Annotated in this window: 107 protein-coding genes and 1 tRNA gene (1 of these 108 only partly in view); 53 read left to right on the forward strand and 55 right to left on the reverse strand. The window is 39.4% G+C overall.

Annotated elements, in window-relative coordinates; translation table 11 throughout:
- A protein-coding gene (locus C4F49_RS09930) for a substrate-binding domain-containing protein (protein ID WP_196935701.1) crosses the window boundary here: on the reverse strand, nucleotides 1-1485 show its 5' portion. It extends 1257 nt beyond the left edge of the window; only the first 1485 of its 2742 coding nucleotides appear in the window; its start codon is at nucleotides 1483-1485; its stop codon lies off the left edge, out of view.
- Nucleotides 1486-1765: 280 nt separating this feature from the next.
- On the opposite strand from C4F49_RS09930, the gene C4F49_RS09935 reads away from it, so the two are divergent.
- From C4F49_RS09935 to C4F49_RS09945, 3 genes are read left to right on the forward strand one after another with little or no spacing between them, the layout of a single operon-like run.
- Entirely contained in the window at nucleotides 1766-3091 is a 1326-nt protein-coding gene (locus C4F49_RS09935; RefSeq protein WP_196937248.1) for a sugar porter family MFS transporter, read from the forward strand.
- A 34-nt stretch (nucleotides 3092-3125) separates the two neighbouring features.
- Nucleotides 3126-4076, forward strand: coding sequence for a carbohydrate kinase family protein (locus C4F49_RS09940; protein WP_196935702.1), 951 nt, complete (start codon nucleotides 3126-3128; stop codon nucleotides 4074-4076).
- A 50-nt stretch (nucleotides 4077-4126) separates the two neighbouring features.
- The gene (locus C4F49_RS09945; RefSeq protein WP_196935703.1) at nucleotides 4127-5803 is read left to right on the forward strand and encodes a glycoside hydrolase family 32 protein; all 1677 of its coding nucleotides are present in this window, start codon (nucleotides 4127-4129) and stop codon (nucleotides 5801-5803) included.
- A gap of 24 nt (nucleotides 5804-5827) precedes the next feature.
- On the opposite strand, the gene C4F49_RS17945 is transcribed toward C4F49_RS09945, so the two are convergent.
- The 3 genes from C4F49_RS17945 to C4F49_RS09955 are packed head-to-tail and all read right to left on the reverse strand — an operon-like array spanning nucleotide 5828 to nucleotide 6514.
- Nucleotides 5828-6007 (reverse strand): hypothetical protein, encoded by a 180-nt coding sequence (locus C4F49_RS17945; protein ID WP_231388266.1) that lies wholly within the window; start codon nucleotides 6005-6007, stop codon nucleotides 5828-5830.
- Nucleotides 6008-6060: 53 nt separating this feature from the next.
- Nucleotides 6061-6318, reverse strand: a complete 258-nt coding sequence (locus C4F49_RS17950; protein ID WP_231388267.1) for a hypothetical protein — start codon at nucleotides 6316-6318, stop codon at nucleotides 6061-6063.
- A complete protein-coding gene (locus C4F49_RS09955; protein ID WP_196935704.1) occupies nucleotides 6308-6514 on the reverse strand; it encodes a hypothetical protein in 207 nt (68 codons plus the stop codon). The genes C4F49_RS17950 and C4F49_RS09955 overlap by 11 nt, the downstream gene beginning before the upstream one ends.
- A gap of 401 nt (nucleotides 6515-6915) precedes the next feature.
- Here C4F49_RS09955 and C4F49_RS09960 point away from each other — a divergent pair, with 401 nt between their 5' ends.
- From C4F49_RS09960 to C4F49_RS10000, 9 genes are all read left to right on the forward strand, one after another.
- Nucleotides 6916-8319, forward strand: coding sequence for a sialate O-acetylesterase (locus C4F49_RS09960; protein ID WP_231388268.1), 1404 nt, complete (start codon nucleotides 6916-6918; stop codon nucleotides 8317-8319).
- Between the two features lie 61 nt (nucleotides 8320-8380).
- Nucleotides 8381-10063 carry a hypothetical protein gene (locus C4F49_RS09965; RefSeq protein ID WP_196935705.1) on the forward strand — a complete coding sequence of 561 codons (1683 nt, stop codon included), beginning with the start codon at nucleotides 8381-8383 and terminating at the stop codon, nucleotides 10061-10063.
- 57 nt (nucleotides 10064-10120) lie between these two features.
- A complete protein-coding gene (locus tag C4F49_RS09970; protein ID WP_196935706.1) occupies nucleotides 10121-12772 on the forward strand; it encodes an alpha-L-rhamnosidase in 2652 nt (883 codons plus the stop codon).
- 156 nt (nucleotides 12773-12928) lie between these two features.
- A complete protein-coding gene (locus C4F49_RS09975) occupies nucleotides 12929-15079 on the forward strand; it encodes a glycosyl hydrolase (RefSeq protein WP_196935707.1) in 2151 nt (716 codons plus the stop codon).
- A gap of 33 nt (nucleotides 15080-15112) precedes the next feature.
- Nucleotides 15113-16006: an AraC family transcriptional regulator gene (locus C4F49_RS09980; protein ID WP_196935708.1), complete on the forward strand. Its 894-nt coding sequence runs from the start codon at nucleotides 15113-15115 to the stop codon at nucleotides 16004-16006.
- Between the two features lie 120 nt (nucleotides 16007-16126).
- Complete coding sequence (locus C4F49_RS09985) at nucleotides 16127-17560, forward strand: arabinose isomerase (protein WP_196935709.1); 1434 nt, start codon at nucleotides 16127-16129, stop codon at nucleotides 17558-17560.
- Nucleotides 17561-17593: 33 nt separating this feature from the next.
- Nucleotides 17594-20683 carry a SusC/RagA family TonB-linked outer membrane protein gene (locus C4F49_RS09990; protein WP_196935710.1) on the forward strand — a complete coding sequence of 1030 codons (3090 nt, stop codon included), beginning with the start codon at nucleotides 17594-17596 and terminating at the stop codon, nucleotides 20681-20683.
- A gap of 18 nt (nucleotides 20684-20701) precedes the next feature.
- Complete coding sequence (locus tag C4F49_RS09995; protein WP_196935711.1) at nucleotides 20702-22216, forward strand: RagB/SusD family nutrient uptake outer membrane protein; 1515 nt, start codon at nucleotides 20702-20704, stop codon at nucleotides 22214-22216.
- Between the two features lie 188 nt (nucleotides 22217-22404).
- Nucleotides 22405-24567 carry a DUF5722 domain-containing protein gene (locus C4F49_RS10000; protein WP_196935712.1) on the forward strand — a complete coding sequence of 721 codons (2163 nt, stop codon included), beginning with the start codon at nucleotides 22405-22407 and terminating at the stop codon, nucleotides 24565-24567.
- A gap of 108 nt (nucleotides 24568-24675) precedes the next feature.
- Here the strand turns inward: C4F49_RS10000 and C4F49_RS10005 are convergent, their stop codons facing one another.
- Nucleotides 24676-25311, reverse strand: a complete 636-nt coding sequence (locus C4F49_RS10005; protein ID WP_196935713.1) for a hypothetical protein — start codon at nucleotides 25309-25311, stop codon at nucleotides 24676-24678.
- 403 nt (nucleotides 25312-25714) lie between these two features.
- On the opposite strand from C4F49_RS10005, the gene C4F49_RS10010 reads away from it, so the two are divergent.
- Nucleotides 25715-26422: an NUDIX hydrolase gene (locus C4F49_RS10010; RefSeq protein WP_196935714.1), complete on the forward strand. Its 708-nt coding sequence runs from the start codon at nucleotides 25715-25717 to the stop codon at nucleotides 26420-26422.
- An 83-nt stretch (nucleotides 26423-26505) separates the two neighbouring features.
- Here the strand turns inward: C4F49_RS10010 and C4F49_RS10015 are convergent, their stop codons facing one another.
- On the reverse strand, nucleotides 26506-28524 hold the full coding sequence (locus tag C4F49_RS10015) for a glycoside hydrolase family 2 TIM barrel-domain containing protein (protein ID WP_196935715.1): 2019 nt from the start codon (nucleotides 28522-28524) through the stop codon (nucleotides 26506-26508).
- Nucleotides 28525-29214: 690 nt separating this feature from the next.
- On the opposite strand from C4F49_RS10015, the gene C4F49_RS10020 reads away from it, so the two are divergent.
- Both C4F49_RS10020 and C4F49_RS10025 read left to right on the forward strand, forming a co-directional pair.
- Nucleotides 29215-30363 (forward strand): 6-bladed beta-propeller, encoded by a 1149-nt coding sequence (locus tag C4F49_RS10020; protein WP_196935716.1) that lies wholly within the window; start codon nucleotides 29215-29217, stop codon nucleotides 30361-30363.
- 3 nt (nucleotides 30364-30366) lie between these two features.
- On the forward strand, nucleotides 30367-33174 hold the full coding sequence (locus tag C4F49_RS10025) for a TonB-dependent receptor (RefSeq protein WP_196935717.1): 2808 nt from the start codon (nucleotides 30367-30369) through the stop codon (nucleotides 33172-33174).
- A gap of 95 nt (nucleotides 33175-33269) precedes the next feature.
- Here C4F49_RS10025 and C4F49_RS10030 read toward each other — a convergent pair whose 3' ends face one another.
- Nucleotides 33270-33854 carry a Crp/Fnr family transcriptional regulator gene (locus C4F49_RS10030; RefSeq protein ID WP_196935718.1) on the reverse strand — a complete coding sequence of 195 codons (585 nt, stop codon included), beginning with the start codon at nucleotides 33852-33854 and terminating at the stop codon, nucleotides 33270-33272.
- Nucleotides 33855-34214: 360 nt separating this feature from the next.
- Between C4F49_RS10030 and C4F49_RS10035 the strand changes: the two genes are divergently transcribed.
- From C4F49_RS10035 to C4F49_RS10060, 6 genes are all read left to right on the forward strand, one after another.
- Complete coding sequence (locus tag C4F49_RS10035) at nucleotides 34215-35237, forward strand: LLM class flavin-dependent oxidoreductase (RefSeq protein ID WP_196935719.1); 1023 nt, start codon at nucleotides 34215-34217, stop codon at nucleotides 35235-35237.
- A 64-nt stretch (nucleotides 35238-35301) separates the two neighbouring features.
- Complete coding sequence (locus C4F49_RS10040; RefSeq protein WP_196935720.1) at nucleotides 35302-35583, forward strand: GNAT family N-acetyltransferase; 282 nt, start codon at nucleotides 35302-35304, stop codon at nucleotides 35581-35583.
- Between the two features lie 5 nt (nucleotides 35584-35588).
- Nucleotides 35589-35801: a (4Fe-4S)-binding protein gene (locus tag C4F49_RS10045; RefSeq protein WP_196935721.1), complete on the forward strand. Its 213-nt coding sequence runs from the start codon at nucleotides 35589-35591 to the stop codon at nucleotides 35799-35801.
- A 366-nt stretch (nucleotides 35802-36167) separates the two neighbouring features.
- The gene (locus C4F49_RS10050) at nucleotides 36168-37214 is read left to right on the forward strand and encodes a hypothetical protein (RefSeq protein WP_196935722.1); all 1047 of its coding nucleotides are present in this window, start codon (nucleotides 36168-36170) and stop codon (nucleotides 37212-37214) included.
- Nucleotides 37168-37785 carry a sensor histidine kinase gene (locus C4F49_RS10055; protein WP_196935723.1) on the forward strand — a complete coding sequence of 206 codons (618 nt, stop codon included), beginning with the start codon at nucleotides 37168-37170 and terminating at the stop codon, nucleotides 37783-37785. The genes C4F49_RS10050 and C4F49_RS10055 overlap by 47 nt, the downstream gene beginning before the upstream one ends.
- On the forward strand, nucleotides 37776-38537 hold the full coding sequence (locus C4F49_RS10060) for a LytR/AlgR family response regulator transcription factor (RefSeq protein ID WP_231388269.1): 762 nt from the start codon (nucleotides 37776-37778) through the stop codon (nucleotides 38535-38537). The genes C4F49_RS10055 and C4F49_RS10060 overlap by 10 nt, the downstream gene beginning before the upstream one ends.
- A gap of 131 nt (nucleotides 38538-38668) precedes the next feature.
- On the opposite strand, the gene C4F49_RS10065 is transcribed toward C4F49_RS10060, so the two are convergent.
- The 4 genes from C4F49_RS10065 to purD all read right to left on the reverse strand — a co-directional run bounded on the left by C4F49_RS10065 (nucleotide 38669) and on the right by purD (nucleotide 41564).
- The gene (locus C4F49_RS10065; protein ID WP_196935724.1) at nucleotides 38669-39226 is read right to left on the reverse strand and encodes a hypothetical protein; all 558 of its coding nucleotides are present in this window, start codon (nucleotides 39224-39226) and stop codon (nucleotides 38669-38671) included.
- Nucleotides 39227-39270: 44 nt separating this feature from the next.
- The gene (locus C4F49_RS10070; protein ID WP_196935725.1) at nucleotides 39271-39822 is read right to left on the reverse strand and encodes a hypothetical protein; all 552 of its coding nucleotides are present in this window, start codon (nucleotides 39820-39822) and stop codon (nucleotides 39271-39273) included.
- A 322-nt stretch (nucleotides 39823-40144) separates the two neighbouring features.
- Nucleotides 40145-40216 (reverse strand) — tRNA-Glu (locus C4F49_RS10075).
- A gap of 67 nt (nucleotides 40217-40283) precedes the next feature.
- Complete coding sequence (purD, locus tag C4F49_RS10080) at nucleotides 40284-41564, reverse strand: phosphoribosylamine--glycine ligase (protein WP_196937251.1); 1281 nt, start codon at nucleotides 41562-41564, stop codon at nucleotides 40284-40286.
- Nucleotides 41565-41669: 105 nt separating this feature from the next.
- On the opposite strand from purD, the gene C4F49_RS10085 reads away from it, so the two are divergent.
- The 7 genes from C4F49_RS10085 to C4F49_RS10115 all read left to right on the forward strand — a co-directional run bounded on the left by C4F49_RS10085 (nucleotide 41670) and on the right by C4F49_RS10115 (nucleotide 50418).
- Nucleotides 41670-44327, forward strand: a complete 2658-nt coding sequence (locus C4F49_RS10085) for a TonB-dependent receptor plug domain-containing protein (protein ID WP_196935726.1) — start codon at nucleotides 41670-41672, stop codon at nucleotides 44325-44327.
- A gap of 58 nt (nucleotides 44328-44385) precedes the next feature.
- On the forward strand, nucleotides 44386-45153 hold the full coding sequence (locus C4F49_RS10090) for an enoyl-CoA hydratase/isomerase family protein (protein ID WP_196935727.1): 768 nt from the start codon (nucleotides 44386-44388) through the stop codon (nucleotides 45151-45153).
- A 4-nt stretch (nucleotides 45154-45157) separates the two neighbouring features.
- Nucleotides 45158-46036 carry an SDR family oxidoreductase gene (locus C4F49_RS10095; RefSeq protein ID WP_196935728.1) on the forward strand — a complete coding sequence of 293 codons (879 nt, stop codon included), beginning with the start codon at nucleotides 45158-45160 and terminating at the stop codon, nucleotides 46034-46036.
- On the forward strand, nucleotides 46033-46647 hold the full coding sequence (locus C4F49_RS10100; RefSeq protein ID WP_196935729.1) for a hypothetical protein: 615 nt from the start codon (nucleotides 46033-46035) through the stop codon (nucleotides 46645-46647). The genes C4F49_RS10095 and C4F49_RS10100 overlap by 4 nt, the downstream gene beginning before the upstream one ends.
- A gap of 65 nt (nucleotides 46648-46712) precedes the next feature.
- Nucleotides 46713-48452, forward strand: a complete 1740-nt coding sequence (locus tag C4F49_RS10105) for a phospho-sugar mutase (protein WP_196935730.1) — start codon at nucleotides 46713-46715, stop codon at nucleotides 48450-48452.
- A gap of 1 nt (nucleotide 48453) precedes the next feature.
- A complete protein-coding gene (locus tag C4F49_RS10110; RefSeq protein ID WP_196935731.1) occupies nucleotides 48454-48999 on the forward strand; it encodes an NUDIX hydrolase in 546 nt (181 codons plus the stop codon).
- A 105-nt stretch (nucleotides 49000-49104) separates the two neighbouring features.
- Nucleotides 49105-50418 carry a nicotinamide mononucleotide adenylyltransferase gene (locus C4F49_RS10115; protein WP_196935732.1) on the forward strand — a complete coding sequence of 438 codons (1314 nt, stop codon included), beginning with the start codon at nucleotides 49105-49107 and terminating at the stop codon, nucleotides 50416-50418.
- A gap of 116 nt (nucleotides 50419-50534) precedes the next feature.
- Here C4F49_RS10115 and C4F49_RS10120 read toward each other — a convergent pair whose 3' ends face one another.
- The 5 genes from C4F49_RS10120 to gcvP form a co-directional block, all read right to left on the reverse strand.
- Nucleotides 50535-51323 carry a hypothetical protein gene (locus C4F49_RS10120; RefSeq protein WP_196935733.1) on the reverse strand — a complete coding sequence of 263 codons (789 nt, stop codon included), beginning with the start codon at nucleotides 51321-51323 and terminating at the stop codon, nucleotides 50535-50537.
- A gap of 104 nt (nucleotides 51324-51427) precedes the next feature.
- Nucleotides 51428-52252, reverse strand: coding sequence for an N-acetylmuramoyl-L-alanine amidase (locus tag C4F49_RS10125; RefSeq protein ID WP_196935734.1), 825 nt, complete (start codon nucleotides 52250-52252; stop codon nucleotides 51428-51430).
- Nucleotides 52253-52304: 52 nt separating this feature from the next.
- Entirely contained in the window at nucleotides 52305-53045 is a 741-nt protein-coding gene (locus C4F49_RS10130) for a 3-keto-disaccharide hydrolase (protein ID WP_196935735.1), read from the reverse strand.
- A 1-nt stretch (nucleotide 53046) separates the two neighbouring features.
- The gene (locus C4F49_RS10135; protein ID WP_196935736.1) at nucleotides 53047-54324 is read right to left on the reverse strand and encodes a Gfo/Idh/MocA family protein; all 1278 of its coding nucleotides are present in this window, start codon (nucleotides 54322-54324) and stop codon (nucleotides 53047-53049) included.
- A gap of 166 nt (nucleotides 54325-54490) precedes the next feature.
- Complete coding sequence (gcvP, locus tag C4F49_RS10140) at nucleotides 54491-57364, reverse strand: aminomethyl-transferring glycine dehydrogenase (protein ID WP_196935737.1); 2874 nt, start codon at nucleotides 57362-57364, stop codon at nucleotides 54491-54493.
- Nucleotides 57365-57736: 372 nt separating this feature from the next.
- Here gcvP and C4F49_RS10145 point away from each other — a divergent pair, with 372 nt between their 5' ends.
- Together C4F49_RS10145 and ctlX are read left to right on the forward strand one after the other, a co-directional pair.
- On the forward strand, nucleotides 57737-58651 hold the full coding sequence (locus C4F49_RS10145) for a dimethylarginine dimethylaminohydrolase family protein (protein WP_196935738.1): 915 nt from the start codon (nucleotides 57737-57739) through the stop codon (nucleotides 58649-58651).
- Nucleotides 58652-58657: 6 nt separating this feature from the next.
- Nucleotides 58658-59572 (forward strand): citrulline utilization hydrolase CtlX, encoded by a 915-nt coding sequence (gene ctlX, locus C4F49_RS10150; RefSeq protein ID WP_196935739.1) that lies wholly within the window; start codon nucleotides 58658-58660, stop codon nucleotides 59570-59572.
- Between the two features lies 1 nt (nucleotide 59573).
- Here ctlX and C4F49_RS10155 read toward each other — a convergent pair whose 3' ends face one another.
- The 7 genes from C4F49_RS10155 to rpmB all read right to left on the reverse strand — a co-directional run bounded on the left by C4F49_RS10155 (nucleotide 59574) and on the right by rpmB (nucleotide 65151).
- A complete protein-coding gene (locus tag C4F49_RS10155; RefSeq protein ID WP_196935740.1) occupies nucleotides 59574-60191 on the reverse strand; it encodes a Crp/Fnr family transcriptional regulator in 618 nt (205 codons plus the stop codon).
- A complete protein-coding gene (bshC, locus tag C4F49_RS10160; RefSeq protein WP_196935741.1) occupies nucleotides 60191-61780 on the reverse strand; it encodes a bacillithiol biosynthesis cysteine-adding enzyme BshC in 1590 nt (529 codons plus the stop codon). The genes C4F49_RS10155 and bshC overlap by 1 nt, the downstream gene beginning before the upstream one ends.
- Nucleotides 61781-61995: 215 nt before the next feature.
- Nucleotides 61996-63330, reverse strand: a complete 1335-nt coding sequence (gene rimO / locus C4F49_RS10165; RefSeq protein ID WP_196935742.1) for a 30S ribosomal protein S12 methylthiotransferase RimO — start codon at nucleotides 63328-63330, stop codon at nucleotides 61996-61998.
- Between the two features lie 13 nt (nucleotides 63331-63343).
- Complete coding sequence (gene ftsY, locus C4F49_RS10170; RefSeq protein ID WP_196935743.1) at nucleotides 63344-64306, reverse strand: signal recognition particle-docking protein FtsY; 963 nt, start codon at nucleotides 64304-64306, stop codon at nucleotides 63344-63346.
- Nucleotides 64307-64451: 145 nt separating this feature from the next.
- Nucleotides 64452-64613, reverse strand: coding sequence for a DUF4295 domain-containing protein (locus tag C4F49_RS10175; protein WP_196935744.1), 162 nt, complete (start codon nucleotides 64611-64613; stop codon nucleotides 64452-64454).
- Nucleotides 64614-64660: 47 nt separating this feature from the next.
- Entirely contained in the window at nucleotides 64661-64843 is a 183-nt protein-coding gene (gene rpmG, locus C4F49_RS10180) for a 50S ribosomal protein L33 (protein ID WP_002998409.1), read from the reverse strand.
- A 74-nt stretch (nucleotides 64844-64917) separates the two neighbouring features.
- Complete coding sequence (gene rpmB / locus C4F49_RS10185) at nucleotides 64918-65151, reverse strand: 50S ribosomal protein L28 (protein WP_196935745.1); 234 nt, start codon at nucleotides 65149-65151, stop codon at nucleotides 64918-64920.
- Nucleotides 65152-65411: 260 nt separating this feature from the next.
- Between rpmB and recO the strand changes: the two genes are divergently transcribed.
- Entirely contained in the window at nucleotides 65412-66134 is a 723-nt protein-coding gene (gene recO / locus C4F49_RS10190; RefSeq protein ID WP_196935746.1) for a DNA repair protein RecO, read from the forward strand.
- 60 nt (nucleotides 66135-66194) lie between these two features.
- Here recO and C4F49_RS10195 read toward each other — a convergent pair whose 3' ends face one another.
- On the reverse strand, nucleotides 66195-66386 hold the full coding sequence (locus C4F49_RS10195) for a cold-shock protein (RefSeq protein WP_196935747.1): 192 nt from the start codon (nucleotides 66384-66386) through the stop codon (nucleotides 66195-66197).
- A 168-nt stretch (nucleotides 66387-66554) separates the two neighbouring features.
- Between C4F49_RS10195 and C4F49_RS10200 the strand changes: the two genes are divergently transcribed.
- From C4F49_RS10200 to gcvT, 6 genes are all read left to right on the forward strand, one after another.
- On the forward strand, nucleotides 66555-67271 hold the full coding sequence (locus tag C4F49_RS10200; protein WP_196935748.1) for an SIMPL domain-containing protein: 717 nt from the start codon (nucleotides 66555-66557) through the stop codon (nucleotides 67269-67271).
- Nucleotides 67271-67756, forward strand: a complete 486-nt coding sequence (locus C4F49_RS10205) for a DUF4112 domain-containing protein (RefSeq protein ID WP_196935749.1) — start codon at nucleotides 67271-67273, stop codon at nucleotides 67754-67756. Before C4F49_RS10200 ends, C4F49_RS10205 begins: the two co-directional genes overlap by 1 nt.
- Before the next feature lie 59 nt (nucleotides 67757-67815).
- On the forward strand, nucleotides 67816-68184 hold the full coding sequence (locus C4F49_RS10210) for a DUF4359 domain-containing protein (protein WP_196935750.1): 369 nt from the start codon (nucleotides 67816-67818) through the stop codon (nucleotides 68182-68184).
- Nucleotides 68184-68867: a pseudouridine synthase gene (locus C4F49_RS10215; RefSeq protein ID WP_196935751.1), complete on the forward strand. Its 684-nt coding sequence runs from the start codon at nucleotides 68184-68186 to the stop codon at nucleotides 68865-68867. The genes C4F49_RS10210 and C4F49_RS10215 overlap by 1 nt, the downstream gene beginning before the upstream one ends.
- Complete coding sequence (locus C4F49_RS10220; protein WP_196935752.1) at nucleotides 68864-69685, forward strand: DUF6929 family protein; 822 nt, start codon at nucleotides 68864-68866, stop codon at nucleotides 69683-69685. The genes C4F49_RS10215 and C4F49_RS10220 overlap by 4 nt, the downstream gene beginning before the upstream one ends.
- A gap of 85 nt (nucleotides 69686-69770) precedes the next feature.
- Entirely contained in the window at nucleotides 69771-70850 is a 1080-nt protein-coding gene (gcvT, locus tag C4F49_RS10225) for a glycine cleavage system aminomethyltransferase GcvT (protein ID WP_196937252.1), read from the forward strand.
- A gap of 54 nt (nucleotides 70851-70904) precedes the next feature.
- On the opposite strand, the gene C4F49_RS10230 is transcribed toward gcvT, so the two are convergent.
- The 4 genes from C4F49_RS10230 to C4F49_RS10245 all read right to left on the reverse strand — a co-directional run bounded on the left by C4F49_RS10230 (nucleotide 70905) and on the right by C4F49_RS10245 (nucleotide 73554).
- Nucleotides 70905-71135 (reverse strand): DUF6358 family protein, encoded by a 231-nt coding sequence (locus C4F49_RS10230; RefSeq protein ID WP_196935753.1) that lies wholly within the window; start codon nucleotides 71133-71135, stop codon nucleotides 70905-70907.
- A complete protein-coding gene (locus C4F49_RS10235; protein ID WP_196935754.1) occupies nucleotides 71132-71431 on the reverse strand; it encodes a hypothetical protein in 300 nt (99 codons plus the stop codon). Before C4F49_RS10235 ends, C4F49_RS10230 begins: the two co-directional genes overlap by 4 nt.
- Nucleotides 71432-71464: 33 nt before the next feature.
- Nucleotides 71465-72889 (reverse strand): Glu/Leu/Phe/Val family dehydrogenase, encoded by a 1425-nt coding sequence (locus C4F49_RS10240; protein ID WP_196935755.1) that lies wholly within the window; start codon nucleotides 72887-72889, stop codon nucleotides 71465-71467.
- A gap of 350 nt (nucleotides 72890-73239) precedes the next feature.
- On the reverse strand, nucleotides 73240-73554 hold the full coding sequence (locus tag C4F49_RS10245; protein ID WP_196935756.1) for a rhodanese-like domain-containing protein: 315 nt from the start codon (nucleotides 73552-73554) through the stop codon (nucleotides 73240-73242).
- 164 nt (nucleotides 73555-73718) lie between these two features.
- Between C4F49_RS10245 and C4F49_RS10250 the strand changes: the two genes are divergently transcribed.
- Entirely contained in the window at nucleotides 73719-74972 is a 1254-nt protein-coding gene (locus C4F49_RS10250; protein WP_231388270.1) for a M28 family metallopeptidase, read from the forward strand.
- A gap of 31 nt (nucleotides 74973-75003) precedes the next feature.
- Here the strand turns inward: C4F49_RS10250 and C4F49_RS10255 are convergent, their stop codons facing one another.
- The 9 genes from C4F49_RS10255 to C4F49_RS10295 form a co-directional block, all read right to left on the reverse strand.
- Complete coding sequence (locus C4F49_RS10255) at nucleotides 75004-75498, reverse strand: GNAT family N-acetyltransferase (protein ID WP_196935757.1); 495 nt, start codon at nucleotides 75496-75498, stop codon at nucleotides 75004-75006.
- Nucleotides 75495-76067, reverse strand: a complete 573-nt coding sequence (locus C4F49_RS10260) for a thiamine pyrophosphokinase (RefSeq protein WP_196935758.1) — start codon at nucleotides 76065-76067, stop codon at nucleotides 75495-75497. Before C4F49_RS10260 ends, C4F49_RS10255 begins: the two co-directional genes overlap by 4 nt.
- A gap of 6 nt (nucleotides 76068-76073) precedes the next feature.
- The gene (locus tag C4F49_RS10265; RefSeq protein WP_196935759.1) at nucleotides 76074-77267 is read right to left on the reverse strand and encodes a M20 metallopeptidase family protein; all 1194 of its coding nucleotides are present in this window, start codon (nucleotides 77265-77267) and stop codon (nucleotides 76074-76076) included.
- A 9-nt stretch (nucleotides 77268-77276) separates the two neighbouring features.
- Nucleotides 77277-77726, reverse strand: coding sequence for an SPOR domain-containing protein (locus tag C4F49_RS10270; protein WP_196935760.1), 450 nt, complete (start codon nucleotides 77724-77726; stop codon nucleotides 77277-77279).
- A 1-nt stretch (nucleotide 77727) separates the two neighbouring features.
- Nucleotides 77728-81033 carry a preprotein translocase subunit SecA gene (gene secA / locus C4F49_RS10275; RefSeq protein ID WP_196935761.1) on the reverse strand — a complete coding sequence of 1102 codons (3306 nt, stop codon included), beginning with the start codon at nucleotides 81031-81033 and terminating at the stop codon, nucleotides 77728-77730.
- Between the two features lie 134 nt (nucleotides 81034-81167).
- On the reverse strand, nucleotides 81168-82040 hold the full coding sequence (locus C4F49_RS10280) for a menaquinone biosynthesis family protein (protein ID WP_196935762.1): 873 nt from the start codon (nucleotides 82038-82040) through the stop codon (nucleotides 81168-81170).
- A complete protein-coding gene (locus tag C4F49_RS10285) occupies nucleotides 82037-82297 on the reverse strand; it encodes a hypothetical protein (RefSeq protein ID WP_196935763.1) in 261 nt (86 codons plus the stop codon). Before C4F49_RS10285 ends, C4F49_RS10280 begins: the two co-directional genes overlap by 4 nt.
- 5 nt (nucleotides 82298-82302) lie before the next feature.
- Entirely contained in the window at nucleotides 82303-83076 is a 774-nt protein-coding gene (gene surE, locus C4F49_RS10290; RefSeq protein ID WP_196935764.1) for a 5'/3'-nucleotidase SurE, read from the reverse strand.
- Between the two features lie 146 nt (nucleotides 83077-83222).
- Nucleotides 83223-83411 (reverse strand): CsbD family protein, encoded by a 189-nt coding sequence (locus C4F49_RS10295; RefSeq protein ID WP_196937254.1) that lies wholly within the window; start codon nucleotides 83409-83411, stop codon nucleotides 83223-83225.
- Between the two features lie 145 nt (nucleotides 83412-83556).
- Here C4F49_RS10295 and kduI point away from each other — a divergent pair, with 145 nt between their 5' ends.
- Genes kduI through C4F49_RS10310 form a run of 3 tightly spaced genes read left to right on the forward strand, consistent with a single transcriptional unit; the run spans nucleotide 83557 to nucleotide 86292 of the window.
- Nucleotides 83557-84405, forward strand: coding sequence for a 5-dehydro-4-deoxy-D-glucuronate isomerase (gene kduI, locus C4F49_RS10300; protein WP_196935765.1), 849 nt, complete (start codon nucleotides 83557-83559; stop codon nucleotides 84403-84405).
- Nucleotides 84405-85520 (forward strand): DUF4861 family protein, encoded by a 1116-nt coding sequence (locus tag C4F49_RS10305; RefSeq protein WP_196935766.1) that lies wholly within the window; start codon nucleotides 84405-84407, stop codon nucleotides 85518-85520. The genes kduI and C4F49_RS10305 overlap by 1 nt, the downstream gene beginning before the upstream one ends.
- Before the next feature lies 1 nt (nucleotide 85521).
- Nucleotides 85522-86292, forward strand: coding sequence for an SDR family oxidoreductase (locus tag C4F49_RS10310; RefSeq protein WP_196935767.1), 771 nt, complete (start codon nucleotides 85522-85524; stop codon nucleotides 86290-86292).
- Between the two features lies 1 nt (nucleotide 86293).
- Here the strand turns inward: C4F49_RS10310 and C4F49_RS10315 are convergent, their stop codons facing one another.
- The 9 genes from C4F49_RS10315 to dnaN all read right to left on the reverse strand — a co-directional run bounded on the left by C4F49_RS10315 (nucleotide 86294) and on the right by dnaN (nucleotide 93186).
- Complete coding sequence (locus tag C4F49_RS10315) at nucleotides 86294-87106, reverse strand: formylglycine-generating enzyme family protein (protein WP_196935768.1); 813 nt, start codon at nucleotides 87104-87106, stop codon at nucleotides 86294-86296.
- A gap of 71 nt (nucleotides 87107-87177) precedes the next feature.
- Nucleotides 87178-87936, reverse strand: coding sequence for a hypothetical protein (locus C4F49_RS10320; protein WP_196935769.1), 759 nt, complete (start codon nucleotides 87934-87936; stop codon nucleotides 87178-87180).
- An 83-nt stretch (nucleotides 87937-88019) separates the two neighbouring features.
- Entirely contained in the window at nucleotides 88020-88598 is a 579-nt protein-coding gene (gene nadD, locus C4F49_RS10325) for a nicotinate (nicotinamide) nucleotide adenylyltransferase (RefSeq protein WP_196935770.1), read from the reverse strand.
- A 3-nt stretch (nucleotides 88599-88601) separates the two neighbouring features.
- Nucleotides 88602-89171, reverse strand: a complete 570-nt coding sequence (gmk, locus tag C4F49_RS10330) for a guanylate kinase (RefSeq protein WP_196935771.1) — start codon at nucleotides 89169-89171, stop codon at nucleotides 88602-88604.
- A gap of 5 nt (nucleotides 89172-89176) precedes the next feature.
- Nucleotides 89177-90049, reverse strand: coding sequence for a YicC/YloC family endoribonuclease (locus C4F49_RS10335; RefSeq protein WP_196935772.1), 873 nt, complete (start codon nucleotides 90047-90049; stop codon nucleotides 89177-89179).
- 47 nt (nucleotides 90050-90096) lie between these two features.
- Nucleotides 90097-90669 carry a CAP domain-containing protein gene (locus C4F49_RS10340; RefSeq protein ID WP_196935773.1) on the reverse strand — a complete coding sequence of 191 codons (573 nt, stop codon included), beginning with the start codon at nucleotides 90667-90669 and terminating at the stop codon, nucleotides 90097-90099.
- Nucleotides 90670-90723: 54 nt separating this feature from the next.
- The gene (locus tag C4F49_RS10345) at nucleotides 90724-91362 is read right to left on the reverse strand and encodes a DedA family protein (RefSeq protein ID WP_196935774.1); all 639 of its coding nucleotides are present in this window, start codon (nucleotides 91360-91362) and stop codon (nucleotides 90724-90726) included.
- A gap of 32 nt (nucleotides 91363-91394) precedes the next feature.
- Nucleotides 91395-92054 carry a DedA family protein gene (locus C4F49_RS10350; protein WP_196935775.1) on the reverse strand — a complete coding sequence of 220 codons (660 nt, stop codon included), beginning with the start codon at nucleotides 92052-92054 and terminating at the stop codon, nucleotides 91395-91397.
- A gap of 10 nt (nucleotides 92055-92064) precedes the next feature.
- Complete coding sequence (dnaN, locus tag C4F49_RS10355; protein WP_196935776.1) at nucleotides 92065-93186, reverse strand: DNA polymerase III subunit beta; 1122 nt, start codon at nucleotides 93184-93186, stop codon at nucleotides 92065-92067.
- A gap of 127 nt (nucleotides 93187-93313) precedes the next feature.
- On the opposite strand from dnaN, the gene C4F49_RS10360 reads away from it, so the two are divergent.
- The 6 genes from C4F49_RS10360 (at nucleotide 93314) to C4F49_RS10385 (ending at nucleotide 98478) form a co-directional block, all read left to right on the forward strand.
- On the forward strand, nucleotides 93314-94456 hold the full coding sequence (locus tag C4F49_RS10360) for a DNA polymerase III subunit (protein ID WP_196937255.1): 1143 nt from the start codon (nucleotides 93314-93316) through the stop codon (nucleotides 94454-94456).
- 8 nt (nucleotides 94457-94464) lie between these two features.
- The gene (locus tag C4F49_RS10365) at nucleotides 94465-95820 is read left to right on the forward strand and encodes a PSP1 domain-containing protein (RefSeq protein WP_196935777.1); all 1356 of its coding nucleotides are present in this window, start codon (nucleotides 94465-94467) and stop codon (nucleotides 95818-95820) included.
- Nucleotide 95821: 1 nt separating this feature from the next.
- Nucleotides 95822-96280 (forward strand): gliding motility lipoprotein GldH, encoded by a 459-nt coding sequence (locus tag C4F49_RS10370; protein WP_196935778.1) that lies wholly within the window; start codon nucleotides 95822-95824, stop codon nucleotides 96278-96280.
- On the forward strand, nucleotides 96280-97293 hold the full coding sequence (gene lpxK, locus C4F49_RS10375) for a tetraacyldisaccharide 4'-kinase (protein WP_196935779.1): 1014 nt from the start codon (nucleotides 96280-96282) through the stop codon (nucleotides 97291-97293). Before C4F49_RS10370 ends, lpxK begins: the two co-directional genes overlap by 1 nt.
- Before the next feature lie 112 nt (nucleotides 97294-97405).
- The gene (locus tag C4F49_RS10380; RefSeq protein ID WP_196935780.1) at nucleotides 97406-97786 is read left to right on the forward strand and encodes a hypothetical protein; all 381 of its coding nucleotides are present in this window, start codon (nucleotides 97406-97408) and stop codon (nucleotides 97784-97786) included.
- 305 nt (nucleotides 97787-98091) lie between these two features.
- Nucleotides 98092-98478, forward strand: coding sequence for a hypothetical protein (locus tag C4F49_RS10385; protein WP_196935781.1), 387 nt, complete (start codon nucleotides 98092-98094; stop codon nucleotides 98476-98478).
- A 244-nt stretch (nucleotides 98479-98722) separates the two neighbouring features.
- Here the strand turns inward: C4F49_RS10385 and dnaA are convergent, their stop codons facing one another.
- Together dnaA and dxs are read right to left on the reverse strand one after the other, a co-directional pair.
- On the reverse strand, nucleotides 98723-100150 hold the full coding sequence (dnaA, locus tag C4F49_RS10390) for a chromosomal replication initiator protein DnaA (protein WP_196935782.1): 1428 nt from the start codon (nucleotides 100148-100150) through the stop codon (nucleotides 98723-98725).
- Between the two features lie 426 nt (nucleotides 100151-100576).
- Nucleotides 100577-102505 carry a 1-deoxy-D-xylulose-5-phosphate synthase gene (gene dxs, locus C4F49_RS10395; protein ID WP_196935783.1) on the reverse strand — a complete coding sequence of 643 codons (1929 nt, stop codon included), beginning with the start codon at nucleotides 102503-102505 and terminating at the stop codon, nucleotides 100577-100579.
- Nucleotides 102506-102654: 149 nt separating this feature from the next.
- On the opposite strand from dxs, the gene C4F49_RS10400 reads away from it, so the two are divergent.
- Nucleotides 102655-103395 carry a segregation and condensation protein A gene (locus C4F49_RS10400; protein WP_196935784.1) on the forward strand — a complete coding sequence of 247 codons (741 nt, stop codon included), beginning with the start codon at nucleotides 102655-102657 and terminating at the stop codon, nucleotides 103393-103395.
- A 12-nt stretch (nucleotides 103396-103407) separates the two neighbouring features.
- Here the strand turns inward: C4F49_RS10400 and C4F49_RS10405 are convergent, their stop codons facing one another.
- Genes C4F49_RS10405 through C4F49_RS10415 form a run of 3 tightly spaced genes read right to left on the reverse strand, consistent with a single transcriptional unit; the run spans nucleotide 103408 to nucleotide 106175 of the window.
- Nucleotides 103408-104175, reverse strand: coding sequence for an enoyl-CoA hydratase/isomerase family protein (locus C4F49_RS10405; RefSeq protein ID WP_196935785.1), 768 nt, complete (start codon nucleotides 104173-104175; stop codon nucleotides 103408-103410).
- A gap of 1 nt (nucleotide 104176) precedes the next feature.
- Nucleotides 104177-105025, reverse strand: coding sequence for a beta/alpha barrel domain-containing protein (locus C4F49_RS10410; protein WP_196935786.1), 849 nt, complete (start codon nucleotides 105023-105025; stop codon nucleotides 104177-104179).
- The gene (locus C4F49_RS10415) at nucleotides 105015-106175 is read right to left on the reverse strand and encodes an acyl-CoA dehydrogenase family protein (RefSeq protein ID WP_231388271.1); all 1161 of its coding nucleotides are present in this window, start codon (nucleotides 106173-106175) and stop codon (nucleotides 105015-105017) included. Before C4F49_RS10415 ends, C4F49_RS10410 begins: the two co-directional genes overlap by 11 nt.
- Nucleotides 106176-106295: 120 nt before the next feature.
- Between C4F49_RS10415 and C4F49_RS10420 the strand changes: the two genes are divergently transcribed.
- The 4 genes from C4F49_RS10420 to C4F49_RS10435 all read left to right on the forward strand — a co-directional run bounded on the left by C4F49_RS10420 (nucleotide 106296) and on the right by C4F49_RS10435 (nucleotide 110636).
- The gene (locus C4F49_RS10420; protein ID WP_196935787.1) at nucleotides 106296-107906 is read left to right on the forward strand and encodes an acyl-CoA carboxylase subunit beta; all 1611 of its coding nucleotides are present in this window, start codon (nucleotides 106296-106298) and stop codon (nucleotides 107904-107906) included.
- Between the two features lie 131 nt (nucleotides 107907-108037).
- Complete coding sequence (locus C4F49_RS10425) at nucleotides 108038-108757, forward strand: ferritin-like domain-containing protein (RefSeq protein WP_196935788.1); 720 nt, start codon at nucleotides 108038-108040, stop codon at nucleotides 108755-108757.
- Between the two features lie 10 nt (nucleotides 108758-108767).
- Nucleotides 108768-109598: a ferritin-like domain-containing protein gene (locus tag C4F49_RS10430; RefSeq protein ID WP_196935789.1), complete on the forward strand. Its 831-nt coding sequence runs from the start codon at nucleotides 108768-108770 to the stop codon at nucleotides 109596-109598.
- 129 nt (nucleotides 109599-109727) lie between these two features.
- Entirely contained in the window at nucleotides 109728-110636 is a 909-nt protein-coding gene (locus C4F49_RS10435; RefSeq protein ID WP_196934848.1) for an IS982 family transposase, read from the forward strand.
- 130 nt (nucleotides 110637-110766) lie between these two features.
- On the opposite strand, the gene C4F49_RS10440 is transcribed toward C4F49_RS10435, so the two are convergent.
- Entirely contained in the window at nucleotides 110767-111579 is an 813-nt protein-coding gene (locus C4F49_RS10440) for an anti-sigma factor (protein WP_196935790.1), read from the reverse strand.
- Between the two features lie 2 nt (nucleotides 111580-111581).
- Nucleotides 111582-112145 (reverse strand): RNA polymerase sigma factor, encoded by a 564-nt coding sequence (locus tag C4F49_RS10445; RefSeq protein ID WP_196935791.1) that lies wholly within the window; start codon nucleotides 112143-112145, stop codon nucleotides 111582-111584.
- Nucleotides 112146-112319: 174 nt separating this feature from the next.
- Between C4F49_RS10445 and C4F49_RS10450 the strand changes: the two genes are divergently transcribed.
- Nucleotides 112320-112895 carry a fasciclin domain-containing protein gene (locus C4F49_RS10450; protein WP_196935792.1) on the forward strand — a complete coding sequence of 192 codons (576 nt, stop codon included), beginning with the start codon at nucleotides 112320-112322 and terminating at the stop codon, nucleotides 112893-112895.
- 77 nt (nucleotides 112896-112972) lie between these two features.
- Here the strand turns inward: C4F49_RS10450 and thiL are convergent, their stop codons facing one another.
- Together thiL and nadA are read right to left on the reverse strand one after the other, a co-directional pair.
- Nucleotides 112973-114007, reverse strand: a complete 1035-nt coding sequence (gene thiL, locus C4F49_RS10455; protein WP_196935793.1) for a thiamine-phosphate kinase — start codon at nucleotides 114005-114007, stop codon at nucleotides 112973-112975.
- A 10-nt stretch (nucleotides 114008-114017) separates the two neighbouring features.
- Nucleotides 114018-115016, reverse strand: coding sequence for a quinolinate synthase NadA (nadA, locus tag C4F49_RS10460; protein ID WP_196935794.1), 999 nt, complete (start codon nucleotides 115014-115016; stop codon nucleotides 114018-114020).
- Nucleotides 115017-115343: the final 327 nt, after the last annotated feature.

Here is a 115343-nt window from a genome sequence, read left to right on the forward strand (position 1 = left end):
AATGCGCTTTTGTTGCGACAAAGGCTTAAAGTTTGCCAGTTGCTGTTGAATGAAAGCGTCAATCTGTACAGGAGAAGCTTGAAGCCTGGCTTGTGTTTTATCAATTCGGTTGATATCGATGAGATCCGTCACCAAATGCTGCAACTTTTTCGCGTTGCGTTTGATTCGGGTTAACTGATCCTTTCCTTCTGGAGAAATATTTTTTTCTTTTTCAAGTTCATCCATTGGCGCAAGGATCAGCGTCAGGGGCGTCTTAAATTCATGCGAAACATTTGTAAAGAAATTGCTTTTCGCCTCTGAAGCTTGTTGCACCTTTTCATTCATCTCAATAATCTCCTGTTGCTGCGACAAGATTTCCTTATTCTGCGCTTCCAAATGCTTGTTTTTCTCCCAATTGCTTTTGATAACGACAATTGCAATTCCTCCAAAGACCACCGATAACACCAAACTGATGACTACGCTGTTCAAGGTCGATTTTTGGTTTAGGTACAAGGCCTTTTGTTCCACAATTAATTCTTGGCGTTTGTCAATGTCCTTTTGCTGTTCTTGTATTTTGTTGGATTGAAGAATCATCAATCCGGCATTTTCTTTATTGATTACTAGCGTTCCGAGAATGTTTTCTCGTTTGTAAGGCTGTTTATTCAAGATTGCCATCGCTGTGCGTATCGCCTCCGTTCCTCCAGTTGGATACAGCATAGAAGCGTAGAGATTGCCTTTCATAATCTCTTCCAAACCATTTCCTGCACCCGGCAAAGCATCAACACCGACAATTTTTATTCGGTCTATTCCTTGTTCATCTAGTGCTTGTTTTACGCCTAAAGCCATTTGATCATTAAAGGCGAGAATCATATCATTTTCTTGCAGAGAGGACATGTTCTTTTTTGCTTCCAAATAAGCCTTTTCCTTTTCCCAATCTCCGCTTAACTGCACGTCGATTTGTATGTTTGGAGTTTTTTCGAGCGCTTCACGAAATCCATTTTCTCGTTCCATGGATGCCGAAGACCCCATTAATCCAGTCACAATCGCAACACGTCCGCGGTTTTCTGAAACCTGCGCAATGTATTGACCCGCTAAATGTCCGATCGCTGTATTGTCAGCACCAACGTAGGCATTATAAAGTCCAGAAGACGTTTTTCGGTCCGTGACGACAACAGGAATATTCTTTTGAAAAACAGAATCCACGATAGCCGTTAGCGGTTCGGCTTCATTGGGAGAGACAATCAGCAGGTTGATATCGCTGTTCAGTAATTCCCGAATTTGCTGTATCTGTTTTTCATTATCGCCCTGCGCATCCCGATAAATAAATTCGATGTCTGGATAAAACGAAAGTTCCCGCTTCATTTCTTCCAACATGGTTTCTCGCCAAGCATCATTTCCTACACATTGCGAAAAAGCGATGACGAATTTACTCCGCTCCTGCTTTGGAGTACAGGAACTGAGCGCTAGTAAAACTACGATGGAGCAAATAGCCAGAAATCTGAACATCTCTTTTTCGGTTTAATACAGCAAGATACATTATTTTGCTTTTTTTAGCAGTATGTTGATATACTTAGTGTCTGAAATACACATTTTCGTTTGCTATAGAACAGGTAACATCAGCTAAAGAAACTGTTCAAATATAGATAATAGGGCGATACAAAATTTTAACAAGTATTTATCTATCAGCCATTTATTAAATTGTTACACAATCAATGAATTTAGTCCTCAATTATTTCTCCTCAGCTTCCTTAACCTTTTACATTTGAAAGTATCAATTATAAATAACATGAACAACAATACGGTTTTAGCATGGTCATTCGTGGTGGCTTTGGGAGGATTTTTATTTGGTTTTGACACAGCCGTAATTTCTGGAGCTGAAAAAGCAGTCCAGAGCTTTTGGAACTTGACGGAATTTCAGCACGGGTTGACAATGGCCATTGCATTAATCGGAACAGTCGTCGGAGCGGCATTAGGCGCATTTCCTTCGGATAAGTTAGGCAGAAAAAACACACTGTTCTTTGTCGCTGCACTTTACTTCTTCTCAGCAATCGGAACAGCGCTTGCGCAAGATTGGACCGTGTTTATCATTTTCCGTTTTCTAGGCGGTATTGGGGTAGGTATTTCTTCGGTCACTGCGCCGATTTATATTTCTGAAATTTCGCCCGCAGGCTCTCGGGGAAAGCTTGTCGGGCTGTTTCAGTTCAACGTGGTTTTAGGAATTCTAGTTGCCTATCTTTCTAATTATTTTATTGGACAAGGCGGAGAAGAGTCTTGGCGATGGATGTTAGGCGTACAAGCCTTTCCGTCTTTGCTGTTCTTTTTGCTAATATCTCTGGTTCCGGAAAGTCCTCGCTGGCTTTTGTTGCACAAAGGAAACGTTGAGCAAGCGAAACAGATTATGAAGAAAATCAACAGCGAAACCTATCAAGCGGATGTACAACAAATCTTGAATAGCAATACACAAACTGACACGAACGACTCGAAACTTTTTTCAAAAGAAAATCGCATTCCGGTTCTTTTAGCCATCCTATTTGCCGTTTTCAATCAGGTCTCAGGAATCAACGCCATTATTTATTATGCTCCCCGCGTGTTTGAAATGGCAGGTTTAGGCGAACAAAGTTCTTTGCTTTCGACCGTGGGTATTGGTTTGGTTAATTTTATATTTACGTTGATTGCAATTAATTTTATCGACAGAGTAGGCCGACGCAAACTGATGCTGATTGGGTCATTAGGACTGATTGCCTCACTATCGCTGGTATCTTACGCCTTTTTCTCAGGACATACCGAAGGAATGACCGTTACGCTTTACCTGATGCTATACATTGCCTTTTTTGCATTTTCTCAAGGCGCTGTGATTTGGGTGTTCATTTCTGAAATTTTCCCGAACAACGTGAGGGCGAAAGGACAAACTTTAGGAAGCTTGACACATTGGGTGATGGCTGCGATTATCACATTTTCTTTTCCAGCCTTAACAGAATGGCTAGGTGGCGGATATACCTTCCTAATCTTTGCAGGATTTATGGTTTTGCAATTGATTTTTGTTTTAAGAATGATGCCCGAAACAAAAGGGACAAGTTTAGAAAATATGGGAAAAACCTTCAATCTTCATTAAGTTAGGGAAGATTTTGGATTAAACATAAACAACAATGAAAACGGAGAAGCTTGATTTAAAAGGAATTTGTTTTGGAGAAATCCTGTGGGACAACCTTCCTACTGGACGAAAATTGGGAGGCGCACCGCTTAATGTTGCTTACCATCTAAACAAATTAGGGATTCATACGGAAATGCTGACTAGGATTGGAAATGACCAAGATGGAGACGATTTAGTGGCTATCTGCGAAGAACTGGAAGTTCCTGTTCGCCTCTTTCAACGCGACGCGACACAGCCAACATCGACTGTAGAAGTAAGCCTCGACGAGAAGGGAGATGTTCGTTACGAAATCGTATTCCCTGTTGCTTGGGATTACATTGCCTCTGGCGAAAAAGAACTTGACGCTGTTCAGCATGCAGATTTTTTCGTTTTCGGAAGCTTGTCCACCCGCAATGATGAAAGTTATGAAACACTAAAATCTTTATTGGCTGTAGCAAATTTTAAAATATTCGATGTAAACCTCCGCGCACCATTCTATAGCAAAGAACGCATTTTTGAATTGCTCAATTATGCTGATTTTGTTAAAATGAATGAAGAGGAATTAGGCTTTATCGCCGACTGGCTCGTGCTTCCAACAACGCTGACCGACCACCAGAAAGTTGAACAAATCATGCATGCTTTTGAGGTCAAAGAAATCATCGTAACCTATGGCGCCAATGGCGCAATCTTTCATTCGCAGATTGGAAAATTCAGCTTTCAATTCCCTGCTTTTAAGGTACAGGTGAAAGATACCATCGGAAGCGGCGATTCGTTCTTAGCGGCTTTTATTTCTCAGCGTTGCTGTCAGGACAAAGTGACAAATCCAGAAGAAATGTTGGAATTTGCGACGACATTGAGTGCTTTTGTAACCCAAAGTTCAGGCGCATGCCCTTCTTATGAAGCGAGCACCATCAACCATTTTCATTGGAAATATTTCTTGGACAAAGGATTAATGCCTTCAAATTAAAAACTAATCAACACCTAATAATCAAACTAACCCATAAATTTAAAACAGACATGATAAAGAAACTCATTTTACTACTCTTACTCTGCGGAGGAATTGCAAAATCCTCCCTCGCACAGCAGGCATTTACTACGACATTTGATGTAGAAAAGCAATACATAAAGATTCCTGTAAAAAATGGTGCGACTAAGCGCAATGTGGAAATCAAATTAAACAATGAAAAATTAAGATGGTTCAACGTAGAATTGGCGGATGAAAATCCAGACTGGTATGCTTATTTGTATGTAGGCGACTGGAAAGGCTCCAAGCTAACACTAACTGTTGACGCATTGCCTGCAGACAGCAAGGCTTTTTCTCAGGTTCAGCAGGCTGAGCAAAACACGGAAGAACGAGATTATAAAGAGCCATTGCGCGCGCAATTTCACTTCTCTCCGCTTCGTGGCTGGGTGAATGACCCGAATGGATTGGTGTATTACAAAGGAGAATACCATTTGTTTTTTCAGCACAATCCCTACGGCGTAAATTGGGGAAACATGCATTGGGGACACGCGGTTTCTAAAGATTTGGTTCATTGGAAACAGTTGGATGAGGCTTTGTATCCAGATAATTTCGGCACGATGTTCAGCGGAGGCGCTGTCGTCGATGTAGACAACACAAGCGGCTTGGGAACGGCGAAAGACAAACCGATGGTTTTGTTTTATACAGCTGCTGAAAAAGCTTGGGAGCAAGGGCTAGCTTATAGTTTGGATGGACGTACATTCACGAAATTACCGAATACAATTCTTGATAAAATTACGGATGGCAATCGCGACCCGAAAGTCATTTGGCATGAGCCAAGCAAACATTGGGTGATGGTGCTTTATGTGACGGAGCCTGATAATTTACACACGATGCATTTCTTCACTTCGACAGATATGAAATCTTGGACATTTACAAGCAAAATTGTTGGTGGCCGTGGCGATGACCGTTACATGCACGAGTGTCCAGAATTTTTCGAACTAGCGGTAGATGGTGATTCGAAAAACAAAAAATGGATATTGACTGGAGCGGATAGCCAATATGCTATCGGCACATTCGACGGCAAAACATTTACTCCTGAAGAAGAGCGTTTATTTAGCCAGCATGGAAGAGATTATTATGCAGCGCAAACATTCAGCAACGAGCCAAAAGGGCGCCGAGTAGAAATCGGCTGGTGGCGCACGCATACCAACCAAGGCAACAACTCATTCAATCAATCGATGAGCGTACCGATGGAAATCAAATTGAAGAAAACCGCTAAAGGCCTTCGTTTGGTGCGCATTCCTGTGAAAGAACTGCAAGTTTTAAGAAACAAATCCACTAAAATCAAAAAGAAGAATATTTCTGCTGAAACAGCAAATGTATTGAGCGGACTGTCTTCGGAAACTGCAGAAATTCAATTGGTATTAAAACCAAATGATAGCAAAAAAATACAGCTTGTTGTCCGTGGTTTAGCCATCAATTACGATGTGGCGAAACAAGAACTTGAAATTGACAAAGTCAAAGCTCATGCTCCATTAATCGATGGCAAGTTAGATTTACATCTTTTTGTAGACCGCACTGGTGTTGAAGTTTTTGCCGCAAAAGGCGAGACTTACATGCCTGTAAATTACAACTTGAAAGCAGAAAACTTGTCGTACGAGCTTCGTGCAGAAGGCGGTTCGGCTACACTAGAAAGTTTAGAATTTTATACGCTTAAAAGCATCTGGTAAATTATTTTTCCAGGTGCTATTTCGTCATTTTTTTGGTGTTTTTTTTGGATGTGGAAGACCTTTATTCGGCTGTGTTTTTTTCAATTTTTGTAAAGATTCAATATCGCCAAGGTCTTTTGCACGTCCAGTAGCCTGTTTGTTTTTGATGAAATCATCGTTTACACTTATAAATGATACTTCCAAATCGTCAATTTCTATTATCAACCTTGCGCTATATGCATCATCAAATTCAACGTCAGATATAGCATTTAGAATACCTATTCGTAAAGGCGGGTAACATAATTTTCCCGAAGGAAATCTTCTTCAGAAAGTCCAAGTGCCGCAAATCCGAAATCCTTAAGTACCTTGACCATTTTATGGGCATTTTTAGCCTCTAGTTTTATCCATATATCGAAATCTCCGGTATGCCTTGGTCTGCCGTATATAGAAAGAGCATATGCTCCTATCACCATATACTTTACTTTATGCTTATTTAAAAGTTGAATGAAATCTATAAAATCCTCTTCAAATATCATTATTTCGATGAGTAATTGTCTTTTCCATACGCTCAGGATAATTGCCAAGCAACCAACTGTAATATAATCTTCGAAGGCGCGTAACTTCAGCTATCCGTTCGGAATTTGAACGAGCTAACCAAAATTGGATGTCCATCAAATCCTCTTCGTTCTTTAATATTTGATTGGCAACCATTGCCATCTTCCTTTTTTTCATGGATTATATACAAGACTTATTGATGTAAATATACAGAATTTCGCACGGAACGAGAATAGGATAAGCGTATTTAGATACTCTTGTAGCAACGGAGTTTTGGTGAAAAAGTGTCTCGGATACGCGGTAGTGTAATAACTAAAGCGAGAATCTTTTAAAAAGTATTAGAAGAAGCTTAAATTAGAAATACGGAATCCATATAATCTATTATAAGCAGGATAGTACAGTATGGTTACTTGACGGAAAAATATAAATTTGTATCTTTCATATTGCCAAGGCAAAGGGCACATGCTTCAAGCATGTTTTTCGGTTGAGTTATATGTTTTTTTGCTAAAACGATTAGCCTTGACTCTAATAGAATAGAACAGCATTGCAAAGCATTGATACTAACAAAAATCCAAATCATGATACATAAACTACGGTTATTAACGATTCTACTTTTTCTTAGCTTAGCAGGTTATTCCCAGTTAAGGCTTCCGCATGTACTTTCGGACAACATGGTTCTACAGCGCAATTCTACCGTTCAGGTTTGGGGATGGGGAAGAGCCGCTTCTACCGTTGCTATTACTGCTTCTTGGTCGAAAGATACTGTTCGAACAGTCATTGATGGTGGCGGAACATGGAGAGCAGAGCTTCCTACGATTGAGGCTGGGGGCCCATACACGGTAAGTGTTGAATCTGGAAACCAAAAAATAACCTTGCAAAATTTGCTTCTGGGCGATGTCTGGCTTTGTTCAGGCCAATCAAATATGGAATGGGGAGGTGAACAGAACCTTAAAGAAATCTTAGATGAATTGCCTCAGGTGAATGATAATCAAATCCGTTTGCTGCAAGTGAGCCGTTATGCGGCAGACTATCCTCAAGAAGACATTACCGATTCTTGGCAAGTATTAAATGCTGAAAATTTACGTTCGTTCTCTGCTATAGGGTACTTCATTGCAAAAGAATTCCGCAAGGAACTGAATGTTCCGATTGGCATCATCAATGCAAGCTGGGGAGGAACGCCAGCAGAAGTCTGGACTCCATCCTACTACATCAATAACGATTCCCGCCTTTTGGAAGCTTCCGAAAAACAAACTGCCGCTTCTTTCCGTCCACACCGCAAAGGCGTTTTGTGGAACAGCATGATTTATCCCTTAAAAAACCTGAAAATTTCAGGTGCATTTTGGTACCAAGGGGAAAGCAATGTAGGCACATGGTCGAGTTATGATCAGCTGATGCAGAATCTGATTGCTTCTTGGCGGACAGCATGGAACGAGACATTGCCATTCTATTTTGTACAGATTGCCCCATTTAATTACAACAACAAAACAGCTTTAGCTTCTTTATTGCGCGAGCAACAACTAAAAACTGTACAAGCTGTTCCGGAAACCGGAATGGTGGTAGTGTCGGATTTAGTTGATAATGTTGCCGATATTCATCCCATTCAAAAACGTGCTGTCGCGCAGCGCCTAGCGGCTATTGCGCTGCATGACCATTACCAAAAGAAAGGTCAAGACTACAAATCACCGCTGTACAAAAGCCATGAAATCAAAGGCAAAACAATTGTCGTTGACTTTGATTTTCTGAGCAATGGATTGGTGATTAAAGATGCACCGTTAACGGACATTTACATCGCTGGCGCAGACCAAGTCTTTCATCCGGCCAAAGCTGCCGTGCAAGGAAACAAGCTAGTTGTTTCTTCAACAGAAGTTTCTGCTCCGGTTGCGGTGCGGTTCGGATTTAGCGAGTCGGCGATGCCAAATCTATTCAATAGCAAAGGATTGCCCGTTGCTCCATTCCGAACAGATAACTGGATTTTAAAATAAGTTTTACCATTCTTCCCTTAGGGGAAGTATTTTTCAACATAAATAGTAAAGCCTATTTCGCATGCTCCATAAAACAAACAACAGATTGCTGTTCCTTTTCCTATTTATCTTCGTTGGCTCCGCTTTTTCAAAAGCATCGACAAAGATCCCGCCAACAGATAGTCCTCGACTAATCAATATCATTAATTTTATCCGGCAGACGGATTACCGTTTACAAGATGCGGATAGCTTGCTTTTTGATGCGACTGAAAAGCAAATTCAGTTAATGAAGAAATATAATCTTGTCGGAACATTTCTGTTGCAATATGATGCGTTGATTAATCCAGACTATCAGAAATTGCTAAAAAACGAACTGACACCTGATTTTGAAATTGGTGCGTGGTGGGAAATTACGCAACCTCATGTGGAAGCGGCGGGAATAACTTGGAGAGGAAAACATCGCTGGGTTTCTACGGCGAACATTGCGTTCACCACGGGCTATACACAAGAAGAAAGGGAAAAATTAGTTGATGTATACATGGCGAAATTTAAACAGATTTTTGGTCGATACCCCAAATCTGTTGGCTCTTGGTTTATTGATTCGCACACCTTGCTTTACATGTACGAGAAATACCAAATTGTGGCTTCAAGCAATTGCAAAGATCAAGTTGGCACCGATGGATACACGCTTTGGGGCGGCTACTGGAATCAGGCTTATTATCCAAGCAAACTGAATGCCTACATGCCTGCGCAAACCAAGGAAAGCCAGATTCCGGTTCCGATTTTCAGAATGCTTGGCAGCGATCCGATTTATCAATATGACATGGGCGTAGGAACTTCTGGACAAGGCGTGATTACCTTAGAACCTGTTTACCGCGATGGCGGAATGAATAAAAACTGGACAACCCATTTCCTGAAAAGCATTGTCGATCAGCCTAGTTTAGCATTTAATTATGCGCAGGCAGGACAAGAAAATTCGTTTACGTGGGATGAAATGAAAACCGGATTGGAAATGCAATTCCCAATTTTAGATTCTTTAAGAAATGCAGGAAAAATACGGGTCGAAACATTGGAACAGTCTGGACTTTGGTTCAAAAAAATGTTCGATCATACGCCTGCAACGGCGGTTACCGCGTTGGATGATTATAGAGATCAAGGCAATAAAAGTGTATGGTACAACAGCCGATATTACCGCGCCAATTTGTATTGGGAAAAGCAAGGATTTCGTTTTCGGGATATACATTTGTTCGATGAAGGCCTTAAATCAGCTTATTACGACAAACCTGGAACTGGCGGACAATTCTTTTATTCGACACTTCCGTTTATCGACGGTTTTTTCTGGAGTACACAAACCGAACGAGCTGGCTTGCGTTTGGTGAAAAATGAAAATGGACAGCAGCAAGAACTTATTCTAAAAAATCCTTCGGTGAAAGAATCTGCGAAAGACAAGCTTCTGATCACCTGTACTGATCAATTTGAGAACACATTTACAATTACGTTATCCGAACAGAATATCGATGTAGGCTGTCAACCAAAGGATAAAAAGTTGAACTGGTTTCTTGAGCTGAAAGTGCCAAAAGAACGTCTAGACCAATTGCCTTTTCAGGCTGTGGAAAATAAAAGCATTGATGCCTTATTTCAAGATTTTGCTTACAAAATATCTTTTAAGAAAGGCTATATTACAAAAGGAAATGGAAACGATTATGTTTTTAGGTTATATCCTTCCCAACATACAGTTGCAATAGACATGCACGCTTCTTTATAGATTTTTAAAAGACCAACGATACATGAACTTGAAAATAACAAACAGACTATTTTAATTATGAAAAAAATATTTTTATTGGCTTTATTGAGTCTTGGAAGCCAATTGTATATACAGGCCAAAGAACCTATTCTTTGCAAACCTATTCAGCTTAAATGTGAACATTTAATCAATCCAATTGGCATTGACCAACAGTCGCCCCGTCTATCTTGGATGCTGGAAGACAAACGTCAAGGCGCGCTTCAGACCGCTTATCAAGTATTAGTCGGCACTGATTCGTTAGCTGTGGTCAATGGTCAGGGTCAGCAATGGGATTCGGGAAAACAAGCTGCAGAAGACATTTTGATCCGATACAAAGGTGAGCTACTAAAGCCTTTTACACGTTATTATTGGAAAGTCATTGTTTGGGATAAAGACAGTAAACAGGGAGACTCCGAAGTCGTTGCTTTTGAAACCGGAATGAGAGGCGAAAATAATTGGAAAGGTACTTGGATCAGTGACAACAAGGATATCCATCAGCTTCCTGCTCCATATTTTCGAAAAGAATTTACAAGCAATAAACCAATCAAACGCGCGCGCGCATACATTGCGGCAGCAGGATTATTTGAATTATCGATCAATGGACAACGGATCGGCGATCAGCGATTGGACCCGATGTACACACGTTTCGATCGAAGAAATTTATATGTAACTCATGATGTGACTAATGAAGTCAAATCAGGTAAAAATGCCATCGGCGTGATCTTGGGGAATGGATGGTACAATCATCAATCGCTTGCCGTATGGGATTTCCATAACGCGCCTTGGCGAGCTCGTCCAGCTTTTTGTCTGGACTTGCGCATTGAATATGAAGACGGTTCTGTCGAAACAATTGTTTCTGATCAGAACTGGAAGACCGCTAGCGGTCCGATTATAGCGAATAGCATCTATACCGGAGAGCATTACGATGCACGTTTGGAACAATCAGGTTGGGACAGTCCGGGATTTGATGAGAGCAAGTGGCATGGCATCCGCCTAAGAAGTACGCCATCAAATCTAATTTCATCGCAACAGATGGCTCCTGTGCGCCTAGTTAAATCGTACACCGCGAAAAACATCAATAAAATCAACGATACGACCTACGTGTTCGACATGGGGCAAAACATGGCAGGAATCACTCAGGTGAAGATTCATGGAGATGAAGGAACGGTTTTGCGTATCAAGCATGGTGAACGCCTTCTTGATGATGGGCGATTGGATATGTCTAACATCGATGTGTATTACCGCGGAGATAAAGTCAACGATCCTTTTCAAACCGACATTTTTATTTTGAGCGGTAAAAAGACCGATGAATTCATGCCGAAATTTAATTACAAAGGATTCCGATATGTGGAAATCACGAGCAGCAAACCTCTAGCATTGAGCAAAGAAAATGTAACTTCTTATTTTATGCACAGCGATGTAGCGCCAGTCGGATCCGTCAAAACTTCGTCTTCGCTGATTAACGGCTTATGGCAAGTAACCAACAACGCATACCTCTCAAACTTGATGGGCTATCCAACGGATTGTCCGCAACGCGAAAAAAATGGCTGGACAGGAGACGGCCATTTGGCAATAGAAACCGCACTTTATAATTTCGATGGCATCACAGTTTATGAAAAATGGCTGGGAGACCATCGCGATGAGCAGCAACCCAATGGTGTTTTGCCGGACATTATTCCGACAGGTGGCTGGGGATATGGAACGGCTAATGGATTGGATTGGACAAGCACAATTGCCATCATTCCTTGGGAACTGTATATGTTCTACGGAGACAGCAAAGCTTTAGAAGATTCGTATGAAAACATCAAGCGCTATGTAGATTACGTTACTCGCATCAGTCCAAATGGATTGACTACATTCGGCAGAGGCGATTGGGTTCCAGTGAAATCGACTTCAGATTTAGAATTAACCTCATCTGTTTACTATTACGTAGATGCGAAAATTCTTGCAGCTGCCGCTAAGCTTTTCGGAAAAGAAGAAGATTATCGTCAGTACAGTGCATTGCGCGATAAAATCAAAGAAGCAATCAATGCTAAATTTCTTAACCGCGAGAAAGGGATTTATGCGAGCGGTACACAAACTGAATTAAGCGTACCCTTGCACTGGGGCGTAGTTCCAGATGATATGAAAGCCAAAGTCGCATTCAATCTGAACAAGAAAGTAGAAGAAACAAATTTTCATTTAGACGTAGGCGTTTTAGGTGCAAAAGCACTGCTTAATGCGCTGAACAACAACGGCTACAGCGAATCTGCGTATAAAGTAGCTGTGCAGGACACCTATCCATCTTGGGGATGGTGGGTCGTTAACGGTGCGACAACTTTACTTGAAAATTGGGATTTAGATGCGAAAAGAGACATTTCAGATAACCACATGATGTTCGGTGAAATCGGTGGCTGGTTCTTCAAATCAATTGGCGGAATTCTTCCTGACCCAGAAAAGCCAGGTTTTAAACATATTTTGTTGCGCCCGATTTTCCCAGAGGGATTGAATGAATCCGAAGTGAGCCATTTATCGCCTTATGGAAATATCCTTTCCAAATGGAATCGCGAAAAGCGGAATTATGTGACTTACGAAATAGAAATACCAGCAAATTCCACAGCTACATTACAGCTTCCGGACAATGCCGAAGATAAAACGCCGTTGAATTTAACAGCGGGTAAACACAAACTAAAAATTAAACTTAAACAATAGGAAGTTGGATAGATCAAACGGCTAATATTCTGACCAGTAGGAAATATTTTGTCAAAAAACACAAGCGAATTCCCATTTCAGATAAACGCTAATTTTTAAACTGTTATAAATTTGTAAGTAACGCATAGAAATTATAAACCCCTTACTACTAACAGTATGAAATATTTGATGCTTTTTCTAACGGCTTTTGCCGGTTTTCATTTGACGATATCTGCTCAAGAGTCGAATAACACAGCGAAGGAATTCCAGTCTTTGGCCGATGAGCACCGTCCGATACCGCTTTGGTTTTGGAATAATACAGAAGTAGTTCCCGCTGAGATCAAACTCCAGTTGGAGCAGATTAAAAAAGCAGGCTATGGAGGGGTTAGCATTTTACCGTTTGGAAAAGATTTCAAACCTAAATACCTAACGGAAAGTTATTTTGATGCATACCGAGCGAGCATCGAAGAAGCTAAAAATTTAGGCCTTAAACTTCACATTTATGATGAATATGGTTTTCCGAGCGGAACTGCTGGCGATATCAATGGCGACGGCGTGGGCCGATTCAAACAGCGCTATCCTCATTTAACGAACAAACGATTAGATAAAACAGAATTTCTTCCGAAATCGTCCGCATCCTTTTCTGTAAAATTACAAGAGGAGGGTTTAATGGCTGTCGTTGCAATGGACAGCTTGAATTATCGCCGCATCGATTTGAGCGGCAACATAAAGCAAGGGCTTTTGACATGGAAAGTTCCGGCAGGAGCATGGAAAATCATGGCATTTCATTGTGTGGATGCTGGTAATTCAATTATGGATTACCTCGATCCAGAAGCGGCGGATTTATACATCGCCATGACGCACGAAGAATACTTCAAACGTTTTGGTTCATATTTCGGAAATGTTGTCGAAGGCACTTTTTTCGATGAGCCAACCATGTATTATGCGGAAGGCAGAACATGGACGCCAAAGTTTAACGAAAAGTTTAAGAAAAAATACGGTTTCAATCCTGCGCTTTTATATCCTGCTTTATGGTATGACATCGGAGAAGAAACTGCTGAAGCAAGAAATTATTTACACGCCTTTCGTTCGGAACTTTTTGCCGAAGGCTATATCAGGAAAGTGAATGAATGGAGCAATAAACATGGAGTTTATGCTACTGGACATTTAGATAATGAAGAAATTTTAAATGCTGTCGGTACTTCAGGTGATTTCATGAAAACCTTCAAATACCTCGATGCGCCGGGCATCGACAAAATCGGCGGAAACAGACCTGCTGAACGTTTTTACAAATTGATCAGTTCGGCAGCTTATAATTGGGATAAATACCGTGTCATGTCGGAAACGTATGGCGACATGGGCAACATCAGCTGGAATCAGATTTTTGGCATCGCCATGGACCAATATGCAAAAGGCATCAACACGCTGATTCCGCATGCGGTTTGGTACAACGATCAGAAAGTCACTTTCCTGCCAGAATTGTCTTTGCGCAATCCTTTATATGCCGACAGCTTGCAGATTTTCAACGATTACCTGACTCGCCTGAATGTTGTTTTGAAAAATGATGCGCGCTGGCTGGGAGACGTTGCCATTTTGTACCCGATTCAAAGCATGCAGGGCGATCATTATTTTGACGGTCCGCTAGGCCATTACAAAGGTGGCGTTGAATTACCGTACTTGGATTATACAGACATCAGTGTGAATCTTTTTGATAGTTTGGGTTATGACCACATGTATTTGCACCCTGAAGTTTTAGATGAGCAATGCCAAACCAAAAACGGTAAATTAGTAATGAACAATAAAAGACAGCACAATGCTTTTTCCGTGATTGTTGTACCTGCATCAAATACCATCAGCTTAAGCAATTTGAATAAAATTCAGTCATTCGCCGAAGGCGGAGGAACTGTAATCTTCTCTAATCAATTGCCGAAGCAAGCAACAATTAAAAAAGCGAATGCTTCTGTCGCTTCTATTTTGGACAAAATGCTGAAGATGGACAATGTTCATTTTATTGATAAACCGACGGTGAAGAATCTGGAAACAGCTTTAGCATCCGTTAAAACTCCATTCTTATTAAAATTTGAACAGGATGCACTACCTGTCATTCAGAAAGAACGCGATGGAAAAAGAAATCTGTTTCTTGCAAATGCTTCGCAAGAAAGTAAATCTCCAACATTTGTATTGGAAGGAGAGTTTTCATTATCGAGCTGGGATCCACACACTGGAGAAATCACAGAAAATCCGGTGGGCATAAGCTTTGATGGGAAAACGACCCGTGTGCATATGGAACTTGCGCCTTTTAAATCAATCTTTTTGATTGAAAAATAAAGTGAAAATCGGATATTGTCTTGAACTGATTTTATGGAAAGTTACTATAAATATTTACCGACAAGCGGAGAAGACGACAAATGGGGTATGACTCTATTAAACGCCGGTTGCGGAGAGATTATGGATACTGAATCCTATCCTGTTCAAAACCATCCTGCTCCGTATCAATTTAAGTGGCAAAATGGGCGTTTGCTACAAGAATATCAGTTGATTTATATTTCGAAAGGCGAAGGCATTTTCGAGTCCGAAAGTGCCGGCACAATGCCGGTACATGCGGGCACCATCATTTTGTTGTTCCCTGGCGAATGGCATCGATACTGTCCGAATCTAAATACAGGATGGGTAGAGTATTGGGTCGGATTTAAAGGAAATATTGCAGATTCGATCTTAGAAAATTCGTTTTTCCAGCGAAAATCCCCCTTAATCCATACGGGAATCCGTCCAGATATTATCAGCCTGTATCAAGATATTATGGTTCATACGCAAACCGAATCGCCCGGTTATCAGCCTTTGGTTAGCGGAATGGTCGTGCATCTTTTAGGGTTAATTTACTCTTTGACAAAACAGCAGGGACTTGCTCAAGAAATCGGCGACCATCAGCAGCTTGTACAGAAAGCCATGGTCTTGATTCGGGAAGTGACGGAAACAAAAATCACATTGGAAGATATCGCCGACCAATTGCAGATTGGCTATTCGCTGTTTCGTAAAATATTTAAAAAACATACCGGTCTGGCTCCGGGACAATACCTCAATCAATTAAAAATTGAACGTGCAAAAAACCATCTTTTGTACTCTGATAAGCTCATCAAGGAAATTGCATACGAGCTAAATTTTGAATCCGAATATTACTTTTCAAAATTTTTTAAAGAAAAAACCGGCTTTTCCCCATTAGCCTTCAAAAAGAACTATACCCTCGTTCGAACCTAAGCGACAAATCCCAAAATTTACAGTATATATGTCATTTTCTGCATGTTACAAGATTGTGACAGCAGATATATTTGCTATAACAATTTATAAATCTAGGACTAATAATCTACACTATTTTGTATGGCAAATGAACAGCAACTATCTGTTGGTATTTTAGGAATTGGACTACATACGTATTGGGAACAATTTGACGGCTTAAAGCAACAACTCGAAAACTACCTTGATGTCGTCGTGCAACGGATCGAATCAAAGTCGGTCAACAGTGTCAATTTTGGATTGGTTGATACTATCGATCGCGCTTTTGAAGTAGGCCGGCTTTGCCGCAGCGAAGAGATCGATCTGCTTTTTGTACACACCACAACGTACGCACTTTCAGCAACCTTGTTACCTATTCTGCAACGAGCAAAAGTTCCTGTAATTATTCTGAACCTTTCTCCTGAAGACGCCATTGATTACGAGAACTTCAATAAGCTTTCCGATCGACGAGCAATGACCGGAGAATGGCTGCGCCATTGCGGTGCTTGCCCTGTTCCTGAAATCGGAAATGTGATGTCGCGCTTGGGAATTCCATTCTATGAAGTTACAGGATTACTGGATCAGCAAGATGCTTGCTGGCAAGAAGTCGAAGATTGGATTTCTGCTGCGCAGGTTGTCAAAATAATGGCCAACAATCGTTTGGGCGCTATAGGAACTTATTATTCGGGCATGCTGGATATCTATACCGACCTCACCAAACAGCTTGGCACATTCGGCGGACACATAGAGATTCTTGAAATCGATGAATTGACGGCCATACGCAAAACGATTACGAAAGAACAAGCTTTGCTGCGAGTCAATGATTTTTATCAGGATTTCGATATTCGCCCCGACTGCAATGATGATGAGTTGTTGCGAGCGGCTTACACATCAGTCGCTTTGGATCAGCTTGTCGCGAATTATCAATTGGGTTCCATTGCTTATTATCACAAAGGCATCCCCGGAACGGATAATGAAGAGACCATCACCTCCATCATACTAGGAACTTCACTGCTAACCGCTCGCAATATTCCGGTGGCCGGAGAATACGAAATCAAAAACGCGCAAGCCATGAAAATCATGGATTCATTAGGTGCAGGAGGCTCGTTCACCGAATACTACGCGATGGATTACCAAGATGATGTTGTGCTGATGGGACACGATGGGCCGGGACATATTCAGATCGCCGACGGAAAGACGAAAGTCCGTCCATTGGATGTTTATCATGGAAAAGTGGGCAAAGGACTCGCGGTAGAGATGCAGATAAAAGTCGGTCCGGTCACTTTACTTTCTGTCGTGGAAACACAGGACGGAAACCTTGTTCTATTATTCGCCGAAGGCGAATCCGTAGAAGGCCCGATCCTTAAAATAGGAAATACCAATAGCCGCTATCGATTTCCAATCGGCGCGCGAAATTTTGTACAAGCCTGGAACCAAAACGGCCCCGCCCATCATTGTGCCGTAGGCTTGGGACATCAAGGTTCAAAACTTGAAAAGCTGGCAAAACTGCTAGGTATTCAGGCAATAAAAGTTTGCTAACAGGAATAGAAAAATCTCCAAATTATATTCATTATGATAAAAAAAACCAATACAAAAAGCATTATGCATGCTCTATTTGCATGGCTTTTGGTCTGGTCTGTTTCACTTGCCAACGCGCAAACAGCACAAACCATTTCAGGAAAAATTGTCGATGCAACAACGCTAAAACCAATTGCTGGAGTATCGATTCGAAGCGGAAATCCCGCTCAGCAAGCAGTGAGTGATGCAGCAGGTAATTTTACCATAGCCGTAGCGCTAAACGCTCAAATTACGTTCAATTATATCGGTTATCAAAATCAGGTTGTTACTGTCCGCGATTTGAATTTTTTAGAAGTTAAATTGACCTCAGAAAGCCAAGATGTAGAAGAAGTTGTGGTTGTCGGATATGGTTCACAGCGAAAAGGAAATGTGATCGGATCCGTAAAAACAATTGATGTGTCTGCTTTGCAAGATATTCCTATTTCAAATGCAAGCCGTTTGCTTCAAGGACAGTCGCCAGGGGTTGTTGCGAAGCAAACAACAGGACAGCCTGGGCAAGAACTTCAGGTTTCGATTCGAGGAAGCAGTTCGCTCGGCGCGACAAGTGACCCACTTTACGTTATTGATGGATTTCCGGTAGGAACGTCTATTGGGCAAAGCCTAAATCCAAGTGATATCCAAACGATGACCATCTTAAAAGACGCTTCTGCCACAGCAGTTTATGGATCAAGAGGTGCGAATGGTGTTGTTTTGATTACAACAAAAAATGCACGCGCATCGGGTTATCGGTTTGAAGCAAATATCAACAATGGCATAGCCAACGTTCCGACATCCAGACGCATCGAAATGATGAATGGACAAGAATTCGCCCAATTCAAGAAAGAACGCTTTGAAGATCAAATCCGATATTATGAGAATCGTGAGCCTACGTTGGATGAAGTTCCAGAAAGCTACCGCTATCCTGAGCAAACTCCCTATTCTACAAATTGGTTCAACGAAATTCTTAATAACAATGCACCTTTTACTGACGTTAATGTTAACCTGACGAATGGCGGTGAACAGGTAAATTCTTTTATTTCCCTAGGTTACCTTAACCAAGAAGGAGCATTGATCGAAACAGATTTTAACCGATTCAGCGCACGCGCAAATATCGATGGCAAAGTAAAAGAGTTTATGAAGTTTGGCCTGCGCTTATCGGGTGCATACACGACACAGAAAAATTCGGATACACAAGCAGGGATGCATGGCAACAACATCGTTGTCCAATCTCTATTGATGGATCCTCGTCAGCCTGTTTACCTTGAAGATGGCAGTTTCAATAGCTACATTGGCGGTACGGATGGCGTTTTTGGATTTCCAAATCCGGTTCAGAGGCTGAAAGAAGAAATTCATCATGTGTTTCGTGGCAATGTCATGGCCAATTCGTATTTGGAAATTACGCCCATTAAAGATTTGAAAATAAAAAGTTCCATCAATGCCGCATTGGATAACCAACGAAACCACGATTTTATTCCTTCGACCATAGGCCGATTCAATTCTCCGCCACCTTCATTAGCGGTAGGCGGCGAGTATTTTGCAAGTGGTATCAATTATGGAATGGACAACATTATTACCTACTCTCCGACCTTTGAAAACCATTCTTTGGAAGTAACAGTCGGACATATTTTTCAAAAACATACGGTAAATACCGGCAATGCAACAGGCGAGCAATACCCTGATGATTTAGTCGAATACATTGCAGCGGCGAACCAGCGCGACGGAAGTTCCGGACAAACTGAATTTAGTTTAGTCAGTTACCTGTCGCGTGTAAATTATGCTTACAAAAACAAATACCTAGTTGGAGCATCGTTTAACCGAGAAGCAAGCTCGCGATTCGGAAGCAACAATCGCTGGGGTAATTTCCCCTCGGTATCCGTGGGTTGGCGTATTTCTGATGAGCCATTTTTTCCAAAAACAAATTGGATCAATGACCTGAAACTCCGAAGCAGTTATGGTATCACTGGAAATAACAACATCGGAAATTATACGTCGCAAGCGAACATGTTGATTTCAAATTATGTCTTTGGTTCGTCGGTAGTTCCGGGAGCTGTTATCGGATCGTTTGCCAATAGAAATTTAGGCTGGGAGCAATCTAAACAGTTCAATGCAGGACTGGATTTTTCAATCTTGAGTAACCGCATCGGATTCTCCGCTGAATATTATCAAAAAACGACGGAAAACATGTTGTTGAATGTGGAAATTCCATCTTCAGCAGGTTTCAGCAGCATCATTACCAACATCGGAGAAGTTCAGAATAAAGGTGTAGAATTCGATGTGAATTACCGCGATTCGTATGGTGATTTTAGCTGGGGAACGAGTTTCAACATGTCCTTTAACCGAAACAAAATTCTGTCAATTGATGGTGACCGTGATGCATTGTTAACTGGAGAATTTTACGATGGGTACAGCATTTCACAAGTCGGTTCACCAATCGGTCTATTTTATGGTTATCAAGTGTTAGGCATTTATCAAACACAAGCTGAAATTGATGCGACGCCGCACAATGAAAACCATATTCCCGGAACTTACCAATATCTGGATGGAAATGGCGATGGTCGAATTTCATACGATATGCAAGATATGGTCGTTATTGGAAACCCAAATCCAAACTTTACTTGGGGGTGGAATGTCAATCTAGGCTACAAACGATTTGATCTTTCGGTGATGATGAACGGAGCTCAAGGAGGTGATTTATACAGACATATCGAAATGGCGACGTCCAATATTGACGGTGTATTCAATGTGTTGCAGGAAGTAAGCGGCCGCTGGCGTTCTGCCGAAAATCCAGGAGATGGTAAACAAGCAGGGTCAAATACGTATTACTTTACCCGCGAATCAAATTCTCGCTATGTCTACGACGGATCCTATGCATGGATCAAAAACATGACATTGGGTTATAAAATCCCGAAAATAAAGAACCTTTTAGAAGCGAAAGTTTTCTTAAGTGTTGACAATGCATTTCTGATCACGAAATATCCGGGGAATAATCCTGAAGTAGACGCTTCCCGTTCTGCAAACAGCAGCAACATCATTAGCCCAGGAAAGGACACCGAAGCATATCCAGTCCCAAGAACATTTTCAATAGGTGCACGCCTGAATTTTTAACCACAAATCAATCAAGCGATGAAAACGAATAGATTAAAACTCGTAGGATGCCTATTGGGCCTCGCTACATTCACATATTCTTGTAACAACTCTTTTTTAGATCTTTCCGATCCGACAGTAAAGGATTCTGAAAATTTTTACAAAACACAGACTCAGGTCGAACAAGCCGTCAACGGCGTATACAGCCAGCTTCAGGATATTACGAATAGCCAATATTTGTTTGCTGAAATGCCTTCAGACAATACAACCATTCAATTAAATGCTTCCGACAGAGGGCAAGTCGATCGTTCAGAAGCATTCGAGTTTTGGAATATTACGGCGACCAATGTCAATATTGCTGGATATTACAACCAAGCTTACAATACGCTGTACAACATCAATACGGTCTTGTCAAAATTAGAGCAAACCGAAATTGAAGAGGCTAAGAAGAAACAATACAAAGGCGAGCTTTTATTTATGCGCGCTTACCATTACTTCTTGCTGGTTCAATATTTTGGAGACGTCATTCTGTTGACCGAACCTTTGCAAGATGCTAGCGAAGCATTTGCGCTGGCTCGCACGCCGACAACGGAAGTGTACAAGCAGATTATTTTGGATTTAGAAGAAGCGTCAGCTAACCTTCCGTTAAAATCTCAATACACAGCAAATGATGTTGGCCGTGCGACTAAAGGATCTGCTTTATCGCTGTTAGGAAAAGTGTATTTAACCACAAAAGATTACGAAAAAGCGCGCTTAGCACTTGAACAGGTTTTGGATTTGGGTTATGATTTGTTGGCTGATTATGCAGATGTATTTGATCCAACAAATAAAAATCATAGCGAATCGATTTTTGAAGTACAATACCAAGGCGGGAACAACTTGGGCGAATGGAGCAGTTTTATATACAGCTTTGCGCCTCGCGATTCTGAAGGTGCTGTTACCGGATTTCCAACAAGCAGGCCACAGGGGTGGAATATTCCGACCAATGACCTAATAAGTGCATTTGAAGCGGATGATAAGCGTCGGGAAGTTTCCTTTAAAGAAGGATACACCAATGCTGGCGGAACCTTCGTTCCCATCCCTTATGTCAACAAATACAACCATCCGCATACCATCGTCGGTAGAACAGATGACAACTGGCCAATACTTCGCTTTTCGGATGTGTTGCTGATGCTCAGTGAATCGATTAATGAAGAGTCGGGTCCCGAACAAGCTTATGTGCACATCAATCGCGTTCGCCAACGTGCAGGACTTAGCAATCTTCAAGGCTTGTCCAAAGAGACTTTTCGCGAAGCGGTTATGAAAGAACGCCGAGTGGAATTGGCTTTTGAAAACCATCGCTGGTTTGACCTGAAACGATCACTGACGTCTGAACAGCTTGTTTCGCTTTTGAATGCACATGGTCAGCAAGAGCGCGAATCACCTACCGTGAGTCGTGGCGGTGTACCATTTTCGGCGGCTGATTATAAATTTGAAGCTTTCGAAGCGCTGTTTCCGATTCCCGACCGGCAGATCTTTCTGAGCAACCAGCTTAAGCAAAATTCTGGCTATTAATTTCTTTGAAATAACCTGCAAGATCTATTTTTTGCAGGTTATTTTTTATAAAAGAGATTGTTAAGAAGCAAGTGTATTTTGTTAGTGTTTCGAAAATACCTATTTCCAAGCCGACAGCACATGATAGTTGACCCAGAGCTATCGCTTATATTCGAATAATCAATTCGTAAACCAAATGTAGTTCTCTTATGAAAAAGTCACTAATCCTTGTTTTAGGCGTGCTGATCTTTATATGCTCATGCAAATCAAATATCGCTCCTGAACCCCCGGTCATTCCTACCGATGATTTACTAAAATTGACTATCGATACGAAATCAGGAAACCATTTGGATGCAACAGAAACAAATGGAAAATATAGCATCAAAACCACAGGAGAAGATCCTTTCTTATACCTTAATGGATTAAAGCGAAAACTGAAACCGGAGGAATTAGTCTTAACTTTTGAATACACATCAACAGCAGAAATCGGCATGCAATTATTTTTTACTCCTCCGACTACAGAAGGCCGTTCAATTAGTAGCATTGTGCTTCCGGCATCGAGCAGCATGAAAACCTTTTCGATTGACATAGGAGCTAAATCACAAGAGCTAAAATGGGGGAATTCTGGCGATAAGCTCCGTTTAGATTTCGGGAATAAATCTGGTGTGACGATTGAGCTAAAAGGATTGTCCGTCCGTGAACGAAATGAGGAAGAGAAAAAGATTGCAAAAGAAAAAGAGGATTTTAAGTTGAATGATCAAGCGCTAAATGAAAAATTCCTAGCCTATTTAGGAAGAACATTCAGTAGTAAAATCACGCAAGTAAAAGTAGATCTTTCAACAATAAATCTAACCGGAAGCATCCCAAATTTTGCTGAAGGATATTCTTTGGTAGAAATATTACCGGGAGGACAACCTTTTGATGAAACAAGTTATGGAAATCCAATTCCTATCACAACAGCAACATTTAGCATTCAGGCAGATCGCTTTCAGGAAAAAGAAGGCTTGCGCTATGACCGCGGGCTTTCGAGATGGGCAATTGTACGTAGTAATGCGGACAAACTGGAACTTCAATCGCATGCGCGCTATGCCGATGAGATTCAGGCAAAATATCAACTTACAGCATCGAAACTAAAAAGCAAAAAAGGTTTAGGAGGCTATGACTTCAACCGAGAATTTCAATCTGATTTAGATGACTTGCAAATCAGCAGCGTCACCGTCAATGTTTCGATCAGCAGCTTTCTCAATCTATCGGATAGAGGGAATTCCTATGCTCACAATTACAACGGCAAAATGTATTACATGAGCAAATCATATATCGATAATTTGGATAAGACATTTAAAGCCGCCTTTGCAAGGGACATTGTTGTTTCGGCCATTATATTAGTACAGAGTGCCGCGCAAAGCGTAGATCCTTCTGCTGGCAATCTCTTGCAGCATCCCAATTTTGCTCCCGGAGCAAATGTTTTCTTTACCATGCCACGCATGGACAACCTAAGCAGTATACATGCATATGCGGCAGCCTTAGATTTTTTGGCTAGCCGCTATTGTCAGCCAGGAAGTCCAAATGGCAGAATCCATTCATTTATTATGCACAATGAGGTTGACCAGGGAATCGTGTGGACAAATATGGGTCCAGATAGGCCTCTTAATGTATTTCTAGACAACTATTATCAATCTATGCGTCTCGCTTATGCTATCTTAAGAAATTATGACAGCAATGCGGAGGTACTTGGATCTTTTACACATTCGTGGAATGAATCGGCCACCGGAGGAGACTATTTTGCTGGATATTATACGGCCAAAGAAATGATTGAAGGATTACTAGATTATTCAGCGGCTGAAGGGGATTTCCAATGGGGATTGGCATGCCATCCTTATCCAGAAGATTTAACCGAACCAAAAACATGGAACGACAAAAGAGCAACTTTTAGCAAATCCAGCCCCTTAGTTACATTTAAGAATCTAGAGGTATTGGATGATTGGATTAAACAAACTGATCATAAATATAATAAAACAACAAAACGGACATTGTGGTTATCAGAGAACGGAACAAACTCAAAAACTTATTCTGAACAGGATTTACGAGAACAGGCTGCGGGTTTTGCCTATGCTTGGAAAAAATTTAAACAACTGGATGGTATCGATGCTATCCAATGGCACAACTGGATAGACAATCGGCATGAATTCGGACTGCGCATCGGACTGCGCCGATTTCCAGATGACGAAACAGAACCTGGAGGTCCAAAGCCTGTTTGGCATCTTTACCAAGCAGCGGGAACGAATAACGAAGATTCGCTCTTCGATCCTTATAAATCGGTCATCGGGATTTCCGATTGGAAAGAGTTAGACAAAAAACCGTTAAGTCCTTAGTTTCAGTTTTATAAATCGAATCCTTCCCTCATATTCATGAAGTATGTCGGGAAGGTTTTTTGATGGTTTAATAGATCCGCAGATTAATCATTTGGAAGCGACGAAAAACTAATCGTGACAGACAGGAACTCGCATCATATCGACCCCTCCGCTATATAGGTTAAACACCGCTCGATTTTCCCAAACTATAGTGCTGCAACCATTCGCCACTTGTTCAGATTCGCTTGAGCGGAACAAATCCAAATGGGTCGAAATAATAGATCCTTCTGTAATATTGCCTTGCTGTTTCATGTATTTCAATTTAACATCCAGCATAACTCGATCATCAAATAGGTGACCAGTCCAAGATATTTCTTGATCATCCGTCTGAATAGTTCCAGACATACTTCCGTTCTCTTGAATGACAAAAGTACCTGTATCGAAAGTAGCAGACCAATTTCTGCCTGTTTGCTTTCCTGAAATTCCAAAACTAAACCCATCTCCGCCAGACAATTCACAAATCAATGCTACTGTAATATTGTCTCCAGAAACATTGCTTACGCTAAAACTCCCCTTTCCACTTACCGAAGGAAAAGCCTCATAACCATGTAAATAAAGGATAGATTTGGCGCTCCCTAGATAAGCTTCGCCAGACATAAATGAAGCGAAGTCGTCTTTGGAATTCATCTCTTCTGAACTGTTGCTTTTTCCGCAGGAAAAAAGCAAAACGTACATAAGTAAATAGCAGTACTTGAAATTCTTCATAAGCTTATGATTTTTGTCTTCTAAAATTACAGGGAGATTTAGGAAGTGACAATACCTATAAATCAGTATATTAGTGATATGCATTTATCCATGCGCATTGTGAGGAAATGTCCTGGAATACTAGAAAGATAGTTTCTCTTAAATGAAAAGCAGAGTTAAATAATGATTAATTCTTACTAAGAATTTATTGATGAAAAACATTGTATTGCTTAGAATAAAATGCTATTTTATTTAATAATTTTAATCTTGAAAAACAATAAATTTAAAATCCTCTATATCAGTTTATAATTATGAATTCCGTATTAGATTTTCAATTTCAAAATTGCAATAATTATTTGTATTTTGTGGTACGTCAACAATCGAAAATGGCTAAACTTTTGAATCAAAATAACGATAAAGCTGCATGAAATTTTACAAGAATGAACCACTAATACTTCTAGCAGTAGATTGTATTATTTTTGGATTTAATGGGGAATCTCTACAGATACTGCTGATAAAAAGAGGATTTGAACCTGAAATAAATCACTGGAGTTTAATGGGTGGATTTGTACAACCGGAGGAGAGTCCTGAGGAAGCTGCAACACGCATATTAAAAAAGCTGACCGGGTTAGAAAATCTCTATATGGAACAATCTTCCATCTTCGGAAAACCGGATCGCGAAAAATACCAAAGGGTCGTGAGCATTACCTATTTTGCATTGATCGACACCAATCAATACCAACATATCCTTTCGGATGAATATAAAGCCAAATGGTTTCCGATTGATAATTATCCGGAATTGATATTCGACCATGAGGAAATGATTGTCTCTGCAAAAAGACTGTTAAGAAGCAAGGCTGCGGTGTATCCTATTCTTTTCGAATTATTGCCAGAAAAATTCACATTGCCTCAAATATCGAGTTTGTATGAAGCGGTTTACACGATCGATATTGATAAAAGGAATTTTAACAGAAAACTTCTTTCTTCAAAATTATTAATCAAGCTGAATGAGAAGGACAAAGAAAACTCAAAAAAGGGGGCATTTTATTATACCTTGAACCGAGATGTTTACAAAGAGCGAATTATGTCTTTCCTAAGGTATTTACCTAGCTGGTCAATTCAGGAACAATAGAGTTTAAATATGTTTCTTTATGTAGGAAAACCTAAATAAAGAAACATATTGATGAATTCATAAACGAAAAGTCTCTGAAAAATCTAAAGAAAATTTAATTCCAGTTCAGTTGATTGCAGCCAAGGTGCTGAAAATTTCACCGATGCTTTTTCTCCAGCCTTCCCATTCGCTTGGATATACACAATCATTTTCCCGTGAAAAACGCGTTGCTTGTTATCGGTATAATCCGCCATATCTGAATTATCTCCCGCTTCCATTCCTAAGAGCCGTGCATTTCCAATCAGTTGACAGGTCACTTCATCCGATGCAAGCGCAACAGGCACACCATCTTCATCAACGACCTGCAGCTCAATTTGCGCAACGCCAGCATCCGCTTTCACGTCTATATTTTTGCTCAATAGCTGAATTGCATACGGTTTTTTGCTTGAATGAATGCTGTATCTTGAAACCTCTTGATCTTGATTATTTAGGCCAATAACTTCCAGTTTTCCAGCTTTGTACGGAATATCCCAGTAGATTATGCCATCTTTTTGGCTATAGGGTTGTACTGACCCAACAATTTCTCCATTTAACTCCAATCGAGCTTTGTTCGCATTTGTATAACATGCGACACGGATCAGCTGACCCTCATCATAATTCCATAAAGACAAGGCATCGATCCAAGGAGAGCCATCTTTACCTGCATAGGATCTGTTTTTTAAACCCGTCCACTTATCCTGATCTGCATTTTCTTCCTTCAATGGATAAGTTCCCAAATAAGCCATTGGTTTTTCTGACCATAAAGATTGACGGAAATATCCACGCGCCTTAATGAATCCTGCAAAATCTAACAATCCAGAATAGAACCCGCGAGTTGGCCATCTTCTTGATTCGCCAAGGTAGTCGATTCCCGTCCAGAGAAATTGTCCAAAGATATGTTCATTATCTGTTACCGCTTTCCATGCTTCGAAATCATGGCGGTTTTCACTGCCATAAATTACACGGTTTGGATATTTTACATGATCTTCTACATACTTGCTTTCTGTATAATTGTATCCTGCAATATCTAAAGCAGAAGGGTATTCGGTTTCATTTGACATGGCAACGCCAGCCAGACCGGCGGTAACAGGACGGCTTTGGTCGTATTTTTTCACAACCGCTGCCAATCGTTTAGCAATATCACCTAATCGCATTGCGTCCGGCGCATCTTTTTTATAGCCGCCGTACATCGCTTGTGTAAATCCGCCTTCGTTTTTCCCATCGAGTACCGGATGTGAATATGGATCATTTGGATAATCCACCTCATTGCCAATGCTCCACGCAAAAATAGAAAGATGATTGCGATCACGCTTGACCATGTCAGCAAGATCTTGTTCGCCCCATTCCCCGAAAAAATCATTCGATCCTTCAAAACCAGGCTCCCCTTCATTCCATCCTTCTAACCATTTCCGTTTAGGAAATTCCCATTCGTCAAACGCTTCATCCATCACCAAAAGTCCCAGTTCATCGCAAAGATCATACAGGCTCGTCGCCTGAGGATTGTGACTAGTACGAATCGCGTTGACGCCAAGTTCTTTCAATGTCAGCAAGCGGCGGCGCCAAACTTCTGGATATACTTCGGATCCTAAAACACCAGCATCGTGATGCAAACAAACGCCTTTCATTTTCATCCATTCACCGTTCAGCGCAAATCCTTGATTCGGATCAAATGTGAACTTTCTAAAACCTGTTTTGATCGTAGATTGATCAATCTGATTTCCGTCTTTAATGACTGTTGTTTTAAGCGTGTATAGGTTTGGGTTCGTTAAGCTCCATAAGGCTGGATTCTTGACGTCAATTTCCAATTGAACTTCTTTCTTTCCAGCTTCAACGGTCGTTTTATTTGTTTTCTTAGCCACCGTTTTACCATCTGGATCAATCAGTTCATTTACAATTGATACAGCGGAAGTTGCCTTTGATTCATTGTTTAAACCAACTTGAACATGCAGCTTTCCTGTGTTTTTATTAATTTCCGGATATGCATAAACTCCCCATTGATCCAAATGAATTTCATTCGCTCGAACCAACCAAACATCACGATAAATTCCAGAACCTGTGTACAGATCGAACAGAATCTGTCCCAAAATCTACACCAATCACATAATTTTCATTCATTATATATGGTTATTATACTTGTTTATACTTGATTAGCTTAAGAAAGCTTGAGCGAATTTGTAGAATTCACAATGCAATATATTCAAAAAATATTAATTAGTGTCATTTTAACATTTATTTTTTAAAATTAATTTTCAGCTACCCAAAAATTCCTTTTTGGAAATAGCGATCAACAACTATTTAACGAGAGCATTTTTGTGTGAGCTTGCGATTATAGAAATGAAAGTTAAAGACAGCGCATTCGGCTAGGCAACCGTGTCATCTAGCGTAAGAAATTAACTTGTTAAGTTGTTCTCTATATTTTTCGTAGTCAATGCTTCAAAAAATGCTAATCTGCGTTGAGTAACAAAGGAGCTTTTTCGAACATTTTGCTGATCAAGGTATTTTCAAATTCTCCCTTTCGATGCATTGACTTTTCAGAATATGTATTTTTAGCTTTTAAACAGGGAAATAAGCTAAATATCTAATCGTGAGCTGTACGTTAGTTTCCTGTAAAATTTCCAAGCTTTGAAGTTTAAACCGAAATGCAGACAGTTTTCATTAAGATCATGAAAAATTTAACAACGTAAAACACATTATCGTTTGGATAAAATATATTATATTTATAGTTTAAAATTATTTATCCTAACCATCTTTTTCAACCGTTTTCAATTAATCGAATGAAAAAATTTTTTTTTATACTAGCATTGTTATCCACGAGCTTGTTTTGTTACGCGCAACGGCTCATCCACGACCCCGCTATTCCTGTAGTAAAATCGCGCATTATCATTGAACAGATGCGTGGAGGAACGGTCTCTGAAAACTTGAGCGATTTGGAATATATTACGCTCAAAGGCAGCAAAAACGATGTGATTGACCACTTATCCAATTCTGTATTTACGAAAAATCGGTTCGCAATTATCAATAATCAAGATGGTCACTTATTTATCTATGATGAAAACGGTGTCCTTCTAAATCGCGTTTCAAAACTTGAAGGCTATAAACCTAAGGACAAACGACTTTTTTATGCTGTGGATTTGATTGAAAATAAGTTGGTCGTTTATGCAGAACGGATGAAGGCCTCCTATGATTTAGACGGAAATCTGATTGAGAAGTTTCTAGATTTCGAACATAAGTACAGCATCCCGTCTATCGATTTAGGGCAAACTCGTTTCCTATTCGGAGTCGCTCAGGTGAAAAGAGATTCTTTCCCCGAATTTGGATTAAAAATGAACGATAGCATCCTTGTGCGATACGATACGCGAGACACCATTAGGAGTCAGTATTATCAAGGAAAATCATTAGTTAAAATCTCCGAGGAAAAGGCATTTGCTGTTTTTCCATCGACGTATAAAATGTTTGAATTAAATCCTAACGGAATCAGCAAAATACATCAATTCATTTTTCCATTCAAGAATACAATTGACACCTCAAATTTTGCTATGTACAAAGATTCAAGTACGCTTTTTGATTATCTAAATAAAAATCAGGACAAAGTGTACGGTGTTGGACGACCTATGCTGTACAAGAACTATATGATTTTGCATATTGGAAGTTTTGGGTTAGCATCTTGGATTGCCTACAACCTAGAAACTGGTGAAATCTTAAGCTTAAAAAAAATCCTTCCAGATAAATCTAATGATTTTTTGGAATTTTTGGATAGCAATACTCTTTCCACGGACGGAGAATACCTTTACAGTGTTATCTTCCCTAATGCAATCCAGCGCGCCAAAGATAAATCCAGAGAGGAAGCGCATACGATGCGAAAGGAATTTCTAAACATGGAAAAATCCTTGAATCCAATCCTTGTCCGCTTCAAGCTTAACTAGTCCATGAAAATTCAATTATTTTTACTGACCAGCATCTTACTCGTTTTTTCTCAAGTTGCGCTTGCACAAACCAAAATCACTGGAACATTAATCGATTCCGTTTACAACCGTGTTTTAGAATCGACAACCGTCTCTGTCTATGAGCAGGGAAAAAAGTCAGTCGATAAAGTAACCATGACCGATCGTTATGGAAAATTTGAAATCCTAGAGTCTTTCGCCGGAAAGCCATTGATATTGGAGCTTTCGCACCAAGGATATGAAGTCATTCGTTTCGATTTTCAGCTGAGTGCGAATGAAAAAAAAGATTTTGGGAAAATCAATATGAAACAGATACTCAATGAAATTGACGTAGTTGACCTCATTCCTCCTGTTCGGATGAACGGGGATACCATTGAATTTAACGCGGATGCTTTTCAATTGGATTCCAATGCCGTCATTGAAGATTTGCTGAATAAGTTACCTGGAATGGTCGTCTGGGGTGATGGCGCTGTGACCTACAATGGGCGTACCATACCAAATGTTTTGGTCAATGGAAAACAATTCTTCGGATCGGATATGGCCATTGCTTTGCAAAATATCGATAAAAAAGCAGTCGACAAACTTCAGATTTATGACAAAAGAAATCACGAAGAAAAGGAGAAGGATCCTGAAGGAAAAAAGCTGGAAATGAATGTAGTGCTGAAAGAAGGCAAGCAAAATATGCTCTTCGGGAACATCGGCGCAGGATATGGCACAGAAGATCGGCACCAAACATCCCTGAATGTAAATAAAGCAACAAAAAAAGCCCAGATAACTGCCGCATATTCTGGAAGTAATATCAATAAAGACCTCGCTAATATTGACCAGCTACTTAAAAACACGACTTTCAAGGGTATTGGAATCAATGCAGATTTTACCCCCGATTTTTTGAGGCAAGGAATTTTAGAGCAACAGATCATCGGTGGTCGCTATCAATACGATTTTAACGGTGAAGGAAAACCAAACCTACAGCATACGGCAACGGGTAATGTTACTGCTCGATGGAATAAAAATCGAAATAAAGATGAATCGAATACCATTCTACTTAACCCCGAAAGTACCGACCATAACTTTAGGTCTTATTCCTCCGAAAATGAACAAGAATGGCGAGTACAAACTGCAAACTTTACACTTAATAAGTTTAATTACAATTATCAGCAAGACAAAAGAACCATAAATTACCATGGGAATGTGTGGATGGATAATTCTAAAAATGACGATTCTAACAGCAGCCTAACCACCTATGATTATTTGAACAATCAATCTTACAACAAGCTTGATAATTCGGACATCACCTACAGAAAAAACCTTTCTTACAATGGAAGTATTGATGTGCAAGCAAAACCAAATTATAGTATCGATGGAAAAAGCCAGCTGAGTTTCGTAGAGAATCTGAGTGTCAATCTACAGTTAAATGGCAATTTTAATGATGCTCAATTTGAGTCGTTTAAAATGGGAGATTATGTCAATCTTCTGGACGAGACACTCAATAAACTATCGAACAGAAACTATGATCAAGATGAGTCTTCACGAAATTTTAATTCTGACCTACTCGTTAAGCACCGCTTATTTGGATTGCGAAACAGAATTAGTTTTAACAACTTGCAGACCTACAATTTGGTCAGCGATCTGATAGAAAATGATTTTCAGAAGAACAATGACCTATCCCACGACTCTAAATTCAATCAGCTGGAATACGAACCGAGTCTTGAATTTTATAAAACTTTAAAAAGCAAATATTTAAATGGGCGATATTATTATAGCTTCAATTTAAACGCAGCGTTAGGCACGAGGATTTTTCGGTACACGAACGTTTCTAGCCTTGATTATCGCAATCTGGAACAAAAATTCAATAGTTTTTTACCCTCGCTAAATTTCAGCTATAACTACAGTAAGATCGGTAAGTATTATACATATCATAACATTGGTTATAAATACAATGAAGAATATGCCAACTTGAATCAGTTACGTCCGATATACGACGATATTTATCCAGCATACCGCTATTTTGGCGCTGTAAATCCATTAAAAGCAACTGGAGTACATCTTATCAATTATCGATGGAGCTATAACCAGCAGCGGCAGTATGCTTCGTCTATCTATGCGACCGCAGAATACCGTCTCTATACAAATGGCTTGACCGATAGCTTAGTCTATAATGAGAATCAACAGCAGAATTTTACGGTACAAATTCCTGACGGAATGCATCTTCTTACTTTCAATCTTAATTATTCAAAACCATTCCCGATTAAAAAAAACCATAGCTTGACTCTGAACGTGACAGCAAATGGGAACTGGGGAAATAAATTTCAATTTGTGGACGGAAATAGACAGGAAATGATCAACAGCCGGATCGGCGGAAATATAAATGCTTATTACACCATCCTCAATAAATTCCAGCTTGGCTGGAAGAATGACTTAAATTACTACACCAGAAAAGACAAGCTATCTACAGACAATAAAAACGATTACTCGTCCACCGCATGGAATTCAGGTTTGGCGGCCGCCTATCAATTGACGAAACGCTGGACTTTAAACTCCAGTGTCGACAATCGTTCTAATTTCTCCAAATTCCAAGACAACAATGCCCTGATCTGGAATGCCAATATGACCTATAGATTGTTAAAAGGCAATAACCTGGAAATCAAACTAGAAGCGCTGGATTTACTGCGTCAAAATAAAGGCTTTTATTTCTACGATGGCGTGACCGAATTCACGACCGGCAACCGAAATATTCTAACGCAATATTACATGCTTACCCTGAGTTATATGCCAAGGAAATTTGGGAAGTAAAACGGATATGCTTAGTTAGTAGATTTACTTTTTAAAAAAACAGCAACATTATCATCTTACAACTTCATTTGAAAGGTGTTGTGTTAGAAGCTATCTCACTCCTTCTCCAAAAGCTGGCGCTTAATGCGGCTCAGTGTATCTTTCGTGATTCCAAGAAAGGAGGCGATAACATGCTGTGGAAAACGGCCTAGAAAATTGGGGTAAGTGACTACAAAGTCAGCATAGCGTTTTTCAGCTCCTGCACTGATCGACGAAGTCAGTCGTTTTAAATTGGCAATACTATTTCGTTCGTCCATTATCCTAACGATTTCAGCAAAAGCAGGACAGCGTTTAATCAGTTCCAAAACATCTGCTCTGGTAATTAACAGCAGCTCTGTATCTTCCCAGGCATCGATATTATAGACGGATGGAGATGAGGTTGTATAACTTTCGCGGTCGCCAACCCACCAGTTCTCAATAAACAACTGCACAATAAATTCCGTACCTTTTTCATCTACGGTATATTGACGCATGGCGCCGCTAAGAATGAATCCGTAATATTTGCACACATCGCCCTCCTGTAAAAAATATTGCTTTTTGCGAAGGCGTTTATGGGTAAAATAACTTTTTACGGTCTCAAAATCGCTTTCAGAAATTCCGTTGGGCAAATAACCGTTTAGGTAGTCGAATAGTCGTTTCATTAATTCCTCCAATCAAAATTACGCTTTTTTTCGCTGTGAAGAAAACCGAAGGATTACGCACTTTAAAGAATATAAACGCTGAAAAAAGCCGGAAGAATTCGAAGTGCAACGCTTACTTGAAGGATATATCAGTTCCACACGACTAATTGCATAAGGCTATGATCGACTGCTAAATGAAATGTCGAGTAAAATAAGTAGACATTTGTATACTATATTTTTCGTCAAATATCATCTTTAATTGCTGGCGCAAATGATGAACTTTGTTAAACGATCTTTAAGCCACCCCATCAAAATCGACCGATAGGGCGCCATATTTTTTCACCTGATTATTTTATCAGAATAGACAATCAACACTAAAAAATGGAAGTAGGAATAGACAGTTTTGCATCGGCAATGTATGGAAGCGACAACCTGAATGGGGTTGATGCTATGGAACAGTTTCTGAACCGGATTATCCTAGCAGACGAGGCTGGACTTGATTTTTTCGGAGTTGGCGAGCATCATAAAAGAGAATTTTTGGATTCAGCTCCTGATGTGATCTTAGCCGCAGCCGCAGCGAGGACCAAAAAAATCAAACTCGGCAGCGCAGTCAAAGTGCTTAGCACGGACGATCCCGTCCGGGTTTACCAAAGCTTCGCTACCTTAGACCTGATCTCCAAAGGACGCGCCGAACTCACCGTTGGCCGCGGTTCGTCGACAGAAGCGTTTCCGCTTTTTGGCTATAGCCTGAGGGATTACGATGCTCTTTTCTCAGAAAAATTAGCTTTGCTTCTTCAGATACGCGATAACGAATTTACCACTTGGTCGGGCAAGTTTAGGCCGGCTATGAACAATCAGCCTGTTTACCCAAGGGCTTTGCAGGAAAAAATGCCTATTTGGCTTGGGGTTGGGGGCACGCCTGAATCTTTTGTGCGCGCGGGTACTTTGGGACTGCCCTTGATGGTCGCTGTTATCGGCGGTGAAACGGAGCGCTTTCGTCCTTTGGTTGATTTGTACCGTGAGGCTGGACATCGCGCAGGCTTTTCGCCCGATCAGCTAAAAGTCGGGTTGCATTCGCCAGGCTACGTTGCTCAAAATGCTGAACAAGCGATAGCAGATTATTATCCAGGCTACGCAAAACTGTGGACTAAGCTAGGCCAAGACCGCGGATGGGCACCGGTTACAAGACCGAAATTCGACGCATTAGTTGCGCCTAAAGGCGTCTTGATTGTAGGAGGCCCAGAAGAAGTTGCTGAAAAATTATTGAACCACAGTGAAGCTTTAGGAGGCATCGATCGGTTCGCATTCCAGATGGACAACGCAGGGCTCTCGCACGAACAATTGCTGCAAGCAACTGAACTGATCGGCGCAAAAGTCATCCCATTGCTAAAGAAATCAATCTAAACCGCTAGCTGCGTCTATTTAGTTATATATTTGTTAGACTTAACTATCTAAAACAAATTCAAACATGGAAATAACAGTTAAACAAAGTGACGGAAAAGGATTTGCAATGGCACGAGAAGATGGCAAACGCGCGGGAATAATGACCTATTCTGTCGCTGGTGATGAATTGATCATTATCGATCATACCGAAGTTGAACCTGAATTCAACGGCAAAGGCGTTGGCAAAGAACTGCTGTATAAAATTGTGGAGATGGCTCGGGAGAAAAACATAAAAATAATTCCTTTGTGCCCTTATGCCGCTGCAATGTTTAAGAAAACTGAAGACATCAGAGACGTATTAAAATAATAAGTATGGAAGTTACAAAAGAATATAAAAAAGGTGATTTCACGGTAATTTGGAAACCAAAACTGTGCACCCATGCAGGCGTCTGCGTAAAGACCCTGCCACAGGTTTATCAGCCCAAATCTTCCCCTTGGGTGAATTGTGATAATGCCTCGATAGAAGAATTGAAAAATCAGATCAACAACTGTCCGTCTGGAGCTTTGTCGTATAAAGAACAGTAAATAGTGTTAGTTATGGGTTCGGGATTTCTATGAAATGGAGATTATAGAACGATTTATCGGCACCCTAATAAACACTCGTTTTCAAAGTAAGATGAGTGTTTTTTTTATCCATTTAAACAATAATATCGTCCTCTACAACTTTGGTGACGAACAATAGAATATAAAGAGCAAATATGCAATGCCACTTTCTATAAACATTATTGTTCGGCTAACACGGAAATGTTTTACCCAAAAACCGCACTCTCTTTTCATATTCAAATACTGCTCAAAACAATACATTTACTATTTTAAAGACTTCCTTTACTGTTTGCTGCTTTTAGTTTTGCTATTATTGTGACAAGTTTGATGAAAATTAAACTCGATGACATGAAAAAGATCAGCTTCATATTTCTTAGCCTAATCATTTCGCTATCTACGGCATACGCGCAAAAAGGCATCAATTTTTCGCATACATACGCTGCTGGAAATAAGCTTCTAATGTGTGTTGATAGCGCAGCAAAAAACATCTATTATGATTTCAAATTTCCAAATCAACCAAATACTTCGTTTAACTATTTACCAGAAATCAACAATGTCAGCATCCAAATTTATTTCAAAACAACGGAGCGTATACAGGACTATCGCTACACGATTTTAGTCGACAACAAGCCAATAGTCGTAAACGAATCGATCGGCATAGCGCAAATGAAAGATTTAGACAGAGGGGACGACGAGCTCTTACGCTTTACAACACTTGGCATCTTTCCTATTAAAGGCAAAACGATTACCACATTGATTTATAGCACAGAAAACCCTATTGATATTTATAAATCTGTTTTTTATGGCTTACCTATTCCAAAAGCTAAAATCGAAGTCTTAGCAAAGCGTTTTGCAACTGAAAAAGGCGTTGACTACAACTATATAAGAAAGCCAAAAGAAAGGATAGATCTTACTTTCACCGAAAAAGACGACGAACTGACCATTGTAAAGGAAACATTGGATATCGATTATGTCTACTACATCTCTATAAAAAACAAAAAGACGGATAAAATAATCTTTGAATCCAATTCATGGCTATATGGCGGTTACCTTAATGAAGCAGGTAAACTTTCACCTTACATAAAGATCGATAGAAGTATCTTTAAAAAATCAGGTAATTATGAAATTATTATTCAGCCATTAATTGATTGGGATAACTGTCAAGACTGCAATATTTCATCTAACGAAATAGAAAATTATGTAAGCAGATATACGCTTTCTATAACGCTAGACGAAGAGATCTATACCAAAAAAGAACTTTTATTTTATACGCTCATCGCGCTATTTTCTATTGGACTATTCTTTCTTCTTATTCTTTTTTTCATCAAAAAAAAGAAACAAGAAAAAATTGGTAGAAAAAGAGCTACAAAAAAACATCGTAAAGCTTCAACTTAACTCCATTCGTTCCCAATTAAATCCTCATTTTCTGTTTAATGCACTCTCAGGCATTCAAAATTTGATGAATAAAAACGAAATAGACAATGCCAACAAATATCTTTCTAAGTTTGCCCGGTTAACACGCAATGTATTGGATGATAAAGAACGAATTAGCTTGTCACAAGAAAAAACTTTGCTAGACGATTATCTGCAAATGGAGCAGTTGCGATTCGGCTTTAAGTACCAAATAAACTACTCAGAAAACTTAGATTTGGATAATACAGAGATACCAAGTATGTTATTGCAGCCTTTTGTAGAAAATGCGGTGAAGCATGGCATATCGCAGAAAAATACCGACGGAGAAATTATGATCAAATTTATTAATCAAGCAAATGATTTGGTCTTAACGGTCTCCGATAATGGAAATGGATTTGATACACAAAAAAGAAATGAAGGTTTGGGGCTCCAATTAAGCAGAAGTAGAATAGAGCTATTAAATAGTATTTATAAAGAAAATCGCTTTACCTTAGTAATGCAGTCAACCATTAGAGGGACTGAAATAAGCTTAACATTAACCGATTGGCTATAGGTATCATGAGAGCAGTTTTAATAGATGACGAAATTTCTAATTTAGAAAATCTGCGCACTTTGCTAGAAAAGCATTGTCCACAGGTTACTATAGTAGCAACAGCACAAAATGTAAGGAATGCGGTTGACGCAATCGAAAGCCATTTGCCTGATTTGGTATTTCTGGATATTCAAATGGGTGAGCTAACGGGTTTTGACGTACTAAAACTACTTCCAAAGCGTAATTTCGAAGTTATTTTTATTACTGCTTATGATCAATATGGGATACAAGCTGTAAAATTTGCTGCCTTAGATTATCTTTTAAAACCGATTGACATTGAAGAATTGATGACCGCGGTAAACAAAGCTGAACATAAATTAGCAACACAAATCCAAACCTCTCAGCTCGATTTTTTACTTCAACAACTAAAAAAGCCAGAAACAACGATTAGCAAAATTGCTTTGCAGATGCAAAGTGAAATAAGATATGTTTCTATAGCGGAAATTATCCGCTGCGAAGCCGACAATACCTATACTCACTTTTTCTTGTCTGGCGGTGAAAAAATATTGGTCTCCAAATCACTTAAAGAATATGCTGATTTATTGCGCCCCAGTGGATTTTTAAGAACTCACCAGAGCCATTTAGTAAATCCAAAATATGTAAAAAGCTGGTTAAAAGAAGACGGTGGTATCCTGTTGTTAATGTCGGGAGAAAAAATACCAATTTCTAAACCCAATAAAGATACTGTTAGAAAACTTTTGCAACAGATCTAAAGAATACATCATTGCTAACTAGCTCTTTTATTTAACATTCAAAAAAGCCGGATTAGCTATCAATTATTTTTAATAACCGTTTGAAAATCTTCTGTGTCCGAACGATTAAGAACTATTTCCTATTGCTACAATTAATTGTGAATGCTGTAAGTCATGATTTCCGTACCATTAGACTTTCTCACAATTTCTTTCGTGTTTCTAAGTATTAAGGTATGCGTGCCAAGCTTGCTATAGGAAACAAATTCTCCGTCTGGAGTTTGTTCGCAGATAACAAACATATGCCAGCCCGTGTCGGAAGGCAGTGAGATAATCACTTTTTTCTCAGCTTTCAATTCATTTTCTATCGTTTGAAACAGGCTGTCAATCGGAAATGTCGCGTCCCGAGGCAAAACAAATTGTTGAGAAAAAGTGATGCCATATAAATCTTTCTTATCAAAGTCGCGGAAAGAACCATCCATTTTATTTTGCCATTCATTCTGTAAGTCGTAAAAATCAAAATCTACCACTTTATAATACTTCAGCACCATCTCGACAACGGATGGAATGCAAGACATTTCAAAAATTTGATTGTGGTTATTTACGACGGTATTAAAAAAATTCCCGTTATCAGCTTTTTGTGCTTGAGCCTTCGAATGAAAAATAACAGATGTGGATATTAACAGGATTAAACTTAGGAGAATTTTATTCATGTTTTAACTTACTATTGTTCTTAACCAAACCCAACAACTCTATGTTAATCAATGCTGTAGGTCATTATTTCCGTCCCGTTAGACTTTCTAATGATTTCTTTTGTATTTCTATGTATTAATGTATGGCTTTGGAATTTGCTGTATGAAACAAACTCGCCATCTGGAGTTTGTTTGTAGACGACATAAATAGGCCAGCTTGAGTCCAGTTGCAGTGCAATAATCACTTTTTTGCCAGACTTCAATTCATTTTCTATCGTTTGAAACAAGCTATCTATCGGAAAGGTTGCGTCTCGAGGCAAAACAAACTGTTGGGAAAAAGTAATGCCGTATAATTCTTTCTTGTCAAAGTCGCGGAAAGAACCATCTGTTTTGTTCTGCCATTCATTTTGTAAGCCATAGAAGTTAAAATCAACCACTTTACAATATTTCAGAATCATTTCTATGGCTGAAGGAATACCTGAAGATTGAAAGATTTGATTATGGTTGTTTACGGCAGTGTCAAAAAAATCATAGCTGTCGATTTTCCTTGTTTGAGCTTTTGAATGGAAAACAGATATAGATACAATCATGACTAAACTAAAGAGAATCTTTTTCATACATAAGTTACTATCTTTTTACACGAGAAAACTGTTTTAAACATATTCAACTTAATAAAAATACAGAAATCCACAATGAGCTGATGTCGTAGAAGCTACATGCCTTCTACGAGTCGTAAATTGTCGATGGCTTTTATACTATTTCTTATCAGTTGTAGGTCGGTGCTTTTTATTTACAGTTATTTCAAACTGCAAGATAAGAAGGTGGATTCAACTATCAAATATAAATTCGGCAAGATTTTTTGAAGCACGCTTACTTTGAAATTTAGATTTTGGAAAAGACCGAAAACAAAAAAATCCTGCAAAATTTGCAGGATTTTTGTAGCCCGTAGGGGAATCGAACCCCTGTTTCTAGAATGAAAATCTAACGTCCTAACCCCTAGACGAACGGGCCTTTTTCCCTTTCGGTGTGCAAATATAAGAGGATTTATAGTACTTCCAAAATATTTTTCACCTATTTTTTAATCTTTGATTAAATCAAAGCCGATATCGCGTCGAAAATACTGTCTTTCAAAGAAAATCCGCCCTGCATCCGCTGTGGCTTGCTGTAAAGCATCAAATAAATTATCTTGCAAGGTCGTGATTGCCAACACGCGTCCGCCAGCCGTAACAACCTCTCCATTGACTAGTTTTGTTCCAGCATGAAAGACGATCGACTCTTTTACGTTTTCAATATTCGCAATTGCTTTTCCAGTTTCATAATCGCCGGGATAACCTCCAGAAACCATCATCACGGTAACGGCTGTTTTCGGTGAAACTGAAAAATCGCGGCTCGCCAAATTCCCTTGAGCAACGCCTTCCAGCAAATCCACAAAATCGGATTCAATTCGTGGAATAACCGATTCTGTCTCCGGGTCGCCCATGCGCACATTGTATTCGATAACCTGCGGTTCGCCATCGACATTCATTAAGCCGATAAAAATAAATCCTTTGTAAGGAATTCCATCTTTTTTCAAACCGTCAACCGTAGGTTTAATAATGCGTTCTTCCACTTTGCCCAGAAAAACTTCATCCGCAAAATGTACAGGCGAAATGGAGCCCATTCCCCCCGTGTTTAAGCCTGTATCGCCTTCTCCGATACGTTTATAATCTTTTGCCGAAGGCAATACTTTATAAGATTCACCATCTGTCAATACAAAAACAGACAATTCGATTCCATTTAGAAATTCTTCAATAACGACTTTAGCGCTTGCTGCACCAAATTTCGCGTCGCTAATCATTGCTTTCAATTCAGCTTTAGCATCTTCTAAGGTTTCACAAATCAATACTCCTTTTCCCGCAGCCAAACCATCTGCTTTTAATACAATCGGTAATTTTTGCGTGTCTAGATATGCTAGACCTTCTTCCAAATTGCTGCTATCAAAAGTTCGGTAAGCGGCGGTCGGAATCTGATGCCTTTCCATAAATTCCTTCGAAAAATCTTTGGAGCCTTCAAGCTGCGCGCCTTGCTTTTGTGGCCCAACGATAGCGATGTGGCGCAAATCTTCACGCGCTAAAAAATAATCATGAATTCCTTTTACTAGCGGTTCCTCTGGTCCAACCAAAATAATTTGAATTTCGTTCTTTAGTGCAAAATCTGCAATCCCCTCAAAATCGGTCACTTTTAAATCGACGTTTTGACCGTAAGAAGCTGTCCCAGCATTACCTGGCGCAATAAATAACTGATTTAATTTAGGACTTTGTGAAAGCTTATAAGCAAAGGCCGATTCTCTACCCCCGGAACCAATAATTAGAATATTCATCATTCCGCAAATATATTGATGTATTCCCTTAATTAATAAAATTTTAAAGATAATATTCAACTCTATATCTTTTTTATTAACTTTCCTAAGTCAAAAACCTTATTTATGCAAAGATTCCTAATTTTATTCCTCTTTTTTGTAGTGCCCGGTTTCAGCTTTTCTCAAAGTTCCGTCGATGAAACCATGAAAATACTAGATGAAAAATCCACCGCTAATACTCAAGAAAAAATTTATCTGCATACCGACAAAGCCTCTTACACGACTGGAGAGACAATCTGGTTCAAATTATATTCGACTATTGGCGCCGAAAACTTCTTGTCGAATTTCAGTAAAATAGCTTATGTTCAGCTGATTGATCCTTATAAAAACATTGTCAAAGAAGTGAAGATTCCCGTTCTTTCGGGGATCAGCATGGGCGATGTATTGCTAACAGACACGCTTACTGAAGGTTCATACCATCTTCGTGCGTATACCAATTGGATGAGAAATTTCGATGAAGCCTATTTTTTCGACCGTGTAATCAATATTAGCAATGGCCGCTCCGATAATACCGTTATGAGCTCGACATTGAATCAGGAAAATAACCAATCTTTTTATACAATCAGCTTAAAAACACTCGCTGGAAATCCATTAAGTAAAACGTCGGTTCAATATATATTTAATGACAAAGGAAAAACGATTGACAAGGGCAAAGAAACGACAGATGAGAATGGGGTCTTGCGAATAAAGCTTTCCGAGAAAACCAAAAACATACCTATTCAGCTTTCGTATGAGAATCAAACTAAAAACACGGTAAAAAAGACCATTGTTCCGAAAAATTTTGAATCAAAAAACAGTGTGCAGGTTTTTCCTGAAGGCGGTTCGCTATTGCCAGATTTCTTAAATAAAGTCGCATTCAAAAGTTTAAGGCCTGATGGGTTAGCTGCTCCGGCATCTATCTATTTATTCAACAGGAATCAGGATACGGTCGGCCATGTCAAAACCAATGAATTGGGGATGGGCTCCATTTCCTTTATTGTTGAAAAAGGCCAGAGCTATAGCGCGAAAGCAATTTTTGATGACCAATCGACAACATCAATTGATTTGCCAGCGAGCGCAACTTCAGGATATTCGATTATGGTGAACAATTTTAATGACCAAAAAATCTACGCACAGGTAAATCTTTCTGAAGATTTGATTCAGAATAAACCTATCTATTTTATTGTTCAAAGCTTAGGAAAGGTCTTTTACATTTCTAAGCAGAATTCTTCAAAAAGTGAACTGGTCTTTTCGGCTTCGAAGGCAGAGTTCCCTTCCGGAATATTGACCATCAGCATTTTGAACGAACAGTTCAAGCCGCTTATCGAACGAGCGGTATTTAATTTTAATCGAAATGGAGACCTTCCAGTGGCGCTGTCCGTAGACAACCAGACTGCTAAACCCAAGTCAAAAGTCACCACAACTATTCATGCGGAAAACACCTCCGACTCGGTTTTTTATACCTTTCTTTCGGCTTCAGTCGTCAACATGAAAAAGATTTCAGATGACCTGAATGCCCAGCCTAATATCTACTCAGATTTGTTGCTCAATGCAGATTTAAAAGGGCACATTGAATCTCCAGGACATTATTTCGAAAATATCGAACAAATCAAACTACAGGAATTGGATGATTTAGTGCTGACTCAAGGCTGGCGAAAGATCAATTTCAACGAGCTTGCCACAGCAGATAGCGCCAAAGCTTTTGTCCGCGAAGAGGGTTTATCTATTATGGGGTACGCAAGAAAACTTGGACGCAAAGCACCTGTTCCAAAAGCGAATGTTAAATTAATTTCGACGGTCAATGTAATGGATTATATCGATACGCTGGCTAATGATGAGGGTTATTTCGTTTTTGATAACTTATTATTTCCAGACAGCGTTAAATTTATTTTGACTGCCGAAGACGAAAAAGGCAAGAAAAACATTGACATCTTCGCAGAGAAAGAAACCTATCCATCAACATTAAAGAACAAGAATTCTCTTTTAGAGAAAAACGATGTTAATGAAGCTTACTTGGCTGACATCAATGCATCCAAAGAATTCTTCGCTGTTTTAGAGAACAAAGGCTTGCTTCCTAAATCTATTGAAATTGAGGAAGTTCTTGTGCGACGCGAAAGACCTAAAGCTTCCCCAAATTCAGCAAATTTAAATGGCCCAGGACGAGCCGACCAGGTTATTACCGCAGAAGATTTAGAAACTTGCGCTACGTTAGAAATGTGTTTGGCGGGACGGTTGACAGGGGTCGTTTTCCAAGGAGGAATACCATTCAGCACGCGTGGAATGACGCAAATGCAGGTTGTTTTGGACGGGATGTATATCGAAGGAGACCAGCTAAGCATGGTTAACATCAATGACATTCAAAGCGTGGAAGTACTTCGAAGCCCTGGATATACTGCAATTTACGGTTCGTATGGCGGTGGCGGTTTGCTTGTATTAACTTCCAAAACGGGTGCTGATGCCATTCGGAATTATACGCCAAAAGGAATTTTGACAATTACGCCACAAGGGATCACCCCTGCTAAAGAATTTTACAAGCCTGTTTATGAAGTCGGTTCGGACAAAACCTATGCGACGGATTTAAGAACAACCATTCATTGGGAACCGAATATCGTTATGGACAAATCCGGAAAAGTAGAATTTGATTTCTACACATCTGATGAAGCAGGAACGTATAGAGTGACATTGGAAGGGATAGATTTAAATGGCAAAATAGGCCGAAAAATTGTAGAATTCGAAGTGAAATAATTCTTCGGATTTTTCAAGGGAATTAGGAAGAGCTATTAAAAATCTGTAAATTGAAATCATGAATTTTATTAAAGTCAATACCGAAGATCATATTACGCACCTGATTTTGGATCGTGGCAAATCCAATGCTTTGCATTTGGAAATGGTCGAAGAAATTTACGAAGCTGTTCGTCAGGCTCAAGAAGATCCGGCTGTAGAGGGCTTAATTCTTACCGGAAAAGAAAATTTTTTTACTTCTGGGCTAGACCTCATCACGCTCTATCACTATGATGAAGAGCAGATGAGCACGTTTTGGAAAAAATTTATGTCATTAATCCATCTGCTGACGGCATTTCCAAAACCATTTGTTAGCGCTATTACCGGACATAGTCCTGCTGGTGGCTGTGTTATGGCGATTGCCTCCGATTACCGAATCATGGCCGAAGGCGAATACATTATCGGATTAAATGAAGTACCCGTCGGAATTATCGTTCCGGAAAGTATTTTCGAACTATACCGATTCTGGATTGGTAGCAAACATGCGTATCAATTTTTATTGACCGGAAAACTGCTGAAACCGAATGAAGCGCTAAAAGTTGGTTTAATCGACGAAGTTGTGCCCGCGAACCAAATTCAAACAACGGCCATTCGGCAGATAAAATTGCTCTCCCAATTTGAGAAAAATGCTTGGCGAGCTAGCAAACTAAATTTTAGAAAATCTGTTCTAGATAAAATGGAGCTGAATAACGAAGCGATCGTGGAACAGGTTTTGACCCAATGGTGGTCTCCAAAAACGCGCGTCGTTCTAAAGACGATAATTGATAATTTAACGGCTAAAAAAGGATAATACAATGAAAGCAATTCAAGGTGCGCTACGCGAAAATGCATTCCAGGGAAAAACAATTGTTGTGACCGGAGGTGGAACAGGACTTGGAAAAGCCATGTCCACTTATTTTTCGGAATTGGGAGCCAATGTGGTTATTTCAAGCAGGAAGCTTGATGTTCTAGAGGAAACCGCAAAAGAGATCACTGCGAAGACCGGAAACCCCGTATTGCCTGTCGCTTGCGATATTCGAAACATCGACGAAGTTGAAAATTTGTTAGCCGAGAGTGAAGCAAAATTCGGTCAAGTCAATGTGCTGGTCAATAACGCCGCCGGAAATTTTATTTCTCCAACAGAGCGCCTTTCGGCAAATGCATTCTCAACCGTGATCGACATTGTTTTAAAAGGGACCGCCAACTGTACATTGACCTTTGGAAAAAATTGGATTGCAAAAAAACAGGAAGCCAATGTGCTGAATATCATCACCACCTATGCATTTACCGGCTCAGGATACGTCGTTCCTTCGGCTGTTGCCAAAGGCGGTGTGTTGACCATGACGCGCTCATTAGCTGCCGAATGGGGAAAATATAACATTCGGCATAATGCCATTGCTCCGGGCCCATTCCCCACGAAGGGTGCTTGGGACAGGTTATTGCCTGGTGATTTAGCAGCAAAATTTGACTTTATAAATCGCGTGCCCCTGAAAAGAGTCGGCGACCATCAGGAATTAGCAAATCTAGCGGCATTTTTAGTGTCAGATTTTGCAGGGTTTATCAATGGAGAAGTGGTTACGATTGATGGCGGTGAATGGCTTCAAGGTGCTGGTCAGATGAATGGCATGGAATTCATTCCAAATGATATGTGGGATATGATCGAACAAAGTATTCGCGGAAACAACAAGAAATGAGGATAACGAGCTTTGTGTTTTTAGTTGTTCTGTTTTTCTCCGCTTGCCAGAATAAGAAAAAGGCAGAAGAGAAAACTCAAGAATCAATTGCTTTGTCCGAAACGGACAAGCAAGACTTGATGAATGTTATCACGCGTTTCGCTCGGGCATATTTAAGTCAGGATAATGGCAAAGCCAATGCGTTGATCCATCCCGATCTGGGTTTGGTAGTAATTTATCGCCCAGGAGCAATGGATACCTTTACAAAAGTGGATTCGCTGGATTTCAAAAATCCCATTCCCGCACATTACGCATACGAAACATTTAGTAACCAATACGCGTTAACTTTTGGTAGCTTGCCCAAGCTAGACTGCGGCAACCTAAGCTGGGACAAACAAGGCTTTTTTTGTGACACCACGGAAAATGCGACAACACTATCGACTTTATCTAGTTTTTATAAAGAAATTAACGAGCCGTTTCCACTTGAAGAAGGGCAAATCACAGAACTGGAAAAAGATAGTTATCGCGTGATTTTGGTCGACCAATCTGACTTGATTTTTCATGTCAAACGATACGAAAACAATTGGTACGTGACTGTTCTGGATCGCGCCTACTCAGGATGCGATGCCTAATTAACAATTTGCATCCATTAAGACAAAAAAGAATTTTATATTTACTTTTCGATTTATAGACTAACATGAGCAATATAGATATCGCTACACAATCACGTGTGCAACAATGGTTGTCCTCACAATATGACGAACAAACCCGAGGCTTGGTTCAAAAATTGGTAGACCAAACGGACCAGACAGAATTAATTGATAGTTTTTACAAAGAACTAGAATTTGGTACTGGGGGTCTTCGCGGGATTATGGGCGTAGGCTCCAATCGCATCAATAAATACACGCTAGGAAAAGCGACCCAAGGATTGGCAAATTACCTGAAAAAACAATATCCCGGACAGGCGATTAAAGTTTCGGTGTCTTACGACAGCCGCAACAACTCTCAAGAATTTGGACATTTAGTGGCGGATATTTTTTCTGCGAATGATATTCATGTATATCTATTTAAAGAGCTTCGTCCCACTCCGATGCTGTCCTTTGCGATACGTCATTTTGGATGCCAATCGGGCGTGATGCTAACAGCTTCACACAATCCAAAAGAGTACAATGGCTACAAAGCTTATGGAAATGACGGCGGACAATTGGTTGCTCCGCATGACGAAAATGTTATTACGGAAGTCAACGCGATTCAGCAAGTCGACGAAATCTCCTTTACCAGAAAACCCGAAAACATCACCCTTGTTGAAGAAGATTTCGACCAGATTTATATTGAACAAAATAAACAATTAAGCATCCATCCAGAAATCGTTGCGCAGCAAAAAGATTTAAAAATTGTGTTCTCACCGATCCATGGAACAGGAATTACCCTAGTCCCTAAAACATTGGAAGCTTGGGGATTTACGAATGTGCATGTTGTCGAAGAGCAAGCGAATCCTGACGGAAATTTCCCGACAGTGATTTACCCGAATCCGGAAGAAGAGGAAGCGATGTCCAAAGCGAAGAAAAAAGGCCAGGATCTGGATGCTGATTTAGTTTTAGCAACAGACCCAGATGCAGATCGCGTTGGCGTAGCCATAAAAAACCATCAAGGCGAATTCCAGTTATTAAACGGAAATCAAATTGGTAGTTTATTGACCTATTATGTGCTCGCTACGAAAAAAGAAAAAGGAGATTTGAAATCAGATGACTTTACCGTTAAGACCATTGTGACAACAAATCTTATCTCTGATATTTCAAGCGCATTCCAGGTTTCCAATTATGAAACGTTAACGGGTTTCAAATTTATCGGTGAGATTATGACCCGCTTAGAAGGCAAAGAAAACTACTTGGTTGGCGGAGAAGAGAGCTATGGTTTTTTAGTGGGTGATTTAGTCCGCGATAAGGATGCGGTAAATTCATGTGCATTTATTGCAGAAATGACTGCTTATTTTAAATCGAAAGGCAAATCTGTCTATGATGTTTTGATGGATATCTATACTGAATACGGTTTTTACAAAGAGAAACTAATTTCATTAACCAAAAAAGGCAAAGCCGGAGCTGAAGAAATTCAACAAATGATGGCTGATTTGCGCGCGAATCCACCACAAACATTGGGAAGCATTGCTGTTAAAGAAATCCGCGATTACGAAAACCGAGTCACTTTGGATATTGCGAGCGGTCAGCAGACAGCGATTGAACTACCGAAATCTGATGTATTGCAATTTATTACGGTGGATGGCGATGTGATATCTGCTCGCCCTTCTGGAACCGAACCAAAAATAAAATTCTATTGTTCAGTGAAAGAATCTTTAAACGATGTACAAGCTTATCAAGAAATTGCAGATAAGCTAGACCAAAAAGTGAAGAACGTCATGGCTGACATCGTAAAAGATTAATATGGAAAAATGGACTTTATTAGATTCTAAATATATTATTCAGCGTCCATGGGCGACATTGCGAGTGGACAAACTGCAATTGCCTAACGGAAATATCAAAGATGAATACTATGTGCTGGAATATCCGACCTGGGTCAACATGGTCGGCATTACTGAAGATGATAAAATTTTGTTTGTTAAGCAATACAGGCATGGTGCAGGAAAGATTTTAATTGAGCTGCCTGCTGGAGTTGTAGAAGATGGAGAAGATCCGGCAGAAGCGGCTAAACGAGAACTTCTGGAAGAAACGGGATTTGCGTTTGACTCGATCGAAGAAATCTGTCAGCTTCATGCCAATCCAGCTACCAGCGGAAATATTACCTACACGTATTTATTAACAGGCGGCAAAAAAATCGAAGAACAGGAATTAGATCATTCTGAAGATATCGATGTAGTGGAATTGACCATTCCAGAAGCGCAAGAACTGTTGTTCTCCAATGGCATTTCGCAAGCATTGCATACTTCAGCACTGTTTTATTGTTTCAAGAAATTGGGCTTGCTGTCATAGAAGATTAGACAGGTTTATTATCGCAAAACAGCGTATTGAAAGAGATAACAATTTTTCTATAAAGCAAAAAACCGAACTTAGTTTGGTTTTTTGTATTTTTGCCGAATGGCAAGAGAAATATTCGAAACGAAACGCAAAGCATTAAAAATTAACCTTACTCCGGAATTTTATGGCGCCTTCGCCGAGATTGGCGCAGGCCAAGAAGTCGCCCGTAATTTTTTTGAAGCTGGCGCTGCGTCAGGAACTATTGCCAAGACCATGTCAGCATACGATATGGCCTATTCAGATGCGATTTATGGAGTCGAAGAATCGGGTCGTTATGTAAGCCGTACCCGCTTGACAAAAATGCTAAATCATGAGTTTGAGTTGTTGAATGAACGTTTAACAGGTCATAAATACGATCATCGCCAATTTTTTGCTTTCGCAAATACCGTGACTACGTTAAATTATAACAAAACGAATGAACCCCATGGATGGATCGGAATCCGTTTCCAGCATGAACCGCATTCTGAAACCAACGACATTATTATCCACGTCCGTTTGTTGGACAGCGACGCGAACCTACAGCAGAAAGTCTTAGGAATTTTAGGTGTCAATTTAGTTTTTGGCGCTTATTTCTACCGCAATGATATCCAGACTTTAATTGAATCCCTAGTGGATAATTTGGCGGAAGGTTCTGTCGAAATTGACTTAGTAAAAGTGAAAGGTCCGGCATTTGAAAATGTAAATGAGCGTTTGATCAATCTGTATTTAATTGCCAAAGGATTTTCAAAAGCTGCGATCTTCAAACCTGATGGGAAGGCCGCACAGATTAAAGAATATCTGTACAAGAAAGATATCATCATCCTTCGCACGAAATACCGCCAGAAATCCCTGCCTAACTTTGATTTATTCAATCTGGCTGTTGAGCAGTTTAAAAAGAACGAAGGAGTCGACCCAAACAACATTGTCGTTTTAATTGAGGTGCTGATGGGGAATGTCTTGGAGGAAGAAAACACCATTTCGAATGAAGATCTGGAATATTTCGCAAAACGTGCCGAAGAGTTATGCGCTACAGGAAACAACATTATGGTGTCTAACTTTAGACGAAATAACCATTTGGCTGAATTTGTTAAATCATTCCGCACCAAACATGTTGGAATTGCGACAAACGTTTCCAACCTAAAAAACATATTCAACTCGGAAAATTATAGCAAAAAAGAATACACCAACGAATTGCTTTCTTACATATCGGGCATGTTTAGCCAAGATGTAAAATTGTATGCTTATCCGTATTTGGACAAGAAGAACAATGAAATTATTACTACTCAAAATCTAACGGTTTCTGAAGAAGCAAAGCCGCTTTTTGACTTCCTGATCAAGAATAAATACATTGTCGATATCGAAAATTACGACGAACGTTTTGTGAAAACTGTATAATTGATTTAACAAAAAAAATCTTCATTTTGCTCTATTTATTAAAGCAAAATGAAGATTTAAACTAAACGTTAGAATCTATACTGAAAGCTGTAAATCATTGCACAGCAGAAAAAAAATTACTTTTTCAATTTGAAAAACTCTTCGATCGAAATAAACAATCCTAACGTAAACATTGTGTCGTTGTATTTCCAATCCAAATTGTTCAAAGAAGCACTTCTGACAACTTGAAGCTGCCCTTTAACAAATTTGTAGCCGCCGCGTAGAGTGATGGCAGGCTCAAAGAAAAAGTGCCTTTTCGAAGTGATATCTTGCAGGCCCTGTTGTTCTACATAAAATTGCAGCATTCCATTTGAATTAAAATCCGAATACTTAATCCCCGAGATTCGCGCTGCGAACCCTGCATCAAAAAATGGCGTCGTCAGGTTTATTCCCGGTTGGATAAATATCCTGTCGAAATTCATTTTTACATCAGAATTCAATTTCCCTGCCCCATAGCCAACATAAGTGTCAGCAACTAGTTTAAATCCCTTTTCATTTAAAATAATAGGATAATACCCGCCGATACCGCCCTCTAGTAAATTCGCATGAGCGTCGACTTCTCCGTCTTCAGGTACCTCTTCATAGGTATCGTAGCGATAATTGGCATAATTGCCCATCAATCCAACGTATTTTAGCGGAGAATAGGATGCCTGCAAATTAATTACTTCGCTAGAATAATCGCCTGAGCTACTCGTTCCAACACCCCCATTTCCAGAAACAAGTATTTTCGCATCATTTCTGTTGCTGAGCATCGGAGCATTCACTGCATTTGGCTGATAATAGTAGCGGTTACAGGACGATATTGAAATTAAAAGAAGAACCAATATTGGTAGAATAGAGGCTGGTTTTGTTAAGTTGATTTGCATAATTCGTCTTAATAAAGTGCAACAAGCATATTTCCAACCGCGGTTGGAACATGCTGTTGCATAGCAAACGAGTTGCAGACGTTTCTTGCTACAAAGAATCGAATCTACAAGTACTTTTTATAGATCGAATACAAAACTTTCAATTCTTCGGGTGACCAAGTGGTCAATGTATTCGTTTGTATATAATGAATTTTAAAAGCCTTAACCGCAGCGTCTAAGTTTTTAATGTCATAACCGATAATGCGCAAGGCCATGGCAGGATTAAAATCTGCGGGAGCCTCTTCAAGCGCGGTTTCGTACCAAAAGCCAAAACCCTGATCTGCTAAGATTTTCCAGGGAAAGCGTGACGGATCGTTCTTCCGTGTAGGCGCAAGATCCATATGTCCAATAAAATTGGCTTGCGGAATTTTATAGGCGTCTTTTAAGTAAGCTAATAGCTGAATCAGCGCATTGATCTGCGCTTCGGGCCAAGGATCAGTCAATCCATTATTATCTAACTCAATTCCGATGGAAGAGGAATTCAAATCAGTATCGTTTCCCCATTTTCCGGCACCAGCATGATGTCCACGAAACAAATCGTTTACCATCTGAACAATCTTGCCATTACGCCCGATGACGTAATGCGAGCTGACGCCTACTTTTTGGTTATGAAAAGTTTTAATAGTTTGATTTAAAGAATCTTGAGCGGTATGGTGAATGACTACATAGTTCGGTTTGCGTGTTCCAAAATTTGTCGACGCCACCCATTCCTTATCAGAATAAATTACTTTATCAAGCAATTGTCCTTGCGCAGGTTGCGAACGATATTGCTTCGCAAAATCCTTTGCTTTATCCTTGTAAATTTTTTCGGTAGCCGCATATTTACCTCCCCCACATGACGAAAGCAACAATGCGAATGCTATTAATTTGCAACTATTTTTCAAATTCATAAACAAACTTAGTGATTATTTAAGAGGAATCTATTTTTTAGAAAGCTAGATATTATAACTCCTTTACAATTTGGGAAGCTGACAATAGTCCAGGATTTAACTCAACGACTTGCATATTTCGAAACTCTATTTCAGCGCCTTCTGCTTCCAGACACAGATAACCTTTCTTGATCGTGGATTGACTGATGCCATTGACAAACTTTCCATTCACCGATAATTTGATTGTCCCGTCAACACAGATGACCGTGTAGGTATTCCATTCGCCTTTCCCGAGGCAAAGGTTTTGAATCGATTTGCTTCGTTCTCCACGCGGATTGTCGGGAATTGTCTTCACACCGCCCACACCGAAAAGCTCGCCATGCACGTAAGCAATCGGAGCCGGCTCGCCATTGACTTTATGCTGATTGACCCAATCGAGTTCCAGCATCTGCACTTCGACCCCCCCGGGAAGCCTTCCGACCGGATCTGGCTGCGCATCACTCCAGACGAAAATACCTGAATTTCCTCCCGCTGTTAAATGCCTCCATTCCACATGCAGGACAAAGTTTTCATACATTTTCTCCGAACGGATTACTCCAATCGGCCATCCCTTGCACACTAAAACTTCGCCTTTTTTAAACCATGTTGTATCGGTCGTGTTGACATCAACCCATTTGATTGCTTCTGACTTGGAACTATTATCGATCAGGGAAGAAAAGGCTTTCTCCTCTCCAAAAGTGATTGGAAATGTTTGCGAAAACACCGAAGGAATCAGCATGTTAAAAAGCAGTATAAAACAGGCTATTTCCTTCATCTTAAACAACCTTAGTCACGCCAGGAATAGCGACTGGATTCGGATTTAAAGCCAAATCCCAAGAATAGTCTTCCAATTTTGGCCCAAGCACAATGTTTGAATTCAAGACTTCTTCAGTCGTCAAAATTTGTCCCGAATAACAAGCATCTCTAGCCATAATGGCCAATAGTGTGCTGTTGCTCATGTGCTCGGCATCGTCGATTACTTTGCCTGCTCGTATCGCGGCAAACAATTCATCGTGCTGTGTTTGGTACATGTTATTCATGGCACCTTTGTATCGCCAATTTTCTTTTCCGAAAATCTCATGCCTGCTCGTTACGTTGATGTTCGCACGTCCTTGGTTCCCCAAAATATCAACTGAATTTCTGCTGGTTGTGCCCGCTTGTTGCCTAGTAAAATGAAATCCTCTAGCTCCGTTAGCGTATTCGAATTCAACCGCAAAATGATCATATACATTGCCAAACTTTGGGTCGGTGCGCACTTGACGGCCACCAGTACCCATCACTTTTATTGGCATTACATCCTTCATCGCCCAAGACATCATATCTAAACTATGAACAGCCTGTTCAACCACAATATCGCCCGACAGACCATTGTAATAGTACCAATTCCGCATGTAATAAGTGGTGTCGTTCCAATCTGGCTGTCTTGGCAAATACCAGGCTTCTCCGCCATTTCTAAACGTAGATATGCTATTGATGTCGCCGACTGCGCCGTCCAACACCCGTTTCATCAATTCCCGAGTCGGCGTTTCATAGCGGAAACAAAATCCAGAAACGACGTTCAAGTTTTTCTCTTTTGCTTTTTTTGCTGCCGCAATGATCCGGCGAACTCCAGGGGCATCTACAGCTACAGGTTTTTCACAGAAAATGTGTTTCCCGGCATTGACCGCGTACTCGAAATGCAAAGGCCTAAAAGCCGGAGTCGACGTTAGCAGAACAACATCTACACCTGAATCAATCACTTTCTGATAGGCATCAAAACCAATAAACTTATGCGCTGCATCAACTTGTACCTTACTTGCGTCCATCTGCGACAAAGAGTCATAAGCTTCATTCAGCCGGTCTTCGAACACGTCGCCCATGGCTGTAATGATTACGTTGGGATCTGCTTTAAGAGCTTGCGAAGCAGCGCCTGTCCCTCGTCCTCCACAACCCACCAATCCAATTTTTAACACATTGGAAGTATTGATTTGCGAAAAACTAGGATTGAAAAATGCTGTAGCCGCAACAGCTATCGTTGATTTTTTGATGAAATCTCTTCGGTTTTGATTATTCATAAGATGAATGACTGATTATCACAAGTTTAATTGATTCGTAAAAATAACATTATTTGAGAATTTATAGAGTAACATTTTCGTTCGTCTACTCTATCCCTGCAACATCCCAAAACAAAAAAATCCCATTCTTTTAGAAATGGGATTTGGTATTCATTATAAAAAAGTCTTATGCTTCTGCGTATTCCTCAATTGGAGGACAAGAACAAATCAATTGTCTGTCACCTTGCGAATCGTTGACACGGCCTACAGAAGGCCAGAATTTATTGGCTTTCAAATATGCAATAGGATAAGCAGCTGTTTGACGGCTATAAGGCCTGTTCCAATCATCAGAAGTAACAACTTCAGCCGTGTGAGGCGCATGCTTCAAAACATTGTCTTTTGCATCAGCTTCTCCATTTTCTACCGCCGCGATTTCCTGACGGATAGCAACCAATGCATCGCAGAAACGGTCTAATTCTGGTTTTGATTCTGATTCAGTTGGCTCAACCATTAATGTCCCTGCTACTGGGAAAGAAACCGTCGGCGCATGGAAACCATAGTCCATCAATCGCTTCGCAATATCAGAAACTTCGATTCCAAAGTTTTTGAATGAACGGCAATCCAAAATCATCTCGTGTGCACAATGTCCATTCGCGCCAGCATATAAAACTGGATAATGTTGTTCTAACCGTGCTTTGATGTAGTTTGCATTTAGAATTGCCAATTTTGTTGCATTTGTCAATCCATCAGCTCCCATCATAGCAATATATGCGTGAGAAATCACCAAGATGGAAGCAGAACCAAATGGCGCAGCAGAAACAGCTGAAATCCCTTGTTCTCCTGAAATTTCAACAACTTCATGATTCGGTAAAAATGGTACTAAATGCTCCGCAACACCGATAGGACCCATACCTGGACCACCACCGCCGTGAGGAATACAGAACGTCTTGTGCAGATTCAAGTGGCAAACATCAGCGCCAATAAATCCTGGACTAGTTAAACCAACTTGCGCATTCATGTTCGCACCATCCATATATACTTGACCGCCATGCTCGTGAACGATTTGGCAGATTTCAATAATCGGTTCTTCAAACACACCGTGTGTTGAAGGATACGTAACCATCAATGAGTTTAAATTTTCTGCGTGTTCCGTAGCTTTTGCACGTAAATCTTCTACATCAATATTTCCGCGCTCATCACATTTGACAACGACAACTTTTAATCCAGCCATCGAAGCCGAAGCTGGATTTGTTCCGTGTGCAGAAGCTGGAATCAAACAGATATTTCGGTTGCTGTCGCCACGGCTTTCGTGGTAAGCACGAATCACCATTAATCCAGCATATTCACCTTGAGCGCCAGAATTAGGCTGAAAACTCATTTTGGCAAAGCCTGTAATTTCCGATAACCAATCATTTAATTCATGAATCAAATGCATGTAACCTAATGTTTGGTCCGCTGGCGCGAATGGATGCAAAGACCCAAAATTCGCCCAAGTTACCGGAACCATTTCGGATGTAGCGTTCAATTTCATTGTACATGACCCCAAAGGAATCATCGAATGGCACAAAGATAAATCTTTGCTTTCCAAGGATTTGATATAGCGCAACATCTCCGTTTCAGAATGGTGCGTATTGAAAACTGGATGCGTTAAATAGTCGCTGGTGCGTTGTAAATCAGAAGGGATAACTTCGAGTTGACCATTCGCCAATTCATCAAAATCAACTTCCGTTACCGATACGCCTTGAACTTTAGCGAAAATCTTAGCAATAGTCTGAATATCTTCAAATGTTGTCGTTTCATCGACTGAAATTCCAACGACGTCATTCTCGTAAAAGAAATTAAAATCATGATCCAAAGCCTCGCCTTTAAGCGTTCCGACTTGAGCGCCAACTTCTATGCGAAGCGTATCAAAATAAGCTTTATTCAACTGTTTGTATCCTAAAGTCTGAAGCGCTTGGTCTAAAACAACCGTTAGGTCGTGAACACGGCTAGCAATCTTTCTGATTCCTTTTGGCCCGTGGTAGACAGCATAAAAAGATGCCATAATCGCCAAAAGTGCCTGAGCCGTACAGATATTTGAAGATGCTTTATCGCGGCGGATATGCTGTTCGCGCGTCTGCAAAGCCATACGCAATGCGTAGTCTCCGTTTGCGTCAACGGTTACACCGATAATACGTCCCGGAATGTTCCGTTTGAATGCATCTTTTGTTGCAAAAAATGCTGCGTGAGGTCCACCAAATCCCATTGGGACACCAAAACGCTGTGAGTTACCAACAACAACGTCAGCTCCCCATTCGCCTGGAGGCGTCAACAAAGCCAAAGAAAGCAAATCTGTAGCCACACAGATTGTTATTCCCTGTGCATGCGCTGCATCGGCGAAAGTTTTATAATCTGAAACCGTACCGTCGGCAGCAGGATATTGTATAAATACCGCGAAAACATCGTCGCTTAAGTTTCCTTCATTGATATCCGCTACGCGAATTTCAATGCCAAAAGACAAAGCCCTTGTGCGCAACACGTCCAATGTTTGAGGATAAACGTTCGGAGTTACCAAGAAAACCTGCGCATCTTTATTTTTACGAGCGCTGTAAAGCATAAACATTCCTTCGGCCGCAGCAGTCGCTTCGTCTAAAAGTGATGCGTTTGCGATTTCCAATCCTGTAAAATCAGAAACTACCGTTTGAAAATTTAATAAGGCCTGCAAACGTCCTTGCGCTATTTCGGCTTGGTAAGGCGTGTACTGCGTGTACCATCCTGGATTTTCAAACACATTGCGCTGAATAACTCCTGGAAGAATCGCGTTGTTGTACCCCTGTCCGATAAACGATTTGTAGACTTTGTTTTTGTCGGCAACCTCTTTTATTTTTTGCAAGTAAGCCGTTTCGCTCAATGCTTTCGGAAGGCGCAACGATTTTTTCAAACGAATCTGCTCGGGAACCGTTTGGTCAATTAATTCATCCAAAGAATTTAGACCTAAATAGGTCAACATATCCTCTGTTCCATCGGCATTTGGGCCAATGTGGCGATTTTCAAATTTTTCTTGGTAATTTACGTTGCTCATTTCTACACTTAAAATTTTGATAGTGAAGCCTATAAACGCACAATCATGATACTCGATGCGCGTAATGCAATCCCATCATTTTGAGACTGCAAAGATACGATTAATACGTCAAAATCTTACGCATCAAATCCCAATTTTATTCTAAGAAATCACACAATCGGTTGTGTGGCTTTTTTAAGAATATAATTACACGAATTTTTAGAAAACTTTATGCGCAGTATTTTTGCCATTAATGAAATCCTTTCAAGAAATAGACTTATTTTTTGAAATTTTAATTTTTCAAATCCATTTCCGGCCTAATTTATTTAGAAATTTTTAAGGTTATACGTTCCAAATTTTGTAATTTGCATTTCGCGATTATAAACACAATCTATGCTAAATCTTCATGTAAAAAATGAAACCGATAGGCTGCGCACAGTTATTTTGGGAACAGCGGTAAGCAACGGCCCCACGCCAACTGAATGGGAAGCGTATGACCCAAAGTCATTGGAACACATTCAGAAAGGAACTTATCCGAAAGAACAGGATATGGTTAATGAAATGTTGGCTTTCGAAAAAGTGCTGAAAAAATATGATGTTGGTGTCATTCGTCCAGAAATTATGCGTGATTGCAACCAAATATTCACACGTGACATTGGTTTTGTTATTGAAAATAAGCTAATCAAAGGCAATATTTTGCCGGACCGTGCCGATGAATGGGAAGCGATAGAATATGTTTTGGACGAAATCAATCCGAATGATATTCTGATTCCCCCAGAAGATGCACATATCGAAGGTGGAGATGTTATTTTATGGAACGATTATATTTTTATCGGAACTTATAAAGGCAACGATTATTCTTCCATCAATACAGCCCGGACAAATCAGGCGGGCGTAGATTTCATCAAGAAATCGTTTCCGCATAAAATCATTCAGGATTTCGATTTGTTTAAATCCATGACAAACGCACGCGAAAATGCCTTGCACCTGGATTGCTGTTTTCAGCCTATCGGAAAAGACAAAGCCATTATTTACAAAGATGGGTTCGTCGAATCAGAAGATTACTATTATTTGGTGGAGATTTTCGGTGAGAAAAACTTGTTTCACATTACAGCAGAGGAAATGTATGCGATGTATTCAAATGTGTTTTCCATCAGCCCTGAAGTGATTGTTTCGGAACGAAATTTTCACCGTCTAAATACTTGGTTAAGAGCGCAAGGTTTCTTTGTGGAAGAAATTCCATACCACGAAATCGGTAAGCAAGAAGGCTTGTTGCGCTGTTCAACCTTCCCCTTAATTCGTGAATAATGTGCTATGCAAACCACTAATCGGATTTTATTGGTCAGGCCGTTCCGTTTTAGGAAAAATGAAGAAACGGTCGTAAATAATTATTATCAGCAAGATTTGGAAGATAGTTCCGCCAAAGAAATTGCGGAGCAGGCAGTAAAAGAATTTGATGATTTTGTCGCTGTTTTGCAGGGCAATGGAATCCAAACACTTGTTTTACAGGACAATCTGGAGCTTGATACTCCAGACAGTATTTTCCCCAACAATGTGATTTCTTTTCATCAGGATAAGCTGGTCTTTTATCCTATGTTTGCTGAAAATCGACGACTGGAAAGAAATCTGATTAAAGCGTATTTGCTCGGCGAGAATCAAGAGCACATCGAATGGCTGGATTATAGCTCATTTGAAGACCAACGCGCATTTCTTGAAGGAACAGGCTGTTTAATTCTCGACCGGGTTCACAAAAAAGCCTATTGTTCGATTTCACCGCGCGCAAGTGCAGAGCTCGTTCATCAATTTTGCCTGGATTTCGATTATCAACCGATTATTTTCGAAGCATTTCAAACTGTTGGCGAATTGCGCATGCCCATTTACCACACAAACGTGATGCTCTCCATCGGACAGTCATTCGCTGTGATTTGTTTGGATTCCATTGATAACATTCAGCATCAAAATTTAGTCTTGGAATCCTTAAGGGAAGAACAGAAAGAAATAATAATCATTTCCGAAGAACAGGTTTCGCAGTTTGCAGGAAATATTTTGGAGGTAAAATCTTCAGACAATTCGCCCGTCATTGTGATGAGTAGCCAAGCTTATCAGTCCTTTCATCCGAATCAATTGCAACAACTAGAAAAGTATGGTAAAATCATTCATTCGCCACTTGAAACCATCGAAACTTGTGGCGGAGGTTCGGCAAGGTGCATGATGGCTGAAATCTTTTGATTTATTTCTTCTGCCGTTCGCTCACGATTTCCTTCCGGACACGGCTTAAGCTTTCAGGCGTAATGCCTAAATAGGAGGCAATCATCCATTGCGGGACACGCAAAATCAGATTGGGATACATCTCCATAAAAGAAAGATAGCGCTCTTTGGCTGTCATCGCAAGCAAGGAATGGATTCTTTTCTGTTGGAAATAGATGTTGCGTTGCAATGAGGTGTCGTTAAAGCAAGCGAAACTCGTGCTTATCTTCGTCGCTTCTTCCGCAAACTCTTTTTTCAAATACACGACAATTGTCGGTTCAATGGCTTTTATAAAATAATCCGAAGGCTCATTAAAATACAGGCTTGAACGGTCGGCAATAATCCAATTTTCGGGTGCAAATTGAATGATGTGCTCACCCCCTTTTTCATCTAAAGTAAACGCCTGCAACAAACCGCTTTCCACAAAAAAAGTATGATGGCAGATTTCTCCTTGACGTAAAATATAACTGTTATGCGGAACTTCCTTGAATTCAAAATAAGGTTCTAACTGCTTAAATTGTTCATCGGATAAACCGCCCTTTTCGACATAATATTTATAAAAATTACTTTCAGCGTAGGCTATGGATGGGTTGCTTTTCATTAATACAGGATACTAAATTTAAAATCCAGCGGATTAAAATGCTTCACCAATTCCGGAATAAACTCATCCCCGTACTTAATGTATAAAGTTGCAAAATTTTCGGAACGCTCTTGCAGTCCTCCTCCCGGAAATAATCTATCCTTCAACCGTTCAATCTGCACTAAGGCATCTTCATGATTTTTCTTGTCGGCTTTCAGCAATTTTTTCTCCAAGTTATTGATGGCTTTTTTCAAGCGAGCTTTTACAGCATCCGTACTCGGGCCTAAACTTGGGTCAATTTTATGGGCTCGCAATTTTATCTTACCAAAAATCGAATTCAATTCCATCCACTCATCCCGAAGGTTTAAGCGATGCTTCGTATGTCGTTTGACGTAATCATTCTTTAAGGTGTTCAATGGCTTAAAGACGCTTTTAAATGTCAAATCCAAGCGAAAAACCTTTCCCGCAGTTTGGTCGTCGGTAATCATTGCAGAATTTCGAGGGACAAGAATGGGGAATGGGATTTGATATTGTTCAAAATTCCGTTTCAACTGCAACCAATAAACGATTTCTGCCCCGCCACCGATATAAGCCAAATTCGGAAGAATAAGTTCTTCGTACAAAGGACGCATAACGACATTCGGACTAAAACGTTCTGGATGCTCCGCAATTTCGTTGAGCAGTTCTTCTTCTGTAAAATAAATTTGCTGATGAAGAATCTCGTAGCGTCCATCATCTAGTTTTACAATGCGCTCCCTAAATTCGTAAGTTAAATAAAAAAAGTTGATTTCTCGAGAATGTACTTGTGTAGAAAATCCTCTTTCTTCCAGTTCTTCTGACGTTTTATCAATCGCCTGAAAACTTTTCTCTTCGAGAATATCTTGCTTGATAATCGGTGCAAAGAGCTTTTTCAGGTTTGGTTTATCCGCATCGATAACGAGCAAGCCATATTCTTGAAACAAGGCATGCGCTAATTCACGCGTTCCGTCAGCTAAATTCCGGTCCTTTAAATAGGCATTTTCAACCAATTCTGTCAGCTTGCTAGAATTGTCAGACAAGCCCAGCATTGAACAATATTGCTTGACAACTTGTTCCATTGTCGTTGTGGACATCCGACCCGTAGCCGATTGCGCAGGAACATCCCAAACAATTTTCTTTCCGTAAACTTTGGTATTGTTTATTTCTTCGAAATCGTGGTCTTCGGTCGCCATCCAATAAACAGGAACGAAATTGTATTCAGGAAACGCTTGCTTTAAGTCTTGCGACAAACGAATCGCCGTCACGATTTTAAAAATAAAATAGAGCGGTCCAGTGAAAATGTTTAATTGATGGCCTGTCGTGACCGTAAATGTTTTTGAATCATTCAGCGAAGCGATATTATTCGCTACGGTTTCAGAAGCTGAAGAAATTGATTCGTATTGTCGCTGAAGTTCTTGAACCAAGATATGGCGGTATTGAAAATCCTGCTTTAGCTCGATTTGCTTCTTAAACCCTTCTAAATCAGGAAAATTACCGTAGAAAGCTTTTAGTTCCTCATTTTTTGATAAATAGGCTAAAAGAGTTTTCGAGAAACTCTGCGTGTCGCTGTATTCAATGTAGGAAGCTTTCATTTACAATCCAATAATGTTATGCTGTTAAGAAGCCAACAAAATACGGATTTTTACAAAAAGAAAAATAGGAAGCGCATTTTATATTATTTAATTGACATAATTTGTATAAAAGCGGAAATTTTTGAGGGTAAAAGAAATAAAATAAGCGCACAAAAAAGCCAACAATTTAAAACTCACGCTAAGTTTTTAACTGTTGGCTTAAGAAAATTATGTTTTTACGAAACGATTGAACCGTACAAATCGAAATCTTCCGCACGGTCAATTTTCACTTGTACAAAGTCACCTATCCTAGCATAAGTATTTTTCCCATCGATTAATACTTCATTATCCACTTCTGGAGAATCAAATTCTGTTCGGCCGACGAAGTAATCGCCATCCAATTTGTCAACTAAAACTTTATACGTTTGTCCGATTTTCTCTTGGTTGATTTCATACGAAATGCCCTGCTGGATTTCCATAATCTGCTCAACTCTGGATTCTTTTACCTCTTCAGGAACATCGTCAATCAAATCAAATGCATGCGTCTTTTCTTCATGAGAATAAGTAAAACAGCCCAAACGGTCAAAACGTGTATCCTCGACCCAGTTCATCATTTCTTCAAAATCACGCTCTGTTTCTCCCGGATAACCACAAATCAATGTCGTGCGCAAAGCAATATTAGGCACTTTATCTCTGATTTTATTGACTAAATCAATTGTCTTTTGCTTATTGATGCCTCGACGCATCGAATGCAACATGTTGTCTGTAATGTGTTGCAAAGGCATGTCCAAATAGTTACAGATATTTGAACGCTCATTCATCGCATCCAAAATATCCATTGGAAATCCAGACGGGTAAGCGTATTGAAGACGAATCCAATCGATGCCTTCCACATCAGAAAGATGGCGAAGCAAATCGCCTAAATTCCGCTTTCCGTAGATATCCAAACCGTAGTAGGTTAAATCCTGGGCGATAAGAATCAATTCTTTCGTGCCATTTGAAGCTAAGAATTTGGCTTCCTTCACTAAATCATCGATGGATTTTGACACATGCTTTCCGCGCATCAATGGAATCGCACAGAACGAACAAGGACGGTTACAACCTTCAGCAATTTTAAAATAAGAAAAGTGTGAAGGAGTGGTCAACAGGCGCTCGCCCAATAACTCATGTCGGTAATTTGCGCCGATAGAAGATAATAAATCGGGTAAGTCATTTGTTCCGAAATACGCGTCCACATTGCTGATTTCTGCTTGCAGTTCGGGTTTGTAACGTTCCGACAAACATCCGGTAACAATTACTTTATTAATTTTTCCCTGCTCCTTTAATTCAGAAAACTGAAGTATCGTATCAATGGATTCTTGTTTTGCATTATCAATAAACCCGCAAGTATTGATTACGACGATATCGTTTTCCTGAATATTTGAAGATTCATGAACAACATCAATCAGGTTTCCCTTCAATTGTCCCATCAACACTTCGCTGTCATGAATATTTTTCGAACAACCTAATGTCACTACATTCACGCGCGGTTTAATCGCAGTTTGCGAAACCTTTATCTGTTTTGTTCTCATTATAAACTATGGATTACTTGAACAGTGAATCCACGAAATCTTTTTTGTTAAATAACTGTAGGTCGCCGATTTTTTCGCCTACGCCTATGTATTTTACTGGAATTTTGAATTGGTCTGAAATACCAATCACGACTCCGCCCTTTGCTGTTCCATCTAACTTAGTCAGTGCCAGCGCATTCACATCCGTCGCTTGCGTAAATTGGGTACATTGCTCGATTGCATTTTGCCCAGTAGACGCATCCAGAACCAATAAAATCTCATGAGGTGCATCTGGAATTACTTTCTGCATCACCATTTTGATTTTGCTCAATTCATTCATCAAGCCAACCTTATTGTGAAGACGACCTGCGGTATCGATTATCGCCACATCATCGCCATTCGCGACAGCAGATTTTACGGTGTCAAAAGCTACGGAAGCTGGGTCGGAACCCATTGGCTGAGCCACCACGCGCACGCCGACACGCTCACCCCATAATTGAATCTGGTCAACTGCCGCTGCGCGGAATGTATCCGCAGCGCCCAAAACAACTTTATTTCCTGCTTCTTTTAATTGATGGGCTAATTTTCCAATGGTTGTCGTCTTACCAACACCATTCACGCCAACGACCATAATGACATACGGTTTTTGGTTTCCGTATTCAAAATGTTCAAAATCAGAACTATTGTTTTCAGCTAATAAGTCTTGGATTTCATCTTTTAGTAATCCATTCAGCTCATCGGTACTGACATATTTGTCGCGAGCAACACGCTTTTGGATACGATCAACGATTTTCAGCGTTGTCTGCACACCAACATCCGAGGTCACCAAAACTTCTTCTAAATTATCCAGAACATCATCATCAATCGTAGATTTACCAACGACAGCTTTGGTTATTTTCGAGAAGAACCCGTCTTTCGTTTTTTCTAAACCCTTGTCCAGCGCTTCTTGAGCCTCTGGAGTTTCCTGTTTTTTCTTGAAGAAATCAAATAAACCCATTGATGATTACGTTTTGCTTAGCTTAGTCCTAAAAATTGAGCCAAATATACTGAAATACACTATACTAAAAAAGCCCTTTTGGAGCATACCAAAACGGCTAATTGTAAATTCTTAAAAGGAAAACCTTAGAATGTAAGGTGTTAGCTTATTTAGAAGCTTCAGCTACAATGTCTTTAACCTTATCATTGTGTACCATACTTTCTTTGAAAGTATAAGCTCCAGTTTTTACAGATTTAGTAGTAATGATTACTTTTGTGTATTCTTTACCACCACCTTTTTGTAATGATGCGACCGATTTCTTTGCCATGGTATGTTATTTTTTAGTTGCCAATCAAATGACTAACAACAAATTAATTACTTAATTTCTTTGTGAACAGTAACTTTTCTCAAAACTGGGTTGAATTTTTTCAACTCCAAACGCTCTGTTGTGTTCTTTTTGTTTTTTGTCGTGATATAACGAGACATTCCCGGAAGACCACTTTCTTTGTGCTCAGTACACTCTAAGATAACTTGTACTCTATTTCCTTTTTTAGCCATTGTTTTACTTTATTGTGATCCCTAAGGATCGTATTATATTGAAGATCTTATTCTAAATAAACAGTGCTGGCTGATTAAATTTTTCCGTTTTGGACAAATTTATTGATTACAGCAGTGATACCGTTTTTATTAATCGTTTTGATTGCAGATGCAGATACTTTCAACGTAATCCAACGATCTTCCTCAGGAATATAAAAACGTTTTGTGTGTAAGTTCGGGTAGAATTTACGTTTTGTTTTTACATTCGAGTGAGAAACGTTATTTCCCCTTAATGCCGCTTTACCTGTTAAATCACAAATTCTTGACATGATATTTTGATTTTTAATGTGTTCTCTATTAATTCTCTTTTTGTAAAGAGTGTGCAAATATCTATATTTCTTTTGTGAAAACCAAAGATTGAAAGGAATAATTTTAATAAATTATTTTTCGGAGGGTAGAAACAACAAATTTAAGTGAAATATTTCCATTTAATGAACTCTGAAAAACCAAATAGTTTTCCACAATTCACAATTTCGCGGTCCTGCAGAAATTTATGCAGAAGCTAAATTCCTTATTCTATCTTTGTTCTATGCTTCACAAAACTACAGGCATTGCATTAAAAAACACGAATTATTCAGAAAATAGTATCGTTAGCCAGATCTATACAGAAAAATTTGGCCTGCAATCTTACTTAATCAATGGAGCAAAAAAGCCAAAGGCCAAAATCCACATCAACATGTTGCAACCCTTGCATCTTGTGGAAATGGTCGTGTATTATAAAGACAATTCCAATTTACAGCGTATTAAGGAGGCTCAACAGACCCCGCTTTTGCGGGAAATTCCGATGGATATTGTGAAAAGTTCGTTGGCGATATTTCTCAATGAAATTTTGTACAAAGTATTGAGACACCAAAATTCGGACCCTCAATTATTTCAATTTTTGTACAGATCCATCCTTTGGCTAGACCAAAGCAAATCTCCCTTGGGCAATTTTCACCTTGTTTTTCTTTTAAAGTTGAGCAGGTACTTAGGTTTCGAACCGACAAAAGCTACGAACAAAGTTGCCTATTTCGATTTGTTCGAAGGTGTTTTCACACAGCAAATTCCTTCGCATACGCATGTGTTGCATCAGCCCTATTCGGAATTCTTTCTGCAATTAATTTCTGTGGATTTCGAGCAAATGGCATCCATAAAAATCTCACACGATGACCGGATTTATTTGTTGGAGAAGATAATCGATTTTTATAAACTGCATACCGAAAACTTTGGGGAAGTTAAGTCGCTATATGTTTTAGAAGAGCTCTTTAAATAAAAAATATCGACCCTTTTGAGGGATCGATATTTTTCACAATAAATATATCTTATAATCTTATTAGATAACTTTTACATTTACCGCGTTAAGTCCTTTACGACCTTGTTCTACTTCGTAAGAAACGTTGTCGTTCTCACGAATTTTGTCTACTAATCCAGAAACGTGAACAAAAATTTCACTCTCGCCAGAGTTAGGAACAATGAATCCGAAACCTTTGGACTCATTAAAAAATTTTACTACTCCTTCTTGCATTGTATTAATTGTATTGTTTCCCTAAAGGTATTAATAATTTTTTAAACGTTTTAAAATAATTTTAACATTCATTAAACGAAAATTAATTTCATAAGTCTATCGGTTTATACAAAAAATGGTCAAGTTTTTGCCATTGTAACTTTTTAAAAATTGAATAAAACAAAACGTATGAAAAATTTTTTAACCCTTGCTCTAGTATTAGGAACAATCTTACTTACAAACGCTCAAACAAATGCCGTGGATTATAGCAGAAAAGTCTCAACAAAAGGTTACGCTGAAAAAGAAGTAACTCCAGATATCATTTATTTGTCTATTTCTTTAAAAGAATATTTTTTGGATGGGAATACAAAGAAAAAAATCACAATTGAAGATTTAGAAAAACAATTATACAATGCTGCGATCAGCAATGGTGTGAAAAAAGAGGATTTTACGATCCAAAACATTTACAGCTACAATTACGAAACAAAGAAAAAATCTCAAGAATTATTGCAGGCTAGACAGTACCGCATAAAAATTACAGATTTAAGCAAGTTGAATACCTTGTTTGACAATGTCGATGCAAAAGGTATGGAAAGCACATCGATTTCTGGATATGATCATTCTCAGAAAAAACAGATTGAAAAAGAATTGAAAACAGAAGCCGTGAAAGATGCGCGTATCAACGCTGATATTTTAGCGACTGCGGATGGACAAAAAGTTGGAAAAGCATTAGTGATTAGCGACAATAGCAATTTTAACTTTAATGATTACTTGCCACAGCCAAGAATGATGAGCTTCGCAAAAACTGCGAGTGCCGAAGGTGCTGTTGCTGACGAAAGTTTAAACATTGACATCAAGCCCATCAAATTGACTTGCAATGTCGATGGTGTTTTTGAATTATTATAATGCAGATTACAAACAACAGCTTAGTTCCTCAGGAGAAATTAAAGAGCGATTTTGTTCGCATAGAACAAGCGTCCAGGTTGATGGACAGCCAGTTCAAAATCGGCAATTTCTCCTTTGGCCTTGACCCGTTGTTAAACTTTTTCCCGATTGTGGGACAAATAGTCGGCTTTGGAATTTCATTTTTGCTGGTTCTGGTCATGTTTCGGCATGGCGTAAGTTCAAAAGCCGCTGTCAAAATGGGTTTGAACGTACTGACTGATTTATGCATTAGCTCAATTCCCATTATTGGTTTGGGCGGCGATTTTTTCTTCAAAGCAAATAAAAGAAATGTTGCACTGCTAAAAGCTCATTATTTCGAAGGAAAAAATCAAGGGAGCGCCAAAGGAATTTTATTAACGATTGCGGCCATTATTATTGTCGTCAGTCTCTTGATCATTTATTCCTTCTGGCTGTTGACTGTTTGGTTTTTTGAATGGCTTTTTTAAAAATTGAAATTTATAAATGAATAGCGCATAGTTAAAAATTATGCGCTATTTTTGATTTTATGAGTAAGAAACGAATATTTGCGATTCTCGCACTAATCCTATGCATCGCCGCATTTCTCACTAATCCAAAAGAGGAAGAGCATGAAGCTGCTGTGCGCGATAAAGCAAAAGAGATTTTGAAAAAACAATTGGACTATAAAAACCAAGATGCGATAGATTTCGGAATGACGCTTTTCGGCGATAATCTGATTGACCAGTTTATGCAAAATAGTGTTCGGGTAAAAAATTATTATTTCTTTTCATTGACGAGCATCGCTTGGCAGGGCAAAGAAACTGTCATCGGAGTAGGAGCTTTTAATCACATTTGGCTGAGCAAAAAAATTGACGAGAAAGCGGACGAAATTATTGCTGTTATAAAAAATATTTAATGCTAGAGCTCCTTTATGAAGATGAAGATTTGGTAGCCATCAACAAGCCGCACGGTTTGCTGGTTCACAGAACTTCTATCGCAGGCGATGCCAAAGAATTTGCATTACAGCTTCTTCGCGACCAGATCGGCCAAAAAGTATATCCTGCGCACCGATTAGACCGAAAAACTGGCGGCATCCTTTTGTTCTCAAAAAACAAAGAAATGGACAGCTTGATACAGCAGGATTTTGCAAATCAAAAAATCGATAAGAAATACATCGCTGTCTTGAGAGGATTTGTACCTGACCAGAAGTTAATCGATTATCCTTTGAAAAAAGAAAATGGGACGGAACAAGAAGCGCAGACTTACTTCAGCATTCTAGGGCAATCGGAACTGGATATTCCTTTTGGAAAACATCCGACCTCGCGCTATTCGCTGGTGGAAGCAAATCCAGTAACAGGAAGGATGCATCAGATCCGAAAACATTTTGCGCATATTTTTCATCCCATTATTGGCGACCGCCCACACGGATGCAACAAGCAAAACAAATTTTGGAAAGAAACTTTCGAGATGGACACCATGCTCTTGCATGCTAAATCTTTAAACTTTATTCATCCTGTATCGAAACAAGAAATTTCAATTGAAAGCCAAGTACAGCCTGAATTCGCACGCGTTCTAAACTTGCTAAATTTATCTTTATGAAAGAGTTCATCTTAGATCTGTTTTTAACCATCAAAGGCATTGGTGCCGCTTCCGGATTAATCTATCAAGATTCCAAAATCTACGTCATTTCGGACAATAGCAATTATCTGTATGAATATTCCGTCGAGAATCAATCGCTTAAAAAAGAATTGCTTATTGCAGACTCGCCTGGAGAAAACATCAAAAAATCAGAAAAGAAAGATTTTGAATCCATTAGTTCCGACGGGAAGGATTTGTATGTTTTTGGTTCGGGCTCCACAGCAAAACGAAATATTGCCGTGAGGTACAGTCCAAGTTCTGCGAAAACGGATCCAGTTGATTTTTCAGAAATCTTCAATAATCTGCAGAATACGTATGCTGTTGATCAGTATAATTTCAATATTGAAGGCGCTTGCTTTGCTGACCATAGCATTTTATTGTTTAATCGAGGAAACGGGCCACAAAATCAAAACGGAATTTTCTCAATAAGTACGACTGAAGATACGACATCATTTACGCAAATCGAACTTCCGAAGATTCAAAACGTGGCTAGCGGATTTACAGATGCCGTTCGTGTTGAGCATAAAATCTACTTTCTGGCCACAGCGGAAGACGTTGCTTCCAACTACCTGGATGGTGAGGTCAAAGGCACTTTAATCGGACGAATGGATTTCGAGACGAAGAAAATAGAATTTACGCAAGTCATTTCGGAAACGCATAAGTTTGAAGGTTTAACCGTATACAAGGAGGATAACGAAAAGATAAGCTTTTTGCTTTGCGAGGATAGTGATTCAGATACGGATGAAAGCCACATTTACAAACTTACGCTTCCAAAATAATCTGTTCTTTAACAGCATTCTGCTTTCGCAATTCTTCGTTTTTTAATTAGCTTTGCTATCAAATTAAATCAAGACAATTCACATGATAAAAAACACCGCAATAACTGATCATCACATCGCTTTGGGAGCTAAAATGGTTCCATTTGCTGGTTTCTCCATGCCTGTTCAATATTCTGGAATCAATGACGAACACGAAACGGTCCGTACCGGTGTCGGCGTTTTTGACGTGAGCCACATGGGCGAATTTATCATCAAAGGTGAAAAAGCATTGGATTTGTTGCAGAAGATTTCATCAAATGATGTGTCTAAACTGTATGCTGGAAAAGTGCAGTACGCTTACATTCCCAATGAAACAGGTGGAATTGTTGATGATTTTCTGACGTACAAAATTGACGATGAAACTTATTTTTTAGTTGTTAATGCATCCAATATCGAAAAAGACTGGAATTGGATTAGCAAGTATAATGTTGATGGCGTTGAGATGAAAAACATTTCGGACGAAACATCTTTATTTGCGGTGCAAGGGCCAAAAGCAGCTGAAGCATTGCAGTCATTGACGGATATCGAATTGGCTTCAATGGAATATTACACTTTTGAAAAAGGTGTTTTTGCGGGCATTGAGAACGTATTAGTTTCTGCAACAGGATACACTGGAGCTGGTGGCTTCGAAATCTATGTGGCAAATAAAGATGCACAGAAAGTTTGGGACGCTATTTTTGAAGCAGGTGCGGCATTCAATATTAAGCCAATTGGTTTAGGTGCGCGCGATACCTTGCGCCTGGAAATGGGATTCTGTCTTTATGGAAATGATATCGATGATGAAACATCGCCTTTGGCCGCAGGATTAGGCTGGGTGACCAAATTCACTAAAGATTTCGTGAATTCTGAAAACCTAAAATTGGAGAAAGAAAACGGCGTCAAAGAAAAATTAGTCGGTTTCGAAATGATTGACCGCGGAATTGCGAGACACGATTATCCAATCGTTGATGCTGATGACAATGTGATTGGACGTGTAACTTCAGGAACACAATCTCCAACATTGAAAAAATCAATTGGCCTTGGATACGTAAGCCCTCCTTTCGCTAAGGAAGGCGTAGAAATTTACATCTCCATCAGAAATCAAAAAGTAAAAGCGGTCGTTAAAAAACCTCCTTTTGTAAAATAAACATTAAATAAGAAAAGACTCCATGGAGTCTTTTCTTGTTTAATAGCTATTGGATTATTTCTTCGTCTGTTTTTGCTTTATTGGCTCTTTGGGCTGATTTTGCTGACGAACTTCCTTGTTCACCATTTTCAACAAAACCACTTTCAAATAGATTAGCACGACCATAAAAGCAATCGAAGCTCCTAAAATCAACATGTTTCCACTGTTGTAAGCCGCCACTCCGCTCAGAATCAAAAAGACGATTCCTAAGTTGATTAATAAGTTAAGTATAAATTTCTTTGTCATCTTTTTTGATTATTGGATACGACCGATTTTCGAATCAAGTAAAAATAGGCTATCCCAGCGAAAATATTCAGCAAAATTACAAAAAACACAATCAACATCTTTTCCGTCTGTTGAAGCTTCGGCGATAAGAGCACCTCGCGAATGACCAAAATTACCCAAATCATCGACACTAAAAGCGCGATACTAAACATAATGGGCGCAAATGAAACTCGAAGGGCAATCAGCAGCAATGCCAATGCGTAAAAACCCAAACTAAACAAAAATGCTTGTTTAGTTTGGTTCTGAAGATTTTTCATCCAACAAAGTTAACCAAATGTTTAGGATGTTTATTATGGGAAAATGCCTAATTCTTCGTAAGAAACTCCGATTTTGTTGATGGCGCAGATAAATGCGGCAGTCCGCATGTCTTCTACATCGGCCGTCTCTTTGAACACTTGGCGAATTTCTTGGTAGGAGCCAATCATCGTATCTTCCAATCCGGAGTGCACTAAATCAATTTCATCCGGACCGCGGAGAATTACTTTGCGTTCCAGTTCGGAGACTTTTTTATTTGTCATGGATTCCACCATGCCAACAACTTCGGCATACATGTTTTCGCTAAATCTTTTTTCCAGACGGCCGTAGCGAACATGGCTTAAGTTTTTCAACCATTCGAAATAGGATACCGTTACCCCGCCTGCATTTAAATACATATCTGGAATAACCAATACGCCCTTTTTATTCAGAATTTCGTCCGCATCAGGTGTTAGCGGTCCGTTTGCCGCTTCTCCAATTATTTTTGCTTGGATGCGCTCAGCATTGTCTTTATGGATGACTGCCTCTAAAGCCGCAGGAATCAAGATGTCACAAGGCAACTCTAAGCCCTCTGAGGCACTTTTGTAGCTAATTGCATCCGGATAGTTCAAAATTGTTCCGGAGCTCTTTCTGTGTGCTTGAACAAGATTGACATCTAATCCGTTTTCCTTATAGATTGCTCCGTCGAATTCAATCAATCCAACCAAAATAGCCCCAGCTTGCTGAAAATAATTAGCCGCATGGTATCCTACATTTCCCAATCCTTGAACAATGACTTTCTTGCCAACGATACCCGTCGTCAATCCCAATTTTTGCATGTCTTCTTCGAAAGAACAAGCTTCGCGAATACCAAAAAACACACCTAAGCCAGTAGCCTCGGTGCGTCCGCGAACGCCGCCTTGAGAAACAGGTTTTCCGGTCACACAAGCCTGAGCATTTAAATCATTCGGATTTAGGGATGAATAAGTATCCACAATCCAGCTCATTTCACGAGAACCTGTACCATAATCTGGCGCAGGAACATCAATTCCAGGACCGATAAAGTTCTTCTTAACCAGTTCAGAAGTATATCTTCTCGTGATTTTCTCCAATTCGAAAGCGGAATATTTTTTCGAATCAATTTTAATCCCACCCTTTCCTCCGCCGAAAGGCACATTCACAATCGCGCATTTGTAGGTCATTAATGCGGCCAAAGCCATCACTTCATCCTGGTTCACTTCCATGCTAAAACGGATACCTCCTTTGCAAGGCAATTTGTGATGCGAGTGCTGTACGCGATACGCCTCAATAACTTCAATATTTTCGCCAATGCGAACAGGAAATTTTACTTGAAGAATTGAATTGCAGGCTTTAATTTGGTCTAAAATCCCTTTTGAGAATCTGGTAAATTTCGCAGCTTTATCGAAACTGCGTTCTACGCCCTTAAAAAAACTGTACTGTTCTGCCATATGATTAGACATAGTTTATAAATGAATTAGTTTTATTTACACGAATAAAGTTAAGGATTTATAAGAGCATTCTACAAGACATTTACAGCGATAACCTATTTTTAATCATTTGTTTACGATACCATCTGTTTGTTGGGAAAATGGAAATAAAACGTCTTGATTCTTGAATTATTAACTTAAATACTCCTGCATTTTTATCAGTTATTTATTCAAATCGAAAACTAGATTTCAGTTACGTGATGTTGCAGAAAAGCCTTCGCATTGCGAAGCAAAAAACGAATCCAGCTCGCTTGGATAAGTCCAATTTTAAGGACAAAAAAAAGACCGCCTTTTCAGGCGGTCTTCAATTTTATCCATAAATCTTAATAGACATCCAATTCTGGGTCAAGCTCTTCTTTCCAAGCTAAGATACCGCCTTTTAGATTCGAAAGATTGGTAAATCCTTCTTGTTCCAATAACATGATAGCTTGCGCACTGCGTTTTCCGCTGCGGCATTGAACAACTACCGGAATATCTTTTGAAATTTTATCTGATTCAATTACAACACCAGACAAAGGAATATTATCGCCGTTTAAATTTGAAACTTCGTATTCAAAGGGCTCACGGACATCAATAAGCTGAAACTCCTCATTGCGGTCAATCATTGATTTTAAATCTTGAACAGTTATCTCTCTCATATTGTATAATTTTATCAAATATAATAATTTAACGGGCTCTTTAAACCAGAATGAATTAATTTTCTTAATTTGCTTTCATGTATTTTAAGACTAAAAACCTTCGCCTTTCTTACGTATTGCTAACAGCCGTTATGCTTACGTTTATCTCGGCTAGTAATTTGCTAATGGCACAAACATCCACGGCAACAATGGATGTGAAAGACCTTACTCGCATTTTGGAGACGCTTGCCGCTGACGACATGCGCGGTAGGGCATCGCTTTCAAAAGATATTGAAAAAGCGGCTGATTTTATCGCTTCCGAATTTAAAGAAATTGGATTAAAACCTTATGCCGAAGATAATTATAGGCAAACATTTTATGTCAACAAACTTTCCGCAGGTACACAGTCTGTAACAATCAATGCACAAAAATTAAACGACGACCAGTTTTTGATTATTGGGAACCAGCCCGAAATCAATTGGTCTGAAAAATCGGCAGTTCAAGTACTCAAGATTTCGAAAGAAGAAGATTTTTCGCAGGCTTTTCGAGCAATCATGCGAACCAATCAAGGAGATGCGGTTGTTCTCGTTGATTCTTCATTCCAACCTTTGTTGGCACGTTTCAAAAAAATATATTCGCGTGAAAACATCCTAACGAAAGAACAACAAGCGGCGAAATCTCCAACAAAAGTATTTTTAGTGGCGAATGAAAAGCCAACGGAATACGCAATCAACGCTGTCAATAAAACGGAAGAATTCCCATTATTCAATGTGGCGGCAGTGCTTCCTGGGAAATCTAAACCCAATGAATATGTTGTGTTTTCAGCACATTACGACCATATCGGAATCCTAAATGCGGTAGACCAAGACTCGATTGCCAACGGTGCAGACGATGACGCATCGGGAACGACGGCCGTTATTGCTTTAGCAAACTACTATAAAAAACTCAATCAGAATGAGCGCACGTTAATTTTTGTTGCTTTTACGGCTGAAGAAATTGGCATGTTTGGTTCCAAATATTTTTCCAATAAGATCAACGCCGACGAAGTCGTTGCGATGATTAATATTGAAATGATTGGGAAAGATTCAAAATTTGGCCCCAACTCGCTTTACATTACCGGTTACGAAAATTCGAATCTAGGAAAATTGATGCAAGAAAATCTGACGGGTTCAAGCTTTACCTTCCATGCTGACCCTTATCCGCAACAAAACCTGTTCTATCGTTCGGATAATGCAGTGTTGGCCGCTCTTGGTGTTCCGGCACACACGTTTTCCACATCGCAAATCGACAAAGACTCCTATTACCATACGGTGAAAGACGAAGTTGAGACATTGGATATTGAGAATATCAGGTCTAGCATCGAAGCGATTGCAATTGGAGCAAAAGGAATCGTCGATGGAACTCAGACGCCTTCAAGAGTGGAGAAACTGAAAGATTAAAAAGGAAAGATAGTATGCAAAAAGAGCTCGTTTAAACGAGCTCTTTTTGCATAATGTAATCATCAAGAATAAATTCATCCAGCGGAATATCGACTTCTTCGGTAATCACAAAACCTTGTCTCTCATAAAAGTATCGCGCATTGTTTCCTCGATTGACATTTAGTTCAAGTTTTGCACAATTGCGTTCTCTCGCGATTTTCTCAGCGAAATCAATCAATGATTTTCCATACCCCTTTCCTTTCATCACGGGCAATAGGTACAATTTTTCAATCCGCAATACGCCTTTCTCTTTTTCTTCTACAGCAAGAAAACCTTTGGTATTATTTTCTTCCAGAATCAAATAAAAATCCTGTCCATTCCGCATTAGCCGAAGAATCTCTTCAATGCTATACAGGTTTTTGAGCATAAAATCTATTTGTTTTCTTGACAGAATGTCTATATAAGCCACATTGTAACTTGCTGTCGCAATGGTCTGGACGATGGCTGATTCTTTTTCGGTTGCAATTCGAATTAAGATATTATTCATAAGGTTTCCGTTAGTAAAACGGGCTTTAGGTTTGTAAAATTTAGTTTATAAAATCCATCCGATTCGGTACTGTAGCTATTATTATCGTCAGCTATCAATCCACTAACCGATAGATTGTCAATGTTTTGTTCCAAAAATAATCGTTCGCCTTTTGGTTTCCATTTTTCGAATCCTGAATGGATAAATGTGCTTCTCAGGTTCTGATGAAACCAAACAATGGTCATTTGCTCTGCAAAATAACGAAGCTTTTCGATATTTAAGTCATTTGCCAAAATATTAACAGCCAGATGATTTTTCTTTAAAAGCAGGGAAATTCCCTCCGCAATAAAATCTTCCGTAGCCAGCATTTCCCATTGAAGATGCTCTTGAAACGCAGGATGCTGATTGTTTGAAAGAACATAATCGACTTTAAATCCTTGTGCTTGCAAAATCTCATATGAATCTTCGTTCGCAACGATTGTCGGACTCCATTCCAGCAATTGGCCCAATGACTCCGAATCGATGCAATGCACATTTTGAATCAATAAGGCGGGCTCTTGATTTTCACGAACAATGTGATGAGAAGACATACGCTATTAGTTATTTTCTAGCTGTTTTAAGCTGATGTAAGCCATGAGCCCAATGCTTGTCTTTAAAGACTTTTCTTCGACATCAAAGGTCGGTGTATGAACCGCAGACGTGATTCCTCGCGCCACATTTCCTGTTCCTAAACGATAAAAACAAGCGTTCGTTTCTTGAGAATAATACGCAAAATCTTCGGCCGCTGGCCAAAGGTCGAGCTCCACGACGTTTTCTGCACCAAGATATTCAATTGCCGAACTTCTGCTGGCTTCGGTTATTTTTGGTTCATTGATTAAAAAAGGATAGCCTTTTCTAACTTCGAAATCACAAGTTGCACCCATGCTCTCAGCAAGCCCTACAGCAAGCTTGGTCATTTTTTCATGAGCCTCAGCACGCCATTTTTCGTCAAACGTACGGAATGTGCCTTCCAGATAGACTTCATCCGGAATAATATTCGTAGCGCCATTGCCGATGATTTTTCCCCAAGAAAGAACTGTTGGTATTCTTGGGTCAGCGAAACGGCTGACAACCTGCTGCAATGCAGTTATGATTTGTGCCGTAATGGCGATTGGGTCGATATTTTGATGGGGTTGCGCAGCATGGCCACCTTTTCCTCGAACCGTCATAAACAATTCGTCGCAAGAAGCCATATATTTTCCTGAACGGAAACCTACTTTTCCAGCTTCTATCAAAGGCATCACGTGCTGTCCGATAATTCCAGATGGTGCAGGATTTTGCAATACGCCCTCTTTAATCATCAGAGAAGCTCCTCCTGGAAGGCGTTCTTCTCCTGGCTGGAAAATAAATTTAATCGTGCCCCCAAATTCGCTTTTCAGCGAAGTCAATATCTTGGCTACGCCCAATAAGGACGATGTATGCACATCGTGACCACAGGCATGCATCACACCCGGATTCTGGGAGCCATAGCTCCGTCCTTCGACTTCTTGAATTGGAAGTGCATCCATGTCTGCGCGAAGCGCAATGACTTGATTAGATGGTTTTGAACCTTGTAGAATAGCGACAACACCGGTGTCGGCTTTGCTTTCATAGGGCAAGCCCAATTTATCCAATTCGGATTTAACGAAGGCCGAGGTGTTATATTCTTGAAAAGAAAGTTCAGGATGCTGATGCAGAAACCTTCTGGTTTCAACCGTTTCTTCAAAAAACGATTTCGCTAATTCCTGAACTCTCTCTTTTAAATCAGACATGATGTATATTTATTCGTAAACCCAGATATCTTCCACAAAAACAAACACGTTGCTGTATTGATTTCTTAACACGCGCATAAAGTCATTCGCTTCATCGCGTCCTCTGAAATCACCAACTTTTACGCGGTAATTGGGCTCTTCGTAGTTTACGTAACTATCGATGTTTTTATATTGGCTTTTGAATCTAGCTTGCGCAGCATATGCGTCATTCCGATTTGGCCCAGAAAATATCTGAACACGGAATCCTTTTACTTTGACTCTTTTGCCGGTTGTTTTGTTGACCGCGCTTCCAACTTTAATTCTTCGTGAAGCCGTTGGATTTAGGTCATTGTCCGCGCGGAATTCTTGCAATAAGGTAATTAAAGAATCTTTGATAACTTCCACGTGTCCGCTTTGCGCTTGACTTGAAAAGACAATACCCGTGAAAAATATACCGATAAGAATTCCTTTATTAACCATGTTATGCTAGTTTACCGTGACAATTTTTATATTTCAGTCCCGACCCACAAGGACACTCGTCGTTTCTGCCAACTGTTTTTTCTTTACGGATAGGCTGAGTGACTTGTCTTTCTCTTGTATCTTGGTCTTCCTCAGAAACCCCTGTCGGAGAAACTAATTCTGCTTTAGTTGCTTTAACTTGAGCAGGCTGAGCTGGAATTGCGCGAGCTGCTTTAATGTTTTGAGGTTCTTGTTGCTGTCCTGGAATTTCTCCTTTAAATAAGAATCCAACAATCTCTTTGTTCATGCTTGCCAACATTGTTTTGAACAATTCAAAAGCCTCCATTTTATAAATAATGATTGGGTCTTTTTGTTCGTAAACCGCATTTTGAACGGATTGTTTCAAATCATCCATTTCACGCAAATGCTCTTTCCAAGCCTCATCGATTAAAGCAAGAACAATTCCTTTTTCAAAAGATTTGAAAACTTCTTTACCATGCGATTCGACCGCCTTGTTCAAATTTGTCGCAACTTGTATGCCACGGATACCATCTGAAAAAGGAACGACAACATTTTCAATCATTCCGCCGCGCTCTGCCAATACGTTGGTTAACACAGGCAATGTTTGAGAAGCAATCGTTTCTGCTTTCTTGTCGTAATGGTTCATCACTTGGTTAAAAATCTTATCAACCAAGGTCGTAATGTTATTGCTTGCGTACTCTTCTGGCGTAACATCGATGTTCACCGTGAACAAACGAATAATTTCAATCTGTAACTCTTCGTATGAACCGGCTTCTTTTGCCTCCGTCACTACGTCTTCCACAACATCAAAAATCGTGTTGTTCAAATCCACGTCTAAACGCTCTCCGAACAATGCATTTTTACGTTTTGTGTAGATTACATTACGCTGTGAGTTCATCACATCATCGTATTCTAACAAACGTTTACGGATTCCAAAGTTATTTTCTTCCACTTTGCGCTGTGCACGTTCGATGGATTTAGTCAACATGCTGTGTTGCATCACTTCGCCGTCTTCCACACCCATTTTGACCATGATGTTAGAAATACGCTCTGAAGCGAACAAACGCATCAAGTTATCTTCTAATGAAACGAAGAATTGAGATGAACCTGGGTCACCTTGACGACCTGCACGACCTCTCAACTGACGGTCTACACGGCGCGACTCATGACGTTCGGTACCGATGATGGCCAAACCGCCAGCAGCAATAACTTCTTTCGTCAATTTAATATCCGTACCACGACCAGCCATGTTCGTTGCAATCGTTACCTGACCAGCTTTACCCGCCTCAGCAACGATATCCGCTTCTTTCTGGTGTAATTTCGCATTTAACACATTGTGTTTGATGCCGCGCAATTTCAACATGCGGCTTAATAATTCCGAAATCTCTACCGAAGTCGTACCAACCAACACTGGTCTTCCTGCTTCTGTTAAAATCTGTATTTCTTGAGCTACTGCATTGTATTTCTCACGTGCCGTACGGTAAATCAAATCCTGACGGTCATCGCGCTGAGCCGGACGGTTTGTTGGTATCTCTACCACATCCAACTTATAGATTTCCCATAGCTCGCCAGCTTCAGTTGAAGCTGTACCCGTCATACCCGCTAATTTGTGGTACATACGGAAGTAGTTTTGCAAAGTAATGGTCGCATAAGTTTGCGTTGCATCTTCTACTTTCACGTTTTCTTTAGCCTCAATCGCTTGGTGCAAACCATCTGAATAACGGCGACCATCCATTATACGGCCAGTCTGCTCATCAACGATTTTCACTTTTCCTTCGTCAACAATGTATTGGTCATCAATCTCGAATAACGTATACGCTTTCAATAATTGATTAATCGAGTGAATACGTTCTGATTTAATCGAATAATCGCGCAACAATTCTTCTTTCTTCGCAGCTTTCTCCTCTAACGATAATTCTGATTTTTCAATATCAGCAATCTCCGTTCCTACATCCGGAAGGATAAAGAAACTAGGGTCTTCCCCAGACGCTGTGATTAATTCAATTCCTTTTTCAGCTAATTCAACTTGATTGTTTTTTTCGTCAATCACGAAATACAATTCCGCATCCGCTTTAGGCATGTGACGGTTTTGCTCAGACATGTAGAAGTTCTCTACTTTTTGAAGAATCTGTCTGTTTCCGCCTTCACTTAAGAATTTGATTAACGCTTTATTTTTTGGCAAACCGCGGTAAGCACGGAATAGGGATAAACCACCTTTTTCTGGGTCTGTGTCACCTGCAGCTAACGCTTTTTTCGCTTCATTTAAAACCGTATTTACATAGGCTTTCTGTGCATTCACCAAACGTTCGATACGTGGTTTCAATTGATAAAACTCATGCTCGTCTCCTTTTGGAATAGGGCCAGAAATAATCAATGGCGTACGCGCATCATCGATTAATACCGAATCCACCTCATCAATCATTGCAAAATGTAATTTGCGCTGTACCATTGCATCTGGTGTTTGCGTCATGTTGTCACGCAAATAATCAAATCCGAATTCATTATTCGTTCCGTAAACGATATCCGATTTATATGCTTTTCTACGTTGTGGAGAATTTGGCTGATGTTTGTCGATACAATCTACGCTCAACCCGTGGAATTCGAAAATTGGACCATTCCATTCCGAGTCACGACGAGCCAAATAATCATTGACCGTAACGATGTGAACACCTTGTCCAGATAATGCATTCAAATAAGTCGGCAAAGTTCCTACTAAGGTTTTACCCTCACCCGTAGACATCTCGGCAATTTTACCTTGATGCAATACGATACCACCGATTAACTGCACATCGTAATGAACCATGTTCCAGGTCACCTCTGTTCCAGCGGCGGTCCATGAATTTTTCCAAAGCGCTTTTTCGCCTTGAATCTGCACATTTTCTTTGCGCGCCGCAATGTCTTTATCAAACTCTGAAGCCGTAACTTCAATTTCTGTGTTTTCTGTAAATCTTCTCGCCGTGTCTTTTACAACTGCAAAAGCTTCTGGCAAGATTTCCAACAAGATTTCTTCTAATTTTTTATCGCGGTCTTTTCCTAATTTATCGACTTGGTCATAAATTGCTGTTTTCTCGCTCATCTCCACCGCATCACCTTCAGCTTTTGCTTTTAAATCAGCAACCTCTTTATCTATATCGGCTAAGTAATCGGCAATCCGCTGTTTGAATTCACTCGTCTTCGCGCGAAGTTCGTCGTTTGATAAATTAGCCAATTGCTCATAGGCTTCTTTAATCTTTGCAACTAGTGGTTGAATAGTCTTTATATCTCTTTCGGATTTACTACCAAATAACTTACTTAAAAATTTTAGCATAATAATATTTGTATCAGATTCGTATGGTGCAATAATGACTCCAAAATCATGTTCAAGTCAAAATGTCACTAACGGGGCAAATTTAGTTATTAGAGTTGATAAATAGCATGTTGATTTCCTTTTTTATTTAAAAATCACGTTACAAATAACTCTTGCTCTGTGCGAGGAACTAGCTGTAAAGAAATTGCCTTATCAAACAAGTGTTTAACAGCGTTTCTTCCGGTCACACCTAAGTTTTCAGAATATTGGTTTACGTACAATTCAATATGCTTATACATAACCGATTCCTCCATTTCTTGCGCATGAGAACGGATATATTCCAAACCCGATTTTGGATTGGCAAAGGCGTACTGCACGCTTTCTTGAATTAACTGATTAACCTGCAATTGTACTTCTTCCGGCAGACTGCGCTTAATGACAATTCCGCCCAGCGGAATAGGATATTCGGTTGTCTTTTCCCAATAATCCCCCAAATCAACCACTTTATGCAATCCTTTGTCTTGGTAAGTGAATCGATTCTCATGAATAATCAAGCCGACATCGATTTTATCCTGCAACAATGAACTTTCAATTTCTGAAAAAAGGATTTCCTCTTTATTCTGTAAAGCGGGAAAGGCTAAGCCCAATAAAAAATTGGCTGTCGTGTATTTTCCTGGAATGCCTATCCTAAGATTTTGCAGTTCCTCAGGAATATTTTCCCCAGAAGCTAAATAAGAGGTTAGTTTTTTGGCCAAGCCTTCGTCCTTCGTAATCAATAATGGCCCGACGCCAAAACCTAATGCGGAACCAGAATCCAATAATGCATATTGCTCAACAGCGTATGCAAAAGCATGATAGCTTAATTTTGTAATGTCCAATTCGCCAGCAAATGCCTTTTGATTCAGCGTTTCGACATCCTCATAATGCACCTCGAATTCAAATCCTTTGGTATCGATTTTATGATGAATCAATGCATAAAAGATGAATGTATCATTCGGACAGGGCGAAAACCCCAATGTTAATTTCATATCGTAAATTTTTGCGTGTAGAGAACTGCAAGCAAGCCCAAAAAGGTCATCAGCATAATCCCTTTCCCTACATTATCTAAACCTTTTTTGTACACGATGCGCATTAGGATTAAATTTATTGCTCCCGCAACAACAAAGAACACAATGGGTTTGTTGGGCGCGAGGCTTTGTTGCAAGGTCGTATAATATGTCAAGAGAAAAGACAGAAGGGGAGCAACAAATCCGAGCAACAAACCGATTAAGATAGAGTTTTTCATGCTACTTATCGGTCAAAAGTCCAAGTATTTAATTCCGGAATGGCATGATGTGCTGTCATGTCAAATTGGACCGGAACCACAGAAACATAATTATGCTCCAAAGCATAACAGTCGGTATCTTCTCCTTTGTCCTGCAATTCAAATTTTCCGGTCATCCAATAATAATCGCGATTATGCGGGTCGACGCGTTCATCAAATTCCTCAACCCAGTGTGCGCCAGCCTGACGGCAAATTTTTATCCCTTTAAGCTCTTTGGTTTTTGGGAAATTCACATTCAGCAAGGTGTTTGTCGGCAAACCGTTTTCAAGAACTTGTTTGGCAATCTGCTGAATAAATTTACGGCAATGCTCAAAATCTGCGTGGTAAGAAAAATCATCCAGCGAAAATCCAATGGATGGGATATGTTCGATTGCACCTTCGACCGCAGCGGACATCGTTCCCGAATACAAAACATTGATTGAATTATTCAATCCATGATTGATTCCAGAAACGCATAAATCGGGCTTGTTGCCTTTGAATATTTTATTTACTGCCAATTTTACACAATCGACCGGCGTACCAGAGCATTTGTACATTTCGACTCCGTCGTACAATTCGATTTTATCCAATCGCAAGGGTTTGCCAATCGTAATGGCATGCCCCATTCCAGATTGCGGACTGTCGGGCGCCACAACAATTACGTGTCCAATCAATTGCATTTCTTCAATCAGCACCCTGATGCCTGGAGCGGTAATTCCATCATCATTCACTACAAGAATGGTTGGCTTTTTCTTTGTCATTAGGCTAAGTTAAAAAGAAAAAATCACATGTATGAAATGCCGATGCGCTTTCTCGCTGTCATAAAAACTTGGCGGGCCATAAAACCGAGAAAGCGTCAAAGGAAAATCCCCTTGACGCTTTCTATCAAGAAACCTGATGAAAAAAATTAACCTAAACTTTTTAACCAGGTAATAACTTCTTCCCTCGTTTTTCCTAATTTTTGCTGAATACGGCCTAATAATTCATCGTCTTGGCCTTCTTCATATTTTAAATCGTCGTCTGTCCAATCAGCATATTGTTGTTTTACCTTGCCTTTTAAGACATTCCATTTTCCTTTTAAATTCAATTCATCCATGATAATCTGTTTTAAATCTATAGCAAAAACAGACTCGAAAGAAAATTGTTTTATCATTTTTTCAAATGGCTAAACTTTTGGCCAAATACTGACTAAAGCATTAAAATGTGTATATTCCCATATTTTAATATCTAAATCAACTCAGATGAATACAGTAACTTTTGAATCTCGATATGCTATTGGACCTAATGAAGCGAAGGCTTTAGACACCTCGGGATTAAGGGAGAACTTTCAGATAGAAAATTTATTTCGTCCAAATGCTTCTCATTTTGTCTATAGCCATTATGACAGGTACATTACTGGCGGATTGATGCCCGTAGGCGAAAAGCTAAAATTAGAGACCATCGACGAATTGCTCAAAGAACCTTATTTTCTTTCTCGCCGAGAAATCGGCATCATAAACGTCGGCGGAACAGGACAGGTCGAAGTCGATGGAGAAATTTTTGACATCGATTTTAAGGAAGCGCTTTACATCGGCAAAGGCGCAAAGGCTGTCTTTTTTAGCAGTAAGGACTCCTCAAAGCCAGCAAAGTTTTACGTCAATTCCACTCCGGCTCATCAAAGCTATCCGACCAAGCGCGTGACCAAAGCTGAAGCGAATCAGATTGAATTGGGCGCAGTAGAAACGGCCAATCACCGAATCATTAATCAGATGCTTTTGCATACGGTCATTCAGACTTGCCAATTGCAAATGGGCATGACGGAGTTAAAGACGGGTTCGGTTTGGAATACCATGCCGGCGCATACGCATGACCGACGAATGGAAGTGTATTTTTATTTTGACCTGCCGGAAGGACAGGCTGTTTCGCATTTTATGGGCGAACCGCAAGAAACCAGGCACGTGTGGATGCACAATGAACAAGCGATTATTTCCCCACCTTGGTCGATTCATTCAGGAGCCGGAACCTCGAATTATACATTTATCTGGGGAATGGCTGGAGAAAACATGGATTATGATGATATGGACAAACGTCCGATAACCGATTTGCGCTAATGAAAACGATTATTCTCAGCATTTCGTTTTTTTGTTGCTTCGCAATAACATTTGCCCAGCACATTAACATAAAGAATCCAACTGATTTTGCTCGAAAAGAATTGGTCAGCATTCCGTATGCGGATTTCCAAGCACATTTCAAGGTTGATTCTGGATTTGTGATTAGCAATGGCGAACAGGAATTTGACTATCAATTTGAGAAATTGGGAAATGAAAACCCTCAAAACCTCTTGATTCAAATCGAAATTCCAGCGAAATCTTCGTTAAAATTAAAGGTCATTCAAGGCCCTAAAAAACCCATTTCATCAAAAACCTTTGCACGTTATGTACCTGAACGGTTTGATGATTTTGCCTGGGAAAATGATGTGGTTGCTTTTCGATTATACGGAAAAGCTTTAGAAGGACGGAGCGATGATGCTCAGGGAATGGATTTCTGGGCAAAAAGAACGGAAAACTTGGTTATCAATAAATGGTATGCTACTGGAGACTACCATGCTGACCATGGCGAAGGGTTAGATTATTACTCCGTTGGGCAAACATTAGGTGCTGGAGACATTGCTTTGTTTCTTGACGGACAAATTCGATACACAAAACATTATCGTCAGTATGCGATTTTGGATAACGGCCCTTTGCGGACAACGTTTAAATTGACCTTTGAACCTCAAGAAATCAACGGACAGGTAATTTCATTGACAAAAACCATCAGCTTAGATGCTGGCTCTTCGTTTAATAAAATTGCTGTCGCAATGGATAATCAGCAAAACAACGTGACTCCATTCGTTATTGGCGTAGCCAAAAGAAATGAAGAAAATCCCGCCTACGCATTCGATAAGAAAACCGGTGCTTTGGTTTATTGGGAACCATCCCTAAAAGATTTTGGAGAAACCGGAATTGCGGTAATCGCGCCTAAATCAACCGGCTTACGGTTTGATAATGACAATAAAAGTCAATTTCTGCTTCATTCAACTGCAAAAAATAACAGCGAATTTATTTATTACAATGGCGCGACTTGGAACAAAGCCGGTCAAAACACGTCCTTTGAATCTTGGAAAAATGCTGTAGACCAAAAGGCAACAGCCATCCAAAAACCCTTACAAATCCAATTAAAAAAATAGCATGAACACGATACAATCATTTGACTTAACTGGAAAAACAGCCTTGGTCACAGGTTGCAAAAGAGGAATCGGCAAAGCCATGGCCGAAGCTTTAGCCGAGGCCGGAGCAGATATTATTGGCGTTTCGGCGACCCTGGAGTTGGAGAACTCGGACATTGAAAAAAGCATCAAAAATTTAGGGAAGAATTTTTCGGCTTATCAATGTGATTTTTCCGACAGAAAATCGCTTTACGAGTTTATCGAAAAAGTGAAATCTGAACATCCTCAAATTGATATTCTGTTCAACAATGCTGGAAATATTTTGCGAAAACCTGTTGCTGAACATCCCGACGAATACTGGGATGAGATTATTGAAATCAACCAAAATGCGCAATTTATTCTGACACGTGAAATTGGAAAAGAAATGATTGCTCGCGGTTCAGGAAAAATCGTTTTTACGGCTTCGTTGCTGACCTTCCAAGGCGGAATCAATGTTCCTGGATATTCGGCGTCGAAAGGTGCCATTGGCTCTTTGACCAAAGCATTCGCGAATGAATGGGCCTCGAAAGGCGTGAACGTCAATGCGATTGCGCCGGGTTACATTGCGACCGACAATACGGAGGCTTTGCGCGATGACCAGAACCGCTCAAAATCGATTCTCGAGCGCATTCCGGCAGGACGATGGGGCGAGCCAGAAGATTTTAAAGGGCCAGCAGTCTTTTTAGCGTCCAAAGCTTCGGATTATGTGCACGGAACGATTCTGACTGTTGATGGCGGTTGGATGGGGAGGTAGTTTATTTTTTAACTACCCGGAATCCTAAATTGCTAAACGAGGCATTGGGGTTTACCGAGCCGACAAAAAAGGAATTGTAAGCGGAGCAGGCATTTTTACTGCACCACCAAGAGCCTCCGCGCGCATGCGCGACAAATCTTCCTTTGTCTCGCGGTAAGCTTCCTTCGCAAAACTCGAATACATTGCCAAAAACATCATACAATCCCCATGCATTTGGCTTAAACGAACCAACAGGCGACGTATACATAAAACCATCCGTTGTATCGGCTTCCAAATGGTTTTTGCCAAGCCAGATATTTGCGAAATCACTGATGTTCTCTTGGCTTATGCCTTCTGAATAATTGGATGTGCTTCTCGCTTTGGCGGAAATTTCCCATTCATCCAATGTCGGCAACCGAACTTCCGCCCATTCGCAGTAAGCAATCGCGTCTTTATAGGAAATGCAGGTAACGGGATGGTCCATTTTATTTTCTATTCCACCCCGAGAAATGCCATTCGGAAATCGCCAATAGGCCGTACTGTCTTGAAGCCATCGGAATTCTTCCAAGCCCGGTTCGAATACTTGCGCATTGTGAAAGCGTTCTGCTAGGGTTTTATGGCTCGTTGCTTGGACAAATTTTTCAAATTCGGCATTGGTCAGCTCCGTTGATGCAATCGAAAAGCTTTTTGTATCCACTTTTCGAACAGGATTATCGTTGATTTGGCTGTGGCCAATGGAATATTCGCCAGCCGGGATTTGAATAAATGTATTCTGCGCTTGCGCATTCAGCAAATTGATGAGCATCAGAAATAGACATATCAACCATTTATCCATTTTATTTCTGTTTTGAAGAGTTATATTCTCTTGTTGTTTCCGCGATGAATTTTTTATTCGCTTTGCTGAAATTATTTATTCGCAATTTTATCTCCGTAATAGCCCATGGCTCTTTGGACAATTAATTCTTCGTTTGCTTGATTAAGATTGATGTAACGCTCATAGTTGTAATCCGAGCCATACAGTTTGCTATAGGAAGCCGATTGTAAAAAAGGCGCATATTCTCCTTGTTTCATCAACAACAATAAGGTGGTCAGCACATCCACATCTTGCTTATTCGTTTTGTAGTAGTTAATCAGGTAGGGAATCATTTCCCATGCATTGATTTCGACAACCGCATCTTTATAGTTTACCCCCATTCGTTTGCTTCTATTCACAGATTCTTGAATAATCTGCATGACAGAATCACGGTTATCCCTTAGAAAATTCACTTGTCGTTCGCTCCAGGTGGTTTCGTCCATCCAAGAAATCAAATAGGAATAAATCAGCTTATGTTCATCTTTCGAATAGATAAAAATCGCACAATTCTGTGAATAAGCTTCGGGATGAATCATCGTGTAGGTAAATTTCTCTCGAAGGGAGAGACCGTCGTATTGAGAAGCCGATAATGCACTGATTCCGGCATCGCCTTCGTCACTTGGGGCGAAAGTGACTTTCTTAATCAGACCTTTTACCTTATCCAATCCATAAGGTGGAATGGATGGTTTGGCTCGCAATTCTCGGTAAGCGTAATCGGCCTCCGTGGGTTCGTAATGAACATATTCTTCTTGAGCAAAAGAATGAGAAAAACAGAGGATTAGCAAAGGAAGTAAGGCTAGGATTCTTTTCATAAAAATGAGCTCGTTTTTTAAATATAGCTATTTTATCAGAAATGTCTCGGATTATTCCCTATCTTATTTTCGGGTTATCTATGCTACAGGTATAATCCCTTTTTGTCGATAAAATCAATTACCGCATCAGGCGTAAAATATTTGACATTTTTGCCGTTCTTAATTGCCTGCCGAATAAATGTTGAGGAAATTTCGATTAACGGCGTATCCGTGATGGTAATGGAAGGATGGTCTTTTAGTTTGGATTCGCCAGCGTTTGGTCTCGGATAAACGAAAATCTTGTAATCCCGTAAGATGATTTCGTAGTTTTTCCATTTTTCCAGCGAAACCAAATTGTCTTCGCCCATAATCAAAACAAAATCCTTGTTGGGGTATTTTTCATTTAAATGGATTAGCGTATCAATCGTGTAAGAAGGTTGAGGAAGGTTAAATTCAATGGAAGAAGCTATTAAATTTTCGGACTTTTCTAAGGCAATATTGACCATTTCCAATCGGTCATACATATTTCCTAAATTCTTCTTTTCTTTAAATGGATTTTGAGGAGAAACCACAAACCAGACTTCATCCAATTCCGTAAAATTAGCCATGTAACTCGCAATCATCAAATGACCGATATGGACAGGATTAAAGGAACCGAAAAATAATCCGATTTGTTTATTCATTATTTAAGAATTCAAAAAATTCCGAACCAATTCTTCCGCCTCATTGCAAGCCGTTTCCAAATCATTGTTCTGCAAAACCACATCAAAACGGTCTGCATACGACAATTCATGCTCTGCCTTAGCAAAACGCTCTTGCAGTTTCTCTTCTGAATCTGTTCCGCGACCGCGCAATCTTTCTTTCAAAACATCCAAGGACGGCGGATTGACAAAAATGGCCAATGCTTCATCCGGAAATTTAGATTTCAGGCGCAAACCGCCAATGACATCAATATCAAAAATCACCGATTTTCCTTCTGCCCACAGGCGCTCTACCTCTGCACGCAAGGTGCCGTAAAATGTTCCTGCATACACTTCTTCAAACTCAATAAATTCTTGCTTCGCAATGCGGTGCAAAAATTCCTCTTTGCTGATAAAATAATAGTCTTTGCCGTGCACTTCTTCGCCTCTCGCTTCGCGCGTGCTTGCCGAAATTGAAAAAGCCAATTTATCTGGCATTGTTTTCAACAAATGCCTTACAATAGTCGTTTTGCCTGCTCCCGAAGGCGCCGAAAAAATGATTAATTTTCCGCTCATTTCTTCTATAATACGTTTAATAATTGTTCTTTAATTTTTTCAAGCTCTTCTTTCATGCGGACAACAATTTGTTGAATTTCCGCATTATTTGCTTTAGAGCCGAGCGTGTTGATTTCGCGTCCCATTTCTTGGGAAATAAAACCTAGCTTTTTGCCGTTTGAATCTGAAGCATTCAATGCCTTAATGAAATAATGGCAATGGCTACGCAAACGGACTTTTTCTTCGGTAATGTCTAATTTATCGATGTAGTAAATCAATTCTTGTTCGAATCGGTTCATGTCTACATTTTCCTTCCCAACCGTTTGGTCCATGTATTGGCTAATGCGTTCGCGAATTAATGGAATTCGGTCACCCTCTACAGCTTCTACATCGCTCATAAACGATAAAATCATTTCCACGCGAGTCTGCAAATCTTGCTTTAAGATTGCCCCTTCGTCTTCTCTGAATTTATTAAATGATTTAACCGCATCGTAAAATGCATCTAGGAGAATTTCGCCTTCTTCTTCATTGATTTCTTCGTTTGAAGAAACAACTTCAGGCATGTTCAACGCCAATTGAAATAGCGAATTTTGAGACCCGCCTAATTCCAACGCGATATCTTGCAATTGGACATAATATTTCTTCAGCAATTCTGCATTGATTCCAGATGCTTTGGCGGTTTGGTCTTTGTATTCGACGTTCGTCGTGATGTTTACTTTTCCACGTTCAATGAGCTTACCACACTCGCCGCGCAAAAACAATTCTTTGTCAGAAACCGCTTTCGGAAGGCGAAGATTTAATTCCAGAAATTTAGAATTGAGTGATTTGATTTCTACAGAATATTTTACTTTCTCCGTTTCTTGAGAACCTATTCCATACCCAGTCATTGATTTTATCATATACAAAGGTATAAAACTAAAAGCAAAGCCCTTATTTTAATCGCAAATTACCAATCGTGCTTCGCAATAATAACGCAGAGATAGGTTTTGTAAGCCGTTCCTTTGGGCACCTGCACGAAACCGATTCCGATATCCTGCAAGGAACCATTCCATGTATCCATTCCGAGCAAATGTTTGCGATGCATAAATCCAGGAGAGCCTTTGCCTATAATCAATGCTTTGATTCCGTCTTCGGCGGTCGGATGGTTGGCGCCTATGGATTCAAAATTATTTGCAGATTTCGTTTTAAGCCAATCCGCATTTAACTGATAGCCTGCCCGCTGAATGAAATAGTTTGGCCCAAAACCATCCGGATTTGTATGGTCAAAATAGTTGCGGTTGGCCATGTCATAGGCTCTGGACTCGGCGACTTTTGCCAATTGGTCATTCCAAACCAGCTTCGTTTTCGTGATTAATTCGACGTTGCTGATGCCTAATACTTTTCTGTATTTTTCAGGATGGAGCCGAATGTCATTTAGCAATTCATAAGCGCTTTTCGCTTGGATTTTGTCGGTGATAATTTGCTTTTTTTGAGCAAAAGCTGTTGAGGAAAGTAAAATAAAAAGTAAAAATATTCGCATAGGGTTTTTCAATTATGACATTCTCTTTCTATAAACGTTTAATGTGGGCGGAAATTACTTTTTTTTAGTCCGAATAATTTCGAATAAAGGAGGAAGCAAAGAAAGAATGATTATCGCCAGAATGACTAAAGAGAAATTATCTTTTATGAACGAAATCTGTCCGAAAAAATAACCGACCAACAGAAATAGCGAAACCCACAAGGTGCCTCCGATGATGTTATAAAAACCAAAATTCCGATAAGGCATCTTGCTTATTCCGGCGACGAAAGGGGCGAATGTCCGAACAATCGGAACAAATCGCGCATAGATAATCGTTTTGTTTCCGTGCTTTTGATAGAATTGTTCTGTTTTTTCCAAATAGGACTTCTTGAATAGTTTAGAATCTTCTTTGAATACTTTCGGCCCTAAATATTTTCCAATTTCATAATTGACGAAGTCACCCAAAATCGCTCCTAAAATCAACAAAAACAGCATCAGCAGGATGCTTAAATCTGTTTCGGGTTTGGCTATTAAAGCGCCCATAGCAAAAAGAACCGAATCGCCGGGTAGAAATGGCGTGACCACCAAACCTGTTTCGCAGAAAATAATCAGGAACAAAATCAGATAAGTCCAATATTGATAGCTGTTGACAATCTCGAGCAAATGCACATCAATGTGCAAGACAAAATCAATGAGCGAATGAATCCATTCCATATCACAACCTCTTAAAACAAAAAAGGAAACCTTTAGGCTTCCTTTTTCTTAAAAAATTTTTCTTTTACCACTTCAAATATGATTGGGAGTATAGATAGTACGATGATTATCAACACCACCTTTGAAAAGTTGTCTTTTATTATCGGAATGTTTCCTAAGAAATATCCAGCCAATGTGATTCCTACGACCCATAGAATTGCTCCTACGACATTATAGGTGAAGAAGGTTCCGTAATTCATTCGGCCAACGCCAGCGACAAAAGGCGCTAATGTGCGAACAATCGGTACAAAACGAGCAATTACAATCGTTTTGCTTCCGTATTTCTCATAGAATGAATGTGTTTTGGCAATTTGAGCTTCGGTGACCATTTGTTTTCCGAACAGCCTGAAATTCGTGATTCGCAACCCGAAGTTTTTCCCGATTGAATAATTCACCGAATCTCCCGTAATGGCCGCGACCAATAAAATAATAATTAACAGCCATACATTTAGTTCATTCGGCTGCGCCGCTAACATGCCTGCGGCAAACAGAAGAGAGTCTCCCGGTAAAAATGGCGTAACCACCAAGCCTGTTTCAGCAAAAATTATTAGAAACAGAATTAAATAAGTCCACGTCTGATAATTATTAACGATGTCGACTAAATGGTCATCAATGTGTAGGATGAAGTCGATTATTGTTGAAATAAAATCCAAACCCGAGCGATTAAATGTTGTTTAACATCACTGGCATAACCAACATTAACACATCTTCGTTGTCCGCTTTTATTGCTGGGATTAATAAGCCCGCGCGATTTGGCGTGCTCATTTCAATCACAATTTCTTCGCCACTTAAGTTGTTCAGCATTTCTACTAAAAACTTCGCATTGAAACCAATTTCCATGTCATCACCTTCGAATTGACAGCTCAAACGTTCGTGTGCTTCGTTCGAGAAATCTAAGTCTTCCGCAGAAATATGCAATTCCGAACCCGAAATCTTTAAACGAACTTGGTGTGTCGTTTTATTTGCAAAAATAACCACGCGACGCAGTGTGTTTAAAAACAGAGCGCGGTCAACAGTTAATTTATTTGGATTTACCTTTGGAATAACCGCTTCGTAATCTGGATAACGCTCGTCGATTAATCGGCAGATTAAATGAATATTCGCAAATGTGAAAAAAGCATTTGTGTTGTTATATTCAATCGTTACTTGTACATCGTCAACCGGAAGCGAAGATTTTAGCAAACTCAATGCTTTCTTTGGAAGAATCAATGATGTCGCTTTCTCAGCGCTCACATCTGTACGACGGTAACGAACCAATTTATGTGCATCTGTTGCAACAAAAGTAATGGATTGCTCAGCCAATTGAACCAAAACGCCTGACATCGCAGGGCGCAATTCGTCATTGCTAACCGCAAAAATAGTTTTATTGATTGCTTCTGATAAAACAGGAGCTCCGATTGAAACTGTTGAAATATTGTCTACAACTGGAATTTTAGGGAAATCATCTGCATTCTCTCCGCTCAATTTGTATTTTCCGTCACCTGCTGAAATTTCGATAGCCAATGTTTTTGTGTCGACAGAAAAAGCAACCGGCTGGTCCGGAAGTGTTTTTAATGTTTCAATCAAAATTTTCGAAGGCATCGCTACCCGACCTTCTTCTTTCGCTTCGATTTGTAAAGAAGTAACCATGCTGGTCTGCAAATCGGTTGCAGAAATTGTCAGGATATTATCCTTTATTTCAAACAAAAAGTTTTCTAAAATAGGAAGCACCGTGCTTGTACTCGAAGCGCCGCTGATGGCCTGTAATTGTTTTAATAATATGGATGTAGAAACAATAAATCTCATTACTTATAATTAAGTTTTAATATGCAATAATACAGAAAAGAATCTAAATTTTATGCATTGAAATTTGCCTAATGCCGTATAATTTAGTTAAGCGAAAGTTTAATTTAGTACATTTGTGCAAAGAACTATGCAGTTTAAAAACATTGTCGGACACGAATCTATAAAAGAGAGACTGGTTAACACGATTAATACAAATCGGATTAGCCATGCACAGCTTTTTATAGGCCCTGAAGGTTCGGGAAGTTTAGCCCTGGCGGTTGCATACGCACAATTCCTCAATTGTGAAAATAAGCTAGAAAATGACAGCTGTGGCCAATGTTCCTCCTGTCGGAAATATGAGAAGCTCATCCATCCGGATTTGCATTTTTCTTATCCTTTCTTTGCTAAAGGGTCTACCGATGTGGCAACTACCTACATCGAAGAATGGCGCAATGCTTTTCTGTCAAACCCATATTTAAGTTTGAATGCTTGGCGTGAAAACTTAAGCGGAGACAACAAACAAGCCAACATCAATATTGCGGAAGCACATGATATTATCAAAAAACTGAGTTTAAAAGCTTTCGAAGCCGAATACAAAGTGCTGATTATGTGGTTGCCCGAATATTTGGAAAAAGAAGGCAATGCCTTGTTGAAACTGATTGAAGAACCTCCTGAAAAAACGCTTTTTTTGTTGGTTTCCGAAAATCAGGACCGCATTTTAAATACAATTATCTCCAGAACTCAACTGGTTAAAATTAATAAATTCAGTCTCGACGAAATCAAGAACTATCTTATAGATGAGAAAAACATTGATTCCGCTCGAGCAAATGAAATTGCATTCATTGCCGAAGGCAACATGCAAGAAGCATTAAACCTTATTCAAGATGAAGTTCATCAGCATTTTGACCTGCTGATTCGGTGGTTGCGTTTCATTGTCAATGATTCGGGGCTTTCCATCATTCACATCTGTGAAAACGAAATTTCCAAATTAGGCAGGGAGAATCAGAAGAACTTTATTTTTTACAGCATAAATATTATGCGTCAAATCGTTCTGGAGAATCAAGGATTGTCCAGCATGGTTTATTTACAGAATCCAGAATTGGATTTTGTGCAGCGATTTAGTAAATTATTTACACTTGAACAGTTAGAGGTCGCAATTGATGAATTAGAAAAAACGCATTATTCTGTAGAAAGAAATGCGAATCCTAAAATATTATTTTTAGATTTATCTTTGCAGTTAGTTTTACTGTTTAAATACAATACGTTCCCGCAAGGGACTCAATATATATAATAGAAAATATGGGATGTGGAAGTTGCGCATCCGGTGGAGGCTGCGGCACAAAAACGCCAGGAGCTATTCCTTCAGGCTGCGAGAATAACGGCAGCTGTATGACCAGCGGATGTAATAAATTAGATGTATACGATTGGCTTTCCGACATGGATTTGCCATCTAACTATAAACCTTTTGATATCGTAGAAGTCCGTTTTAAGGGCTCTCGGAAGGAATTTTTTGTAAATGTTGACAATCTTTACCTGGAAATGGGAGAGATGGTTGCTGTCGAGCCCAATGCGGGCGGTTACGACATCGGCCATGTTTCGCTGACCGGCGAATTGGTTCGTCTCCAATTGAAGAAAAATAAAGTTCCTCAAGACGAAGTTGTCAAAAAGATTTATCGCAAAGCGAATGAATCGGATGTTGCTAAATTTCAGGCGGCAAAGGATTTGGAATGGGAAACGATGCACCGCGCAAGAAATCTTGCTCTGGAGCTCGGCTTGTCGATGAAAATTTCGGATGTCGACTATCAAGGCGACAAAACCAAAGCGACATTTTATTATACGGCCGAAGGCCGTGTGGATTTTAGAGAGCTGATTAAGCGCATGGCTGAATCTTTCCGAATCCGAATTGAAATGCGCCAGATTGGTATGCGTCAGGAAGCAAGCCGCTTAGGCGGAATTGGTTCCTGTGGCCGAGAGTTATGCTGTTCGACATGGCTGACGGACTTTAAAACGGTTTCTACAGCCGCGGCGCGCTATCAAAATCTGTCATTGAACACGCTGAAACTGGCGGGTCAATGCGGCAAGTTAAAATGCTGTCTGAACTACGAATTGGACAGTTATATGGACGCGTTGAAAGATATTCCTAATCATGTGGAACGCATCGAGACAGCAATCGGTGTTGCTTATCTTCAAAAAACCGACATCTTCAAAAAGACCATGTGGTTTTCGTACCCGAAAGCTGAAAATTGGATTCCGTTAACGGTTGAAAAAGTCCGTGAGTTTTCGGAAATGAACAAAGCTGGAAAGAAACCAGATGAATTGATTGGTATCGTCGTCCAAGAAGAGGTGCACAAAGCTGTGGTATTCGATTACGAAAATGTAGTCGGACAAGATAGTTTGACTCGTTTAGACGAGCGCAACCGCAAGAAAAAACGCAAGAACAAACCAAAGGCTAAAAAGGAAGCTTCGGCAGATACCGCAGCGAAACCTGAGCAAACGAAGAAAGCGCCAGCGAAGCAACAGCAAGTCAAAACTGACGCAAATGCTGCTCCAAAAGCGAAGGATGATGCGCCTAAAAAGCCTAAAAGACGATTTAATAAAAACAAAAAGAACCCAAGGTCTCCCGACGGAAATGCCGGAGATGCTGCGAGAGCATAACATGAAAACATACTGCTTTTTTATTTTCGTACTCTTCCTCTTTTCTTCTTGTCAAGAGGCTGTGTTTTATGAAAAAAACACGCCAATTCTGAACAGACGCTGGGAGTATGGCGATATCAAAGAGTTTCCTGTGCATATCGAAGACAAAAATGCTTTGTATGCCGTTTATGTAAATCTCCGCAATACGGATAAATATGATTTTTCGAATGTGTTCCTGCGAATCCATGAATCTGGACCTGCCTTAGCCGATACCGCGAATCGAATCGAACTAAAATTGGCAGAGCTGGATGGTCGATGGACTGGAAATGATGCTGGAAGCTTATATGAACATCAGGTTTTGTATAAAGAGAATTATTCATTTCCAGATACCGGAACCTATACCTTTGGTATTGAACAAAACATGAGAGAAAACCCACTGCTCGATGTCAGTGACGTTGGCATAAAATTAGTAAAAAAATAATGGCTGCGCTTCGGTGGCTTTTACTTCCGTTCTCAGCGCTTTACGCAAGCATCTTGTGGATTCGGAATAAGCTGTACGATATCCAGCTGTTTAAAAGCCGTGAGTTTGCTATTCCAACGATTGTGGTTGGGAACCTAGTTGTCGGAGGGGCGGGGAAAAGTCCGATGGTCGAATACTTAATTTCGCTGCTGAAAGACTCAAAAAAGGTTGCCACTTTAAGCCGTGGCTACGGACGTAAAACCAAGGGATTTGCTTTGGTTCATACCGCATCTACCGCCGACGAAGTCGGGGATGAGCCACTTCAGTTCAAACGAAAATTTCCTGAAATTACTGTTGCGGTTTGTGAAGACCGTTGCTTTGGCGTTGAACAATTGGAGCAGAATCATGATGTCATCATTCTAGATGATGCTTTTCAGCATCGAAAACTAAAACCAAAATTTTCGATATTGCTATTCGATTTTGAATCGCTATTGTCGTTTGGAATGCCCTTGCCGACAGGAAATTTTAGGGATTTGATGAGCCAGACGAGACGTGCAGATTGCATTGTTATCACAAAATGCCCTTCGGCTATTTCTGAAAATGAAAAAAGGAAGATTGAGCATAAAATCAAGCGGTACTCGAACAGTCCGATTTTTTATTCTAAAATCAGCTATCTTCCTATTCATTCCGCGAAGCGAAATGTTTTAGAAACCGACTTAAGCAATACATCCATTCTTTTATTTACTGGAATAGCAAACCCAAAACCGCTTCTTGAGTACTTGACTCCAATTTCGAAGTCGGTTGAACACGTTCGCTTTTCGGACCACCATGCTTTTGAAGAGTCTGATTTTGATAAAATCAAAAAAGCATTCGATAGTTTAGCTAACCCAGAAAAAATCATCCTAACGACTGAAAAGGATTTTCAGCGTATCCCAAGTTCCGTTTTTAGTCAATTTCCTCTATACATCCAACCCATTCAACAGGCCTTGGAGCATGCCAATCATTTTGACGAATTAATCAATAAAGCGCTCTAATTTAACAGACAGTGTTAATATACCTTAATGGAAGTTAATGTTTCCTAAACTTTTGTTTGCTGGTATTTACTTCTACTTTTTATGCTCAACTTTATAAAAAAAAGGAGAATTTATGAAAAAGTTAATTTTGTTGATAGCCGTTATTTTTGCTGGACTGAGCATTTCTTTTGCTCAACAACGAGGAGGAGGCGGACGAGATAATTCCACTCCAGAACAACGGGCACAAAAGGAAGTTGAGAAGCTAAATGAAAAATTGGCATTAAATCAGGCACAGAAAGTTTCAGTTTATAAATATGCTTTGGAATCTGCTCAAGCCCAAAATGAATTGTTTAAAAATGCGGGTGGTGACCGAGAGGCCGCCATGTCATCTATGAAAGATTTGAATACCAAAAAGGAAGCAAAAATCAAGGCTATCTTGACGCCCGAACAACTTCCAAAGTTTGAAGAGTTTCAAAAGGAAAACAAAGGCAGGGGGGCTGGACGAGGAAGATAACAATCACTCATCTGATTTTACCGAAAAGACCGCAGGAATAATGCGGTCTTTTTTTGTCCAATAAATCCGCAGGATTATTTCTCAGCGGAGCTGAATGCCTTTATTCATTTCCGTTTTGATTATCGTTATCTCATTGTTTTTTTATTCCGTTTTTCTGTTTTAAGCAAGTATTTATGCCTGCTATTCTGTTAAGAAAGGTTAAATTGTAACAAACCTGATACTTAATTTACAATAAATAACACAACTTTCCTGTTATGTATATAGATTAAGTAAATGAACAGAATTTTTCACTAAAATAAAAAAACATGAAAAAGTTAATTTTAACAGGACTATCATTCTTATTTGCAATAACATTAACATTTGCACAACAAGCGAACCCTGAACAAAAAGCAGTAGAAGCTGTAGCTGAATTAACACAAAAGCTAACGCTTACAGAAACACAGCAACAAGCGATTTATCCAATTATTCTTGAGCAAACAAAAGCAAAGCACGCTTTGAAAGAGGATAAAACATTGTCGCCGGATGTATTAAAAGAACAATTGAACACAATCTGGGCTACAACAGATGCAAAAATCGTTGAGCAATTAACAGATGAGCAAAAACCGATTTATGCGGAAATTGTGAAGGAAAGACAAGCTAAAAAAGTAGATAAGGTACAACCAGTAAAACAAGATACTGTAGCTGCATTTTAAGCAACAAGACCGTATCATAACAAAAACAAGAGGCTGTATCATAAATCAATTTTGAACATCTTTTGCCAAATTAAGTTTTGAGCAAATGATTAAAGTTAGTAAAACGGGCAATTTTCGATGTGAAAATTGCCCGTTTTTTCTATGTAAACAGTCACCTTAATCTGATGGCCAAATTTTATTTTGTAAAGCCAACTTCAATTTTACTTTTGATACAGCCTCTTGTTTCGTTTCAGAGCGATTATGATTAAGAAGTTTTTAATTTCTTTTGAATATCGTTCACGTATGTCTTGAATTTTTTATCCGTTTCAATTAAATCTTCAACCGTTTGGCAAGCATAGATTACCGTTGAGTGGTCTCTGCCTCCAAAGAAATTACCAATCGTTTTTAAGGAAGATTTCGTGTGGTTTTTGGCCAGATACATCGAAATTTGTCTTGCTTGAACAATCTCGCGTTTACGGACTTTCGATTTTACCATTTCAACAGGCACTTCGAAGTATTCGCAAACCAATTTTTGAATGTATTCCATCGAGATTTCCTTGTGTGAGTTTTTCACAAAGTTCTTCAGCATGGATTTTGCCAGATTTAAATCAATCTCTTTTTTGTTTAATGTTGATTGCGCCAATAAAGAAACCATAGCCCCTTCTAATTCCCGGACGCTGTTGTCAATCTGATTCGCAACATATTCAACCACATTGTCTGGCAATTCGATACCGTCAGAATACATTTTCTTTTTCAAGATAGCCATTCTGGTTTCTAAATCAGGAATCTGAATGTCTGCAGACAAACCCCATTTAAACCGGCTTAGCAAACGCTCTACAAGCCCTGAAAGGTCTTTTGGCGCTTTATCCGACGTTAAGATAATCTGCTTGCCTGATTGATGCAAATGGTTAAAAATATGGAAGAATATATCTTGTGTCTTTTCTTTGCCGGCGAAATTATGAACATCGTCCATAATAATCACATCCATCGCTTGGTAAAAATTCACAAAATCATTGATTGTGTTGTTCTTTAGCGAGTCGACGAATTGCTGACAGAATTTCTCACAAGAAACATAAATAACCAACTTATCGGGAAGATTACGTTTGATTTCGTTACCGATGGCTTGCGCCAAATGTGTTTTTCCCAAACCCACATCACCATAAATCATCAAGGGGTTAAACGATGTTCCACCTGGTTTATTCGCTACAGCATATCCCGCAGAACGAGCCAAACGGTTACATTCACCTTCAATAAAGTTATCGAACGAATAATTTTGATTTAATTGAGGGTCTACTTGTAATTTCTTCAGTCCTGGAATTACAAAAGGATTCTTTATGTTTTTGTTTAAGGCTACGGGAACCGGAATAGATTGTTTCTTTCCTTCTGCACCATTTCCGTTCGACGGAATGTTGGTGGTATAAGGGTGAGTGGATGAAGATTTTTCTACGACAATGTTGTATTCCAATCGGCCTTGCTCACCTAAAAACTTCTTTACCGTTTTTCTAAGAATACCAACATAATGCTCTTCCAACCATTCGTAAAAAAATAAACTTGGAACCTGAATTGTTAAAACGTTTCCTTCAAGACGAACTGCCTTCACAGGCTCAAACCATGTTTTGAAACTTTGCGCAGGAATGTTGTCTTTTATTACCTGAAGACAGCTATTCCAAACACTTGTATACGTTTTTTCCATTCCTATTTTGTTAATAACTTGAAAACCAATATTTGAGAAAATTTTTGTGTAAAACTTTCGCTTACAACGAAGATGACAAAATTTTTTGATGATAAAAACTAAAAAGTAAAAAAAATATCAAATCACTATTGTTCAGTTATTTACATTAATTTTTTATCGATTTTAGAAGCTGATTTTTTGACCAAAATATTTTATTAACACTAGGATTTTTTATCGTGTTTAAACAGATTTATTTTGGAGCTTTTTAATTCGTAAGCGTCTACTGTGGAAAACTTTACTTGATAAAATTAAATTGTAGATAAAGATTTTACGAATGAGTTTTTTACCTTTTTTTAACGAAAATTAGCCTTTATTTTAAAATGAAAAAGCCCACAAGAATCTCCCATGACTCCGGAAAATTCTTGTGGGCTTCTGTAAAACTTTATGCTAACCGACCATAAAGTCGGCCTTGATTGGCTTAACCAATTTGACAATCTCCTCAACAACAGCGGTTGCGTCATACCGGCACAATTGCCACAATTCTTTTTGTTCTCCTTGCTCCACGATTTGGTCAGGGATTCCCAAACGGATAACTTGTGCTTGATATCCATTTGCAGACATAAATTCTAACACCGCAGAACCTACGCCTCCTGTAATCGTTCCATCTTCAATCGTAATGACTTTATCAAACTTTTTGAAAACCTCATGCAACATGGCTTCGTCCAAAGGTTTTGCAAAGCGCAAGTCATAATGGGCGGGGTGGATTCCTTTTTCAGCTAATTCTTTGAAGGCTTTAACAACTTCGTTGCCTACATGACCGAAACTTAAAACAGCCAACCCTTCGCCATCACATATTTTTCGTCCTTTTCCTATCGGAATTTCTTTAAATGGTTTCTTCCAATCCACCATAACGCCATTTCCTCGAGGATAGCGAATTACAAATGGCCCTTTTTTGTCCAGTTGCGCAGTGTACATGAGGTTCCTCAGCTCTTCTTCATTCATCGGAGATGAAACCGTCATGTTAGGAACACATCGCATAAAGGCGATATCGTATGCCCCGTGATGCGTCGGTCCGTCTGCACCGACCAATCCCGCTCTATCTAGACAAAATACTACATTCAACTTCTGCAATGCCACATCGTGGATGACTTGGTCGTAGGCTCTTTGCATAAATGATGAATAGATATTGCAAAAAGGAACTAGGTCCTGAGTCGCCAAACCTGCACTAAACGTAACAGCATGTTGCTCGGCGATACCTACGTCAAAAGCGCGAGTAGGCATTTCTGCCATCATAATATTCAATGAAGAACCAGAAGGCATCGCAGGCGTAATACCCATGATTTTGGGATTATTCTCTGCTAATTCCACAATGGTATGTCCGAAAACATCTTGATATTTTGGTGGCTGTGGTTTGTCGGAAGTCGATTTTTTTATCTCTCCTGTTATTTTATCGAACAAACCTGGCGCGTGCCATTTCGTTTGGTCTTTTTCGGCTAACGCATATCCTTTTCCTTTAATCGTTACTGCATGCAGCAATTTTGGTCCAGGTATGTGCTTTAAATCCTCAATAGTCTTAACGAGCTTATTTACATCATGGCCATCAACTGGTCCGAAATACCTAAAATTAAGTGATTCAAAGAGGTTCGAGTTTTTTAATAAAGAACCTTTGATCGCTTTTTCGATTTTCTTAACAATCCCAAAAGCATCAGGCCCAATTTCAGAAATTTTTGTCAACACCGCAGCAACATCATCCCGAAAACGATTATACGTTTTCGAAGTGGTCATGCTTGTCAAATATTCTTTCAATGCGCCAACATTCGGGTCGATGGACATACAATTGTCATTCAGAATCACAATCAAGTTTGATTTCTCAATCCCTGCATGATTTAACGCTTCAAATGCCATTCCGCCCGTTAATGCTCCGTCACCGATAATAGCAACGTGCTGACGGTCTGTTTCGCCCTTGTATTGCGAAGCAACCGCCATTCCTAAAGCAGCGGAAATAGACGTCGACGAATGGCCAACGCCAAAAGCATCATAAGGTGACTCTTCACGTTTCGGAAATCCAGATATGCCTCCCAACAGACGATTCGTTTCAAAAACATCTCGTCTACCGGTTAATATTTTATGGCCATAAGCCTGATGACCTACGTCAAAAATAATTTGGTCATAGGGTGTATTCAATGCATAATGTAACGCCACGGTAAGCTCAACAACACCCAAACTTGCTGCAAAATGACCTCCATTTACGGAAACCATATCAATTATATACTGCCTTAATTCCTTACAAACCTCTTCCAATTCGCTTTCTTTGCGATTTCTAAGGTCTGCGGGGTAATTAATCTGTTTAAGCAATGCGCCTGGTTCTATTTGCATGGGCTTTTTTTATTACAAAAATTATTTACAAAGTAACAATTTATTATACAAACAATAGAACAATATACACAAATAAAAGTTTACATAACTTGTGTTATGGCTTATTTGACAAGAGCTTCATTCCGTTATTTTCATTATTTTTGAATGATATGTCGGAAGCGAATTACCAAATTATTTTACCTCATTTTGAAGGGCCTTTCGACCTGCTTCTCTTCTTTATTGAACGGGATGAGCTAAACATCCATGATATTCCGATTTCCAAAATAACCGATGATTTTTTGGATTACTTGCATCATATGCAGACGCTGAATATGGATTTAGCGAGCGAATTTATCGTCGTCGCCGCGACCTTGATGCGAATAAAGGCTAAAATGCTTTTGCCTCGCCAACCCATCGATGCCGATGGCAACGAATTGGATTTGAAGGAAGACTTGATTCGCAAACTTTTGCTCTATAAACAGTTTAAACAAGTTTGTGAAGAGCTGAGGGTCTTGGAAAATAGCCGTTCGAAACTTGTTGAACGGGCAAATATTCAAGCGGATCTGAAGAGAGTTAAAAAATCTTCTTCGGCAGAAGAAGAGCTGGCGCAATTTGATTTGTATAAACTATTGATGGTGTATAGCAAATTGATGTTCAGTTATAAAAATCGGGTTGAAGAGGTTAGGCATACCGTCGTTAGCTATCCTTATACTATTGAAGCACAAAAATTTACCTTAACCAAGCTTATCGAAATCAATAAAAAACTGGATTTTAACCTGATCAAGAAGAATTCTGAAAACAAAGTTCAGTTTGTGTATAATTTTTTGGCTGTTTTAGAAATGCTTCAGCAAGAATTGATTGATATCCAAGTTGGATTGGGTTATAACAATTTTTGGATTGAAAGGCGATAATTTTAATATTTCTTATTCATTCTTCCAGTCGGGCTTTCTCTTTTCCTTCCAAGCCGATATGCCTTCTTTTGCATCTTTGGAATCCTTCAATTCATTTAGCTTCGCTAATAAGAAATTGTATTTATCCTGAGTAGGAATTTCTCGTTGCTCTTTGACGGCAATTATTCCCTTTTGCATCGCGAAAGGACTGTTTTGAAGCAATTGATGAATGTGAATTGACAAGGTATCCTCTTCCAAAAAATCGTACACAATGCCCAATTCTTTTGCTTTGCTACATGATAGAACTTCTCCGCTCAAACAGATCTGCAGGGCCAAACGTTCTGGCAAATATTTAAGCAAGGATTCCATAACCTGAAACGGAAAAATTCCCAGTTTCACTTCAGGAAGGCTGAACCTTACTTCTTTTTTAGCTAAAATAAATGTAGCCGATAAAGCAATTAAAAATCCTCCTGCCAAGACATCGCCCTCAATGATTGCAATAGAGGGTTTGTTCAACTTATCTAACACTTCGCCCAGCGACAAATCTTTGTTTTGAATCAAGGGATTAAGCTGATCTTGCGTTGGGTCTTCAAAAGCTTTCAGATCCATTCCAGCACAAAACACGGAGCCTTCAGCTTTGATCAGCACAAGATAAACTTGCTGATTGCTGTTTGCTCCTGAAACAGCGTGCGCAACTTCATTGACCATTGTTGGTGTAAATGCATTTCGCTTTTCTGGCCTAGCCAAAATTAATTCGAAAACATGTCCGTCGAGTTTGGTCTTTATAAAATTATACGTCATTTTACTGCTTGATCATTTCTTGAAAACTGTTCATAATCGCACTTATCTGGGCATATTCTCCACGTTGAAAACGCTCTAAAAGCAATTCTGTCGGAATATTCCCAACCAATTCGTCTTTAGCGAACGGACATCCGCCATATCCTAAAATTGCACCCTCAAATTTCCGGCAACCCGCATCATAAGCTGCATCGATTTTCAATTGTGCATTTTCCACACGGCTGTGCAAATGGACACCGATTTCTAAATTTCCGAAGGTTCGGCTAACTTCCGTAAAAACCTCTTTAATGATTTCAGGAGAAGCTTCAGCTGTTGTGTCGGCAATGGAGAAATTTTTAACATCTTGTTTTTGAAGGACATCGATCCAATCCAAAACCAATTCTTTGCTCCAAAAATCGCCATACGGATTTCCAAATCCCATCGATAGATAAACCACTAATTCTTGATTCGTTTTGGAAACTCGGCTTTGAATTGATTTGATCGTCTCTATAGATTTTTCGATCGAAGAATTTGTATTTCGCTGCTGAAAGGTTTCTGAAATCGAAAAAGGGTAGCCTAAATAATCGATTTTTGGAAATTTGGTTGCTATTTCTGCTCCTTGATCATTTGCCACAATAGCCAATAATTTAACCGCTTCGCTTTTATCTAGCCGATCAATTACGAGTGCTGTATCTTGCATTTGAGGAACGGCCTTAGGCGAAACAAAACTTCCAAAATCAATACAATCCAGCAAATTGCTTTCAATCAACTGATTGATATAGTCCACTTTTCTTTCTGTAGAAATAAAATGCGAGATACCTTGAATAGCATCCCGCGGACAATCAACCAATTCGATTTCTTTTTTATTTGACATCTTTACTAATTTCTCTAGCAATCACCATTTTCTGAATCGAAGAAGTTCCTTCCCCAATGGTACATAATTTCGCGTCGCGAAAGAATTTCTCGGCAGGATAATCCTTCGTGAACCCATAACCGCCATGGATCTGCACACTTTCATTCGATACTTGAACCGCCGTCTCAGAAGCAAATAACTTAGCCATCGCTCCCTCTTTGGTTACTTTTTTACCAGCATCTTTTAAATAACCCGCTTGTCTGGTCAATAACTCAGAAGCTTCAATTTTCGTAGCCATCTCTGCTAATTCAAACGATACCGCTTGGAAATTAAAGATTTTCTGGTTGAACTGTTCTCTTTCGTTCGCATATTTCAACGCGCATTCGTAAGCGCCGCGAGCGATTCCCAAAGATAGCGCAGCGATTGAAATACGTCCTCCATCCAATAATTTCAAGGCTTGAACAAATCCCTCACCAACGTTTCCTACGATTTGGTCCTTGTGAACCCGGCAATTATCAAAAAACAGACAGGCTGTTTCAGAAGCGCGCATTCCCAATTTATCTTCTTTTTTACCTGCTGAAAATCCAGGTGTTCCTTTTTCAATAATGAATGCTGTCATTCCCTTTTTATCGCCCTTTTCGCCCGTGCGTGTAATCACGACCGCAACATCGCCACTGATGGCATGGGTAATAAAGTTTTTGGAACCGTTTAAGACATAATAATCTCCATCCTCAACAGCTGTTGTTGTTAGACCGCCAGCATCCGAACCCGAACCTGTCTCGGTCAAACCCCAAGCACCAAGCCATTCTCCAGTAGCTAATTTAGGCAAATACTTTTGCTTTTGCTCTTCGTTAGCGAAGGACAGAATATGATTGGTACATAAAGAATTGTGGGCCGCAACGGATAGCCCGATTGAACCGCAGACTTTAGATATCTCGTCCAAAATTGTGATGTATTCTTGATAGCTTAATCCGGAACCATTGTATTTTTCAGGCACAATAATTCCCATAAATCCATATTCTCCTAATTTTTTGAATAATTCAACAGGGAAAATCTGTTTCTCATCCCATTCCATTATATGAGGACGAATATAGGTTTCAGCAAAGCCTCTAGCACTTTCACGAATCATTTCCATTTGCTTTTCCTCGGCATTAAACATATCTTGTATCATAAAAATTTATTGTTGGTTCTTTAATTTTTCAAATATATAAAAAGATATATCATCAAAATTAAATTAATTACAAAATTAACGTATTTTTAACCCGTCAAATTAACAAATTATCAAATCTACATGATACAAGAATTAATTGCCAATTTACAAAAAAAACAAGCAGACCTAAAATTAGGAGGCGGTTTGAAGCGAATTGAAAAGCATAAAGAAAAAGGAAAAATGACGGCTTGGGAACGTATATTTTATCTTTTGGATGAACACTCTGATTACATTGAAATTGGTATGTTCGCTGGTGAAGGGTTGTATCAAGAAGAGGGAGGCTGTCCAAATGGAGGCGTCGCCATCGTTATGGGTTATGTAAAAGGGCGTATTTGCATCGTTGTCTCGAATGATGCAACGGTGAAAGCCGGAGCTTGGTTTCCGATAGCGGCAAAGAAGAATCTTCGCGCTCAAGAGATCGCAATGGAAAATCGCATTCCGATCATCTATTTAGTGGATTCTGCGGGCGTGTATTTGCCGATGCAAGATGAAATTTTTCCAGACAAAGAACATTTCGGGCGTATTTTTAGAAACAATGCAAAAATGTCGTCTATGGGCATTCCGCAGATTTCGGCCATTATGGGTAGCTGTGTAGCCGGGGGCGCATACCTTCCGATTATGTCAGATTATGCATTTATAGTGGAAGGAACAGGTTCTGTCTTTCTTGCGGGATCTTATTTGGTGAAATCATCCATCGGCGAAGTGATTGACAATGAAACTTTAGGCGGCGCGAAGACACATACAGAGATTTCAGGTGTGACTGACAACAAATATCCAAATGATGCAAGCTGTTTAGATGCTATAAAAAATGTAATCGACAAATTTGGCGAAAATGAAACAGCAAAATTTTCAAGAATTAAAGCCGTAAAACCAAGCTATCCAGCAGAAAAAATCTATGATATTCTGCCAAGTGACCGTACGAAACCTTACAACATGCTTGAAATCATCAAATGCATCGTGGATGATGATTCCATGGAGGAGTACAAAAAGGATTATGGCAAGACTATTATCTGTACGCTGGCGAGAATAGATGGTTGGGCGGTAGGAATTGTTGCGAATCAGCGCGAAATCGTGAAAGCCAAAAAACCAGGGAATTCGACTGAACTGCAAATGGGCGGTGTAATCTATTCCGATTCGGCGGATAAGGCTGCTCGCTTTATTATGAACTGCAACCAGCAAAAAATTCCGTTGGTATTTTTTCAGGACGTTAGCGGTTTTATGGTAGGGAGCCGTTCAGAGCATGGCGGAATTATTAAAGATGGCGCAAAAATGGTCAATGCAATGGCTAATTCCGTTGTTCCTAAGTTCACCTTTATTGTTGGCAATAGTTATGGGGCAGGCAATTACGCGATGTGCGGGAAAGCATACGATCCTCGTTTAATTTATGCTTGGCCAACATCACAGCTTGCTGTAATGAGTGGCGCGGCCGCAGGAAAGACTTTATTGCAAATTCAGGAATCGGCTTTAAAAGCAAAAGGAACTTCATTGACTCCTGATGAAGAAAATATTTTACTAAAAACAATCGAAGACCGCTATAACGAGCAACTAAGCCCGTATTATGCTGCCGCACGTTTATGGGTGGATGGAATCATTGACCCCAAAGAAACGCGCAAAGTAATCTCCATGGGAATCGAAGCGGCAAACCACAGTCCGATTACGGAGCGGTATAATGTTGGAGTTATTCAGACGTAATTTTAAAAAACACATTTTAAACTATTTATTTACAGACTATTATAATTTAGTTCTACTTTTAGAAATCCATTCAAAAGAGTTTTTCGTAGATAATTCTAAACACAAGAATTATAAACATTAATCATTCTTTTATGGAAAATCTATCCAAAAAAAATCCAGCTGAAATTGAGCAAGACAACATGCTTGATAATGGCCGGTTGAGAAGAAGAGACTTCTTAAAATATGCAGGCGCTAGCGCTGCGGGTATTGCCGTGCTTAGTTTGGGAGCTTGTGATAAAAACGATGACCCTATAGATAATGGCGGAAACGCTTTTTATTTTGGTAGTGGTGATATCGCTATTTTAAATTATGCCTACGCATTGGAACAGCTTGAAGCTGCCTTTTATACGCAAGTAGCTAATTCATTTTACACAGGAGCTTCCGATTTGGAAAAAGCATATTTGACCGATATTCGTGATCACGAAATCGCGCATCGCGAATTCTTCAAAACAGCTTTAGGTAAAAATGCAATTAGCCAACTTGAATTCAATTTCTCAGCAGTTAATTTTTCTAGTAGAGATACGGTATTGGCGACAGCCAAAACATTTGAAGATTTAGGTGTTTCTGCTTATAATGGAGCAGGATGGCTAATTAAAAATGAAGCTTATCTATTATTGGCAGGAAAAATTGTTTCTGTTGAAGCAAGACATGCTGCTTTAGTTCGTGATTTGATCGATAATGGAAGTTTTGCAAATTCTGAAGTAATCGACAGCAATGGTTTGGATGTTTCCAAAAGCCCTACGCTGGTTCTTCAAGCGGCAGCGCCATTCATCAAGTCGAAAATCGATGTAAAAGATTTACCAACCTACTAATTTAACAGCTATGAATTTATTTAATATATTCGATACGATTGCTCAAGTTGATCCAGAATTCAACGAGCGAGTAAGCCCAAGACGTGAAGCAATACGCAACATGGCTTCATTCGGCAAAAAAGTAACATTGGCAGCTATGCCTTTTGTTATCAGTGATTTATTTAAAAAAGCGTACAGCCAGTCTGCTCCAACCGATGTGAACGGTGTATTAAATTATGCCTTAACATTAGAATATTTGGAGGCTGAATATTACACATTGGGCGCTGCTGCTTCAGGATTAGTTCCTTCAGGAAAACCAGCGGGTGCAATTGCAACGATCAGAGACCATGAAGTTGCTCACGTGAATTTTTTGAAAAGCGTGTTAGGTAACAACGCAGTATCTAAACCCACATTCGATTTTACAGCAAAAGGAACTTTTGCAGACGTTTTTAGCAACTACGATACGTTTCTTGCTCTAGCTCAAGCTTTCGAAGACACAGGCGTGCGTGCTTATAAAGGACAAGCTGGAATTTTGAAAGGCAATCAGGTCGTACTGACCGCTGCTTTACAAATCCATTCCGTAGAGGCAAGACATGCTTCGCATATTCGCCAAATGCGTAGAGCTAGAGGTGGAGCTGCCGCAAATCAAAAGCCTTGGATTACGGGCGCAAATGATAGCGGAATCGGCGCTGCGGTAGATGCAGTTTATATGGGCGAGGACAATAAAATCCAAGCGGAAGTTGATATTACTTCATTAAATGGGGTCGGGGGCAAGATATCAACAAATGCTGCAACGCAATCATTTGATGAAGCATTAGCTGCTCCAGATGTTTTAAACATTGCAAAATTATTTATTGTATAAATTTTTGTTAAGTTAACGTGAGTTCGGGATAAGAAAAAGTTTAAAATAGTTGGGGTTTTAGACAAAAAAGGCTTGATTTTTGTATATAATTAGTTGACAACCAAATTATTACAATTATAAATCAAGCCCATGCTTAGAGATAAAGTTATTGAAATTTTCGTTAAGGTGGATGATTTCTGTAAAGAAATTCAGCCAATTTTGGAAGAAAAGCGAATCGAGGACAAAAAATTAGGTATGCGCAACCGTAAAACTGGACTTTGTCAAAGCGAAATGATCAGCCTTATGGTACTGTTCCATAACGGTCAGTTCACCAATCTGAAGTCTTTTTATGTACATTATGCTTTGCCGCATATGAAAGATCTGTTTCCCGGCCTAACAACTTATAACCGTTTTGTAGAACTGCAGCCCCGATGTGCCATGCTGTTTATGTTATTTGTAAAAATGCGCTGTTTGGGAAAAAGCAATGGCATCAATTTCATTGATTCAACGCACATCAAAGTGTGCCATAACAGAAGGATCCATCAGCATAAAGTTTTTAAAGATGTAGCCGAGCGTGGACAATGTTCAATTGGTTGGTTTTATGGCTTCAAGCTTCATCTGATAATCAATGACAAAGGGGATATTCTTTCATTTTACCTTACTAAGGGCAATGTAGACGACAGAAATCTAAAACATATGATGGATATGACCAAAGATATTTTCGGAAAACTGTATGGAGACAAAGGCTATATTTCTAAAGCAATGGCAGATATCCTTTGGGGAAATGGGGTCCAAATGGTAACAAAGCCAAGAAAAAATATGAAGGGAATGAACCTAAGCCAAACTGATAAAATTATGCTCAGAAAAAGAGCGATCATCGAGTGCGTGAATGATGAACTTAAGAATATTTGCAAATTGCAGCACACAAGACATCGCTCGGTAAACAACTTCTTGTTGAATATTTTAGGAGCTTTAGCGGCATACTCTTTTTTCCCTAAAAAGCCTTCTTTAAATATTCAGTTTGAGCAACAAGATAAACAATTATTCCTTGCTGCTTAAACCGAACTCACGTTAAGTTAAAAATCACCCTTTTTCAATAGATCTGTTCAGAAATGAGCAGATCTTTTTTTGCATAATAATATTATCTATTGCAATAGAGATTCTTTAAGAAAAATAGGAAGAATTGTAATTAAATATTACCCATTACATACAATTGAGTAAGCGTCGGAGTTGGGTTTCCGCCAGCTTTCTCAAGGGTGATTGCAAAGGCTTGGGCCTTCTCAATTTTTAACATTTTGCTTATTCCTTCGGAATCAGTCAAATCAAATACACCTGCATCTACTGGTGTACCGTCGACAATTGCCCACAGCTGATACTGCATTCCGTCAGGAACTTTCGGTAAATTTTCGCTGCTTAGATAAACTTCGGAAGTTTTTGTATTCCAGAAAACATGCGCTTTCAAATCAGGATGTTGTTCAACGCCTGCTAACGTGATGGTTTTCAGATCCGGATTTTGCAATAAGCTCCATTTCTCTTTTAATTGATCAAGAGATTGTGCAGTAGCTTTATTTTCTGCTACGAGTGCATTTAACTCTGTTTGATTCTCTTTGCTCTTGTTTTGGAAATATATTGTTGTACCAAAACTTGCTACAAAAAGGACAGAAGCGGCGATCGCCAATTTTTTCCAATCAGTTGTTTTCTTGGTCATAGGAACAACTTTTGCTTCTTTTTCATTCTCATCAAAACCAAATGAACTATCTGTTGTTGTATCAACAGGCTGTTGGTTCAATTGACTCCAAATAGCATCTTTTAGTTCAACAGGCGGAGCTACTGCTTGCGCTGTCGAAAAATCTTCAAGGATAAGCTGTGCATCAAGAATAGCCTGCTCAACCTCGCTGTTATTTTTGCGAATGCACTGCAGGATACTTGCTTCTTCTTCAGTAGCAAGTCCTAGTACATAAGCTTCAATAACGCCTGACGATATGTATTCTTTAATATTCACGTTTACTTATATTCTTTAAGTATCTCTTTTAATTCAATTAACGCATTTCGCGTTCTAGTTTTTACAGTTCCTAAAGGAATATCTAATTTTACGGCAATTTCCTGTTGCGTATATCCTTCAAAATAAGCCATTTCAATCAGTTGTTTCCATTCGGATTTCAATTCATTTAGGACGTTTTTGAATCCGATATGATCAACAGATTCTAAAATAGTAAAATTATGTTTTTCCTTATTATCTACATCTACGAAATTTGGAAGCGATTGGTTTTTGAGTTCATTTTGTACACCTTTTGATCGCATGTAATCAATGGCCGTATTTCGCGTAATATTGATAATCCAAGTATATAATTTGCCTTTATCAGCATTGTATGAATTAGCATTGTTCCAAATTTTTACGAAAACATTTTGAATAACTTCGTCCGTATATTCTTTGCTTTTTACTATTCGCAGCGCCAAACCATACAATGCGCCAGAATAGTTATCGTAGAGGTAATTAAAAGCCCTTTGATCCTTATTTTTCAATAAAGTAATCAATGTTTCTTCTTCTATAAAGTGAATCGGGCTCAAGTAGTATGTAATTAGTGTCCCAAATATAGAAAATTGGTTTTATTAATTCATTGATTATCTCAATTATATTACTTCATATAAGCTTAGATTTTAAAGTATTTTATAAAAATATTGTTCGATTACAAATCCAGTTAGAACATTCTTTCGTAATTACTATAAACAACAAGGAAATATATGAAAACGACAACAAAATTATTTACACTCGGATTATTAGCTACTTCTATGTTTTTTGGAAATGTAGCAATGGCGCAGAAAAATTCTGCAGAAAAAACAGTTACAGTAGGCGGTGCACAAATGTATCCATCAAAAAATATTGTGGAGAATGCCGTGAATTCCAAAGATCATACAACGCTTGTAGCAGCAGTAAAGGCCGCTGGTTTAGTGGAAACACTTTCTTCGAAGGGCCCATTTACAGTGCTTGCTCCAACAAATGAAGCTTTCAACATGCTTCCGGCTGGAACTGTGGACAATTTGGTGAAACCAGAAAATAAAAAACTGCTTACTTCAATATTGACTTATCATGTTTTGCCAGGAAAATTTACTTCAGCTAATGTACTTGCTGCTATTAAGGCAAATGGAGGAAAAGCAGTAATGAAAACCGTTCAAGGTGAAAATCTAACTTTCTGGTTAAAAGGTAAAGATATTTATGTAAAAGATGCAAAAGGCAATGACGCTAAAGTAACTATAGCGGATGTAGAGCAATCAAATGGAACAATACATGTTATTGATCATGTATTGATGCCAAAGTAAAAATAGTTTTATGTTTATGTGTAGGTGGATAAAGGCTGTTCAGTAATTTGAACAGCCTTTTTGGCAATCAATATTTTCTAAAAAGCTTTCCAGCCCTGGGCTTTTAATGGATGAACAGATCCAGATTTAGCGATCATCTGATACCCTTCGTTAGGTTCAGTAATGTATCCAATAATGGAAATATCGAGCTGATTTTTAATTTTATCGTAGTCCGATTGCGGAACGGTAAATAGCAATTCGTAATCTTCTCCGCCATTCAATGCACAAACGGTAGGATCAAGACCAAATTCACGAGCGGTTTCATAAGTCATCGGATCCAAAGGAATTTTTTCCTCATACAGTTTGCAACCTACATTCGATGCCTGGCAAATATGGATGATTTCAGATGCCAATCCGTCCGAAACATCAATCATCGCATTTGGTTTAATGCCATATGCTTCAAAAAGTTCGACGATATCCTTTCTAGCTTCTGGTTTTAATTGTCTTTCAACAATGTAATCTTTGCCTTCTAAATCAGGTTTGATGTTTGGATTTTCTAAAAAGATTTGCTTTTCGCGTTCCAATAATTGTAAACCTACATAAGCTCCGCCCAAATCACCTGAAACACATAACAAATCACCTTCTTTCGCTCCAGAACGGTACGTTATCGCTTCTTCGTCTGCGTAGCCTATACTGGTAACAGAAATCACCAATCCTTGTGCAGAAGCCGAAGTATCGCCACCAATCAAATCTACATTGTATTTTTTGCAGGCAATCAATGCGCCTTCGTAAATTTCTTCTACTGCCTCTAATGGAAATTTGGAAGAAAGACCAATCGAAAAAGTAATTTGCGAAGCAATTCCATTCATCGCATAAATATCGCTCAGATTGACTTGAACTGCTTTGTAACCCAAGTGTTTTAAGGGAACATACCGCAAATCAAAATGAATATTTTCTAATAATAAATCCGTAGAAATCAGCGTTTTTTTATTCGAAAAATCCAATACAGCAGCATCGTCTCCAATGCCTTTTACAGTAGATTTCTCGGTTAATTCGATGGATTCTGTTAAGTGTTTTATTAATCCGAATTCACCCAATTCGTCTAAATTCGTTTTCTCTTTGTTATCAAACATTTCTTTTCGTTTATAATCCCAGACGAGCTGATATTTCTAACATGCGCTCAATTGGTTTTTGTGCCCGCTGAATGACTTCCATTGGCAAATCAATTTCTGGCATTTCGTAGTACAAAGCGTTGTAAAGCTTCTCTAACGTATTTAATTTCATATGCGGACAATCGTTGCAGGCGCATAAGTTATTCGGCGGAGCCGCAATAAAAGTCTTTGTAGGACTTGATTTTTGCATTTGATGTAAAATACCGGATTCTGTTGCCACAATAAATGATTGAGCTTCATTTTCAATCGTGTATTTTAACATTCCTGAAGTGGATCCGATGTAATCTGCCTGCGCTAAAATATGTTCTTCACATTCAGGATGTGCTATAAATTTAGCTTCAGGATATGCTGCTCTTAACTGTGCTATACGATCTTGAGAAAATATTTCATGAACCATGCATGCTCCATTCCACAGCACCATATCGCGACCGGTTTTCTTCATGACATAAGCTCCTAAATTACGGTCAGGACCAAAGATTATTTTTTGGTCTTTAGGCAAATCGTTTACAATCTGAACCGCATTGGAAGAAGTACAGACAATATCCGAAAGTGCTTTCAATTCAGCTGTGCAATTCACATAGGTGATTACTAAGTGATCTGGATAATTTTCTTTGAATTTCGCAAATAGGTGAGGTGGACAGCTGTCGGAAAGAGAACAGCCAGCTTTTAAATCGGGCAACAATACTTTTTTCGAAGGAGATAAAATTTTTGCTGTTTCGGCCATAAAATGAACTCCAGCGAAAACGATGATATCAGCCTCTGTTTTAGCTGCTTGCTGTGACAATCCTAAACTATCGCCAATATAATCCGCAATATCTTGAATTTCAGATTCTTGATAATAATGTGCTAAGATAACTGCATTCTTTTCTTTCTTAAGTTTGGCAATTTCTTGTACAATATCTATTGACGGATCGATTGCTACATCGATATATCCCTTAGCTTCTAAATCACGTTCAAAAATTGTATTCATTTTAATCTTCTTGATTTACACATCTTCCAATTGACACTACAAAAGTAACTAAAGAAATCGAAACGAAATTCACATTCCTTTTTTTCAATAAGATATAATGTTTTTATTTAAAGAGAATCTTATTGTTTATTAGCCTGTGGAAAATGGGGAAAATTAATTTATTTTTTTGTTGCCTTTTGTAGTTAAAAGATTTTGTTAACAATTTATTAACAGTTTTTGAAACTGTTATGATTGATTTTCAATAGACTAATTTTTGAGGGCTTTTCTTTTCCATAGTTTAATGTTTATTTTATGTGGTTTACTTTTTGTTAATATGTAGGTAATATT

The sequence above is a fragment of the Sphingobacterium hungaricum genome (assembly GCF_015210005.1).
GTDB classification, from domain to species: Bacteria; Bacteroidota; Bacteroidia; order Sphingobacteriales; family Sphingobacteriaceae; genus Sphingobacterium; species Sphingobacterium hungaricum.

What these genes read in the sequence shown, in the direction of transcription:
- C4F49_RS09935 (WP_196937248.1), top strand. Translation starts at nt 1,766, where the DNA reads ATGAACAACAATACGGTTTTAGCATGGTCATTCGTGGTGGCTTTGGGA.
- C4F49_RS09940 (WP_196935702.1), top strand. Translation starts at nt 3,126, where the DNA reads ATGAAAACGGAGAAGCTTGATTTAAAAGGAATTTGTTTTGGAGAAATC.
- C4F49_RS09945 (WP_196935703.1), top strand. Translation starts at nt 4,127, where the DNA reads ATGATAAAGAAACTCATTTTACTACTCTTACTCTGCGGAGGAATTGCA.
- C4F49_RS17950 (WP_231388267.1), bottom strand. Translation starts at nt 6,318, where the DNA reads ATGATATTTGAAGAGGATTTTATAGATTTCATTCAACTTTTAAATAAG.
- C4F49_RS09955 (WP_196935704.1), bottom strand. Translation starts at nt 6,514, where the DNA reads ATGAAAAAAAGGAAGATGGCAATGGTTGCCAATCAAATATTAAAGAAC.
- C4F49_RS09960 (WP_231388268.1), top strand. Translation starts at nt 6,916, where the DNA reads ATGATACATAAACTACGGTTATTAACGATTCTACTTTTTCTTAGCTTA.
- C4F49_RS09965 (WP_196935705.1), top strand. Translation starts at nt 8,381, where the DNA reads ATGCTCCATAAAACAAACAACAGATTGCTGTTCCTTTTCCTATTTATC.
- C4F49_RS09970 (WP_196935706.1), top strand. Translation starts at nt 10,121, where the DNA reads ATGAAAAAAATATTTTTATTGGCTTTATTGAGTCTTGGAAGCCAATTG.
- C4F49_RS09975 (WP_196935707.1), top strand. Translation starts at nt 12,929, where the DNA reads ATGAAATATTTGATGCTTTTTCTAACGGCTTTTGCCGGTTTTCATTTG.
- C4F49_RS09980 (WP_196935708.1), top strand. Translation starts at nt 15,113, where the DNA reads ATGGAAAGTTACTATAAATATTTACCGACAAGCGGAGAAGACGACAAA.
- C4F49_RS09985 (WP_196935709.1), top strand. Translation starts at nt 16,127, where the DNA reads ATGGCAAATGAACAGCAACTATCTGTTGGTATTTTAGGAATTGGACTA.
- C4F49_RS09990 (WP_196935710.1), top strand. Translation starts at nt 17,594, where the DNA reads ATGATAAAAAAAACCAATACAAAAAGCATTATGCATGCTCTATTTGCA.
- C4F49_RS09995 (WP_196935711.1), top strand. Translation starts at nt 20,702, where the DNA reads ATGAAAACGAATAGATTAAAACTCGTAGGATGCCTATTGGGCCTCGCT.
- C4F49_RS10000 (WP_196935712.1), top strand. Translation starts at nt 22,405, where the DNA reads ATGAAAAAGTCACTAATCCTTGTTTTAGGCGTGCTGATCTTTATATGC.
- C4F49_RS10005 (WP_196935713.1), bottom strand. Translation starts at nt 25,311, where the DNA reads ATGAAGAATTTCAAGTACTGCTATTTACTTATGTACGTTTTGCTTTTT.
- C4F49_RS10010 (WP_196935714.1), top strand. Translation starts at nt 25,715, where the DNA reads ATGAAATTTTACAAGAATGAACCACTAATACTTCTAGCAGTAGATTGT.
- C4F49_RS10020 (WP_196935716.1), top strand. Translation starts at nt 29,215, where the DNA reads ATGAAAAAATTTTTTTTTATACTAGCATTGTTATCCACGAGCTTGTTT.
- C4F49_RS10025 (WP_196935717.1), top strand. Translation starts at nt 30,367, where the DNA reads ATGAAAATTCAATTATTTTTACTGACCAGCATCTTACTCGTTTTTTCT.
- C4F49_RS10030 (WP_196935718.1), bottom strand. Translation starts at nt 33,854, where the DNA reads ATGAAACGACTATTCGACTACCTAAACGGTTATTTGCCCAACGGAATT.
- C4F49_RS10035 (WP_196935719.1), top strand. Translation starts at nt 34,215, where the DNA reads ATGGAAGTAGGAATAGACAGTTTTGCATCGGCAATGTATGGAAGCGAC.
- C4F49_RS10040 (WP_196935720.1), top strand. Translation starts at nt 35,302, where the DNA reads ATGGAAATAACAGTTAAACAAAGTGACGGAAAAGGATTTGCAATGGCA.
- C4F49_RS10045 (WP_196935721.1), top strand. Translation starts at nt 35,589, where the DNA reads ATGGAAGTTACAAAAGAATATAAAAAAGGTGATTTCACGGTAATTTGG.
- C4F49_RS10050 (WP_196935722.1), top strand. Translation starts at nt 36,168, where the DNA reads ATGAAAAAGATCAGCTTCATATTTCTTAGCCTAATCATTTCGCTATCT.
- C4F49_RS10065 (WP_196935724.1), bottom strand. Translation starts at nt 39,226, where the DNA reads ATGAATAAAATTCTCCTAAGTTTAATCCTGTTAATATCCACATCTGTT.
- C4F49_RS10070 (WP_196935725.1), bottom strand. Translation starts at nt 39,822, where the DNA reads ATGAAAAAGATTCTCTTTAGTTTAGTCATGATTGTATCTATATCTGTT.
- purD (WP_196937251.1), bottom strand. Translation starts at nt 41,564, where the DNA reads ATGAATATTCTAATTATTGGTTCCGGGGGTAGAGAATCGGCCTTTGCT.
- C4F49_RS10085 (WP_196935726.1), top strand. Translation starts at nt 41,670, where the DNA reads ATGCAAAGATTCCTAATTTTATTCCTCTTTTTTGTAGTGCCCGGTTTC.
- C4F49_RS10090 (WP_196935727.1), top strand. Translation starts at nt 44,386, where the DNA reads ATGAATTTTATTAAAGTCAATACCGAAGATCATATTACGCACCTGATT.
- C4F49_RS10095 (WP_196935728.1), top strand. Translation starts at nt 45,158, where the DNA reads ATGAAAGCAATTCAAGGTGCGCTACGCGAAAATGCATTCCAGGGAAAA.
- C4F49_RS10100 (WP_196935729.1), top strand. Translation starts at nt 46,033, where the DNA reads ATGAGGATAACGAGCTTTGTGTTTTTAGTTGTTCTGTTTTTCTCCGCT.
- C4F49_RS10105 (WP_196935730.1), top strand. Translation starts at nt 46,713, where the DNA reads ATGAGCAATATAGATATCGCTACACAATCACGTGTGCAACAATGGTTG.
- C4F49_RS10110 (WP_196935731.1), top strand. Translation starts at nt 48,454, where the DNA reads ATGGAAAAATGGACTTTATTAGATTCTAAATATATTATTCAGCGTCCA.
- C4F49_RS10115 (WP_196935732.1), top strand. Translation starts at nt 49,105, where the DNA reads ATGGCAAGAGAAATATTCGAAACGAAACGCAAAGCATTAAAAATTAAC.
- C4F49_RS10120 (WP_196935733.1), bottom strand. Translation starts at nt 51,323, where the DNA reads ATGCAAATCAACTTAACAAAACCAGCCTCTATTCTACCAATATTGGTT.
- C4F49_RS10125 (WP_196935734.1), bottom strand. Translation starts at nt 52,252, where the DNA reads ATGAATTTGAAAAATAGTTGCAAATTAATAGCATTCGCATTGTTGCTT.
- C4F49_RS10130 (WP_196935735.1), bottom strand. Translation starts at nt 53,045, where the DNA reads ATGAAGGAAATAGCCTGTTTTATACTGCTTTTTAACATGCTGATTCCT.
- C4F49_RS10135 (WP_196935736.1), bottom strand. Translation starts at nt 54,324, where the DNA reads ATGAATAATCAAAACCGAAGAGATTTCATCAAAAAATCAACGATAGCT.
- gcvP (WP_196935737.1), bottom strand. Translation starts at nt 57,364, where the DNA reads ATGAGCAACGTAAATTACCAAGAAAAATTTGAAAATCGCCACATTGGC.
- C4F49_RS10145 (WP_196935738.1), top strand. Translation starts at nt 57,737, where the DNA reads ATGCTAAATCTTCATGTAAAAAATGAAACCGATAGGCTGCGCACAGTT.
- ctlX (WP_196935739.1), top strand. Translation starts at nt 58,658, where the DNA reads ATGCAAACCACTAATCGGATTTTATTGGTCAGGCCGTTCCGTTTTAGG.
- C4F49_RS10155 (WP_196935740.1), bottom strand. Translation starts at nt 60,191, where the DNA reads ATGAAAAGCAACCCATCCATAGCCTACGCTGAAAGTAATTTTTATAAA.
- bshC (WP_196935741.1), bottom strand. Translation starts at nt 61,780, where the DNA reads ATGAAAGCTTCCTACATTGAATACAGCGACACGCAGAGTTTCTCGAAA.
- rimO (WP_196935742.1), bottom strand. Translation starts at nt 63,330, where the DNA reads ATGAGAACAAAACAGATAAAGGTTTCGCAAACTGCGATTAAACCGCGC.
- ftsY (WP_196935743.1), bottom strand. Translation starts at nt 64,306, where the DNA reads ATGGGTTTATTTGATTTCTTCAAGAAAAAACAGGAAACTCCAGAGGCT.
- C4F49_RS10175 (WP_196935744.1), bottom strand. Translation starts at nt 64,613, where the DNA reads ATGGCAAAGAAATCGGTCGCATCATTACAAAAAGGTGGTGGTAAAGAA.
- rpmG (WP_002998409.1), bottom strand. Translation starts at nt 64,843, where the DNA reads ATGGCTAAAAAAGGAAATAGAGTACAAGTTATCTTAGAGTGTACTGAG.
- rpmB (WP_196935745.1), bottom strand. Translation starts at nt 65,151, where the DNA reads ATGTCAAGAATTTGTGATTTAACAGGTAAAGCGGCATTAAGGGGAAAT.
- recO (WP_196935746.1), top strand. Translation starts at nt 65,412, where the DNA reads ATGCTTCACAAAACTACAGGCATTGCATTAAAAAACACGAATTATTCA.
- C4F49_RS10195 (WP_196935747.1), bottom strand. Translation starts at nt 66,386, where the DNA reads ATGCAAGAAGGAGTAGTAAAATTTTTTAATGAGTCCAAAGGTTTCGGA.
- C4F49_RS10200 (WP_196935748.1), top strand. Translation starts at nt 66,555, where the DNA reads ATGAAAAATTTTTTAACCCTTGCTCTAGTATTAGGAACAATCTTACTT.
- C4F49_RS10205 (WP_196935749.1), top strand. Translation starts at nt 67,271, where the DNA reads ATGCAGATTACAAACAACAGCTTAGTTCCTCAGGAGAAATTAAAGAGC.
- C4F49_RS10210 (WP_196935750.1), top strand. Translation starts at nt 67,816, where the DNA reads ATGAGTAAGAAACGAATATTTGCGATTCTCGCACTAATCCTATGCATC.
- C4F49_RS10215 (WP_196935751.1), top strand. Translation starts at nt 68,184, where the DNA reads ATGCTAGAGCTCCTTTATGAAGATGAAGATTTGGTAGCCATCAACAAG.
- C4F49_RS10220 (WP_196935752.1), top strand. Translation starts at nt 68,864, where the DNA reads ATGAAAGAGTTCATCTTAGATCTGTTTTTAACCATCAAAGGCATTGGT.
- C4F49_RS10230 (WP_196935753.1), bottom strand. Translation starts at nt 71,135, where the DNA reads ATGACAAAGAAATTTATACTTAACTTATTAATCAACTTAGGAATCGTC.
- C4F49_RS10235 (WP_196935754.1), bottom strand. Translation starts at nt 71,431, where the DNA reads ATGAAAAATCTTCAGAACCAAACTAAACAAGCATTTTTGTTTAGTTTG.
- C4F49_RS10240 (WP_196935755.1), bottom strand. Translation starts at nt 72,889, where the DNA reads ATGTCTAATCATATGGCAGAACAGTACAGTTTTTTTAAGGGCGTAGAA.
- C4F49_RS10245 (WP_196935756.1), bottom strand. Translation starts at nt 73,554, where the DNA reads ATGAGAGAGATAACTGTTCAAGATTTAAAATCAATGATTGACCGCAAT.
- C4F49_RS10250 (WP_231388270.1), top strand. Translation starts at nt 73,719, where the DNA reads ATGGCACAAACATCCACGGCAACAATGGATGTGAAAGACCTTACTCGC.
- C4F49_RS10255 (WP_196935757.1), bottom strand. Translation starts at nt 75,498, where the DNA reads ATGAATAATATCTTAATTCGAATTGCAACCGAAAAAGAATCAGCCATC.
- C4F49_RS10260 (WP_196935758.1), bottom strand. Translation starts at nt 76,067, where the DNA reads ATGTCTTCTCATCACATTGTTCGTGAAAATCAAGAGCCCGCCTTATTG.
- C4F49_RS10265 (WP_196935759.1), bottom strand. Translation starts at nt 77,267, where the DNA reads ATGTCTGATTTAAAAGAGAGAGTTCAGGAATTAGCGAAATCGTTTTTT.
- C4F49_RS10270 (WP_196935760.1), bottom strand. Translation starts at nt 77,726, where the DNA reads ATGGTTAATAAAGGAATTCTTATCGGTATATTTTTCACGGGTATTGTC.
- secA (WP_196935761.1), bottom strand. Translation starts at nt 81,033, where the DNA reads ATGCTAAAATTTTTAAGTAAGTTATTTGGTAGTAAATCCGAAAGAGAT.
- C4F49_RS10280 (WP_196935762.1), bottom strand. Translation starts at nt 82,040, where the DNA reads ATGAAATTAACATTGGGGTTTTCGCCCTGTCCGAATGATACATTCATC.
- C4F49_RS10285 (WP_196935763.1), bottom strand. Translation starts at nt 82,297, where the DNA reads ATGAAAAACTCTATCTTAATCGGTTTGTTGCTCGGATTTGTTGCTCCC.
- surE (WP_196935764.1), bottom strand. Translation starts at nt 83,076, where the DNA reads ATGACAAAGAAAAAGCCAACCATTCTTGTAGTGAATGATGATGGAATT.
- C4F49_RS10295 (WP_196937254.1), bottom strand. Translation starts at nt 83,411, where the DNA reads ATGGATGAATTGAATTTAAAAGGAAAATGGAATGTCTTAAAAGGCAAG.
- kduI (WP_196935765.1), top strand. Translation starts at nt 83,557, where the DNA reads ATGAATACAGTAACTTTTGAATCTCGATATGCTATTGGACCTAATGAA.
- C4F49_RS10305 (WP_196935766.1), top strand. Translation starts at nt 84,405, where the DNA reads ATGAAAACGATTATTCTCAGCATTTCGTTTTTTTGTTGCTTCGCAATA.
- C4F49_RS10310 (WP_196935767.1), top strand. Translation starts at nt 85,522, where the DNA reads ATGAACACGATACAATCATTTGACTTAACTGGAAAAACAGCCTTGGTC.
- C4F49_RS10315 (WP_196935768.1), bottom strand. Translation starts at nt 87,106, where the DNA reads ATGGATAAATGGTTGATATGTCTATTTCTGATGCTCATCAATTTGCTG.
- C4F49_RS10320 (WP_196935769.1), bottom strand. Translation starts at nt 87,936, where the DNA reads ATGAAAAGAATCCTAGCCTTACTTCCTTTGCTAATCCTCTGTTTTTCT.
- nadD (WP_196935770.1), bottom strand. Translation starts at nt 88,598, where the DNA reads ATGAATAAACAAATCGGATTATTTTTCGGTTCCTTTAATCCTGTCCAT.
- gmk (WP_196935771.1), bottom strand. Translation starts at nt 89,171, where the DNA reads ATGAGCGGAAAATTAATCATTTTTTCGGCGCCTTCGGGAGCAGGCAAA.
- C4F49_RS10335 (WP_196935772.1), bottom strand. Translation starts at nt 90,049, where the DNA reads ATGATAAAATCAATGACTGGGTATGGAATAGGTTCTCAAGAAACGGAG.
- C4F49_RS10340 (WP_196935773.1), bottom strand. Translation starts at nt 90,669, where the DNA reads ATGCGAATATTTTTACTTTTTATTTTACTTTCCTCAACAGCTTTTGCT.
- C4F49_RS10345 (WP_196935774.1), bottom strand. Translation starts at nt 91,362, where the DNA reads ATGGAATGGATTCATTCGCTCATTGATTTTGTCTTGCACATTGATGTG.
- dnaN (WP_196935776.1), bottom strand. Translation starts at nt 93,186, where the DNA reads ATGAGATTTATTGTTTCTACATCCATATTATTAAAACAATTACAGGCC.
- C4F49_RS10360 (WP_196937255.1), top strand. Translation starts at nt 93,314, where the DNA reads ATGCAGTTTAAAAACATTGTCGGACACGAATCTATAAAAGAGAGACTG.
- C4F49_RS10365 (WP_196935777.1), top strand. Translation starts at nt 94,465, where the DNA reads ATGGGATGTGGAAGTTGCGCATCCGGTGGAGGCTGCGGCACAAAAACG.
- C4F49_RS10370 (WP_196935778.1), top strand. Translation starts at nt 95,822, where the DNA reads ATGAAAACATACTGCTTTTTTATTTTCGTACTCTTCCTCTTTTCTTCT.
- lpxK (WP_196935779.1), top strand. Translation starts at nt 96,280, where the DNA reads ATGGCTGCGCTTCGGTGGCTTTTACTTCCGTTCTCAGCGCTTTACGCA.
- C4F49_RS10380 (WP_196935780.1), top strand. Translation starts at nt 97,406, where the DNA reads ATGAAAAAGTTAATTTTGTTGATAGCCGTTATTTTTGCTGGACTGAGC.
- C4F49_RS10385 (WP_196935781.1), top strand. Translation starts at nt 98,092, where the DNA reads ATGAAAAAGTTAATTTTAACAGGACTATCATTCTTATTTGCAATAACA.
- dnaA (WP_196935782.1), bottom strand. Translation starts at nt 100,150, where the DNA reads ATGGAAAAAACGTATACAAGTGTTTGGAATAGCTGTCTTCAGGTAATA.
- dxs (WP_196935783.1), bottom strand. Translation starts at nt 102,505, where the DNA reads ATGCAAATAGAACCAGGCGCATTGCTTAAACAGATTAATTACCCCGCA.
- C4F49_RS10400 (WP_196935784.1), top strand. Translation starts at nt 102,655, where the DNA reads ATGTCGGAAGCGAATTACCAAATTATTTTACCTCATTTTGAAGGGCCT.
- C4F49_RS10405 (WP_196935785.1), bottom strand. Translation starts at nt 104,175, where the DNA reads ATGACGTATAATTTTATAAAGACCAAACTCGACGGACATGTTTTCGAA.
- C4F49_RS10410 (WP_196935786.1), bottom strand. Translation starts at nt 105,025, where the DNA reads ATGTCAAATAAAAAAGAAATCGAATTGGTTGATTGTCCGCGGGATGCT.
- C4F49_RS10415 (WP_231388271.1), bottom strand. Translation starts at nt 106,175, where the DNA reads ATGATACAAGATATGTTTAATGCCGAGGAAAAGCAAATGGAAATGATT.
- C4F49_RS10420 (WP_196935787.1), top strand. Translation starts at nt 106,296, where the DNA reads ATGATACAAGAATTAATTGCCAATTTACAAAAAAAACAAGCAGACCTA.
- C4F49_RS10425 (WP_196935788.1), top strand. Translation starts at nt 108,038, where the DNA reads ATGGAAAATCTATCCAAAAAAAATCCAGCTGAAATTGAGCAAGACAAC.
- C4F49_RS10430 (WP_196935789.1), top strand. Translation starts at nt 108,768, where the DNA reads ATGAATTTATTTAATATATTCGATACGATTGCTCAAGTTGATCCAGAA.
- C4F49_RS10435 (WP_196934848.1), top strand. Translation starts at nt 109,728, where the DNA reads ATGCTTAGAGATAAAGTTATTGAAATTTTCGTTAAGGTGGATGATTTC.
- C4F49_RS10450 (WP_196935792.1), top strand. Translation starts at nt 112,320, where the DNA reads ATGAAAACGACAACAAAATTATTTACACTCGGATTATTAGCTACTTCT.
- thiL (WP_196935793.1), bottom strand. Translation starts at nt 114,007, where the DNA reads ATGTTTGATAACAAAGAGAAAACGAATTTAGACGAATTGGGTGAATTC.
- nadA (WP_196935794.1), bottom strand. Translation starts at nt 115,016, where the DNA reads ATGAATACAATTTTTGAACGTGATTTAGAAGCTAAGGGATATATCGAT.